We start from the raw sequence: 92325 nt of genomic DNA, 5'->3' as shown, positions 1-92325 counted from the left end.
CGTCATTTCCGACCCGCGATCCCCACCCACAACACCCGCCGCGGGGTGGAGCAGCCAGGTAGCTCGTCAGGCTCATAACCTGAAGGTCGTGGGTTCAAATCCCACCCCCGCAACCACCGATCCCAGCACCCGTGCCAGCACCCGCCCATCCCCCGATGCGGCGGGTGCTTTGCGTGGCGAGGCGCCGCCGCGCGACGGCTCTATGCCGGCCGGCACCGCGTCGGAGAGCCGGACCCGCGCGCCGCCGGCGCGTTGATTGCGAGGGGCGACGGTGATCCCCTCGACGGGATCGGTGTCCGGCTGTGCAGGCGCGCCGTCCAGACCCACCACGCTCGCGCCGTCCGCCAAATCCCGGGCTACCCGGCAATCCAGCCCCCGGTCGCGGCGGCGCGGACTGTCTGGCCGGCGGCGCCGGCCACGTTGGCCGTCGGGAAGGTGGTATTGATGCGCGCCGCTCATCTCGGGCCGGACGGCGCTGGCCTCCGCGTCGCCGTCACCGCGGCGCCGCGTTATCCGCGCGCGGAGGCCATGCTGGGGCTGGATCGACGCGGTTGCGGACAGCTTCGGGGCGCGTGCCGAAAGCTGTAACCGCCGGTCAGCCGACCCTTGCCCTAGCGTCCGGCCGTCACCGGGCGGACCAGACAGCCGCCGAGGGCCTGCGGGTCGCCGATCAGCCAGGCGCCCCGGTCGTACAGGCGTTCGGGGGCGCTGCCGCCCAGGTCGACGATCGCGATCCAGTCGGCGAGTCCGTTGCGCACCAGGCGCATGCGCGTGCCCGCGAGGCGGCTCTGCACCTCCGCGAAGCCGACGCCCGGCGGGAAGATCGCGGCGACCTGGTCGACCCCCGCCGGCGGGCGCAGGGAGAGCGCGCCGAGCCCCAGGAAACTGGCCAGCAGCAGGGCCCCGGCCGGCATATAGGCCAGCCGGCGCCGCGGCGGGGTGGAATCGCGGTGCGCACGCATGCGCGGTGGGATACCGCGCCGGGCGTTGCCGGGCGGTAAATGCGGCCTGTCGTCCCGCGCAGTCGGTCGGGTCGGTATGGCAAGGTCCAGAGCGCCATGCTTGAAGGCCGGACCGGCCGTCAGGCTGAAGTTCGCTCAAGCTTCCCAATATGAGCGCACGGTTCAGCTGACAGATGGCTTCACCTTTCAGCATCTTGCTTTAGCTGCGCGCGAACGCGGCGCCGGCCGCGAGCGACAGCGCGAACAGCGCCGTCGCCGCGACCACCATCGCCGGGCCGGACGGCAGGTCCCACTGATACGACGCCGCCAGGCCGACGACGACCGAGACCAGGCCGACGCCGGCGGCGGCGACCGCCATGCGCTCGGGCGAGACGGCGAACCGGCGCGCTGCCGCGGCCGGGATGATCAGCATCGAGGTGATCAGCAGGATCCCCACGACCTTCATCGCGATCGCCACCAAGACCGCCAGCATCAGCATGAAGGCGAGCCGCACGGCGAGCACCGGGATGCCTTCCGCCGCCGCCAGTTCGGGATGCACCGAGACCATCAGCAGCCAGCGCCAGAGCGCGACCAGCCCGGCCAGCACGACGCCGCCGGCGCCGTAGATCCAGCCAAGATCGCGCCAGCTGACCGCCAACACGTCGCCGAACAGGTAGGTCAGGAGGTCGACGCGCATGCCCTCCATGAACGAGAGCGCGACCAGGCCCAGCGCCATGCCGGCGTGCGCCAGGATACCCAGCAGCGTGTCGTCGGCCAGGCGGTGCTGGCGCTGCAAAGCCACCAGCAAGAGCGCGACCGCCGCCGCCGCCATGGCGATGCCGAACATCGGGTCGATCCCCAGCAGCACGCCCAACGCGATGCCGAGGAACGCGTTGTGGGCCAGGCTGGTGCCGAAATAAGCCATCCGCCGCCAGACCACGAAGCAGCCGAGCGGCCCGGCGACCGCGGCGATGCCGAGCCCGGCCAGCAGCGCGCGCTGCAGGAATTCCAGCTGCACAAGCGCGGGCAGGGTCATCGCGTGCCGCCTTTGCCGTGCGGGTGGGGATCGGTGTGGCTGGCGTGCCCGTCCAGCGGCACGACGTTGCCGTGGGCGTCGTGCGCGTGATCGTGGGCGTGGCTGTAGACCGCGAGCGCGCGCGCGGCCTCCGCCCCGAACAGACGCTGGTAGTCGGGATGGCGGCTGACCGATTCGGGCGCGCCGCGGCAGCAGACGTGGTGGTTCAGGCACAGCACGTGATCGGTCTGGCGCATCACCAGGTGCAGGTCGTGACTGACCATCAGAACCGCGAAGCCGTGCGCGCGGCGCAGCTGGGCGATCAGATCGAAGAGGGCCGCCTGACCGCTTACGTCCACGCCCTGCAGCGGCTCGTCCAGCACCAGCACGTCGGGCCGGCGGAGCAGGGCGCGCGCCAGCATGACCCGCTGGACCTCGCCGCCCGAAAGCGTCGCCAGCTCGCGGTCGACCGCCTCGGGAACGCCGACCTCGTCGAGCGCGGCCGCGACGTCGGCCCGGCTGCGCCGGCGGGGCAGGGACAGGAAGCGCCCGACCGTGAGCGGCAGGGTCGGGTCGACGGCGAAGCGTTGCGGCACGTAGCCGAAGGTCGTCCCGCGCTTGCGCCGGACCGTACCCGAGGTGGGTTTGGTCAGGCCGAGCGCCACGCGCAGAAGGCTGGTCTTGCCCGCCCCATTGGGCCCGATCAGGGTCACGATCTCGCCGGCACGCAGGGTGAGGTCGACGTGCCGCAGCACGTCGGTGCGATCCAGGCGCAGACCGACGTCGTCCACCTCGAGCAGCGGCGGCCCGGATGCATCCGACCTGCGGGCTGCGGCAGTATCAGTGGGCAACGGGGTCTCCCGTCGCTCCGTCCGGCGTGCAGACCGGGCACAGGCCGCGCATCTCCACCGTCTGGCGCTCTACCCGGAAGGCGACATCGGCGGCCGCCGCGGTCAGCGCGCGGTCCAGCCGCGTGTCGACCATCTCCGCGGTCGCCCCGCACGCCCGGCAGATCAAGAAGCAGCCGCTGTGCCGTTCGCGCGGATGGTGGCAGCCGACGAAGGCGTTCAGGCTCTCGATCCGGTGGATCAGGCCGCGGTCGAGCAGAAAGTCGATCGCCCGGTAGATTGTCGGCGGCGCCACCCGGCCGCGTTCGCGGCTGAGGTCGTCGAGCAGCTGGTAGGCGCCGACCGGTTTGCGGTGGGCCCAGATCAGTTCCAGCACGCGCCGGCGGGTCTTGGTCAGCTGGCCGCCATGGCGCGCGCAAACATCTTCGGCCGCCGCGAGCGCGGCGTCGATGCAGTCGCGATGATCGTGCGCGTGCTGGTCGAACGCGGCGTGGGCCTGCGTGGCTCCCATCGTCGTCTCCATCGGGTTGACTTCGGCATGTTATAGCGTATCAATCAGATCCGTGGAATTCAATGTCCGCTCGATGGAGGCGACCCATGCGAACCGTATGCCGCACCGCGCTGTTGGCGACCGGTCTGCTGGCCGGAACGGCGCTCGCCAGCCCGGCGCAGGCCGCGCCTCAGGTCGTGGCGAGCGTGAAGCCGGTGCACAGCCTGGTCAGCGCCGTGATGGACGGGGTCGGCGAGCCCAAGCTGCTGCTCGAAGCCGGGCAGTCGCCGCACACCTACGCCCTGACGCCCTCGGACGCCGGCGCGCTGGAGCGGGCGGACCTGGTGGTCTGGGTCGGACCGGCCCTGGAGGCGTTCCTGCAGCGTCCCGTGCGCAACATCGCCCAGGACGGCGCGGCCGTCCAGCTGCTCCGCCTGGACGGGTTGACCGTGCTGCGCACGCGCCAAGGCGGCGCCTGGGCCGGGCACGCCGATGCCCACGGCGACAACGATCACGGGCACGGCGAAAGCCGCGACGCGGCCGCCAAGGCCGCGACCGGCGGCGACCGGGGCGACGCCCATGCGCACACCATCCAGGGCATCCCGGAAGACGAGGTCGACCCGCACGTCTGGCTGGACCCCGACAACGCGCGCGTGATCGTGCAGGCGCTGGCCGAGCGGTTGATCGCCCTCGACCCCGAGCATGCTGAGGCCTACCGGCAGAACGCCGAGGCGGCCCGGCAGCGGATCGCGGCGGTCGACGCGGAGGTCGCCCAGACGATCGCGCCGGTCAAGGATACGCCGTACGTGGTTTTCCACGACGCCTACCACTACTTCGAGCACCACTACGCCACGAACGCCGTCGGCTCGATCACGCTCAGCCCGGACCGCAAGCCAGGCGCGCGGCGGCTGGTCGAGATCCGCGGCAAGATCGCCGAGCTCGACGCCCGCTGCGTCTTCCGCGAACCGCAGTTCGCGCCCGACCTGGTGGCGACGGTGGTGGAGAACACGGAGGCTGAGATCGCCACCCTGGACCCGCTGGGCGTCGACCATGCGGCCGGTCCGGACGCCTACCCGAAGACGCTGCGCGGCCTCGCGACCGACCTGCGCGCCTGTCTGTCGCCCAAGAGCTGAGCGGACCGGTTGTCGTCCCGGCTGGCGCTCGGCGCGACCCGGCCGACCCCGGCGCGCACGCGCGCCGGTGCAGGTCTCCGGCGACTCGCGGCCGTTCGCCGCGGCCAACTCGATGCGCCTCTCGGGCCGCTGTCCGCCCTGGCGTCCGGCCCGTGTGACGCGATCTATCCGTTTGATCGCTCGTGTCGGGCAAGAAAGTTCGGTAACGGTTTCTTATCTATATACCACCATGATCCCGAGCGCCTGACGAAGTCGAAGATGAAGGTCCAGCCTGCGGATGTCCGTTGAGTCGGCCCACCCAGACGCCGCGCCCCCGCGCGGTCTGCTTGAGATCGTTCAGGCGATCGCGGCCGGCGAGGACCTTCGCCAGACGCTCCGGGCGCTGTGCCATCTCCTCGAAGCCGAACTGGGCCGCGAACACGGGTTTCGCGCCTCGATCCTGCACCTGGATGCGGCTGGCCGGCTGTCCGCCGCGTGCGCGCCGTCGCTGCCCGACGCCTACCTGCACGCCTTCGACGGTGTTGCCATCGGGCCCGGGGTGGGCAGTTGCGGCGCCGCCTGTTTCCAGGGCGAAACCGTGGTTTCCGAAGATATCGCCCAGGATCCGAATTGGGACGGTTATCGCGACCTCGCGCTCGCCCACGGCCTGCGTGCCTGCTGGTCGCAGCCGGTGCGCGACGCGTCCGGCCGCGTGACCGCCTGCCTGGGCATCTACAGCCCGCGCCCGAGCGCGCCCGACGAGGCCCAGCGCCGCTTTCTCAAGGAGGCGTCGAGGATCGCCGGGCTGGCGGTCGACCGGCACGTGAAGGAGCGCGAGAACGCCGCCACGGCGGAGCGCCTCAACCTGATGCTGGAGGCGAACGAGGACGGCGTATGGGACTGGGACGTATCCAGCGGCGCGGTGTATCTGAGCCCGCGTCTGGTCGCCATGCTCGGCTACGGCCCGGACGACCTGTCGGGCCACGTCAGCACCTGGGAGTCCCTGGTGCACCCGGAGGACAGGCCCTGGGTGATGCACGTGCTCCACGACCACCTGGACGGCCGCACGCCGTATTACGAGACGGAGCACCGGTGTCGGACCGGTGCCGGTGCGTGGATGTGGATCCTCGACCGCGGCAAGGTGGTCGAGCGCGACGGCGACGGCCGGCCGGTGCGGATGGTCGGCACCCACACCGACATCACCCGGCGCAAGGACCAGGAGCGCCAACTGCGCCACAACAAGGCGCGCTACAAGGCGATCATCAATACCGCCGCGGACGCCATCATCACGATGGGCGAGGACCGTCGGATCACCGAGGTGAACCCGGCGACCGCCCGGATGTTCGGCTGGGCGCCCGGCGAGCTGATCGGCCGGCCGGTCGAGGTCCTGATGCCGACCGAGGAGCGCGGCGAGCACGTCGCATGGGTCGAGCGTTACGTCGCCGGCGGGCCGGCGCGCGTGGTCGGCCTCGCCAGCCGACAGCTGACGGCGCAGCACCGGGACGGACACACGTTTCCGGTCAGCCTTTCGATCACCGAGTGGTGGATCGACGGTCAGCGCAACTTCACCGGCATCATCCGCGACATCTCCGAGGCGGTCGCCGCCGACAGCCGCCTGCGCGCCAGCGAGGCGGAGGCGCGTAAGCTGGCCCTGGTCGCCGACCGGACCACCAACGCCGTCCTGATCACCGACGCGCACAGCCGGATCGAATGGGCGAACCGCGGGTTCGAGCAGCAGACCGGCTACACGCTGGCGGAAGTGCGGGGCGCGCGGCCGGGCGACGTGCTGGCCGGCCCGGGAACCGACCCGGACGAGTTCGACCGGGTGCGCGCCCGCACCGACCGCGGCGAGGGCTACACCACGGAAATCCTGAGCTACACCAAGCATGGCCAGCCCTATTGGGTGGCGATCGACTGCCAGCCGGTGCACGACGCATGGGGCCGGATCGAACGCTTCGTCACGATCCAGAACGACATCACCCGCCACCGCGATTTGGAGCGCCGGCTGCTGCGCGCTGAGCGGGTCGCCAAGCTGGGCAACTGGGTGCTCGATCCCGCGACCCGGCGGCTCAGTTGGTCGGACGAACTGTTCCGGATCCTGGAGATGCCGGCCGACGCCGGCGAGCCGACCCTGGAAGAGGTGTTGACGTTCTATCATCCCGACGACCGCCGCGAAGTCGAGACGATGCTGGCGCACACGCTGGAAACCGGCGAAGAGCTGTCGTACCGGCGGCGGTTGTTGATCGGCGACCGGATCAAATGGGTCGATGTCCGCTGCGCCGGCGAGCTGGACGCCAACGGGCGCGTGGTCGGCGTGTTCGGGATCTGCCAGGACGTCACCGGGTCGATGGAGCGCGAGCGCGAGCTGCTGGAGGCCCGCCGCCATGCCGAGGCGGCCAACCGGGCGAAGAGCGAGTTCCTGGCGACCATGAGCCACGAACTGCGCACGCCGCTGAACGCCATCATCGGGTATACCGAAATGATGGCCGAGGAAATGCTGGGCCCGCTCGGCAACGAGCGCTATCGCGGCTACAGCCGGAACGTCCTGGAAAGCGGCCGGTACCTGCACAGCATGATCGAGAACGTGCTCAACCTGTCGCGCATGGAGGCCGAGCGTGTCGAGCCGTCGATCCAGCCGGTCGTGCTGGACGAGGTGCTGGCGCGGGCGCTGAGCATGATCCAGCCGACCGCCGACAAGAAGGGCGTGCGCCTCGGCCGCGATACGGCCGGCGACGCCGCCCAGGCGTTCGCCGATCCGCATCTGCTGCAGCAGGTGCTGGTGGCGTGCCTGGAAAATGCCGTGAAGTTCACGCCCCACGGCGGCCGGGTATGGCTCGCCGTCGACGCCGCGGCGGCGGCTGTGCGCGTGCAGGTGCGCGACACCGGCATCGGAATCCCGCAAAAGCACCTGGCCAACGTCTTCAAGCCGTTCTACCGGGTGCACGACACCGCCGCGACGTCCGGCAACACCGGGACCGGGATCGGCCTGGCGCTGGCCGACCGGCTGGCCCGTGCCATGGGCGGCCAGCTCGAGATCGAGAGCACGCCGGGCCAGGGCACGGTCGTCACCATCGCCTTGCCGACCAGCGATTCCCAGGTTGTGACCCTGCGCCGCCCGGCTTGGAGCCCGTCTCAGACCTGATTCGTACCAGTCATGCGTACGGCTATGCTTGGTATGCTTAATAAAAAATGAACGAAAGTTAAAAGCGCCAAGAAATGATTTAGATCAATGCTCGATCCCTGGCGCTGGTGCTTTCTGACCGAACTTTCGACTGGGGCAAGATTCGAGCTGGAATCACCTTATCAGCTGAATCTTTTCCTAGCTTCAACCAGTTAGGGCTACCTTCAGCTCGAAGGCCGTTGCGGCCTTCAAGCATCTTGCTCTAGCAGTCCGGAGGCGCCCGATGTCACGACCGAAGATCACCCCATCGGGCCGCGAGAGCCCGTTCGGCGTGGACGAGATCATCGTCTCCAAGACCGATCCGAAAGGGCGGATCACCTACGCCAACGATGTCTTTCTGCGGGTCAGTCACTACCGCGAGGCCGAGGTCGTCGGCCAGCCGCACAACCTGATCCGGCACCCGGACATGCCGCACAGCATCTTCAAGCTGCTGTGGGAGACGATCCAGGGCGGTGACGAGATCTTCGCCTATGTCCTCAACATGGCGCGCAACGGCGACCATTACTGGGTGTTCGCGCACGTCACGCCAAGCCGCGATGCCCAGGGCCGGATCGCCGGGTATCACTCCAACCGCCGCAAGCCGGATCCCGGCCAGATCGCCCGGATCGAACCGCTGTACCGCGATCTCCGCCAGGCCGAACAAACCCAGGGGCGGATCAAGGACGGCATGACGGCCGCGCTGAACCGGCTGCAGGACCAACTGAAATCCCGGGAAATGAGCTATGATCGCTTTGTCTTCTCCGTCTAGCGGCCTGCGGCTGGGCGTGCTGGCGATCGGGCTGGTCGCGGTCGCGGCGGTCGCCGGCGTGCTCGGCGACGGCTGGCGTGTCGTCGGCTGGGTAGCAAGCGCCCTGGCCGTGCCCGCGGTCGGCGGGGCGGTGGTGGTGCTGCATCGCATCCGCGCCGACTTGCGGGCGCTGGCCGCCACGGCCGAGCGGGTGGCGCGTCACGGCGACTTCGCCGAGCGCTTCGCCCCCACCGCGATGGGCGGGGAGGTCGCGGGCCTGAGGGCCACCCTGAACCATCTGCTCGATGTGACCGACGCGTTCGTGCGCGAGGCCGGGGCGTCGATGCAGCACGTCGCGCAGGGCAAGTACTACCGCAAGATCCTGCTACGCGGCCTGCCGGGCGACTTCCGGGCCAGCGCGGAGCGGGTCAACGCGGCGACCGACCAGATGGACGCGCGCACCCGCCGGTTCGCCCGGCTGACCGACCGGTTCGAGGAGCAGGTCCAGGCCACGATCGGCGCGGTCCAGCGCGCCGCCGAGGCGGTGTCGGAGCAGTCCGGCAGCCTGAGCCGGGCCGCGGAAGACACCTCGCGGCGCACCGCCACGATGTCGGCCGCGGCCGAGCAAGCCTCGACCAACGTGGAGACGGTCGCCGGCGCGGCCGAGGAACTGTCCGCGGCGATCGCCGAGATCACCGAGCAGGTCGGCCGGCAGGCCGCGATCGCCCGCGACGCCCGCGCCGAGGCCGAGCGCGCGCGCGGCGAAATGGACGCGCTGGTCGCCACCACCCGGGAGATCGGCGAGGTCCTGGGTCTGATCCGCGACATCGCCGACAAGACCAACCTGCTGGCGCTGAACGCGACCATCGAGGCGGCGCGGGCGGGCGAGGCCGGCAAGGGCTTCGCGGTGGTGGCGCAGGAGGTCAAGTCGCTGGCCCAGCAGACCGGCAAGGCGACCGAGACGATCACCCGCCAGATCGCCGACGTGCGCCAGGCGACCGAGCGCACGGTCGAAGCGAACGAGCGTGTCGGCCGCACCGTGGAGACGATGAGCGAGATCGCGGATTCGATCGCTGGCGCGGCCGAGGAGCAGAGCGTGGCCACGCGGGAGATCGCCAATTCGATCACCCAGGCCTCCGCGGGCGCGCGGGAGATCGCGGAAAACGTCGTCAACGTCAGCGCCGTCGCGGCGCAGACCGGCCAGTCCGCCGGCACGATGCAGCGGTCCTCCGCCGAGATGGCGGATCGGATCACCGGTCTGGAGAGCGCCGCCGGCGGCTTCCTGCAGGCCGCCCGGGCGGGGTAGGGCGCCGCGCCCGGCGGCAACCGGGATGGCTGCGGCGGTGGCGACCGGCTTTGCCGTGCGCGTCTCGGCCGCCGGCCCGTCCCGGATTCACCGCAGGTCCGGCCCCGTGCGTCCCCCCGCGCCTACGGGCCGACGGCACCCATCGAACGTGTCTGGCGCGTCAGGCCGCTTGCTGATAGGCCACGTTGGAGAGTGGAATCGGTGCGGTCCCCGCCGGCCGGCGGACGCATGTTCGCTGGCGCCCGGGGGAACACGACGTGGGAGGCCGGATGGATACGCGCCGCGGGATCCCGCAGCCGATCGTGGGTTTCCACCGTGACGAGGAAGGCCACTGGGTCGCCGAGTTGGCGTGCGGCCATGGCCGGCACGTCCGCCATCGCCCGCCGTTTCAGGTTCGCGCCTGGACGCAGAGCGCGGCGGGACGGCAGGCCATGCTGGGCGTGCGGCTCGACTGCCGGAAATGCCTGCCGGAGCAGGCGGCTGACGTGCAGGGCTGACCGCGACCGGTGTCCCGGGCCGGGTCGCCAACGGCTGCCCGGCCCCTGCGAGGCGGCGTTAGTTCTCGTCGTCCTCGATGCGCTCGGAGAGGTCCTGGCGCAACTGGGCCAGGGTCTGGCGGAAGTTGGCCAGTTGTTCTTCCGGCAGCGCCTGCAGCGCGGCGACCAATTCCTTGATCGGATCCTGCTCCAGGGCCGCGCGTCCGGCCTCGGTCAATTGGATGCCCACGTTCCGGCTGGAGTAGCGGGTCTGGCGCGCCAGGTACCCCCGCTTGACCAGGGCCGAGACCACCACCGAGGCCGACCCGGTCGTGGAGTGCCGGTGACGGGCGAATTCCGTCAGGCTCTCCCCCGGATTGTCGGCAAAAAACCGCATTGCCTGCCACTGCGCCGGGCGCAGCCCGTCCCGGAAACCGGCCCGCATATAGAGCCGCGCAACGGCTTCCAAGTCTCGCGCACAGGTTGTCATGGGCTGGTCGGAAGCGCCATCGAACGAAGGCATCAAGGTGCCGTTTCTTTTCTAATCAAAGAGTTTTATGTTGCATAGGTGGGCAAACAAGCGTCGATCTCCCGGCCAGTAACCTTGTAGCCGATATCGCCTTCAATGACAAGAGTACTGCGCAGGGTATAGGCGCCCTCAGCCCTTTTAGTTTCCTGAATATACTTACTTTTTTGTGTACGAATGCGTGAGCTATGCGCTTGACGATGTTCAAGATTTGGGAGGGTGCCGAATATAGCAAAGCGGGGCGAAGTGTAGAGTTTTAAAAGATGTTAATTTGAGCAGCCCGGCACTGCGCGCCGCGCTGACCGGGGCAGGTGCACCAGCCGGGCGAGGATCGGACAAGATTGCAGTCGGCCGGCGCGGCTTTCAGCAGCACGGGCGGAGGGGGCGCCTTCCCAGCGCCGTTAAAATGGCGTTTGGTGCTTCGCCCGTGTGTGTCGCGGTCATTACCTGCGCAGATTTGGTGTGCCGGCATACCTTTATACCAGTCGGCCCGGTCGACGGGTCCGCGCGGCCGGCGTCAGGCGTCGCCCGCCGGGGTCCCGTGCAGCGTCACCGGCGCCCCCACGTTCAGGCCCAGGTCCCGATCCGCGCGGCCCTGGTTAACCGCGACCTCGGCCAGGCCGGAGCTGTTGGCGTACCAGAGCGCGCGACCCGGGGCGACATCGGCGAAGGTGCGGGCGCGCGCGATCCGCCGGTCGCCCGCCAGCAGCTCGGCGTCGGCCGGCAGGGTGTCGGCCCGCAATCCGGTCATGGCGTTGCCGTAGCTGTCGATGTACACCACCTCGGCCAGGTCCGGCGGGGCGGTCGCGCCGACGATCCGCCCCGGGTCGATCGGCGTGCTCGGCACCGGCTGGCCGGTCGCCAGCAGGGCGGTCGCGGGCATGAACAGGTCGCGGCCGTGGAACGAGGCGGACAGGCGTTCGGGCCGCCAGTCGAGCGTCCAGGTGCGCGCACCGGGATCGCGCCGCGCCACCATCGCCAGCAGGCCGTTGTCCGGACCGACGAACCACTGCCGGTTCGCCTGAACGATCAGCGCCCGCCGGTCGGAGCCCACGCCCGGATCGACCACGCAGCAGAACGTGCTGCCGGCCGGGAACGCCGGCGCCAAGGCGGCCAGCAGATAGGCCGACCGGATCGGCTGGAACGCCGGGAGATCGGCCACCAGATCAAGGACCGGGAGATCGGGCGCCCGCGTCAGCGCGGCGGCATGCATCTGCGCCAGGTACGGGCCGGCGACGCCGAAGTCCGTGACTGTCAGGATCATGCCACCTTTTCCCTCCATTCAAGCCTCCGGCCAACGGCTTGCCGAAACTGTCCACAAGAATTTGGGCAGCACGGCTTGCAGACGCAAACTCCCGACTGGACACGAAGGGGGTATACCGCATATGGTGTTTTGAATATTGCCCTGCTCTAAATCTAGATTGTCTTTAGCGCAGGTTAATCAAGGGCTTCGACGCGCAACACACGCGGTATCAGGGGTCGATGAACGCATGAGTTGGACCGACGAACGCATCCAAGAACTGACCCGTCTTTGGCAGGCGGGCCACAGTGCCTCGGAGATCGGCAAGCGTCTTGGGGTCTCCAAGAACTCGATCGTCGGTAAGGCGCATCGGCTGAAGCTTCCCTCCCGCCCGTCGCCGATCAAGCAGCAGCAGCGCGCCGAGGCGGCCGGCCAGGCGCCGGCCGGGTCGGCAGACCAGGGCGCTCCGGCGGCCAGCGCCACGCCAGCCGGCGCCGGCCGCCCCGCGAGCGCGAGCGCGAAAGCCTCGGTCGCCCAGACCGCCAGCGCGCAATCGTCGAGCCCGCAATCGCCGAGCCCGCAGTCGTCGAGCCCGCAGTCGTCGAGCACACGGCCTTCCAATGCGCACGCCATCGCCGATCAGCCGGGCCGCGCTCAGACCGTGGCCGGTCCGAACGGCGCGCGCCGGAGCGGGGGCGGGCCGGCCGACAGCACCCAGGCCAACGGGGCATCCACCGGCGTTACCGCGCCCGGCCGTTCGGCGGCGAAAGCGGCCGCGACCGGCCCGGCCAAGACGACCGCGCCAAGTGATACAGGGGCCCGTGCGGTCAACGCTCAGGCGGGACCGGCCAGTGCCCCGGCCAGTGGCCCGGCCGTGGGCCAAGCGGCGGCGCCGGATACCGGCGCCCGCGCCGCCAGCTCCGCGGTCGACCAGCACAGCGCTCAGGCCGCCGCGCGTGCCGGTGGCGCCGCCGCGCGCAACGGGACGGCCGCGCGAACGGGCGGTCAGCGGGCAGCGAGCTCGGCGGAGGCACGGCGCAGCGGCGGGCTCGGACAGGGCGCCGGTGGGGCTACCCGGCTCGGCAGCCAGCGCGCCCGGGTCGAGCAGCGCGGCAGTTCCAGCGGCTGCCTGTGGCCGATCGGCGACCCGGGCGATGCGGACTTCCACTTCTGCGGCGCGGATCCGGTGCCCGGCAAGCCGTACTGCGAGGAGCACGCCGCGCGAGCGGGTGATGTAGGCGCGCGCCGCAGCTTCGGATCCACCGTGCCGGCCGTCGGGCACCGCCGACGGCCGGTTATTTTGTCCGAGGACGCCGTCGCCATGCCCGATCGCCCGACCCGCCCGGCACGCGCCCAGGTGAACGTGCCCAGCCAGCATGGCGTCGGCGGCCTGCCCGCCGGGCGGCCCGAGCGGCGGGTGCTGACTGGCCACTGGTGCCGGCTGGAGCCGCTGGACGCGCAGGCGCACGCGGACGCACTCGCCCCGCATGCGCTGGATCCGGCGGCGCGCGACAGTTGGGCCTACATGCCCTACGGGCCGTTCGACACGGCGGCCGACTACCGCGCGCACCTGGACCGGCAGGCGGCGGGGGACGACCCGCTGTTCTTCGCCGTGCGGGACGGCGACGCGGGCCACGCGGCGCGCGGTGTCGCCGCCCTGATGTCGATCGCCCCCGAGCATGGCCGGATCGAGATCGGCCACATCTGGTTCGCCCCCGTCCTGCAGCGCACCCGCGCGGCGAGCGAGGCGGTGATGCTGCTGGCGATCCACGCCTTCGACCTCGGCTACCGCCGGCTGGAATGGAAGTGCAACGCCGCCAACGCGGGCTCGCGCCGCGCCGCGCTGCGCCTGGGGTTTACGTTCGAGGGGATCCACCGCCGGCACATGGCGGTGAAGGGCCGAAACCGCGACACCGCCTGGTATTCGATCGTCTCGGAAGAGTGGCCGGCGGTGCGCGCGGCCTACGAGGCCTGGCGCGATCCGGCGAACTTCGACGGCCGGGGCCGGCAGAAGACCCGGCTCGCCGCGCGGACGGAGAGCGATTGGGACGCTACTCCGCAACCTCCGCCCGCGGATCGGGCCGGCAGACCTGGCGCAGGTCGGGCGACTTGACCTGCCGGCACAGCGCCGGATCGGCGCCGTTGGTGACCAGCTTGGCCAGACACGCGTCGTCCATCGGCTCGGTCGCCAGCTGACGGCACAACTCCGGCCGCCGGTAGACAAGCGCGAGGGTGGAGAGGCAGAGGTCGACCGTCACAGTCGCATCGCCGCCGGCGATCGCGTCCGCCGCGGCCCCGTCGGCCGGCGGGCCGGGCAGCAGCCGGCAGGTCTCCGGCCCGCCCGCCACCACGGCGTATTTCGCCACGCACGGCCAGCGCGTGTCGGGATCGGGCGCCTCGAAACAGACGGTGGGATCGCCGGCCTGAACCGCCCGGTCGGACAGGCAGGCCACCCGCTGGCGGATGAAGCGCTGACCCCGGCAGACGCCCGCGATGGCCGGGGCCGGCGGCTTGACCGCGGGCTGGGGCACATCGAACGGCGCCGGCCGGTCGGCGGGCGCGGCCGCGACGGCGCTGTCGGCCCGGGGCGGCGCGGTGACGCTCCGGTCGGCTGCCGTAAGCGCGAGCGGCAGGACCCCCGGCAGCACAGCCGCCGAAAGCAGCGCCGCCCGGGGCAGCAGACGGCGGAGCGGCACGCGAGGCTGCACGGCTGTAAGTCCTGGTCCCATGGGGCAGGGCGGCCGTTCGGCGATCGTGCCGGACGGGCCCTCAGGTCATAGCAGCCTAGCCGCGAAAGGGTTAGCGGGCTGTTAAACGCCCGCGCGCATTCGCGACGAATGCAGTCGATTTCAGGCGGTTAGGGTAGGCCGCGCCGTGCCGAACGCGGCCATCGCGCAGCGCCCGATCTGGTCTCTGCCGCTTGGCGAGAGTCGCGCGGACTGGGCGCAGGCGCCCGGTCGCGGCCCTGGCCTAAAACCCAAGCGCCTGCTGCGGCGGGACGAAGTCGTAGCCCAGGTTGTCGGCGACCGCCTTGTAGGTGACCTGGCCCTTGTGGACGTTCAGGCCGTTCATCAGGTGCGGGTCCTCGCCCAGCGCGCGCTTCACGCCCTTGTCGGCGAGCGCCAGGACGAACCGCATGGTGGCGTTGGTGAGCGCGAAGGTGCTGGTGCGCGCGACCGCGCCCGGCATGTTGGTCACGCAGTAGTGCACCACGTCGTCGACCACGTAGGTCGGCGCGTCGTGGGTCGTCGGCCTGGAGGTCTCGAAGCAGCCGCCCTGGTCGATCGCCACGTCGACCATCACCGAGCCCGGCCTCATCTTGCGCACCATGTCGTGGGTCACCAGCTTGGGCGCCGCCGCGCCCGGCACCAGCACGCAGCCGATCACGACGTCGGCGGCCTCGACCGCCTTTTCGATGTGGTCGACGGTGGAGTACAGCGTGTCCAATTCGCGGCCGAAATAGAGGTCGACCTCGTTCAGCTTGTCGAGCGACTTGTCGATCGCGAACACCTTGGCCTGCATGCCCATCGCCATGCGCGCGGCGTTCATGCCGGAGACCCCGCAGCCGAGCACCACCACGTTGGCCGGCAGCACGCCCGGAACGCCGCCCATCAGCACGCCCTTGCCGCCCTGGTTCTTCTCCAGGCAGTGCGCGGCGACCTGCGCGCTCATCCGCCCGGCGACCTCGCTCATCGGCGCCAGCAGGGGCAGGCGGCCGTGCGCGTCGGTGACCGTCTCGTAGGCGATCGCCGTGCAGCCGCTGTCGACCAGGCCCCGGGTCTGCTCGGCGTCGGGGGCAAGGTGGAGGTAGGTGAACAGCAACTGGTCCTCGGACAGCTGCGTGTACTCGCGCGCCAGCGGCTCCTTCACCTTGACGATCATGTCGGCCTTGGCGAACACCTCCGCGGCGTCGTCGACGATCGTGGCCCCGGCGTCCTGGTAGTCGGCGTCGAACATGCCGATGCCCGCTCCGGCCCCGCTTTGGACGATCACCTGGTGGCCGTGGTGGACCAGTTCACGCACGCCCGCCGGCACCAGGCCGACCCGGTACTCGTGAACCTTCACCTCGCTTGGAACGCCGATCAGCATGGGCTTCGTCCTTCTTCGTCGTGTGCAGGGGTGCAAACGCCCGCGTGCCGGGCCGACACGCGGGCGTTCGGGTCTCAGGCCCCGGTCGCTGGGCCCGGGTCGCTCGGCCCGGGTCGTTGGGCGCCGTCAGGGCGTGGCGTCGAGCGCCTTGCGCGTCATCTCGACCATCTGGTCGATCTGCTGTTCGCTCACCATCAGCGGCGGCGACAGCGCCAGGATGTCGCCGGTCACCCGGGTCAGGAGGCCGTCTTCCCAGGCGTTGGTGAACACCTCGTAGCCGCGCATCCCGGGCGCGCCCTCGCGCGGGGCGAGTTCGATGCCGGCGACCAGACCCAGGTTGCGCACGTCGATCACGTGCGGATGGTCGGCCAGGCTGTGGACCGCCTCCTGCCACTTGGGCGCCAGGCTGGCGGCGTGCTCGAACAGCCCGTCCTCCTTGTAGACCTCCAGCGTCGCCAGCGCCGCCGCGCAGGCGAGCGGGTGGGCGGAGTAGGTGTAGCCGTGGAACAGCTCGATCGTCCCGCCGCCGTGCTCGGCTTCCTCCATGAACGCGTCGTAGATTCCCTTGCGGCAGAACACGGCGCCCATCGGCACGGTCCCGTTGGTGATCCCCTTGGCGACCGTGATCAGGTCCGGGGTGACGCCGAAGTAGTCGGCGGCGAAGCCGGTGCCCAGCCGGCCGAAGCCGGTGATCACCTCGTCGAAGATCAACAGGATGCCGTGCTTGTCGCAGATCTCGCGCAGGCGCTGCAGGTAGCCCTTGGGCGGCACCAGCACGCCGGTCGAGCCGGCCAGCGGCTCGACGATCACCGCGGCGATCGTCTCCGGGCCGTGTAGGGCGCAGATCCGCTCCAGCTCGTCGGCGAGATGCGCACCGTGTTCCGGCTGGCCCTTGGTGTTGCGGTTGTGCTCGGGCAGGTGGGTGTGCGGCAGGTGGTCGACGCCCGTCAGCAGCTGGCCGAACTTGCGCCGGTTGTTGACGATCCCGCCGACCGAGATGCCGCCGAAGCCGACCCCGTGGTAGCCGCGCTCCCGGCCGATCAGGCGGGTGCGCTGGCCCTCGCCGCGGGCACGGTGGTAGGCGAGCGCGATCTTGAGCGCGCTGTCGACCGCCTCGGAGCCGGAGTTGGCGAAGAACACGTGGTCGAACGCGCCGTCGCCCGGCGCCATCCCGATCAGCCGGTTGGCGAGCTGGAAGGCGAGCGGATGGCTCAGCTGGAAGGCCGGCGCGTAGTCCAGCCGGGCGACCTGCTGCTGCACCGCCTCGACGATCCGCTGGCGGCCGTGACCGGCGTTGACGCACCACAGCCCGGCGGTGCCGTCCAGCACCTGGCGGTTGTCGTCGGTGGTGTAGTGCATGTCCTTGGCGCCGGTGATCACCTTGGGCTTGCGCTTGAATTCGCGGTTCCAGGTGAACGGCATCCAGAAGGCCTCGAGGGTGTTCGCCGACCCCTCGAACTGGACGTCGAACTGGCCGGCGAAGTCGCCTTCGCCCGTGTGCCCGTGACGGGTGGCCTGGTCGCCGCCGCCGGCGTGCGATCCCTCCATGGCGTTGTCTCCCTTGCATGGCCCGGTGCCTGGCCCGAACCGGCTTGGCCCGAACCGGCGTCGCGCCGCGCTCAATGCGAAATGCCTAGAGGCCGCGTCCGCCTTCTGGCCGATTCTCGCGCGACCTTCTTTGAGAGCGGGCAAGACACAGCGGAAAGGTGGAACCACCTTTCCGCGTATCGCCCTGAGCCGGCCGCGGCCGGTCCCTCGGCGGCGACGATAGCACCTGCCGGCGGGCGTACAACCCGCGTCTCGCAGCGGGTCGCGGGGCGCGACTGCTAGCCGGCCTTGCGCCCGATCAGTTCGTACAGCCCGACCGCGGCGGCGTTGGAGACGTTGAGTTCCGCGATCGGGCCACGCGTGGGCAGGCGCACCAACGCGTCGCAGGTTTCCCGGGTCTTGTGGCGCAGGCCGTGGCCTTCCGCGCCCAGCACCAGGCCCAGGCGGTCCTGGCCGGCTTCGTCGGCGAGCGTGGCGGTCGCCTCCTGCGCCAGGCCCAGCAGCCGGAAGCCGTGGTCCTGCGCACGCGCCATCGCGCGCGCCAGGTTGGTGACGTGCGGGTAGGGGACGTGTTCCAGCGCGCCCGACGCCGCCTTGGCGAGCGCGCCGGTCTCGCCCGGGGCGTTGCGCTTGGTGGTGACCACCGCCGTCGCGCCGAAGGCGGAGGCGGAGCGCAGCACCGCGCCGACGTTGTGCGGGTCGCTGACCTGATCCAGCAGGACCAACGCCGCCGGCCGGTCGGCGGGCAGGTCGGCCAGCAGGCTCTCCAGATCGGGCTGATCGAGCGGGTCGGCCTGCACCGCGATGCCCTGGTGCACGGCGCTGGCGGGCAGGTGCTGGGCGAACGCGTGGCGGGCGATGATCTCCGGCTTGCGGACGTCGTCGCGCGCCTCCAGCAGCTCCGCGACCTCGGTTTCCCAGGTCTCCACCGTCTCGCCCGCGATCAGGACGCGCCGGCACTGCCGCGCCGGGTTGGCGAGCGCGGCGAGCACGGCGTGGCCGCCCCACAGCCAGCCGGCCGCGTCGCGGTCGGGCGGCCGCGGGCCGGACGGCTTGCCTCCGGGGTTGCCCTTGCCGGCCGGGCGCTGGCGCGCGCCGGCGGGCGGGCCCGGCTTGCGGGCGCCTTGGCCGCGCGCGCCCTTGGGGCGGTCGCCTTGGGCGGCGGTGGCTGGGCGGCTCGGGTCGTTCTTGCGTTCGCGTTGGGCCATGCCTACCCTTCTGACGGGCCGTGATAGACGACGCAACCACGCAGGCCACGCACCCGGCCGGCCGGTCGCTTCCGGCCGCCGGCTCCGGCGGGCGGCGCCGGGGGGCGTGCGCGGTCTTTTAGCGTTGACAGGCAACCGTGATTCGCCATAAGTCACGGGCCCGAAGCCGACGGGTCAACCGCCGGCCGTAGACCTATGCGGCCGGCCCAGACGACCCGACGGCAGCGGTGCCCGGCCGACGACGCAGGTGCAGCCGCGCTTGCGCGGGTGTAGCTCAATGGTCAGAGCACCAGCCTTCCAAGCTGGGGATGTGGGTTCGATTCCCATCACCCGCTCCAAACCGACCCCCTGCCGACCCGCGGCGGGAACGCGTCGGCGGCTTGCGAAGGCGCCGCGCCGGTGCCGGACGATCCGGTCACGGACCGGCCCGGCACGACGGCGCGCGGATCGGAGCGCGGACACAGCTGAGCCCGCGTCGGGCGCAGCGCACGGAGCATAACCGCCGGCCCTCCGGCAGACCGCCCTAGGTCGATCGCGGGCGTTGCCGCCCGCCAGCAAAAGCGCAAACAGGAACGCGAGATGGCGAAGCAAAAGTTCGAGCGCGACAAGCCGCACTGCAACATCGGGACGATCGGTCACGTCGACCACGGCAAGACGACGCTGACGGCGGCGATCACGAAGGTGCTGGCGGAGCAGGGCGGTTCGCAGTACATGGCGTACGACGCGATCGATAAGGCGCCGGAGGAGAAGCAGCGCGGGATCACGATTTCGACGGCGCACGTGGAGTATCAGACGCCGCACCGTCACTACGCGCACGTCGACTGCCCGGGTCACGCGGACTACGTGAAGAACATGATCACGGGCGCGGCGCAGATGGACGGCGCGGTGCTGGTGGTTTCGGCGGCGGACGGACCGATGCCGCAGACGCGCGAGCACATTCTGCTGGCGCGCCAGGTCGGGGTTCCGGCGATCGTGGTGTACCTGAACAAGTGCGATCAGGTGGACGACGAGGAGCTGTTGGAGCTGGTCGAGCTGGAGGTCCGGGAGCTGTTGAACAACTACGACTTCCCGGGCGACGACGTGCCGGTGGTCAAGGGCTCGGCGCTGGTGGCGATCGAGAACGGCGACCAGAAGATGGGGGCGGACAGCATCCTGGAGCTGGTCGACGCGATCGACAACTACATCCCGCAGCCGGAGCGCGCGGCGGACCGGCCGTTCCTGATGCCGATCGAGGACGTGTTCTCGATCTCGGGGCGCGGCACGGTGGTGACGGGCCGCGTCGAGCAGGGCGTGGTCAAGACCGGCGAGGAGGTCGAGATCGTCGGCATCCGGAAGACGCGCAAGACGGTGGTGACCGGTGTCGAGATGTTCCGCAAGCTCTTGGACCAGGGCCAGGCGGGCGACAACATCGGCGCGCTGTTGCGCGGGGTTGCGCGCGACGACGTGGAGCGCGGTCAGGTGCTGGCGAAGCCGGGGACGATCACGCCGCACACGAAGTTCACGGCGGAGGCGTACATCCTGAACAAGGACGAGGGCGGCCGGCACACGCCGTTCTTCACGAACTACCGGCCGCAGTTCTACTTCCGGACGACGGACGTGACCGGTGTCGTGACCCTGCCGGAGGGCACGGAGATGGTGATGCCGGGCGACAACGTGACGATGGACGTGGAGCTGATCCACCCGATCGCCATGGACGAGGGCCTGCGCTTCGCCATCCGCGAGGGCGGCCGCACCGTCGGCGCCGGCGTCGTGTCGAAGATCATCGAATAGGCGCCGCCGGGTGCGCGGCGGCGCCAACGGAGGGCTTGTAGGAGTGTAGCTCAATTGGCAGAGCACCGGTCTCCAAAACCGGCGGCTGGGGGTTCGAGTCCCTCCACTCCTGCCAACTCCTGACAAGAGGCGAGACGACCGTCACGGATCGACCGCTGCGGCGCCCGGAGGGCACGACCCTTCGGGCGCCCGCGTCGTCTAGGGCATCCGGGCGGCACGGCAAGACGAAAACAGCAGGGTCGGGCGCGCCGACACGCGGCGAGGGTCCGCCCCAGCGCGGCAGTCGGAACCGGCGCGGCCGGCGCCCGCGACCCTGACGGAAGCGAGATCGATGGCCACCAAGTTCAATCCCGGACAGTTCGTCCGCGAAGTCCGGCAGGAAACCGCGAAGGTCACCTGGCCGACGCGCAAGGAGACGACGATCACCACCGTGATGGTGTTCATCTTCGTGTTCCTGGCCGCGATCTTCTTCTTCGTCGTCGACCAGGCGCTGTCGGCGATCGTGCAGGTCATTCTCGGGTTCGGAGGGTAAGCGCAGCGATGGCGGAACAAGCTCTGGATTCCGGGCCGCGGCCGCGCTGGTACGTCGTGCACGCCTACTCCGGGTTCGAAAAGAAGGTCGCCGAGGCGATCCAGGAGCAGGCTCAGCAGAAGGGCATGGACCACCTGTTCGAGCAGGTGCTGGTGCCGACCGAGGAGGTCGTCGAGCTGAAGCGCGGGCAGAAGGTCAGCCAGGAGCGCAAGTTCTTCCCCGGCTACGTGCTGGTGAAGATGGTGATGACCGACCAGTCCTGGCACCTGGTCAAGAACACGCCGAAGGTGACCGGCTTCCTGGGCCAGCGCGGCAAGCCCTCGCCGATCTCCGAAAAGGAAGCGACCCAGATCCTGAACCAGGTTCAGGAAGGGGTGGAGCGGCCGAAGCCGTCCGTCACCTTCGAGGTCGGCGAGCAGGTGCGGGTGGTCGACGGCCCGTTCACCTCGTTCTCGGGCACGGTCGAGGATGTCGATACCGAGCGCAGCCGGGTGAAGGTCGCGGTGTCGATCTTCGGCCGCTCGACGCCGGTCGAACTGGAGTTCACGCAGGTGGAAAAGCAGCAGTAGCGCGGCCGCTGCCCGAACGTCTGGACGTAACGCCGAAACATGGACCGCGGGGCACGCCCCGGACCGGTCCGTGAGGCGCGGGAGGCGCTGCCATCGCCGGACCGCGCAACCCGAAACTCAAGACACAGGGTTGAGAGATGGCAAAGAAAGTAACCGGATCCATCAAGCTGGAGATCCCGGCCGGCAAGGCGAACCCGTCGCCGCCGGTTGGTCCGGCGCTGGGCCAGCGCGGCCTCAACATCATGGAGTTCTGCAAGGCGTTCAACGCCGCCACGCAGGACATCGAGCCGGGCACCCCGACGCCGGTGATCATCACCGCCTACTCCGACCGCTCGTTCACCTTCGAGACCAAGACCGCCCCGGCGGGCTACTATCTCAAGCGGGCGGCCAAGATTAACAAGGGCGCCAAGACGCCGAAGATGCAGACCGTGGGCTCGGTCACGCTGGACCAGGTCCGCGAGATCGCCGAGGCGAAGTTCCAGGACCTGAACGCCTACGACATCGAGACGGCGATGGAGAGCATCAAGGGCTCGGCGCGGTCCATGGGCATCGAGGTCACGGAGTAGCACGATGGCACGACGCGGCAAGAAAATCACCGACGCCTACAAGGGCCTCGACCGCACCCGTGCGTTCGGCCTTGAGGAGGCGATCAAGACGATCCGCGACCGCCAGGTCTCGCGGTTCGACGAAACCTTCGAGATCGCCATGAACCTGGGTCTGAACCCGCGGCACGCGGACCAGACGTTGCGCGGCGCCGTGACGCTGCCGCACGGCACCGGCAAGGCGGTGCGCGTGGCGGTGTTCGCCCGCGGCGACAAGGCCCAGGCGGCGCAGGACGCGGGCGCCGACCTGGTCGGCGCCGAGGACCTGGCCGAGCAGATCCAGAACGGCGAGCTGAACTTCGAGCGGGCGATCGCCACGCCGGACCTGATGCCCGTGGTTGGCCGGCTGGGTAAGATCCTGGGCCCGCGCGGCCTGATGCCGAACCCGAAGCTGGGCACGGTCACCAACGACGTCGCCGAAGCTGTCAAGGCCGCCAAGGGCGGGCAGGTGACCTTCCGCGCCGAGCGCGCCGGCCTGGTCCACGCCGGCATCGGCAAGGCCAGCTTCGACGACCAGCAGCTGGCCGAGAACGCGCGCGCGTTCTACGACGCGATCGTGAAGAACAAGCCCTCGGGCGCGAAGGGACAGTACATCAAGAAGGTGTCCATGTCCTCGACCATGAGCCCGGGCCTGAAGCTGGACGTGGCGACGCTGCAGCCGCAGCAGTAGCCAGCCTGGCTTCGCGAACGCATCGAGGGGGACGGCGCGGGGACGCGTCGTCGCCCCCTTGATTGCGGTGCCGGCGCGGCGTTACCCGTCGCGTCCGGCACCTTGACGGGCGGCCGCCCGTCCGTTCCGGGCAACCGGCGCGGAACGGACCGGCCGCCAACCTGTCCGAGACTGCAGGTGCGGAGAACCGCCGGTTTTCCGCCTAAGTCCTGATCGATGGGGCCTGCATAGACAGGAAGCAAAAAGGTTCGCGCGTGAGCCGCGGCCTGGACCGGGCAACCGGCCGGGCTCCGGCTTAGACACGCACGGGCTTGAGCTTCCGGGACAGGCGAACCGGGCATCCGGGTCGCCAGCTTGCTTGGGTGATCCCGGATGGCCTCGTGCAAACGCCGGACCGGCGCGACCCACCGGCGCCCGTAGTTGGCCGCACTCCTAGGACGCGGCCGAACGGGGCGGCGGAAGCCGGCTCGGACAAGAGGGAACGGAGAAAAGATCCGTGGACCGTGCAGAGAAACAGCAACTGGTCTCCGATCTGCATCAGACGTTCCAGGACGTGTCCACCGTCGTGGTGACCCGGCCGAACGGCCTCACCGTGGCGGAGGTCAACGACCTGCGGCGCCAGATGTACGACGCGGGGGCGCGGTACAAGGTTGCGAAGAATACCCTGGCACGGCTCGCCCTTGACGGCACGCAGTTCGAGGGGCTGCTGCCGATGATGGAAGGTCAGACCGCGCTCGCGTGGTCCGACGACCCCGTCTCGGCCGCCAAGACCGTCGTTGAGTATGCCAACAAGAATAAGAAGTTGGAGATTCTCGGCGGCGCCTACGGCGAGAAGGTCCTGGACGCCAGCGGCGTCGAGGAGCTGGCGAAGACCCCGAGCCTGGACGAATCCCGCGCGACCATCGTGGGCCTCCTGCAGACGCCGGCGCAGCGCGTCGTCACCGTCACGCAGGCGCCCGCCAGTCAGATCGCCCGGGTGCTGCAGGCATACGCCGACAAGGACGAGGCCGCGTAAGGGCGGTCGATTACCCGAGACATCACGAAGCTCAAGCCTAACTGGAGATAGAAATGGCTGATCTGGACAAGCTCGTCGACGAGCTTTCGAACCTTACCGTCATGGAGGCCGCCGAGCTCTCCAAGAAGCTCGAGGAGCACTGGGGCGTCAGCGCGGCCGCGCCGGTCGCGGCCGGCGGCGGTGGCGGCGAGGCCGCCGCGCCCGCGGAAGAGAAGACCGAGTTCGACGTCATCCTGACCGCGCCGGGCGACAAGAAGATTAACGTGATTAAGGAGGTGCGCGGCATCACCGGCCTGGGCCTCAAGGAGGCGAAGGAGATGGTCGAGAACGTCCCGAAGGCGCTGAAGGAAGGCGTCGACAAGGACGAGGCCGAGCAGATCAAGAAGAAGATCGAGGATGCCGGCGGCACCGTGGAGCTGAAGTAAGCTGACGGTTTTGACCGCTCACGCGAAGCCGATCGCGGCGCGCGGCCCCACGGGGCGGCGCGCCGCTTCGGTGCGTTCGCCATCGGCAGGCGTCCGGCGGGCAGCCCGAAGCGGGCTGACGCGCGCGGGCGCCGTCGTCGCTTTACCGCACGGATGTTTGGCGGGGGGCCTCGATGGCAAGACGCGCGCGGCCCACGACGTGACAGCCGCTTCCTTCACCGGCGGAGCCAGCCGCGCCGGTGAAGCAAGCGGCGCGACGCCCGGGCCTGTCCCAAGCAACCGGCGGCTGCCCTTGGTCAAGGCACCAACGCTCCCCGCAACCAGGCAATCCAGAGCGCTGATGTAAGAGCTTTCCGACGCAAGCACACGGGACTGAGACGCGCCCGTCCCTCCACCTCCGCCGACGTGTGCGCGGGGGCCGTCGCGGGCGCGACAGCAGCACGATCCACCGCTCCGGCCGGCCGGGGTGTCCAGGGTCCCCGGCGAGGGTCCGGCGGCGGCGGTGGAGCCGAACACAGAGGACGAGATATGTCGCAGCAGCAGACGTTCACCGGTCGCAAGCGGATCCGCAAGACTTTCGGGAAGATCCCCGAGGTCACCACGATGCCCAACCTGATCGAGACCCAGAAGCAGTCGTACGATCAGCTGCTGCAGAAGGACATGGAGCACGAGGAGCGTCGCGAGGTCGGCCTGCAGGAGGTCTACAAGTCGATCTTCCCGATCCGCGACTTCTCGGACCGGGCGGAGCTGCAGTACGTCCGCTACGAGCTCGAGGAGCCCAAGTACGACGTCGAGGAGTGCCAGCAGCGCGGCATGACCTACGCCTCGCCGGCGCGGGTGACGCTGCGGCTCGTGGTCTGGGATGTCGACGAGGACACCGGCGCCAAGTCGGTGCGCGACATCAAGGAGCAGGACGTCTACATGGGCGACATGCCGCTGATGACCGAACACGGCACGTTCATCATCAACGGTACCGAGCGCGTGATCGTCTCCCAGATGCACCGCAGCCCGGGCGTGTTCTTCGACCACGACCGCGGCAAGACGCACTCCAGCGGCAAGTACCTGTTCGCCGCCCGGGTGATCCCCTACCGCGGCTCCTGGCTGGACTTCGAGTTCGACGCCAAGGACTTGGTGCACGTGCGCGTCGACCGCCGGCGCAAGCTGCCCGCGACGACCCTGCTGATGGCGCTCGACAGCGCCGAGACGGCGAAGCTGCGCGCCGAGCGCGCGGCGCAGGGCGGCACCCTGGAGCCGCACGAGGCCGAGGGCATGAGCCCCGAGGAGATCCTGGCGTATTTCTACGACCGGATCGACTACAAGAAGGACAAGCAGGGCTGGCGCACCAAGTTCGACCCGCAGGCGATGCGCGGCGTGAAGCTGTCGCACGACCTGGTCAACGCGGCCACCGGCGAGACCCTGGTCGAGGCGGGCGAGAAGATCACCCCGCGCAAGGCGCGCAAGCTGGTCGAGGAGAACGGCCTGGACGAGCACGTCGTCCCGGCGGACCAGCTGGTCGGCCGCTACGTCGCCGCCGACCTGATCAACGAGGAAACCGGCGAGATCCTGTGCGAGGCCGGTGAAGAGATCTCCGAGCACATGCTGGAGCAGTTCGATCAGGTCGGAATCACGCAGGTGCCGACCCTGGCGATCGACCACGTGTCGGTCGGGGCGTACCTGCGCAACTCGCTGATGATCGACAAGAACACCAGTCGCGAGGACGCGCTGATCGACATCTACCGGGTGATGCGACCGGGCGAGCCGCCGACCCTCGAGTCCGCGGAGCAGATGTTCAACAGCCTGTTCTTCGATTCCGACCGCTACGACCTGTCCTCGGTCGGTCGCGTCAAGATGAACGCGCGCATGGGCTTCGAGACCGACGATCAGCTGCGCACCCTGCGCAAGGACGACATCCTGGCGATCGTCAAGGAGCTGTGCGAGCTGAAGGACGGCCGCGGCGAGATCGACGACATCGACCACCTGGGCAACCGCCGCGTGCGCTCGGTCGGCGAATTGATGGAGAACCAGTACCGCGTCGGCCTGCTGCGCATGGAGCGCGCGATCCGCGAGCGGATGAGCTCGGTCGAGATCGACAGCGTGATGCCGCACGATCTGATCAACGCCAAGCCGGCGGCGGCCGCGGTGCGCGAGTTCTTCGGCAGCTCCCAGCTGTCGCAGTTCATGGACCAGACCAACCCGCTGTCGGAGATCACCCACAAGCGCCGCCTGTCGGCGCTCGGCCCGGGCGGTCTGACGCGCGAGCGCGCCGGCTTCGAGGTGCGCGACGTGCACCCGACGCACTACGGCCGGATCTGCCCGATCGAGACGCCGGAGGGGCCGAACATCGGCCTGATCAACTCGCTGGCGACCTACGCCCGGGTCAACAAGTACGGCTTCATCGAGAGCCCCTACCGTAAGGTCAAGGACGGTCAGGTCACCGACGAGGTGGTCTACCTCTCGGCGATGGACGAGGTGCGCTACACCGTCGCCCAGGCGAACGCCGAGGTCGACGAGAACGGCAAGCTGTCGAGCGACCTGATCTCCTGCCGCCGGGGCGGGGAGTACCTGCTCGCGCGGCCGGAGGAGATCGAATACAAGGACGTCTCGCCCAAGCAGATCGTCTCGGTCGCCGCGGCGCTGATCCCGTTCCTGGAGAACGACGACGCCAACCGCGCGCTGATGGGCTCCAACATGATGCGCCAGGCGGTGCCGCTGGTGCAGTCGGAGGCCCCGCTGGTCGGCACCGGCATCGAGGACAAGGTGGCGCAGGACTCCGGCGTCGCGATCTCCGCCAAGCGCGGCGGCGTGGTCGACCAGGTCGACGCCACCCGCGTGGTGATCCGGGTCACCGACCAGACCTCGTCCGGCGAGCAGGCGGTCGACATCTACAACCTGCGCAAGTTCCAGCGCTCCAACCAGAACACCTCGATCACCCAGCGGCCGCTGGTGCGCGTGGGCGAGGAGATCGCCAAGGGCGACATCATCGCCGACGGCCCGTCGACCAACCGCGGCGAACTCGCGATCGGGCGCAACGTGCTGTGCGCGTTCATGCCGTGGATGGGCTACAACTTCGAGGACTCGATCCTGCTTTCCGAGCGCGTCGTGCGCGACGACGTCTTCACCTCGATCCACATCGAGGAGTTCGACGTGATGGCCCGCGACACCAAGCTGGGCCAGGAAGAGATCACCCGCGACATCCCCAACGTCGGCGAGGACGCGCTGCGCAACCTGGACGAGGCGGGCATCGTCTACATCGGCGCCGAGGTCAACGCGGGCGACATCCTGATCGGCAAGGTCACTCCGAAGGGCGAGAGCCCGATGACGCCGGAGGAGAAGCTGCTCCGCGCGATCTTCGGCGAGAAGGCGTCCGACGTGCGCGATACCTCGCTGCGGGTGCCGCCGGGCGTCTGGGGCACGGTCGTCGAGGTCCGGGTGTTCTCCCGACGCGGCGTCGAGAAGGACGAGCGTGCGCTCGCGATCGAGCGCGCCGAGATCGAGCGCCTCGCCAAGGACCGCGACGACGAGAAGGCGATCCTGGAGCGTTCCTTCTACGGCCGTCTGAAGGACCTGCTGCTGGGCCAGACCGTCGGCTCGGGCCCGAAGGGCATGAAGGCCGACCAGGAGGTCAGCGAGCAGCTGCTGTCCGACTACACCCCGGGCCAGTGGCGCCAGATCACCGTCAAGGACGACAAGGTCCAGGGCGAGATCGAGGAGCTGAACCGGCAGTTCGACGAGGCGATCGAGGCGCTGACCAAGCGCTTCGAGAACAAGGTCGACAAGCTGCAGCGCGGCGACGAGCTGCCGCCCGGCGTGATGAAGATGGTCAAGGTCTTCGTCGCGACCAAGCGCAAGATGCAGCCGGGCGACAAGATGGCCGGCCGGCACGGCAACAAGGGCGTGATCTCCCGGATCGTGCCGATCGAGGACATGCCGCATACCCAGGACGGCGACCCGGTCGACATCGTCCTGAACCCGCTGGGCGTGCCCTCGCGCATGAACGTCGGGCAGATCCTGGAGACCCACCTCGGCTGGGCCGCCGCGGGTCTGGGCAAGCAGCTGAACGACATGGTCTCGACCGCGCGCAAGAACGGCGTCAGCGAGTTGCGCGGCAAGCTGCAGCGGATCTACGGCGAGGAGAGCTACAACAAGGAGATCGCGCCGCTCGACGACGAGAGCGTGGTCGACTTCGCCGAGAGCCTGAAGGACGGCGTGCCGATGGCCACCCCGGTGTTCGACGGCGCCAAGGAAGACGAGATCGTCGATCTCCTGGAGGCCGCGGGGCTGGACAGCTCCGGTCAGGTGACCCTGGTCGACGGCCGCACGGGCGAGCCGTTCCACCGGCCGGTCACGGTGGGCTACATCTACATGCTGAAGCTCCACCACCTGGTCGACGACAAGATCCACGCCCGGTCGATCGGTCCGTACAGCCTGGTCACCCAGCAGCCGCTGGGCGGCAAGGCGCAGTTCGGCGGCCAGCGGTTCGGCGAGATGGAGGTCTGGGCGCTGGAGGCCTACGGCGCGGCCTACACGCTGCAGGAGATGCTGACGGTGAAGTCGGACGACGTGTCCGGCCGCACCAAGGTCTACGAGGCGATCGTCAAGGGCGACGACAACTTCGAGGCCGGCATCCCAGAGTCCTTCAACGTGCTGATCAAGGAGCTGCGCTCGCTCGGCCTCAACGTCGAGATGAAGCAGAGCGAGCCGTAAGCCGCCGGACAGGCACAGGCTTTAGACGACCAAGACAGGCGGCGGACCGGGCCAATCAAGGCGCGCCCCCGGCCCGCCGCCGATCGAGACCGCTTCCGGCCCGCGCACCCGGACGGTCTGGCGCGAGACGCGCTGAACGGTGGGAGTAGCCCAGTTATGAACGAGTTGATGAACATCTTCGGCCAGGTCAGTGGCCCGCAGAGCTTCGACGAGCTGAAGATCTCGATCGCGAGCCCCGAGCGGATCCGCTCCTGGTCCTACGGCGAGATCAAGAAGCCGGAAACCATCAACTACCGCACCTTCAAGCCGGAGCGCGACGGCCTGTTCTGTGCCCGCATCTTCGGCCCGGTGAAGGACTACGAGTGCTTGTGCGGCAAGTACAAGCGCATGAAGTACCGGGGCATCATCTGCGAGAAGTGCGGCACCGAGGTCACGCTGGCCAAGGTCCGCCGCGAGCGCATGGGCCACATCGAGCTGGCCAGCCCGGTCGCGCACATCTGGTTCCTGAAGTCGCTGCCGAGCCGTGTCGGCCTGCTTCTGGACATGACGCTGAAGGACCTGGAGAAGGTCCTGTACTTCGAGAGCTACGTCGTCGTCGAGCCCGGCCTGACCACGCTCAAGTGGGGCCAGCTGCTGACCGAAGACGAGTACATGAACGCCCAGGACGACTACGGCGACGACGCCTTCACCGCGATGATCGGTGCCGAGGCGATCAAGGCCATGCTGCAGTCGCTCGACCTGGAGGAGATGCGCACCGAGCTGCGCACCGACCTGCGCGAGACGACCTCCGAGGCCAAGCGCAAGAAGCTGGTGAAGCGCCTGAAGATCGTCGAGGCGTTCGCCGATTCCGGCACCAAGCCGGAGTGGATGATCCTGGACGTGGTCCCGGTGATCCCGCCCGAGCTGCGCCCGCTGGTGCCGCTCGACGGCGGCCGGTTCGCGACCTCCGACCTGAACGACCTGTACCGCCGGGTGATCAACCGCAACAACCGCCTGAAGCGGCTGATCGAGCTGCGCGCGCCCGACATCATCGTGCGCAACGAAAAGCGGATGCTGCAGGAGGCGGTCGACGCGCTGTTCGACAACGGCCGCCGCGGCCGGGTGATCACCGGCGCCAACAAGCGACCGCTGAAGTCCCTGTCCGACATGCTCAAGGGCAAGCAGGGCCGGTTCCGCCAGAACCTGCTGGGCAAGCGCGTGGACTACTCCGGCCGGTCGGTGATCGTGGTCGGTCCCGAGCTCAAGCTGCACCAGTGCGGCCTGCCCAAGAAGATGGCGCTCGAGCTGTTCAAGCCGTTCATCTACCACAAGCTCGAACTCTACGGGTACGCCTCCACCATCAAGGCCGGCAAGCGCATGGTGGAGAAGGAGCGCCCGGAGGTCTGGGACATCCTGGAAGAGGTGATCCGCGAGCACCCGGTGATGCTGAACCGGGCGCCGACGCTGCACCGCCTGGGCATCCAGGCGTTCGAGCCGGTGCTGATCGAGGGCAAGGCGATCCAGCTGCACCCGCTGGTCTGCACCGCGTTCAACGCCGACTTCGACGGCGACCAGATGGCCGTGCATGTGCCGCTCGCGCTGGAGGCCCAGCTCGAGGCGCGGGTCTTGATGATGTCGACCAACAACATCCTCTCGCCGGCCAACGGCAAGCCGATCATCCAGCCCTCGCAGGACATCGTGCTGGGTCTCTACTACCTGACCCAGGAGAACGAGGGCGCCCCCGGCGAGGGTATGGCGTTCCGCGACATGGGCGAGATCGACTACGCCCTGCAGCAGGGCTCGGTCACGCTGCAATCGAAGGTGAAGGCGCGGTTCGATACGGTCGACGAGAACAACAACGAGGTCACCCAGACGATCGAGACCACCCCGGGCCGGATGCTGCTGGCCGAGGTGCTGCCGCGCCATCCCAACGTGCCGTTCAGCCTGATCAACCGGCTGCTCACCAAGAAGGAGATCACCGAGGTCATCGACATCGTCTACCGCCACTGCGGTCAGAAGGACACGGTGATCTTCGCCGACAAGGTGATGGCGCTCGGCTTCTCCTGGTCGACCAAGGCCGGGATCTCGTTCGGCAAGGACGACATGATCATCCCGGACGCCAAGCACCAGCTGGTCGCCAGCGCCGAGTCCGAGGTCAAGGAGTTCGAGCAGCAGTATCAGGACGGCCTGATCACCCGCGGCGAGAAGTACAACAAGGTGGTCGACGTCTGGTCGCGCTGCACCGACGATGTCGCCGACGCGATGATGGCGGAGATCTCGAAGAAGACCGGCGGCTCGATCAACTCGGTCTACATGATGGCGCACTCCGGTGCCCGCGGCTCGCCCGCGCAGATCCGTCAGCTGGCCGGCATGCGCGGCCTGATGGCGAAGCCGTCCGGCGAGATCATCGAGACGCCGATCATCTCGAACTTCAAGGAGGGCCTGACCGTGCTCGAGTACTTCAACTCGACGCACGGCGCGCGTAAGGGCCTGGCCGACACCGCGCTCAAGACGGCGAACTCGGGCTACCTGACCCGCCGTCTGGTCGACGTCAGCCAGGACGCCGTGATCTCCGAGGAGGACTGCGGCACCCGCAACGGCCTGACCGTCAAGCCGGTGGTCGAGGGCGGCGAGGTGATCGCGCCCTTGAGCGATCGCGTGCTCGGCCGCACCGCGCTGGAGGACGTCTACGATCCGGTCTCCGGCGAATTGATCATTCGGCAGGACCAGATCATCACCGAGGAGCTGATCGACGTCATCGAGACCGCCGGTCTGGATCACGTCAAGATCCGCTCGGTGCTGACCTGCGAGTCCCGCAAGGGCATCTGCGCGCAGTGCTACGGCCGCGATCTGGCCCGCGGCACCAACGTCAACATCGGCGAGGCCGTGGGCGTGATCGCCGCGCAGTCGATCGGCGAGCCGGGCACCCAGCTGACCATGCGGACCTTCCACATCGGCGGCGCCGCCCAGGGCGGTGGCGAGCAGTCGAGCGTGGAAGCCTCGGGCGAGGGCGTCATTCAGATCCGCAACAAGAACGTCGTCGAGAACTCCGAGGGTCAGCTGGTGGTCATGGGCCGTAACAGCGAGCTGGTGGTCTCCGACAAGGACGGCCGCGAGCGGGCCAGCTACAAGGTGCCCTACGGCGCCAAGGTGCTGGTCCAGGAGGGCTCAGAGGTCGAGAAGGGCACCCGTCTGGCCGAGTGGGACCCCTACACCCAGCCGATCATCACCGAGCGTGAAGGCACGGCCCAGTACGAGGACCTGGTCGAGGGCACCTCGATGCGCGAGGTGACCGACGAGACGACCGGCATCACCAACCGCGTCGTGGTCGACTGGAAGCAGCAGCCCAAGGGCTCCGAGCTGCGGCCGCGGATCGTGTTGCGGGATGCCAACGGCGACGTGGTCAGCCTCGCCAACGGCGCGGAGGCCCGCTACTACCTGAGCGTCGACGCCATCCTGTCGGTCGAGAACGGCGATCAGGTGAAGGCCGGCGACGTGCTGGCCCGCATCCCGCGCGAGTCGTCCAAGACCCGCGACATCACCGGCGGTCTGCCGCGCGTCGCCGAGCTGTTCGAGGCGCGCAAGCCGAAGGACTACGCGATCCTGTCCGAGATTCCCGGGCGCGTGGAGTTCGGCAAGGATTACAAGACCAAGCGCCGGGTGATCGTGGTGCCGGACGACGAAAGCCAGACCTCGCGCGAGTACATGGTGCCGAAGAACAAGCAGATCACCGTGCGCGAGGGCGACTGGGTCGACACCGGCGACATGATCGTCGACGGCAACCCGGTGCCGCACGACATTCTGGACATCCTGGGCGTCGAGGCGCTCGCCGAGTACCTCGTCGAGGAGATCCAGAGCGTCTACCGGCTGCAGGGCGTGAAGATCAACGACAAGCACATCGAGGTGGTGATCCGCCAGATGCTGCAGAAGGTCGAGATCCTGTCGCCCGGCGACACCACCTACCTGGTGGGCGAGCACGTCGACCGGCTGGAGTACGAGGAGGTCAACCGCAAGATGGCCGAGCAGTCGATGGCCCCGGCGCACGCCCGGCCGGTGCTGCAGGGCATCACCAAGGCCTCGCTGCAGACCCGCTCGTTCATCTCCGCGGCGTCGTTCCAGGAGACCACCCGGGTGCTCACCGAGGCGGCCGTGTACGGCAAGTCCGACTACCTGGAAGGCCTCAAGGAGAACGTCATCGTGGGCCGCCTGATCCCGGCGGGCACGGGGGCGACCATGAACGAGTACCGCAAGCTGGCCTCGCAGCGCGACCGGAAGCTCCTGCAGGAGCGCGAACAGCGCGAGGAGCTCGCCGGCGGGGGCGACGCCGAACAGTCGGCGGCGCAGTAACTCCGGGAAATCGACCCCGGAACGCAGACGCGATGTGACGACTCGGTTGCGGCCGGGGCGTCACATCGTTAGGTTCGCGCGGGACGCGGCCGGGCGGCGCCGTTTCAGGACGGCAGCGCCCGGTCCGGGTCCCGCGCAACGCGTATTCGACGGTGGGGTGAGCAGGTCTCCGCCAGGGCCGGTCCAAGCCGGGCCGGAAGCGGCGGAAAAGAGCGGTTTTTGACCGCTTGACGCACACTGGCGCCCTCACTAGGATGCGCCAGCCTTTACGGGGGCTGGTGGTAGGTCGCGTTCGGCGCTTCGCCGTTCTTCGGCCTAGACGCAGTCCCGCGCGACCAGACTGGAACATAGCCAACGCAACGCTAACCGGCGGATGTCCGCGTGTCCGCACGACGGGGCGGCCTTACCCAAGGCCTGGCTCCCGACGGCGTTTTGCTTGGTAACGACAAGGGTTGAATGACGAATGCCGACGATTAACCAGTTAGTCCGGCGGGGCCGTAAGGACCGCACGGTACCGAACAAGGTGCCGGCGCTCGAAGCCTGCCCGCAGCGCCGCGGGGTCTGCACGCGCGTCTATACCACCACGCCGAAAAAGCCGAACTCGGCGCTTCGTAAGGTCGCCCGCGTGCGCCTGACGAACAGCTACGAGGTCACCAGCTACATCCCGGGCGAGGGACACAACCTGCAGGAACACTCGGTCGTGCTGATCCATGGCGGCCGCGTGAAGGACCTGCCGGGCGTGCGCTACCACGTCATCCGCGGCGCGCTGGACGCCCAGGGCGTCAAGAACCGCAAGCAGCGCCGCTCGAAGTACGGCGTCAAGCGTCCGAAGTAAGGAGCCGACCGCATGTCTCGCCGGCACAGCGCGGAAAAGCGGGAAATCCTGCCGGATCCGCTGTTCAACGACGTGATCGTCACGAAGTTCGTGAACAACTTGATGTACGACGGCAAGAAGGCCACGGCCGAGAAGCTGATGTACCAGGCCTTCGAGCGCATCAAGTCGCGGACCGGCGGCGATCCGCTGCAGACCTTCCACGACGCCCTGGAGCACGCGACGCCGGACATCGAGGTCCGGTCCCGGCGCGTCGGCGGCGCGACCTATCAGGTTCCCGTGGAAGTCAAGCACAACCGGGGTCTGGCGCTCGCCATCCGCTGGCTGATCCGCGCCGCCCGCTCGCGCTCGGAGCACACCATGACCGAGCGTCTCGCCAACGAGTTCATGGACGCGTCGAACAACCGCGGCGCGGCCGTCAAGAAGCGCGAGGACACGCACAAGATGGCCGAGGCCAACCGTGCGTTCTCGCACTACCGCTGGTAACCGGCCACCCGCGCCGCCCGCACGCGAAAGAGAGCAGCCATGACGTCCCGTCAGACCCCGCTCGAGCGGTATCGTAACATCGGCATCATGGCCCACATCGATGCCGGTAAGACGACCACGACCGAGCGCGTCCTGTACTACACCGGCCGGTCCCACAAGATCGGCGAGGTGCACGAGGGCGCCGCGCAGATGGACTGGATGGAGCAGGAGCAGGAGCGCGGCATCACGATCACGTCCGCCGCGACGACCTGCTTCTGGAACGACCATCGCATCAACATCATCGACACGCCGGGTCACGTCGACTTCACCATCGAGGTCGAGCGTGCGCTGCGCGTGCTGGACGGCGCGGTGGCGGTGTTCGACTCGGTGGGCGGCGTCGAGCCGCAGTCCGAGACGGTCTGGCGCCAAGCCGACCGCTACAAGGTGCCGCGGATCTGCTTCGTCAATAAGATGGACCGGATGGGCGCCAACTTCGATCGCTGCGTCCAGATGATGCGCGATCGCCTGGGCGCCACGCCGGCGGTCATGCAGCTGCCCTACGGCACCGAGAACGAGCACAAGGGCGTGATCGACGTCATCGCGCAGCGCGCGGTGGTCTGGCAGGAAGAAACGCTGGGCGCGAAGTGGGACTACGAGGAGATCCCGGACGACCTGAAGGAGGCGGCCGAGAACGCCCTTCAGGAGCTGATCGAGCATGCGGTGGAGCAGGACGAGGAGGCCATGGAGGCCTACCTCGAGGGCAACGAGCCGGACAACGACACGCTGCGCAAGCTGATCCGCAAGGGCACCTGCAATCTGGCGTTCGTGCCGGTCTTCTGCGGCTCGGCTTTCAAGAACAAGGGCGTGCAGCCGCTGCTCGACGGCGTGGTCGACTATCTGCCCTCGCCGATGGATGTCGAGGCGATCCGCGGCGTCAAGCCGGGCACCGAGGAAGAGGACTTCCGCAAGGCCGGCGACGACGAGCCGATGAGCGCGCTCGCCTTCAAGATCATGACCGACCCATTCGTCGGCACCCTGACCTTCGTGCGCGTCTATTCGGGCAAGGTCACCAAGGGCGCGCAGATCATGAACTCGGTTAAGGACAAGCGCGAGCGGGTTGGCCGGATGCTGCTGATGCACGCCAACCACCGCGAGGAGATCGAGGAAGCGCTCGCCGGCGACATCGTCGCGATCGCCGGGCTGAAGGACGTCACCACCGGTGAGACGCTGTGCGATCCCAAGCAGCCGATCGTGCTGGAGCGCATGGAGTTCCCGGATCCGGTGATCGAGGTCGCGGTCGAGCCGAAGTCGAAGGCGGACCAGGAGAAGATGGGTCAGGCGCTGGGCCGGCTGGCGCAGGAAGACCCGTCGTTCCAGGTGCAGACCGACGTCGAGAGCGGCCAGACCGTGATCAAGGGCATGGGCGAACTGCACCTCGACATCCTGGTCGACCGGCTGCGCCGCGAGTTCAAGGTCGACGCCAACGTCGGCGCGCCGCAGGTGGCCTACCGCGAGACGATCTCGCAGCGCGCCGAGATCGACCACACCCACAAGAAGCAGACCGGTGGTGCCGGGCAGTTCGCCCGGGTCAAGATCGTGTTCGAGCCGCTGGAGGCCGGCGAGGGCTTCCAGTTCGAGAACGCGACCGTCGGCGGCTCTGTGCCGAAGGACTACGTCCCGGGCGTCGAGCGCGGCCTGCAGAACGCTCGCGAGGGCGGCGTGATCGCCGGCTTCCCGGTGATCGACTTCAAGGCCACGCTGGTCGACGGCGCCAGCCACGACGTCGACTCCAGCATCATGGCCTTCGAGGTCGCGACGCGGCAGGCGTTCCGCGACGGCATCAAGAAGGCGAAGCCGGTTCTGCTGGAGCCGGTCATGAAGGTCGAGGTGGTGACCCCGGACGAATACATGGGCGACATCATCGGCGACCTGAACTCCCGGCGGGGCAGCGTCGGCGCGATGGATCACCGCGGCAACGCCCGCGTGATCAACGCCGAGGTGCCGCTGGCCAACATGTTTGGCTACGTCAAGACGCTGCGCTCGATGAGCCAGGGCCGGGCCCAGTTCACGATGCACTTCAGTCACTACGACCGCGTCCCGCAGGCGGTCGCCGACGAGGTGGTGTCGAAGATGGCCTAACGCCGCTGGCGCGTCCTCGCGACGCGCGGCGCGGCAGCCTGACGCAGCAAACGCATCCGAACAGCAACGCCCGGCGCCAGACGCGGGGCGGCAGACAGATACCGGGTAACGGAGACAGACAGCGATGGCGAAGCAAAAGTTCGAGCGCGACAAGCCGCACTGCAACATCGGGACGATCGGTCACGTCGACCACGGCAAGACGACGCTGACGGCGGCGATCACGAAGGTGCTGGCGGAGCAGGGCGGTTCGCAGTACATGGCGTACGACGCGATCGACAAGGCGCCGGAGGAGAAGCAGCGCGGGATCACGATTTCGACGGCGCACGTGGAGTATCAGACGCCGCACCGTCACTACGCGCACGTCGACTGCCCGGGTCACGCGGACTACGTGAAGAACATGATCACGGGCGCGGCGCAGATGGACGGCGCGGTGCTGGTGGTTTCGGCGGCGGACGGACCGATGCCGCAGACGCGCGAGCACATTCTGCTGGCGCGCCAGGTCGGGGTTCCGGCGATCGTGGTGTACCTGAACAAGTGCGATCAGGTGGACGACGAGGAGCTGTTGGAGCTGGTCGAGCTGGAGGTCCGGGAGCTGTTGAACAACTACGACTTCCCGGGCGACGACGTGCCGGTGGTCAAGGGCTCGGCGCTGGTGGCGATCGAGAACGGCGACCAGAAGATGGGGGCGGACAGCATCCTGGAGCTGGTCGACGCGATCGACAACTACATCCCGCAGCCGGAGCGCGCGGCGGACCGGCCGTTCCTGATGCCGATCGAGGACGTGTTCTCGATCTCGGGGCGCGGCACGGTGGTGACGGGCCGCGTCGAGCAGGGCGTGGTCAAGACCGGCGAGGAGGTCGAGATCGTCGGCATCCGGAAGACGCGCAAGACGGTGGTGACCGGTGTCGAGATGTTCCGCAAGCTCTTGGACCAGGGCCAGGCGGGCGACAACATCGGCGCGCTGTTGCGCGGGGTTGCGCGCGACGACGTGGAGCGCGGTCAGGTGCTGGCGAAGCCGGGGACGATCACGCCGCACACGAAGTTCACGGCGGAGGCGTACATCCTGAACAAGGACGAGGGCGGCCGGCACACGCCGTTCTTCACGAACTACCGGCCGCAGTTCTACTTCCGGACGACGGACGTGACCGGTGTCGTGACCCTGCCGGAGGGCACGGAGATGGTGATGCCGGGCGACAACGTGACGATGGACGTGGAGCTGATCCACCCGATCGCCATGGACGAGGGCCTGCGCTTCGCCATCCGCGAGGGCGGCCGCACCGTCGGCGCCGGCGTCGTGTCGAAGATCATCGAATAACACGATAGACGCGGATCGGCCGCGCCCGCCCGTCCCGACGACACGGGATCCGGCGGGCGGGCGCAGCCGGCCCAGATAAGGTGGCGACGATGGAAAGCCAGAATATCCGTATCCGCTTGAAGGCCTTCGAGCACCGGGTCCTCGACCAGTCGACCTCGGAGATCGTCAACACGGCCAAGCGGACCGGCGCGCGGGTACGGGGCCCGATCCCGCTGCCGACGCACGTCGACAAGTACACGGTGCTGCGCGGCCCGCACATCGACAAGAAGAGCCGCGAGCAGTTCGAGGTGCGGACGCACAAGCGTCTCTTGGACATCGTCGACCCGACGCCGCAGACAGTGGACGCGCTGATGAAGCTGGACCTGGCCGCGGGCGTCGACGTCGAGATCAAGCTGAAGGGGTAAGCCGCGATGCGTACCGGCGTACTCGCCAAGAAAGTCGGCATGACCCGCGTGTTCACCGAAGCCGGCCGGCACGTGCCGGTCACGGTGCTGCAGGTGGACAGCTGCCAGGTCACCGCGGTCCGGACCCAGGACAAGGACGGCTACACGGCCGTTCAGCTGGGGGCGGGCAAGGCCAAGGCCAAGAACGTAAGCAAGGCGCAGCGCGGCCACTTCGGCAAGGCCAAGGTGCCGCCGAAACAGAAGCTCGGCGAGTTCCGGGTCAGCGAAGACGCGCTGCTCAAGCCCGGCCAGGAGCTGTCCGCGGCGCACTTCGTGCCCGGGCAATACGTCGACGCCTCCGGCATCACGATCGGCCGCGGTTTCGCCGGCGTCATGAAGCGCCACAACTTCTCCGGTCTGCGCGCCACCCACGGCGTGTCGGCGGTGCACCGCTCGCAGGGCTCGACGGGTCAGATGCAGGACCCGGGTAAGGTCTTCAAGGGCAAGAAGATGCACGGCCACATGGGCCAGAAGAAGGTCACATCCCAGAGCCTGCAGGTCGTCTCCGTGGACGGGGAGCGCAACCTGATCATGGTGCGCGGCAACGTCCCCGGCTCCGACGGGTCGTGGGTGCGCGTGGCCGACGCGGTCAAGCGGGCGCTGCCCGAGAACGCGCCCTTTCCGGCCGGGCTGCGCGGCACCGACGACGCGCAGGTGAGCGCCGAGCAGGATCCGCTGGCCGAGACCGCCGAGGAGCTCGAGGGCGATCAGGGCGCCACGGCCGCCGAGGACAGCGGCGCCGGCGAGCAGGGCGCTCAGTACGGCGGCCAAAGCTCCGGCGGCGAAGGCTCTGGGGCCGGCGGCGACGAGAAGAAGGACGAATAGTCATGAAGTGCCCGGTCACCACGCTGGATAACAAGACGGCCGGCGACATCGAGCTGAGCGACAGCGTGTTCGCCCAGCCGGTGCGCAAGGACATCCTGACGCGCGTGGTCAACTGGCAGCTGGCCAAGCGCCGCGCCGGCACCGCGTCGACCCAGAACCGCAGTGAGGTCACCACCTCGAAGACCAAGATCTACCGGCAGAAGGGCACCGGCCGCGCCCGCCACGGCTCGCGCAACGCCAACATCTTCCGCGGCGGCGGCGTCGCGCACGGCCCGCGTCCGCGCAGCTTCGCCCATGATCTGCCCAAGAAGGTGCGGCGCCTGGGCCTGAAGGTGGCGCTGTCGGCGAAGGCGGCCGAAGGCAAGCTGATCGTGCTCGATCAGGCCGCCGCGGAGAGCCCGCGCACCAAGGAGCTGCAGAAGCGGCTGGAAAGCATGGGCGTGTCGAACGCGCTCGTGATCGGCGGCGAACAGCTCGACCAGAACTTCTCGCTGGCCGCGCGCAACATCGTCGGGATCGACGTGCTGCCGCAGGTCGGTGCGAACGTCCACGACATCCTGCGGCACGATCAGCTCGTGCTGACCAAGGAAGCCGTCCAGGCGCTGGAGGCGCGACTGACATGAGCGGCGAAGCTCAAGCGATCAAAGGCAAGCACCGGCCGAAGCCGAGCCAGGAGCGGATGTACACCCTGGTCAAGCGCCCGGTGATCACCGAGAAGTCGACCCTGAACCAGGAGCACAACCAGGTCACCTTCGAGGTGCCGCTGGATGCCACCAAGCCGGAGATCAAGGCCGCGGTGGAGAACCTGTTTTCGGTCAAGGTCACCGACGTGAACACCCTGCGCCAGAAGGGCAAGGTCAAGCGCTTCCGCGGCATCCGCGGCCGCCGGTCGGATTTCAAGAAGGCCTACGTGTCCCTGGCCGAGGGGCACTCCATCGACGTGACGACGGGGATTTAAAAGATGGCGCTGAAGACGTACAATCCGCGCACCCCGACGCAGCGCCAGCTGGTCACGGTCGACCGCAAGGACCTGTATCGCGGCCAGCCCGTCAAGAAGCTGACGGAGGGCCTGTCCAAGTCCGGCGGCCGGAACAACCACGGCCGGATGACCGCGCGCCGTCGCGGCGGCGGGGCTAAGCGCACCTATCGGCTGGTCGACTTCAAGCGCCGCGACAAGTTTGGCGTGTCGGCGACGGTCGAGCGCATCGAGTACGATCCGAACCGCACGGCCTACATCGCGCTGCTCAGCTACGAGGACGGCGATCAGGCCTACATCCTGGCCCCGCAGCGCCTGAAGGCCGGGGACAAGGTGATCGCGGACGAGAAGACCGACGTGAAGCCCGGCAACGCGATGCCGCTGAAGTCGGTGCCGATCGGCTCGATCATCCACAACGTCGAGATGAAGGCGGGCAAGGGCGGCCAGATCGCCCGCGCCGCCGGGTCGTACGTCCAGCTGGTCGGCCGCGACCAGGGCTACGCGCTGCTGCGCATGGGGTCCGGCGAGGTCCGGATGGTGCGCGGCGAGTGCATGGCGACGATCGGCGCGGTCTCCAACCAGGACCACGCCAACATCAACAAGGGCAAGGCCGGGCGCAGCCGTTGGCTGGGCAAGCGGCCGAGCGTGCGTGGCGTCGCCATGAACCCGATCGACCACCCGCACGGCGGTGGCGAGGGCCGCACCAGCGGCGGCCGCCACCCGGTGAACCCGTGGGGCAAGCCCACGAAGGGTGCGAAGACCCGGAAGAACAAGAAGACCGACCGGCTGATCGTCCGCCGTCGGAATAAGCAGCGCAGCTAACGGAGGACCGATCTTGGCGCGCTCGGTTTGGAAAGGGCCTTTCGTCGACGGGTATCTGCTGGAGAAGGCAGAGAACGCCCGCGAAAAGGGCCGTAAAGAGATCATCAAGACGTGGTCGCGGCGTTCGACCATCATGCCGCAGTTCGTCGGCCTGACCTTCGGTGTCTACAACGGCAAGAAGTTCCTGCCGGTGCTGGTCACCGAACACATGGTCGGCCACAAGCTGGGCGAGTTCGCCCCGACCCGTACGTTCACCGGCCACGCCGCCGACAAGAAGGCGAAGAGGAGATAAGCGCGATGGGCAAGGCAAAAAGCGCCCGCCCCGTCGCCGAGAACGAGGCGTACGCGATGGCGCGCTCGATCCGGACCAGTCCGCGCAAGCTCAACGAGGTGTGCGGCCTGATCCGGGGGCGCGGTGCCGAGACCGCGCTGGCGGAGCTCAGCTTCTGCAAGCGCAAGGTCGCGGACGACGTTCGCAAGGTCCTCCAGTCGGCGATCGCCAACGCGGAGAACAACCATCAGCTGGATGTCGACCGCCTGTACGTCTCCGAGGCGTCGGTCGGCAAGGCGCTGGTGATGAAACGCTTCCGGCCGCGGGCCCGGGGCAGCGTCGGCCGGATCGACAAGCCGTTCAGCCGGCTGACCGTGGTGGTCCGCGAGCGCGAGGAGAGCGCCTGAGATGGGTAACAAAGTCAATCCGACCGGCCTGCGGCTCGGCATCAACCGCACCTGGGACTCGCGTTGGTTCGCCGCGCGCCACCAGTACGGCGACCTGCTGCACGAGGACCTGAAGCTGCGGCGCTACCTGAAGCGCCGGCTGCACCAGGCGGGCGTCTCGCGGATCGTCATCGAGCGGCCGGCCAAGAAGGCGCGGATCACCATCCACACGGCCCGTCCGGGTGTGGTGATCGGCAAGAAGGGCGCCGACATCGAGAAACTGCGTCAGGCGCTGCAGCAGATGACCGACAGCGAGGTCCACCTGAACATCCTCGAGGTCCGCAAGCCGGAGATCGAGGCGAAGCTGGTGGCCGAGAACATCGCCAGCCAGTTGGAACGCCGGGTGGCCTTCCGCCGCGCCATGAAGCGGTCGGTGCAGTCTGCGATGCGCCTGGGGGCCCAGGGCATCCGCATCACGTGCTCCGGGCGTCTGGGCGGCAGCGAGATCGCCCGGACGGAGTGGTACCACGAGGGCCGCGTGCCGCTGCACACGCTGCGGGCCGACATCGACTACGGCGACGCCACGGCGAAGACGGCCTACGGCACGTGCGGCGTGAAGGTTTGGGTGTTCAAGGGCGAGATCCTGGCCCACGACCCGCACGCACAGGACAAGCGCCAGGAGACCACCGGGCGCAACCAGTAACCAGTGGGCCCACGAGGCCGCTCCCGGCCGAGACGGCCGGCGCTAGGTCTCCGAACCGGCAGCCGGCGCGCACGCGCCGGCGGCTTTGGGGAAACCACGCTAGACGTTTGAGGATCGGCCAAGATGCTACAGCCGAATCGAACCAAGTACCGCAAGGTTCAGAAGGGCAAGACCAAGCTCCGCGGCGTCGCCAAGGGCGGCACGCAGCTGAACTTCGGCCGGTACGGCCTCAAGGCGACCTCGAGCGCGCGGATCTCCGCGCGCCAGATCGAGGCCGCCCGCCGCTCGATCACCCGCCACATGCGCCGCGTCGGTAAGCTGTGGATCCGGATCTTCCCGGACGTCCCGATCACCGACAAGCCGGCCGAGGTCCGCATGGGCAAGGGCAAGGGCACCGTCGAGTGGTGGGCCGCCCGCGTCCGTCCGGGCCGGGTGATCTTCGAGCTCGACGGGGTGCCGCAGGAGGTCGCCGAGGAGGCGTTCCGCCTCGCTTCGGCCAAGCTTCCGGTCGAGACCAAATTCGTGACGCGCTTGGAGGGCTAAGACGCGATGAAGGCCGAAGAAGGGCGCGCGAAGACCGTCGACCAGCTGAAGGAGCAGCTGCTGCAGCTGCGCAAGGAGCAGTTCAACCTGCGCTTCCAGAAGGCGAGCGGTCAGCTCGAGAACACGGGCCGGGTCAAGGAGGTGCGCCGCGATATCGCGCGCATCAAGACCCTGCTCACCGAGAAGAACAAGAACATCCCGGGCAAGGAGACGTAAGCTATGCCGCGGCGAGTCCTGCAGGGGTACGTGGTCTCGGACAAGGGCGACAAGACCGTCCAGGTCAGCGTCGAGCGCCGGGTCAAGCACCCGCTATACAAGAAGTTCATCAAGCGGTCCAAGCGTTACGCCGCCCACGACGAGGCGAACGCCGTCAAGGTCGGCGACTTCGTCCGGATCCGGGAGTGCGCCCCGCATTCCAAGTCGAAGCGCTGGGAAGTGGTCGGCGACGAGCAGGCCGCCGGCTAGCCGCCCGTCGGCACGTACGAACAGAAGGGTAGAAACCGATGATCCAGATGCAAACCCAGCTGGACGTCGCCGACAATTCCGGCGCGCGGCGGGTCCAGTGCATCAAGGTGCTGGGCGGCTCGAAGCGTAAGTTCGCCAGCGTTGGCGACGTGATCGTGGTCTCGGTGAAGGAAGCCATCCCCCGCGGCCGCGTGAAGAAGGGCGACGTGCACAAGGCCGTCGTCGTGCGCACGGCCAAGGAAATCCACCGCCAGGATGGCACCGGCATCCGCTTCGACCGGAACGCCGCGGTGCTGCTGAACCGGCAGAACGAGCCGATCGGCACGCGCATCTTCGGCCCGGTGACCCGCGAGCTGCGTGCGCGCAAGTTCATGAAGATCATCTCGCTCGCGCCTGAGGTGCTGTAATGGCGAACAAGATCAAGAAGGGCGACACGGTCGTCGTCCTGACCGGCAAGGACAAGGGCAAGAGCGGCGAGGTTCTGCGCCTGGACCCGCGCGAGAACCGCGCGGTCGTGCAGGGCGTGAACGTGGTCAAGCGCCACCAGCGCCCGAGCATGCAGTCCCAGGGCGGCATCGAGGAGAAGGAGGCGCCGATCCACGTCTCCAATCTGGCGGTGTCGGACCCGAAGGACGGCAAGCCGACGCGCGTCGGCTTCCAAATGCTCGACGACGGCCGCAAGGTGCGCGTGGCGCGGCGCTCCGGCGAAACCATCGACCGCTAAGAACGCCCGAGCACTGGAGACACGAGCCATGGCGGCCCGACTCAAAGAACACTACGACACCGAGGTGCGCAAACAGCTGCTCGAGCAGTTTGCGTACCAGAACCCGATGCAGGTCCCGAAGCTGCAGAAGATCGTGATCAACATGGGCGTCGGCGAGGCGACCCAAGACACGAAGCGGGTCCAGAACGCGGTCAACGACCTGTCCAAGCTGGCCGGCCAGAAGGCGGTGGTCACGCGCGCCAAGAAGTCGATCGCCGGCTTCCGGGTACGCGAGAACATGCCGCTCGGCTGCAAGGTCACGCTGCGGCGGGACCGGATGTACGAGTTCCTGGACCGGCTGGTCACGATCGCGCTGCCGCGCGTGCGGGACTTCCGCGGCGTGCCGCCGAAGTCCTTCGACGGCCGCGGGAACTTCTCGATGGGCCTGAAGGAGCAGATCGTGTTCCCGGAAATCAACTACGACGACGTCGACGTGATCCGGGGCATGGACATCGTGATTTGCACGACGGCGCCGACCGACGAGGAGGCCCGCGCGCTCCTCAAGGGCTTCGACATGCCGTTCCAGTCCTGAGCGGCGGCAAGGAGAGCAGACGAGATGGCGAAGAAGAGCGACTTCGAGACCAACAAGCGCCGGCGGCAGATGGCGGACAAGTACGCTGCCAAGCGCGCCGAGCTGAAGAAGCGCGGGCGCGACATGTCGCTGTCGCCGGAGGAGCGGTTCCAGGCCCAGCTGGACCTGGCAAAGCTGCCCCGCAATTCCTCGCGCACGCGCGTCAACAACCGCTGCGAGATCACGGGCCGGGCCCGCGGGTATTACCGCAAGTTCCGGGTGTCGCGTATCGCGTTGCGTGAACTGGCCCTGTCCGGACAGATCCCGGGCATGGTCAAGTCGAGCTGGTAAGCAAGGGAGCGCCGGCAATGGCACTGAGCGATCCCCTCGGGGACCTGCTGACACGGATCCGCAACGGCCAGATGGCCAATAAGCGGACGATCTCGGCGCCCGGCTCGCGGCTGCACCAGAACGTTCTGGAAGTGCTGCAACGCGAGGGCTTCATCCGCGGCTACGAGGTGCGCGACGTGCGCCCCGGTGTGCGCGAAGTCGAGATCGAGCTGAAGTACAACGAAGGCGAGCCGGTGATCCAGGAGATCAGCCGGATCAGCCGTCCCGGGCGGCGCGTCTACTCCAAGATCAAGGAGCTGCCGCGCGTCTACAACGGTCTCGGCATCACCATCCTGTCGACGCCGCAGGGCGTGCTCTCGGACGCCGAGGCGCGCCAGGCGAACGTCGGCGGTGAAGTGCTCTGCCGCGTGTTCTAGAACGAGAGGCGTCGAAATGTCCCGCGTAGGCAAGAACCCGGTCGCGATCCCGGACGGCGTCGAGATCGACGTCCGCCAGACCGAGATCCGCGTGAAGGGTCAGAAGGGCGAGCTGGTCGCGCCGGTCAACGACCTGGTGCGCACGGAGCACAAGGACGGCAAGTTCAGCGTGCGGCCGGTCGACGAGAATAATCCGAAGGCCCGCGCCATGTGGGGCACGACGCGCGCGATCGTGGCCAACATGGTGATCGGGGTGACGAGCGGCTTCAGCCGCGAGTTGGAGATCAACGGCGTCGGCTTCCGCGCGCAGGTGCAGGGCAGCAACCTGTTCCTGCAGCTCGGCTTCAGCCACGACATCTATTATCCGATCCCCTCGGATCTGAAGGTGGAGTGCCCGAAGCCGACGTCGGTCAAGGTGTCCGGCGCGGACAAGCAGCGCGTCGGTCAGTTCGCCGCGGAGATCCGGGCGATGCGCCCGCCCGAGCCTTACAAGGGCAAGGGCATCCGGTACATCGACGAGACGATCCTGCGTAAGGAAGGCAAGAAGAAGTAACCATGCTCGACGCACGCAAACTGCGCCAGCGGCGGAAGTACCGCCAGCGCTTGGCGATCCGGCGCAAGGGCGGCAGCCGTCCGCGCCTGTCGGTGTTCCGTTCGAACAAGCACATCTACGCGCAGGTGATCGACGACACCGCCGGCAAGACCGTGGCGTTCGCTTCGTCGATGGACCCGGAACTGCGCGACAAGCTGGCCAGCCGCAACGACCGCAGCGCGGCGATCGAGGTCGGCAAGCTGGTCGCCCAGCGCGCCAGCAAGGCCGGCATCGACAAGGTCGTGTTCGACCGCAGCGGCTACGCCTATCACGGCCGCGTGCAGGCGCTCGCCGACGCCGCGCGTGACGGCGGCCTTTCGTTCTAGGGATTGGGAATTCGATGGCACGCGACAACAGGCAGCAAGATCGCCGAGGCGAAGACAGCGAGCTGATCGAAAAGCTCGTCCACATCAACCGCGTCGCCAAGGTGGTGGCCGGTGGCCGCCGGTTCGGCTTCGCCGCGCTGGTCGTCGTCGGCGACGGCAAGGGCCGGGTCGGCTACGGCAACGGCAAGGCGCGCGAGGTTCCCGAGGCGATCCGCAAGGGCACCGATCAGGCCAAGCGCAACATGGTCCGCGTGCCGCTGCGCGAGGGCCGCACGCTGCACCACGACGTCAAGGGCCACTTCGGCGCCGGCCGGGTGACGCTGCGTGCCGCACCGCCCGGCACCGGGATCATCGCGGGCGGGCCGATGCGCGCGATCTTCGAAGCGCTCGGCGTGCAGGACGTGGTCGCCAAGTCGAACGGGACCCAGAACCCGCACAACATGATCAAGGCGACCGTCGACGGTCTGACCAGCAGCTACAGCCCGCGCCAGGTCGCCCAGCGCCGGGGCAAGAAGGTGTCCGACATCGTCGGCCGGCGCGACGAAGCGCATACCAGCGGGGAGTAACCGTCCATGGCGACGAAGAAGAAGACCGTTCGGGTGACCCAGGTGCGCGGCGGCAACCACCGCAAGCGCGCCCAGCGGGAGACGTTGCTGGGGCTGGGGCTGACCCATCGCGGCCGCACCCGCGAGCTGGAAGACACCCCCGCGGTGCGCGGCATGATCGCCAAGGTCCAGCACCTGGTGAAGGTCGAGGAGGCCGGCAGCTAAGCTAGAGCAAAATCGATCAAGGTCGTATCGACCTTGATCGTGGATTTTGCTCTAACCGCTTGAAGAGTGAGCAAGATGCTAAAAGGTGGCTGCACCTGTCAGCATCTTGCGCGAGCCGGCCGCCGGCGTCGCGCGCTTCGCGCGGCGGCGCCGCACGCTCCGAAGACGACCGCCGCAGCGCCGGGACGCGCGAAAACGCCCCGGCGCAGAGTCAAGGCAACGGCGTGCCGCCGCTGATATTCCGACGCCCGCGCCAACCGGGCCCGCGGCACGCGCAACGCAAGGATGGCGAGGCGATGAAACTCAACGAACTCCGCGACAACCCGGGCGCGCGCCACGACGAAAAGCGCCTCGGCCGGGGGATCGGCTCCGGGCTGGGCAAGACCTCGGGCAAGGGCCACAAGGGTCAGAAGGCCCGCTCGGGCGTGGCGCTGCACGCCTTCGAAGGCGGCCAGATGCCGCTGCACCGCCGCCTGCCCAAGCGCGGCTTCAACAACATCTTCGCCAAGACCTACGCCGAGGTGAACCTGGACCGGCTGCAGCAGGCGGTCGACGCCGGCAAGCTGGACGGCTCCAAGCCGGTCGACGCCGAAGCGATCCGCGCGGCGGGCGTGGTCAAGCAGACCCACGACGGCGTGAAGCTGCTTGGCCGCGGCGAACTGAAGGCCAAGCTCGACCTGCGGGTCGCCGGCGCGTCGAAGACGGCGCAGGCGGCGGTCGAGAAGGCCGGCGGCTCGATCACGCTGGTCGATGCCGAGAAGGCCGCCCAGCGCGAGGCCAATAAGACCAAGCGCGGCAAGGCGCAGGCGAAGTAGCCGCGCGGCGCGCCGGTTAGGGCGCGCCCGCGCGCGGCCCACGCGGCAGGCCGCCGCGGCTGTAACCGGTCGCGGCGGCCTTTGCCGTCCGGGGGTGGCGTCTGCTAAGACCCGACGCCCACCGTGCCGCGCGCGACCCGAGGATCTTGAGGACACCGGACCCATGGCATCCGCCGCCGAGCAACTGGCTCAAAACATCAATTTCCGCAGCTTCGCCCAGGCCACCGAGCTGAAGAAGCGGATCTGGTTCACCCTGGCCGCGCTCGTGGTCTACCGCCTGGGCACCTACATCCCGGTGCCGGGAATTGATCCGGTCGCCCTCGACCGGATCTTCCAGCAGCAGTCGCAGGGCATGCTGGGCATGTTCGACATGTTCTCCGGCGGCTCGTTGGGGCGGATGACGATCTTCGCGCTGTCGATCATGCCCTACATCTCGGCGGCGATTATCATGCAGCTGCTCACGGCCGTCTCGCCGAGCCTGGAGCAGATGAAGAAAGAGGGCGAGACCGGCCGTAAGAAGATCAACCAGTACACCCGCTACGGCACGGTCGGCCTGGCCGCGGTGCAGGCCTACGGCATCGCCGTTGGGCTGGAGGGCATGAACGCCCCGGGCGGCGGCTCCGCGGTGATCGATCCCGGCCTGTTCTTCCGGTTCGTGACGGTGATCACGCTGACCGGCGGCACGATCTTCCTGATGTGGCTGGGCGAGCAGATCACCCAGCGCGGTGTCGGCAACGGCATCTCGCTGATCATCTTCTCCGGCATCGTCGCCAACCTGCCCAGCGCTTTCGCCAGCACGATGGAGCTCGGCCGCACCGGCGCGCTGTCGACCGGCGTGATCATCGGCATCCTGGTGATGGCGGTCGTGGTGATCGCCTTTATCGTCTTCATGGAGCGCGCGCAGCGCCGGCTGATCGTGCAGTACCCCAAGCGCCAGGTCGGCAATAAGATGTTCGGCGGCGAGAGTTCGCATCTGCCGATCAAGCTGAACAGCTCTGGCGTGATCCCGCTGATTTTCGCCTCCTCGCTGCTGTTGATGCCGCTCACGGTAGCCGGCTTCTCCGGGCAGGGCGGTCCGGAGTGGCTGACCACCGTGACCGCGCTGCTGGGCCGCGGCCAGCCGCTCTACCTGGCGCTCTACGTCTCCCTGATCGTGTTCTTCGCGTTCTTCTACACCTCGATCGTCTTCAACCCGGACGATACGGCGGAGAACCTGAAGAAGAACGGCGGCTTCATCCCCGGCATCCGCCCTGGGCGGAACACCTCGAACTACATCCACTACGTCCTGATGCGCCTGACCACGGTCGGCGCGATTTACCTGGCCCTGGTGGCGGTCCTGCCGGAGATCCTGGTCGCGCAGTACAACGTGCCCTTCTACTTCGGCGGCACCAGCCTGCTGATCGTGGTCTCGGTGACGATGGACACGGTGCAACAGGTTCAGTCCTACCTGCTGGCCCACCAGTACGAGGGGCTGATCCGCAAATCGAAGCTTAAGGGGAGGCGTTCATGAACATCATCCTTCTGGGGCCGCCGGGTGCCGGCAAGGGCACTCAGGCCAAGCGTCTGGAGCGCGACTACGGCATTCCGCAGCTGGCCACCGGCGACATGCTGCGCGCCGCCGTCGCCTCCGGCAGCGAGCTCGGCCAGCAGGCCAAGAAGGTGATGGACGCCGGCGAACTGATGCCGGACGAACTGATGGTCCAGATGATCGAAGACCGGATCAGCCACGACGACTGCAAGAACGGCTTCATCCTGGACGGCTTTCCGCGCACCACCGCGCAGGCGGAAGCGCTGGACGCGATGCTGCAGAAGCGCGGCACCGCACTCGACCATGTGATCGAGCTGAAGGTCGACGAGGAGGCGCTGGTCGACCGGATCACCGGGCGCTACTCCTGCGCCAACTGCGGGGCCGGCTACCACGATCGCTACCAGCCGCCGAAGCGCGACGGGGTCTGCGACGACTGCGGCGGCACCGAGTTCAAGCGGCGCCCGGACGACAACGAGGAGACGGTGCGCTCGCGCATGCAGGCGTACCGGGACCAGACCGCGCCGATCCTTCCCCATTACGAGCAGCAGGAGAAGCTGAAGCGGGTCGACGGCATGGCCGACATCGACGCGGTCACCACCCAGATCAAGCGGATCCTGGACGGCAAGGCCTGAGCACGGGACTGGGACCGCGACTCGGGACAGGGGCGGGAAATCGCCCGGGCATGCGGTCTTGGTTGACAAGCGGGGAAGCGGTTTATATACGGACCGTCCCGGCGCCGACGCGTATGCGGACGACGATGTTCGTCCCGTGCCCGCGCACCCGGACGGCCCGCGACAGCGCTTCCAGGCGAGCGAACCGCGGGCGCAGCGGGGTGGGGCCAGACGCCAACGCCGCGCACCCCGCGTGGAAACGATAGAGTACGACACGCGCGTCCCGGCCCGTGCCTCACACGGGTCGGCCCGGCCCTTCGGTCGGCGGCAATCGGGCCGGACGCGGGCAACGAGACGGCGGACTTCAAGGAGACGGCCACGTGGCACGCATTGCTGGCGTCAACATTCCGACGCAGAAGAAGGTCCACATCGCGCTGACCTACATCCACGGGATCGGGCACACGCAGGCCCACAAGATCTGTGAGACGGTCGGCATCCCGGACGAGCGGCGGGTCAACGACCTGACCGAGGACGAGTTGGTGCGCGTGCGCGAGACCATCGACAACAACTACACGGTCGAAGGTGACCTGCGCCGCACGACCGCGGTGAACATCAAGCGGCTGATGGACCTGGGCTGCTACCGTGGCCTGCGGCACCGCAAGGGCCTGCCGGTGCGCGGTCAGCGCACCCACACCAACGCGCGCACCCGCAAGGGCCCGGCGAAGGCGATCGCCGGCAAGAAGGGCCGCAAGTAAATGCGGGCGGCGTTGGCGGTCCGGTCAGGATCTCCGGCGTGCCGCGCCCAAGCGCGATAGACCAGTCAAGGACGGCGAAACGGCATGGCAAAGGCTACCCAGGGGCGCCTGCGTAAGCGCGAGAAAAAGAATATTACCTCGGGCATCGCGCACGTGACGGCGACCTTCAACAACACCACGATCACCATCTCGGACGTCCAGGGCAACGCGATCTCCTGGGCCAGCGCCGGCCAGATGGGCTTCAAGGGCTCGCGCAAGTCGACCCCCTATGCCGCCCAGCTCGCCGCCGACACGGCCGGGCGCAAGGCGCAGGAGCACGGGATGAAGACGCTCGACGTGAACGTGAAGGGCCCGGGCTCCGGTCGCGAATCGGCGCTGCGTGCGCTGCAGGCCTGCGGCTTCACGATCACCGCGATCCGCGACGTGACGCCGATCCCGCATAACGGCTGCCGGCCGCCCAAGCGCCGGCGCGTCTAAACGCGTTCGCCGGCGCCGCGGGACGGCGTCGCGCGGGCGACGATGACGGAACTTACGGCACGGCCGGTCGGGTCAAATCCCGGCCGGCGTCCGTGCGTTTCAGGGCCCGGTGCCGCGATCCGCGCGGCCGGGCTTTGGCTCAACGACACTTACGAACGAGCATGGGGCACCAGCCGTGCTGCAGAAGAACTGGACTGAACTGATCAAGCCGAACAAGCTCGACATCCAGAGCGGGAGCGACCCGAAGCGCTTCGCGCAGGTTGTCGCGGAGCCGCTGGAGCGCGGCTTCGGGCTGACGCTGGGCAACGCCCTGCGCCGGATCCTGCTGTCCTCGCTCCAGGGCGCCGCCGTCACCTCGATCCAGATCGACGGCGTGCTGCACGAGTTCTCCTCGATCGCCGGCGTGCGGGAGGACGTCACCGACGTCGTCCTCAACGTCAAGGCGCTCGCGCTGAAGATGCACGGCGACGGTCCCAAGCGGATCCGCCTTCGCGGCGAGGGACCGGGCGAGGTCAAGGCCGCCCAGATCGAGACCGGCCACGACATCGACGTGATGAACCCGGAGCTGGTGATCTGCACGCTGGACGACGGCGCGCGGATCGACATGGAGATGACGGTCGAGTCCGGGAAGGGCTACGTCCCGTCGACCCAGAACCGGCCGGAAGACGCGCCGATCGGCCTGATCCCGGTGGACGCGGTCTACTCCCCGGTGGTCAAGGTCGCCTACCGCGTCGAGAACACCCGTGTCGGCCAGGTCACCGACTACGACAAGCTGACCATGGACGTCGAGACCAACGGCGCGGTCAGTCCGGAGGACGCGGTGGCGCTCGCCGCCCGCATCCTGCAGGACCAGCTGCAGCTGTTCATCAACTTCGAGGAGCCGAGCCAGCGCGGCGAGCAGGAGAGCTCCAGCGAGCTGCCGTTCAATCCGAACCTGCTGCGCAAGGTCGACGAGCTGGAACTCTCGGTCCGCTCGGCGAACTGCCTGAAGAACGACAACATCGTCTATATCGGCGATCTGGTTCAGAAGACCGAGGCGGAGATGCTCCGGACCCCGAACTTCGGCCGCAAGTCGCTGAACGAGATCAAGGAAGTGCTCCAGCAGATGGGCCTGTCGCTGGGCATGGACGTGCCGGGCTGGCCGCCGGAGAACATCGAGGAACTGGCCCGCAAGCTGGAAGAGCCGTACTAACGGCCTGACGGCGGGCGCGGCGCCAGAGCCGTGGCGTGACGCCCGCCGCCGGCAGCCCGGCGGCGGGTTTTCCCTGGGCGCCCGGGGGACGGACGAGCGAGGGCGCAGCCGGCGTACCTGGCGGATGAGCGGGGCTCATGCGCCGCGGCGTCGGAGCCACCCAATCGATCTCGTACCGCGAGATCCGGCGATGTCGAGGAGGATGCGGGAACACCCGACCGGGCGGATACGCCGCGCCCGGGTACGAGCTTGAGGAGATGACGCCATGCGTCACATGAAGAGCGGGCGGAAACTCAACCGCACGCAAAGCCACCGCAAGGCGCTGTTCGCCAACATGGCGACCTCGCTGATCAAGCACGAGCAGATCGTGACCACGCTGCCCAAGGCCAAGGAGCTTCGGCGGATCACCGATAAGCTGATCACGATGGGCAAGAAGGGCGATCTGCATGCCCGTCGCCGGGCGGCGTCCCAGCTGCGCGACGAGCGGATGGCGAAGAAGCTCTTCGACGAGCTCGGCCCGCGCTACAAGGACCGTCCCGGCGGCTACACCCGCGTGCTCAAGGCCGGCTTCCGGCAGGGCGATTGTGCGCCCATGGCGGTGATCGAGCTGGTCGACCGCGACCCCGCCTGGAAGGGCGCGGATTCCGGCCCGACGGCCGAGCAGGAATACGAGATGGAGGACGAAGAGTAAGCCTCCGCGATCCGCTATCTGGTCAGGCGCCGTGCGGTTTCGCACCGGCGCCCGAGGCGGCCGCCGCGCGTCCACCCGCGCTGGCGGCCGCTTTCGTATCCGGTCCCGATTTGCGCGGCTGTGGGACCCCCGGGGCGTAACCGGCGATCGGGCAGGCCGTTTGACCTGTCGGTGGCCGCCGCTACAGTGAGCGACGTTGCAGACCGAGGACGGCCCGATGCCCCTGTCGACCCCCGCCGCGCGCGATCACCTGCATACGCGCACCTACCAGTTCGACGGCTTCCGCCGGAGCGACGGCCTCTGGGACATCGAGGGGCGGATCGTCGACACCAAGGGCTACCCCTTCACCAACACCGAGCGCGGCGAGATCCAGCCGGGCGAGGCGCTGCACGACATGCAGGTGCGTCTGACGGTGGACGACCGGTTCGTCGTCCGGGCGGTCGAGGTCAGCACCAACGCCGGCCCGTTCGGCGTCTGCCCGGCGATCGCGGCGAACTACAAGAAACTGGAGGGCAAGCGCATCGCGACCGGCTGGCGCAAGACCCTGAAGGAGCTGTTCGCCGGCACCGAGGGCTGCACCCACATCACCGAACTGCTGGGCGCGATGGCCACCCCCGCCTTCCAGACGATCTATCCGGTGCTGCAGAAGGAGGGCAAGATCCGCGGCATCCAGGGCGGCCGCCCGCCGCTGGTCGACAGCTGCCACGCCTTCCGCAGCGACGGCCCGGTGGTGCAGCGCGAATGGCCGGAGCACTACACCGGCGAGTAGGCGGTATCTGGTTTCGCACCCGGCGCCGCTATCGCCGTGCGGGGTGGCCGTAGAGCAGGCCGTGGCCGGCGTTCATGTGGCCGCTCTCCGTCGCGGCGGCGCGGAAGTAGCCCAGCACGAACACCCGCACCCGTGCGGTCAGGCCCGCACCGCGGCCGAGCCGATCCCGGTCGATCCGGGAGACGACGTCGCTGACGCGCACGCTCTCCCGCTTGGCGATCTCGTCCAGGGCGTCCCACATCTCCGGCTCCAACCGGATGCTGGTGCGCCGGCCGTTCACCGTGACGTTGCGGTTGATCAGGCCGCCCTGGGCGTCCGCGTCGCTGCCCTGCATCTTTCCGTAACCCGCTCGGCCAGAATTGCACGCAATGAGAGTGTCATGCGAGCGTATGCGAGCCGCCGGAAAATGCAACTAGAGAGTTTACGGCGCGTGGAGGCGGACAGCGAAAACGTGTGGGGTCGCGTCCGACCCCCTACACGCCCAGCTTCGCGTCCTCCTCCGGCGTGCGGCAGGACAACTGCAGGGCGTGCACGCGCTCGCCCATCTCGGCCTTCAGCGCGTCGTAGACCAGGCGCTGGCGGGCGACCCGGCCGACCCCCTCGAAGTCGAGCGACACGACGACCAAGCGAAAGTGCGTCTCGCCCAGCGGGTGGGCGCCGGAATGGCCGGCGTGCTTGGCCGAATCGTCGACGACGTCCAGACGCTCGATCTCGAAGGTCTGGCGCAGCTGGCGGTCGATCCGCTGGGCGAACTCCATGATGCGGTCTGTCCTGTCTCGGGTGGGCGGGGCTGGCTGGATTGGTCCAGGGTGCGACAGCATCGCCCGCGGGTCCGGCCTGTCAAGCATCCGGCGCGCGTTGTCCTGCGTGCGGCGGGACGCTGCCGTCCGCCGGCGGGCGGTTGCACGCTGGCCGGCGGGTGGTAGCGTGCACGCCAACCGGCGGCCGTGGCCGTCCGCGTCGTCCCGACCAGCCCGAAGTTTCTCCGCCAGTCTCGCACAGAGGTTCGATGAGCGCGCGCGCCGACAGCGACACCGCCGCCCAGACCGGCCAGGCACCTGCGTCCGGCGGCCGCGGGACCAGCGGACACCATCCGGGGACCAAGGGCGCCTATCTGCTGCTGGCGGCGGTGATCCTGCTATGGGGCACCAACTGGCCGGTGATGAAGATCGGCCTGCAGTCGATCACGCCGTTCTGGTTCGCGGTCGCGCGCATGTCGATGGGCGCGGTCACGCTGTTCGGCGTGCTGGCGGTCACCGGCCGGCTCAGCCTGCCGCGCCGGGCGGACATGCCGATCGTGGTCTCGGTCGCGCTGTTGCAGATGGCGACCTTCCTGTCGCTGGTGAACCTGGCGCTGCTGACGGTCGACGCCGGCCGCTCGGCGATCCTGGCCTACACCACGCCGCTGTGGGTGACCCCGGTCGCGGTGTACCTGCTGGGCGAACGGCTGAACGCGCGCAAGGGCGCGGGCCTGATCCTGGGGCTGACCGGGGTGGCGGTGCTGTTCAACCCGCTGGGCTTCGACTGGTCCGATCCGGACGTGGTGCTGGGCAACGCGTTCCTGATGCTGGCGGCGCTCGGCTGGGCGGCGACCATCCTGCACACCCGCCGGCACACCTGGACGTCCAGCCCGCTGCAGCTGGCGCCCTGGCAGATGCTGGCCGCGCTGCCGGTGCTGCTGATTCTCGCCTTCGTGTTCGAAGGCGACGCCCGGATCGACTGGTCGGGCGAGCTGATCGCGATCCTGCTCTACAACGGCCCGCTCGCCACCGCGTTCTGCTTCTGGGCGGTGGTGACGGTGCAGCGCAGCCTGCCGGCGATCTCCACGTCGCTCGGCCTTCTGGGCGTGCCCACGGCGGGGGTGATCATGAGCACGCTGGTCCTGGGCGAGGCGCTCTCGCTGACCCGCGTGGGCGGGCTGGCGCTGATCGTGGGCGGCATGGCGCTCGTCAACCTGGCGGACCTGCGCGCCTCGCGGCGGTAGGGCGCGGCGGTCGGACGCGGCGGTTTTCCGGCCGCGATCGCCGGGCGGACAGCTTGCCTCGCCCGGAGGCGCCGCCCATACTTGATGGCATCATGGCGCGTACCGATTCCGAGGCCCTGCACAGACCGTTCGCGCGGATGCGGCGCTTTTTCCGTCAGGAGGCGGAGACGCGCACGTGCGATCGCCCGGGCTGTACCGGCCACGGACAGTACCGCGCGCCGCGCAGCCGCGACCGGCTGAACGAATACTACTACTTCTGCCTGGAGCACGTGCGGGAGTACAACCGCGCCTGGAACTACTACGCCGGCATGTCGGAAGCGCAGATCGAGCAGGAACGCCGGCGCGACAGCTGCTGGCACCGGCCCAGCTGGCCGTTCGGCTCGATCGGGCAGGGGCCGCGCTGGCGCGACGACTTCGGCTTCTTCCACGCCGAGCAGACCGACCAGCAGGACGCCCGCCGGCAGTGGGAGCAGAACCGCCAGCGGTCCTGGCAGGACGCGCACGACGGCACCGGCCGGGGCCGCGCCAACGGCGGCGGCGGCACCACCCATGCCGGGGAGACCGACCGCGCGCTGGCCGAGTTGGGCCTGGATCCGCCGGCGACCTTCGCGGCGATCAAGGTGCGCTACAAGGAACTGGTGAAGCGCTTCCACCCGGATGCCAACGGCGGCGACCGGACCAACGAGGACCGGCTGAAGACCGTAAACCAGGCCTACGCCACCCTGCGCAAGGCCTATCGCTAAAGCCGCGGGTTCGGGCGGCGGCGGCAAAACAATCCGGGCGCCAAGGCGTTGATCCTTCAGACGGAACGCCGGCGCGCCCGGGTGGGCTCCCGTGCCGGGGGTACCCAAAGCACGTCAAAGGTCTTAAATCTGAGGCCGGACGGTCCCACCAAAACCCGCGCAACACCGCGTCCCGACCCGACATCGCCACCCCGTCAGCGGCCAGCCGCCGGGGTGCGCGCGACGGTTCAAAGCGGACGGAAAGGATATCGATGGCTAGTCAGACCGCAAACGCCGAAACCTCGCTGCCCGCCACGGGCCCGGACATGAAGATCTCGGTCGCCCAGACCTTCGGGCTGGACGTCGACATGCAGGTGCCGGCCTTCTCCGAGAAAAGCGAGTACGTCCCAGAGCAGGACGACACCTACCGCTTCGACCGGGACACCACGCTCGCCATCCTGGCCGGCTTTGCCTACAACCGCCGGGTCATGGTGCAGGGCTATCACGGCACCGGCAAGTCGACCCACATCGAGCAGATCGCCGCGCGGCTGAACTGGCCCTGCATCCGGATCAACCTGGACAGCCACATCTCGCGCATCGACCTGATCGGCAAGGACGCGATCGTTCTGCGCGACGGCCAGCAGGTGACCGAGTTCCGCGAGGGCCTGCTGCCGTGGGCGCTGCAGAACCCGACCGCGCTGGTGTTCGACGAGTACGACGCCGGCCGGCCGGACGTGATGTTCGTGATCCAGCGCGTGCTGGAGGTCGAGGGCAAGCTGACCCTGCTCGACCAGAACAAGGTGATCCATCCGCACAACGCCTTCCGCCTGTTCGCCACCGCGAACACGGTCGGCCTGGGCGACACCACCGGCCTCTATCACGGCACGCAGCAGATCAACCAGGGCCAGATGGACCGCTGGAACATCGTGGCCACGCTGAACTACCTGCCGCACGACGAGGAGACCAACATCGTGCTGCAGAAGCTGCCGCAGTTCGACACCAAGGACGGCCGGGAGCAGGTCTCCGCCATGGTGCACTGCGCCGACCTGACCCGCAGCGGCTTCGTCAACGGCGACATCTCCACCGTGATGAGCCCGCGGACCGTGCTCACCTGGGCGGAGAACGCGGCGATCTTCAACGACATCGGCTTCGCTTTCCGGCTGAGCTTCCTGAACAAGTGCGACGAGCTCGAGCGCCCGGTGGTGGCGGAGTACTATCAGCGCTGCTTCGGGACCGAACTGCCCGAGACGGGCGTGCAGGCGACGCTGGTTTAAGCGCGCCCGGTGGCGACGATCCGCGCGCCCGGCAGAGCAATGGGTGGATAGAGGATGAAGGACGACAACGAGAGTCCCCTGGATCGCTTCCGGCGGACCACCGGGGCGACCATGCGCGCCATGGCCCGGCGGGACGACCTGCACGTGACCTTCTCCTCCAACGCGCAGGGTCTGTCGGGGAACGAGATGCGCCTGTCGCAGCCCGGGCGCGACCTGAACTACAACGAGGCCAGCCGGGTGCGCGGCGAGGCGGACGCCGAGGCCCTGCGCCTGCGCTACCACGACAGCCAGGTGCACTCCCAGAACCGGCCGCAGAACACGGTCGCGCGCGAGGTGTTCGACGCGGTCGAGCAGGCGCGCTGCGAGGCGCTGGGTGCCCAGGGCATGGCCGGGGTCGCGAGCAACCTCGATGCCGCGATGAACGAGCGTTACAAGGCGCGCGGCTACACCAACATCGAGCACCGCGAGGACGTTCCGCTGTCCGAGGTCATGCGCGTGATGGCGCGCGAGGCGATGACCGGCCAGGCGCCGCCGCCCGCCGCCAAGGCGATGGTCGACGCCTGGCGGCCGACCCTGGATGCCGACGTCCTGCGCGAACTGGATCAGCTGGGCCAGCACGTCACCGACCAGGACGACTATGCCCGCCAGGTGCGCAAGCTGCTGCAGCACCTCGACCTGGAGAGCGCGACCGACCAGGAGGAGGCGTCCAGCGACGAGGACGAGCAGGCCGAGGCCGAGGAGTCCGACGACGACAGCGGCGAGGGCGACGCCCAGAGCGGCGAGCAGGACAGCGCGGAGTCCGGCAGCTCGATGGACGGCGACAGCCAGGACGAGGGCGAGGGCTCCGGCGTCGAGGAGCAGGAGAGCGATAGCGAAGGTCAGATGACCTCCGGCGCGAGCTCCGAGGAGCCGGGCCGGCCGGGCACCCAGCCGCGCCATCAGGACCGGCGCAACTCGACCGACGACTTGCCGTACGCGCCCTATACCCAGGAATTCGACGAGATCACCGACGCCGCCGAGCTGTGCGATCCGGACGAGCTGGCGCGCCTGCGGCAAATGCTGGACCAGCAGCTGGCGCACATGCAGTCGGTCGTCTCGCGCCTGGCGAACCGCCTGCAGCGCCGCCTGCTGGCCAAGCAGACGCGCGCCTGGCAGTTCAACCTGGAGGAGGGCTACCTCGACACCTCCCGCTTGGCGCGGATCATCGCCAACCCGGAATACCCGCTGTCCTACAAGCAGGAGAGCGACAGCCGGTTCCGCGACACCGTGGTGACGCTGCTGATCGACAATTCCGGGTCGATGCGCGGCCGGCCGATCACGGTCGCCGCGATGAGCGCCGACATCCTGGCGCGCACGCTGGAGCGCTGCGGGGTCAAGGTCGAGATCCTGGGCTTCACCACCCGGATGTGGAAGGGCGGCCAGTCGCGCGAGCGCTGGATCGCCAACGGCAAGACGGCCAATCCGGGGCGGCTGAACGATCTGCGCCACATCATCTACAAGTCCGCCGACACCCCCTGGCGCCGGGCCCGGCGCAAGCTCGGCCTGATGCTGCGCGAGGGCATCCTGAAGGAGAACATCGACGGCGAGGCGCTGATGTGGGCGCACAACCGCCTGGTCGGCCGGCCCGAGCAGCGCCGCATCCTGATGGTGATCTCGGACGGCGCGCCGGTCGACGATTCCACCCTGTCGGTGAACCCGGGCAACTACCTGGAAAAGCACCTGCGCGAGGTGATCGACTTCATCGAGCGCAAGAGCCCGGTCGAGCTGACCGCGATCGGCATCGGCCACGACGTCACCCGCTACTACCGCCGCGCGGTCACGATCGTCGACGCCGAGCAGCTGGGCGGCACCATGCTGGAACGTCTCGCCGATTTGTTCGACGAGGAATCCCTGGTCCCCGCCAACAAACGCCGCGGCCAGCAACGCGCCGCAGGCGGCCGCCGGTAGCGCCGCTGCTTCCCCCTCTCCTTCCGTGGGAGGAGAGGGCCGGGGAGAGGAGGATGCTCGCGGCGTAGACCCGTGGCGCCTCCTCCCCTAACCCCTCCTCCGACGGGAGGAGGGGAATAAATGAGTTAAAACACCTGGCGCAGCTGCAGCTGGGTCATCATCTTGGGCAGGTCGCGGGCGGCGGCCGCGATGTCGGCGGCGAGCGCGGTCAGGCCGTCGTCCTGGTCTAACGCCTGCGCTTGGGCGTGTGCGGTCAGCTGGCGGGCCTCGGCGCGCGACAGGGCGAGCAGGGGCAGGCCGTCCTCGCCGGTCGCGCGGGTGCCGAGCGCGAAAGCTTCCTTGATGTCGTGCAGGTGGTAGTCGCCGCCGCGGTCCGCGTGGATCAGGCGCCACCTGTCGTCCGGGTCCAGCAGGTAGACGCCCGGGGCTTCCGTGTCCGCGTCGCCGCCTTGCATGGCGTTACTGCTCCCCGATCAGCTGCAGCCAGTCGTCCTCGCTCAGCACCGCGACGCCCAGCTCGCGCGCCTTGGTCGCCTTGGAGCCGGCGTCCGCGCCGGCGACGACGTAGTCCGTCTTCTTCGACACCGAGCCCGAGACCTTGGCGCCCAGCGCCTCCGCGCGCGACTTCGCCTCGCTACGGGTCATCTTTTCCATCGTCCCGGTGAACACGATCGTCTTGCCGGAGACCGGCGTGTCGGAGGCGCGGGTGTCGACGAAGTCCTCGACCGTGACCTCCGCCTCCAGCGCTTCGAGGACCTCGCGGTTGTGCGGCTCCTGGAAGAACTCGCAGATCGCGTCCGCCACCGTCATGCCGATGCTCTCGAGGCCGCACAGCTCCGCGTAGGCCTCGCCCACGCGCTCCGGCTTCTTGGCCTCGTCGGGGGTCGCCGCGCGCTCCTCGGCGGCCTTGGACATGGCCTCGTCCCAGGCCTTGAGCGTGCCGTAACTGCGCGCGAGCAGGCGGCCGGTGGTGCTGCCGACCTCCTGGATGCCGAGCGCGTAGATGAACCGGTCGAGGCCGATTCTCCGGCGGGCCTCGATCGCGTCGAGCAGGTTCTTGACCGACTGCTGGCCCCAGCCCTCCCACTTCAGCAGGGTGTCGCGGTGGCGGTGCAGCTGGAAGATGTCGGGCGGCGTCTTGACCAGATCGTTCTGCCAGAACGCCTCGATGTTCTTGGTGCCCAGCCCCTCGATGTCGAACGCCTCGCGGGAGACGAAGTGCTTCAGCCGTTCGACCTGCTGGTAGGGGCAGGCGAGCTCGCCGGAGCAGCGCGGTACGACCTCGCCGTCCGGGCGCACCACCGGCGTCTGCAGCTCGCACGGGCAGACTTCCGGAAACGCGAACGGCTCCGAGGCGGCCGGGCGCTTCTCGGTCACCACGCCCAGCACCTGCGGGATCACGTCGCCGGCGCGCTGGACGATCACGGTGTCGCCCTCGCGCACGTCCTTGCGTGCGATCTCGTCGGGATTGTGCAGGGTGGCGCGGGAGACGACGACGCCGCCCACCGTGATCGGCTCCAGGTTCGCGACCGGCGTCAGCGCGCCGGTGCGCCCGACCTGGATGGTGATCTTATTCAGGATCGTCTGCGCCTGCTCCGGCGGGAACTTGTGGGCGATCGCCCAGCGTGGCGCGCGCGAGACGTAGCCGAGCCGCTCCTGCAGGGCGAGGTCGTTGACCTTGTAGACGATACCGTCGATCTCGAAGGCCAGTTCGGCGCGCTCGCTCTCCAGCTTGCGGTAGTACTCCAGAACCTGCTCGACGCTGGAGCAGGTGGCGGCCGGCTGGTTCAGCTTGAAGCCCCACCCGTGGAAGCGGTCGCGCACCTCGGTCATCGTCCGGCCGAGCGGCTGGCTGACCTCGCCCCAGGCGTAGGCCAGGAAGGACAGCGGCCGGGACCGGGTGATCTTGGGGTCGAGCTGGCGGACCGCGCCGGCGGCGGCGTTGCGCGGATTGGCGAACAGCTGCTTGCCGGCCTGGCGCTGGCGCTCGTTCAGGTCCTTGAACGCCTGGCGGTCCATGAAGATCTCGCCGCGCACCTCGACGACCGCGGGCCCGTCGTCGCCCGGCAGGCGGTCGGGGATGTCGTCGATGGTGAGGACGTTGCGGGTGATGTCCTCGCCCTCGGTGCCGTCGCCGCGGGTGGCGGCCTGGACCAGCCGTCCGCGCTCGTAGCGCAGGGCGCAGGACAGGCCGTCGATCTTCGGCTCCGCCAGCACCTCGACCGGGTCGTCGGCGCCGAGCCCGAGGAAGCGGCGGATGCGGTCGAAGAAGTCGCGTACCTCCTGCTCCTCGAACGCGTTGGCGAGCGAGAGCATGGGCACGCTGTGGCGCACCTTGGCGAAACCGCTGGCCGGCGGCGCGCCCACCTTGCGCGACGGGCTGTCCGCGCGGATGTGCTGCGGGAAGCGCCGCTCGATCGCCTCGTTGCGCCGGCGCAGGGCGTCGTAGTCGGCGTCCGCGATCTCCGGGGCGTCGTCGCGGTGATAGCGCGCGTCGTGGTAGGCGATCAGCTGGGCCAGGCGATGCAGTTCGTCGCGCGCCTGGAAATCGCTCAGCTCGTCCACGGCCGCGTCCGGATGGCCGGCCGGGATCTCCGCCGGACCGGCCGGGATCTCCGCCGCGCTCAGCTGTTCCGGGCCGGGTTTGTCGGCGCTCTGCTCGTCGGCCATCGGCGTGCTACGCGGCTCCCATCAGCTTGGCCGCGGCGGCGCGCGCTTCGTCGGTGACGTGCGTGCCGGAGAGCATGCGGGCGATCTCCTCGCGGCGCTGGTCCTGGCTCAGCTGCGATACGTCGGTCACGGTCGCCTCGCCGTCGCTCGCCTTGGCGACCCGGAAATGGTGGTCGGCGCGCGCGGCGACCTGCGGGGAGTGCGTGACCACCAGGAGTTGGCGCCCCTGCGACAGCCGGGCAAGCCGGTCGCCCACGGCCGCGGCCGCCGCGCCGCCGATCCCGCTGTCGACCTCGTCGAATACCAGGCTGCGCTCCGGGCTGACCTGGGCCAGCACGACCTTGAGCGCCAGCAGGAAGCGCGACAGCTCGCCGCCGGAAGCGATCTTGTTGAGCGGGCCCGGGCTGGCGCCCGGGTTGGTGGCGACGTCGAAGGAGACCCGCTCGATCCCGTTGGGTCCCCAGTCCTCCTCGGATTCGAGCGGCTGCAGGCGGGTCTTGAAGGTCGCCTTTTCCAACTTGAGCGGCGGCAACTCGGCGTTGATCGCGGCGTCCAGCCGCTGGGCAGCCGCCGCGCGGGCTTGCGACAGCGCTTGCGCGTCCGCGTGGAACGTCTGGCGGGCCTGCTCGGCCGTGTCGGCCAGCTCCCGCAGATGCTCGCCGCCGCTGTCGATCGCGTTCAGGCGCTCCTGCAGGCGGGCATGGACGTCCGGCAGGGCGTCGACCTCGCAGCCGTGCTTGCGGGCGAGGTCCTTGAGCGCGAAATAGCGCTCCTCGATCTCCTGCTGCCGGCCGCTGTCGAGCTCGATCTCCGAGGACAGGGAGCGCAGGCGGGCGAGCGCGTCCTCGGTCTCCGACATGGCCCGGTCGAGGGCGTCCAGCGCGGCCCGGATGTCGTCGCCGCCCTGGTCGGCGATCCGTTCCAAGGCGCGGCGGGCGCCCGCCAGGCTGTCCTCCGCGCCGCGGCCCTGCTCGCTGCCGGTCAATTCGGCCTCGGCGGCGTTGAAGGCGTCGACCAGCTTTTCCGCGTTCATCAGGCGGTTGCGCTGGTCGGCCAGCTGCTGCTCCTCGCCGGGTGCGGGCTGCAGCTGGTCCAGTTCGTCGACCTCGTGACGCAGGTAGGCTTCGTCCTGCTGCGCTTGCTCCAGTTCCGCCTGCGCGCTGCGGTAGGTGTCCAGTGCCGTGCGCCACTCCTGGTAGCGCGCGGCGACCTGCCGGGCGCGGTCCTGCAGACCGCCGTAGGCATCGAGCAGCCCGCGGTGATTGGCCTGGTTGAGCAGCCCGCGCTGCTCGAACTGGCCCTGGATCTCGACCAGATGATCGGCCAGCCGGCGCAGCAGCGTGACCGAGACCGGCTGGTCGTTGACGTAGGCGCGGCCGCGGCCGTCCTTCGACAGCACCCGGCGCATCACCAGCTGGTCGTCGTCGATCTCCACGTCGTGGTCGTCGAGCACGGCGCGCACCGGGTGGCTGTCGGAGATGTCGAACGAGGCGGCGACCTTGGCCTGATCCGCTCCGGGGCGCAGCAGGCCGCTGTCCGCGCGGTTGCCGAGCGCCAGGCCCAGCGAGTCCAGCAGGATCGATTTGCCGGCACCGGTCTCGCCGGTCAGCGCACACAGGCCCGGGGTGAATTCCAACTGCAGCCGATGGATTAGAACGACGTCGCGAATCGCAAGACTTCGCAGCATGCGCGCCGCTAGCTCACCTGGTCCCAGGCACGCGAGATCCAGGAATCCTCGTCGCGCTCCGGGGTGACGTCGCGGCCGGTCAGAAGTTCGTAGCTGTCGGCGTACCATTCGGTGCCGGGATAGTTGTGGCCGAGCACGGCGGCGGTCGCCTTGGCCTCGTCGACCACGCCCAGCGCCATGTAAGCCTCGACCAAGCGGTGCAGCGCTTCAGGCACGTGCGTGGTGGTCTGGTATTCCTCGACCACCTTGCGGAAGCGCTTGATAGCGGCCAGGTAGTGCCCGTTGTTCAGGTAGTACCGCCCGACCACCATCTCCGCACCCGCCAGATGATCCTCGGTCAGGTCGAGCTTGAGACGGGCGTCGCGCGCGTACTTGCTGTTGGGGAAGCGGTTGACGACTTCCTGCAAGGCGTTCCGGGCTTGCCGGGTCATCTGCTGATCGCGGCGGACATCGGCGATCTGCTCGTAATAGCAGAGCGCCTTCAGATAATAGGCGTAGGCGATGTCGCGGTTGCCCGGGTGCAGTTCGATAAACCGGTCGAGCGCGTTCACCGCTTCGGTGTAGCTGTCGTTCAGGTAGTGGGCGTAGCCCGCCATCAACTGGGCCTTGGACGCCCAGGTGGAATAGGGGTGCTGGCGCTCGACCTCGTCGAACGTCTGGGCTGCCTGCTGGTACTGCTCGTCCAGCAGCTGGTTCATCGCCTGGTTGTAGAGCTCGCCCACCGGACGCTCGACGTACTGCGGCTCGTCGCTGGCACAGCCGGCAAGGCCGACGGGCAGGGCGAGCGCGCACGCCAGCAGGAAACCGCGCCACCGCCCCAGGCGGAGGCCGGTCGCGGTGCCGCCGGCGGTCGGGGCGGTGCGGCTGCGGGGGTCACTGACCCGGGAACGATCGATCACGGAATATCCGTCGTCTTGCTGTCGAGGGAACCGCCCAGCCTGCCGCGTGCGGGCAGGGACCAGACAGCGGCGCCGGGGCCGGCGCCGCCGGTCGACTATAAGAAGAAGCCCCGTGCGCCTCAAGCGGCGCACGGGGCTTCCCCACTCCCCCCGATCGCTGGCCGGGCGGGCCGGCCGGTCGACGCCAGACCCGGCGTCTCCGCGGCGCGGCTCCGCGCCGGCCGTCAGGCGCGCGCGGCGACGGCGCGGGCCGGCGGCACGCTGGCGCCCGGCGCCATGTCGGCGCGCGCCAGGTCGACCCAGCACCACGCGCTGTCGTCGGCGAACAGGGCGCGCAGCAGCCGCAGGTTCATTGCGTGGCCGGTCTTGTGCCCGGCGAAGCGGCCGAGGATCGGCGCGCCGGCCAGATACAGGTCGCCGATCGAGTCGAGTACCTTGTGGCGCACGAACTCGTCTTCGAAGCGCAGGCCGCCTTCGTTCATCACGCCGTTGCCGTCGATCACCACGGCGTTGTCGAGCGAGCCGCCGCGCGCCAGGCCGTGCTGGCGCAGCTGGTCGACCTCCTGCAGGAAGCCGAAGGTGCGGGCGCGGGCGAGGTCGGACTTGAACTGCTGGCGGTTGATGCCGCCGGACCAGCTCTGCCGCGCGACCACCTCGCTGTCGAAGTCGATCTCGAAGTCGATCCAGAAGCTACGCGACGGCGACAGGCTGGCGTGCCGCCCGCCGTCGTCGATCTCGACCGTCTTGAGGATCCGGATCGCCCGGCGCGGTGCGTTCTGCACGGTGATGCCGGCGCACTCGACCAGGAACACGAACGGCGCGGCGCTGCCGTCCATGATCGGCACCTCCGGCCGGTCGAGCTCGACCTCGGCGTTGTCGACGCCGCAGGCCGCGAGCGCGCTCATCAGGTGCTCGATCGTGGCGACCTTGACGTCGCCGTCGGCGATCGTCGTGCACAGCGGCGTCTCCTGGCCGCTCAGGTGCGAGGCGCGCACGCTCGGCTTACCGGCCAGGTCGCGCCGGCGGAACACGATGCCGGTGTCGGGCGCGCCCGGCTTCAGCGTCATCGCGATCTTGGCACCGGAGTGGAGGCCGACGCCGGAGCAGTGGATGGCGTTCTTGAGCGTCTGCTGATAGCCGCTGTCGCCGCCGACGACCGGATCGCCGACGCTGGAGGGGGGACGGCCGCCCTCAGCCTCGAATTGATGTAGTCCGCGAAGTGCCCCCATACGGGATCCCCCAAAGGTAACAGGTCTCGTCCGATTGCCGCTTCGCAGCCCCGTCTGGCGATCCTCCGATCGGCCGTGCCGCAGGGCTGCGCTCCCCCCGTCGAGTCTCGTCTTGAGGCCGTTTGCGATCCGGCCGGTAGGTTGCCCGCGCGGGGCGCCGGTGCCGGTCGTATTGGCCTTGTTGTTCTGTCGCCTTATCGTGGCTTGTCGTCTGGTCTCGTATGCGTGTGTGCCCGGGTGCCTTGGCGGCCCCGTCGCCGCTTACTCCTTGGAACGCCAACCGTTCGGTCCGAACGCCGCCGGTCTCGCCGGCAGGACCCCTCGATTATACGTCCCGGATTAGGGTAAATCTTGCGCACGAATGTAGGGGTCGCGCTGAGTCGCCTCAAATCACTCTTTGTTACAGCGTGTTTCAGAAAAAATCCCTGAAGAACAACGAGTTATTAGGCAAATGTGAGCGCGCCGCGCGGGGTGTCGCCGTCGGCGCATGAGATCGGTCAAACCGCTGGAATTAATCCTATCGTAGAACTCTTCGCGCCGTCGACCCTTTGCCGTTGCGGTGTTGCGCCGCGGAAACCGGGGCTGCGGCGCGGAATCGCCGCAGCCCCGGACCTACTCCTTGGTTAGAGCAAGATGCTGAAAGGTGAAGCCACCTTCAGCTGACTCTTGCTCTCTCCTCGAGCAGTCAGAGCCAAATTCACGATCAAGGTCGACTCGATCTTCATCGCTTTTGCTCTAGTTCGCCTGCCGACGCAGGAACGCCGGGATGTCCAGCTGGTCGTCGTCCTGCGCCGGGTCGTGACGATCCGCCGGGTCCAGGCCGGACAGCCGCGGCTGGCTGCTCTCGCGCTGCGGCTCCGGCCGCGCCTCGGCCCGGGCGGCCTGCGGCCGGGCCTGGGTGCGGGTCTCGCCGGCCGGCTCGCGCGCCGGCTCCGGCTGGTGCGGCTCCGGCTGTCGGGACTCGGGCTGTCGGGACTCCGGCTGGCGGGCCTGCGGCTGGGCCGCCCGCTGACCGGTGGCCAGGGTCGGCTCTTCGGCGCGGCGCGGGGCCGCCGGGGCCTCGCGCTCCGGGGCCGTGCTGGTCGACCGCGCCGCCCCGGTCACCCGGGCGAACAGGCTGCGGCCCTTGCGCTTGAGGCCGGTCTCGCCGCCGCGCTCGGTGTTCTGCGCGGCGCCGGTCCGGGCCGCCTGGGCGCGTTCCTCGGCCGGGTAGTCGGCCTGCCGGGCCTTCGGTTGGCGCGGCGCCTGCGCCGGGGCCGGGGCGATGAAGGCGTCCTCCCGGGCCGCCTCCGGCTCCGCCGGCTCGTCCGCCGGGCCGTAGGCCGGCTGGGCCGCGGCCGCGGTCGCCTGCTGGGTATAGTCCCGGCTCTCGGCGTAGCCGCCGTCGGTGCCGGTCGCCGCCATCGCCGGCATCTCGGCCGTCTCCTGAGCGCTGGCGCTGGCGGGCTGCTGGCGCAGCTCCTCGGCAACCGCCTGAGCGGTGTTCTGGGTCGCCTGACGGTTCTGCTGGGCCTGCTGCTTCTCGCCGCCGGACACCACGGACAGGGTCACCGGCTTCGGCCGCTCGGCCTCCTCGGCGTCGATCCCGGTCGCGACCACGCTGACCCGCATGGTGCCGTCCATCGACTGGTCGAAGGTCGAGCCGAAGATGATGTTGGCGTCCGGGTCGACCTCGTCGCGGATCCGGTTGGCGGCCTCGTCGACCTCGAACAGGGTCATGTCGGAGCCGCCGGTGATGTTGATCAAGACGCCGCGCGCGCCCTTCATCGACACGTCGTCGAGCAGCGGATTGGAGATCGCGGCTTCCGCGGCGGAGATTGCCCGGTTCTCGTCGGCGGCCTCGCCGGTGCCCATCATCGCCTTGCCCATCTCGGTCATCACCGAGCGGATGTCGGCGAAGTCCAGGTTGATCAGGCCGGGCATGACCATCAGGTCGGTGACCCCGCGCACGCCGGAGTAGAGCACGTCGTCGGCCATCTTGAAGGCGTCCGCGAAGGTCGTCTTCTCGTTCGCCACCCGGAACAGATTCTGGTTCGGGATGATGATCAGGGTATCGACGTACTCCTGCAGCTCCTGAATGCCCTGCTCGGCCAGGCGCATCCGGTGAACGCCCTCGAAGTGGAACGGCTTGGTCACCACGCCGACCGTCAGGATGCCCTTTTCACGCGCCGCGCGCGCGATCACCGGGGCGGCGCCGGTGCCGGTACCGCCGCCCATGCCGGCGGTGATGAACACCATGTTGGAGCCGTCGAGGTGGGCCATCAGGTCGTCGATCGCCTCCTCGGCGGCGGCGCGGCCGACATCCGGGCGGGAGCCGGCGCCCAGGCCCTGGGTGATGTTACGGCCGAGCTGCAGGCGCTGCGGGCATTGCGAGCCGGCGAGCGCCTGGGCGTCGGTGTTGCAGACCAGGAACTCCACCCCTTCCAGGTTGGAGTTGATCATGTTGTTGACGGCGTTGCCGCCGGCACCGCCGGTGCCGACGACGGTGATCCGCGGCTGGAGCTGCTCCTCGGTGGTCGGAGCGTGCAGGTTCAAGGTCATCTTCGCCTCCGTTGGCCCTTGCGTATTGGGTGCCGTTTCCTGGGTCGCCGGGCCGTCCTGGTCCGGCCGATCCGTCTCGTGCTGCTGCGTATCGTGCGCGGGCTGCATCGCTTGCGGCCCTGTCGCGTGTTGCTGGCTCGCCTGCTGTTGGCTCACCGGTTGATGGGTCGTGCGTTGTTCGTGTGTCTCGGGCTTGCTTTCGGGCGGCTGCTGCGGCCGGCGCGGGTGGCTGGCATTCCCGGACCCAGCGTCCGCCCGGTTGATGGTCTCGCGGTTGTGCGGGTCAGAAGTGCTCACGTAACCAATGACCGAGCCGTCCGAGGACGTTGCCCGGCTCCCTTGCTTCCGGCCGCGAAGCGCGCGGCGCGGCCGTTTCCGCCTCGACTGCGTAGGTCAGCAGGCCAGCGCAGGTGGCGTACGCCGGCCCGCCCGTCGCCTCGGCCAGGCCGTTCACGCGGATCGGCCGGCCGACACGGACCTGCTTGTCCAGCACCAGGGACGCGAGATCGCGAATCCCCGGCAGCTGGCTCGCCCCGCCGGTCAGCACCACGCGCCGACCGGCGATTCGCTCGGCGCCGCTCGCCTCCAGGCGCGAGCGCACCAGCTCGAAGGTCTCCTCCAGCCGGGGCTGGATGATCCCGGTCAGAAGCGAGCGCGGCACCTGCTGGGTGGCGCCGCTGTCCTCCTCGCCGACCTGCGGGACCTCGATGGTCTCGCGCTCGTCCGCCGCGGCGGCGACGGCGTGGCCGTACAGGGTCTTCATCCGCTCGGCGTGCACGCGGCTGGTCGACAGGCCGCGCGCGATGTCGTTGGTGACGTGCTGGCCGCCGATCGGGACGACGTCGGTGTGCAGCACCTCGCCCTCGCCGAACACGGCGATCGTGGTGGTGCCGCCGCCCATGTCGATCAGGGTGACGCCCAGGTCGGTCTCGTCCTCGACCAGCGCGGCGAGACCGGCGGCGTACGGGCTGACCACCACCGCTGCGACGTCGAGGTGGCAGCGCTCGATGCAGTGCATCAGGTTCTTCATCGGCCCGCTGGCGGCGGTGACGACATGCATGCTCACCCCCAGGTGCTCGCCGTACATGCCGCGCGGATCTTGGATGCCGCGGGTGCCGTCGACGGCGTAGCCGGTGGCGATCGAGTGGACGATCTCCCGGCCGTGGCCGGCGTGCCCGTTCAGCGCGTGGGTCAGGCGGTGCGGCTCGAGCGCGCGCTGCAGGTCCGCGTCGTGGATGGCGTGGCCGTTGATCGAGACCTCGATGCCGACCGTGTCGGACGCCGGATTGCCGCCCGACAGGTTGACCACGACCTGCTCCAGCGTCTCGCCGGCCATCCGCTCGGCGGCGTCGACCGCGCTGCGGATCGCCATCTCGGCGGCTTCCATGTCGACCACCGCGCCGGCGCGAACGCCGCGGCTGGCCTGCTGGCCGATGCCGACGATGCGCGGGCGCCCGTGCTCGTCGACCCGGGCGATAAAGCAGCAGATCTTGCTCGATCCGATGTCGAGCGCGGCGATCGTGCCGGTCTTGGCGCTGGCGAGAACCCGTCTCATCGTGGCTTGGCGGTCCGTTGTGTCTTGAGGTGTCGCGGTCGTGGCGTCGTCGGCGGCTTGGGGTTGGATCGGATGACGGCGGTCAGGTGCTCTCGCCGATGCCGCGCGGTTCGCTCATCGGTTTCGAGCCCGGCGCCATCCGCACCACCATCCGGTCGGGCAGGCGCAGGTCGATCATCCGGATGTCGCGCTGCAACACGCCGTACTTGCGCTCGATCTCGGCCAGGCGGGACCAGGCGCGGCTCGGTGTCTCGGCCGGCAACTGCACTTCCACGCCGTTGCGCAGCACGATGTTCCAGCGCCGGTCGCGGACCCGCACGGCGGCCTTCACGCGCGCATTCATCTCCGGCTCGCGGGCGAGCAGGGCGAGCAGCTTCTCGGCGTGCGCCGGGGCGCCGGGACCGACCAACAGGGGCAGATTCGCGTGCGCTTCGGGCGCAGCGCGATCGATCCGTTGGCCCGCGCGGTCGATCACCGACAGCGCGCCGTCCAATTGCCACAGCGCGAGCGGCGCGCGTTCGGTGAGGTCGATCCGCACGGTGCCGGGCAGGCGGCGTTCCACGGTCGCGGTCTTGACCCACGGCAGCCGCTCCAGCCGCCGCTTCGCGCTTGCCGGGTCGAGGCCGAGGATCGGGCCGCCCTGGCGGATGCCGAGCGCGGCCAGGATCGCGTCCGGTTCGGTGCGCTCGCGGCCGCTGACCACCACCTGGTCCAGCCTCAGCCCGGCTTCCGCCGCGGCATCGACGGCGGCATGCGTGAGCTGCTGGCCCTGCCGGGCGATCCAGCCGCTCTGCCAAGCCCAGACGCCGCTGCCGGCGACCAGGGCGAGCAGCACCGCCGGCACTCCGGCGCGGACGCTCAGGCGCAGCAGCGCCTGCCGGCGGGCGCGGCGCTTGCGCTGGGCGCGCGCATCGGCCGCCTGCGGGCTGCGGTTGGACTTGCCGGGAAGGGGCAGGGTCAGCCGTCGCATGCCGCCTCCTCCACGCACCATTCGACCAGCTCGCCGAACGAGATGCCGAGGTAGTGCGCCTGCTCGGGCACCAGCGACAGCTCGGTCATGCCGGGCTGGGTGTTGACCTCCAGCAGGATCAATTCGCCGGTCCCGCGGGGCGTGTCGTCGTAGCGGAAGTCCGCCCGGCTGACGCCGCGGCAGCCGAGCGCCAGGTGCGCCTCGACCGACAGATCCAGGCAGCGCTGATAGACGTCGTCCGGGATCGGCGCGGGCAGGATGTGCTCGCTCTGCCCGGCGGTGTACTTGTTGCGGTAGTCGTAGAAGCCCTGGCTGGTCCGGATCTCGGTCACCGCGAGCGCCCGGTCGCCCATCACGCTCACGGTCAGTTCGCGTCCGGGGATGAATCGCTCGACCAGCGCGTAGTCGCCGAACGTCCAGCCCTCGGCGTCGAACGGGGCCTCGTTGTCGCCTTCCTGGACGATGTGCACGCCGACGCTGGAGCCCTCGGCGACCGGCTTGACGACATAGGGGCGGGGCATCGGGTCGAGGGTGGCGAGCATCGCCTCGCGGCTTACCGTCATGCCCTCGCACACCGGGATGCCGGCGGCGGCGAATGCCTTGCGCGCCATCGCCTTGTCCATCGCGAGCGCGGAGGCGAGCACGCCGGAGTGGGTGTACTTGATGCCCAGAAGGTCGAGCACGCCCTGCACCCGGCCGTCCTCGCCGAACTGGCCGTGCAGCGCGTTGAACACGACGTCCGGCGGCGGGGTCAGCTCGCTCACCAGCTGGCCGACGTCGCGGCCGACGTCGATCAGGCGGACCTCGTAGCCGCGCTCGTACAGCGCCGCGGCAACGCCCTTGCCGGAATTCAGCGACACCTCGCGCTCGGCGGAGACGCCGCCGTAGAGCACCGCGACCCGGGTCATGCCGCACCCCCTGCGCCAGCGTCGCCGGCGGCGACGCCGATCCGGCGGATTTCCCAGTCGAGCTGCACGCCGCTGGTCTCGAACACCCGGCGGCGGACCTCCTCGCCCAGCGCCTCCAGGTCGGCCGCGGTCGCATCGCCGATGTTGATCAGGAAGTTGGTGTGCTGCTCCGAGACCTGCGCGCCGCCCAGCGTCAGTCCGCGGCAGCCGGCCCGGTCGATCAGCTGCCAGGCCTTGTGGCCTTGCGGGTTCTTGAAGGTGGAGCCGCCGGTCGCGGTCTTGATCGGCTGGCTGTCGCCGCGCTGGCCCTGGATCTCGGCCATCCGCGCGCCGATCGCCGGCGCGTCGCCGTCCCGGCCGCGCAGGCGGGCGGACAGGAAGATCCAGTCGGCGGGCAGGCTGGCGTGGCGGTAGCTGTAGCCGAGCTCCCCGACGCCGAATGTCCGCACCTCGCCGGTGCCGGCGTGGACGGCTTCGGCCCCGACCAGCACGTCCTTGATCTCGGTGCCGTAGGCGCCGGCGTTCATCCGCAGCGCGCCGCCGATCGTGCCGGGCACGCCGCACAGGAACTCCAGCCCCGCGATGCCGGCCTGCTGGGCGGTCTTGGCGACGTTAAGGTCGAGCGCGCCCGCGCCCGCCAGCAGATCGGTGCCGTCGGCCTGGATCTCGACGAAGCCGCGCAGCAGGCGGATCACCACACCCGGGACGCCGCCGTCGCGCACCAGCAGGTTGGAGGCCACGCCCAGGACCGTGACCGGGACATCCGCCGGGCGGTTCCGCAGGAAGGCGATCAGATCGTCGCGGTCGGCGGGGCGGAACAGCACCTCCGCCGGGCCGCCGACCCGGAACCAGGTCACGTCCTTGAGCGGCGCGTTCGCGCGCAGCCGGCCGCGCACCGCCGGCAGGCGGTCGATCAGGCCGGGCTCAAACCCGGCGGTCGGCTGGATGCGTTCGGCGGCCATCATGCCGTGCCTCCGCCCGACTGCAGGGTTTCCAGCTGCCGCGGCAGGGCCTGCGCCCAGTTGGTGATGCTGCCCGCGCCCAGGCAGACCACCAGGTCGCCGGACTGGGCGTGGTCGCGGACCATGCGCGCCAGCTGGTCCGGGCCCTCCAGCGCCAGCACCTGCCGGTGGCCGTGCGCGCGCAGCCCTTCGACCAGCGCGTCGCGGTCGACCCCTTCGATCGGGTCCTCGCCGGCGGGGTAGACGTCGGCGACAATCACCTGATCCGCGTCGTTGAAGCAGGTGCAGAAGTCCTCGAACAGCTTGGCCAGGCGCGAATAGCGGTGCGGCTGCACGACCGCGATCACCTTGCCGCGGCCGGCCCAGCGGGCGGCCTTCAGCACCGCCGCGATCTCCACCGGGTGGTGGCCGTAGTCGTCGACGATCGAGACGCCGGCGACCTCGCCGGTCTTGGTGAAGCGGCGCTTGACCCCGGCGAACGAGGACAGGGCCTTGCGGACCTGGGCCTCGGTCATGCCCATTTCCTGCGACACCGCGATCGCGGCTAGCGCGTTCAGGACGTTGTGCTGGCCGACCATGGGCAGGTGCAGGTCCGCCATCTTGGACGACGGACGCTCGCCGCGGCCGTCGACCTCGACCGTGAAGGTTGCGCCGTCGGGCGCCTGCGACAGCTCGGTCAGGCGCACGTCCGCCTGCGGGCTGACGCCGTAGGTGACGATCCGCCGGTCGCGGATCCGCCCGATCAGCGCCTGCACCGCCGGGTGGTCGATGCACAGCACGGCGAAGCCGTAGAACGGGATGTTCTCGACGAACGTCTCGAAGGCGGCGTGCAGCGTCTCGACGTCGCCGTAGAAGTCGAGGTGCTCGGGATCGATGTTGGTCACGACGGCGATCGTCGACGGCAGCTTGGTGAAGGTGCCGTCGCTCTCGTCCGCCTCGACCACCATCCAGTCGCCGGAGCCGAGCCGCGCGTTGGTGCCGTAGGCGTTGATGATGCCGCCGTTGATCACCGTCGGGTCCTGGTCGGCGGCTTCCAGGAACGACGCCATCATCGAGGTCGTGGTGGTCTTGCCGTGGGTCCCGCCGACCGCGATCGACCACTTCAGGCGCATCAGTTCGCCCAGCATCTCCGCCCGGCGGACGACCGGCACGAAGCGCTCGCGCGCCGCGCGGACCTCGGGGTTGTCGGCCTTCACGGCGGACGAGATCACCACGACCTTGACGCCCGCGACGTTGTCGGCCGCATGGCCGATCCGGACCGTAATCCCGAGCGCGCGCAGGCGCTTGACGTTGGCGCTCTCGGCGATGTCGGAGCCCTGCACCTGGTAGCCCAGGTTGTGCAGGATCTCCGCGATCCCGGACATGCCGATCCCGCCGATCCCGACGAAGTGGATGAGGCCGATATCGAGCGGCATGGCCCTCATGCGGCGGCCTCCTTGTTACCGGTCGAGGGGGCGCCGGTGGCGCCGTTGCCCTGCGCCTCGAGCGCCAGGTCCGCCAGCCGCTTGGCCGAGTCCGGCTGGGCGAACGACAGCGCGCCGGCCGCCGCGCGGGTCAGCAGCGACGGCGTCTCGAACAACGACTGCAGCCGCTCGGCGAGCGCGTCCGGCGTCAGGGTGTTCTGCGGCATCAGCCAGCCGCCGCCGGCCTGGGCCAGCGCCTCGGCGTTGGCGGTCTGGTGGTCGTCGGCGGCGAACGGGTAGGGCACCAGGATCGCCGGCCGGCCCGCGGCGGCGAGCTCGGTGGTGGTCGACGCGCCAGCGCGGCAGATCAGCAGGTGCGCGCGGGCGAGGCGCTCGGGCAGATCGTCGAAGAAGGTCTTCAGCTCCGCCTCCACGCCGGCGGCGTCGTAGGCCGCGCGCACGTCGGAGGTATCGCTGCCGCGGACCTGTTGGGTGACCTGCAGGCGCTCGCGCAGCCCCTCGGGCAGGCGGGCGACGGCGTCCGGGACCAGGTCGTTGAACACCCGCGCGCCCTGGCTGCCGCCGGTCACCAGCAGGCGCAGCGGGCCGGCGTCGTCGGCCACCGCGCTGGGCCGGCGCCCGATCGCCTGGATCGACTCGCGCACCGGGTTGCCGGTCAGCACGACGCGCGCCTGCGCCGGCGCGCTCAACCCGCGCACCTCGGGGAACGAGGTCGCGATCGCATCGGCGCGCGCGGCCAGCATCCGGTTCGCGCGGCCGAGCACGGCGTTCTGCTCGTGCAGCACCAGGCGTACGCCCTTGTGCGTGGCGGCGAGGCCGGTCGGCAGCGCGGCGTAGCCGCCGAACGCGAGCGCGACCGAGGGCCGGGTGCGCGCCACGATCCGCCGGGCCTGCAGGTAGCCCAGCACCAGCTGGCCCAGGCTCTTCGCCTTGGCGAACAGGTCGCCGCCGGCGAACCCGGCGGCGGCGATGTGATGGGTCTCGACCTGCTCCGCCAGCTCCGGCCCGAAGCCGCCGGCGCGCTTGTCGGTGACCAGCACCGGCTGCAGGCCGCGCGACAGCAGCTCGCGCGCCAGCGCGGCGGCGGGGAACATGTGCCCGCCGGTGCCGCCGGCGGCCAGCAGTACGCGGGTCGCGGTGCGCGCGCTCATACGCCGTCCCCCCGGTTCACGCGCCGGCGGGTCAACGCCAGCACCATGCCCATGCCCAGCGACATCGCCATTAGCGAGGAGCCGCCGTAGCTGATGAATGGCAGCGTCATGCCCTTGGTCGGCATCAGGTGGACGCTGGAGGCCATGTTAATCATCGCCTGCAGGCCGAACTGCGCGAGCAGGCCGGTTGCCGCCAGCAGGACGAACAGGCTGTCCTCCTGCAGCATCCGGGAGAAGCCGCGCAGCACGATGAAGGCGAACAGGGCGATGATGATCAGGCAGGCGATCGCGCCCAGTTCCTCGCCGGCGACAGCGAAGATGAAGTCCGAGTGCGCGTCCGGCAGCGTCTGCTTGACCGTGCCCTCGCCGGGGCCCTGGCCCAGCAGGCCGCCGCGCTCGAATGCCTCGAGCGCGCGCTCGACCTGGTAGGGGTTGCCGTTCTGCGGGCTGAGGAAGCCGTCGATCCGTTCGGCGACGTGCGGCATCGTGAAGTACGCGCCGACCACCAGCAGCACGCCGCCCAGGGCGAGCGCGATCACCCAGACCATCGGCAGGCCGGCGATGAAGAACTGCACGCCCCAGACCGCGGCGACGACGAAGGTCTGGCCCAGGTCGGGCTGCATCAGCAGCAGGCTGGCGACCACCACCAACAGGGCGATCGCGATCGCGTCGCCAGGGATGCCGCTGCGCTCGCGCTGGGCGGCGAACATCCAGGCGACCGTGACGGCGAAGCACGGCTTGACGAACTCGCTCGGCTGGATCGACAGGCCGGGCAGGGCGATCCAGCGCTGCGCGCCGTTGATCTCCGGGCCGACCAGCAGGGTCAGAACCAGCAGCACCAGGCTGCCCAGGAAGCCGACAGCGCCCAGCCGGCGGACCCACAGCGGGCTCAGCAGCGAGATCGCGAAGGTCACGCCGGTCGCCATGGTCAGATAGACCATCTGCCGGGTGGCGAAGTAGAATCCGCTCAAGCCGATCCGCTCCCCAGCCGCCGGGGAGGCGGCCAGGATCAGCACCGCGCCGAAACCCATGATCAGCCCGAGCGCGACCAGCGTCCAGCGGTCGACGGTCCACCACCAGGCGCCCAGCGTGCTCGTGTCGGTGCGCGCGACGGTGATCATGCCGCACCTCCAGCTTCCGCGCTCAGGTGCCGTCGGCCGATCTGCGCACGGGTGCCGGGCAGTTGGCCGACCAGCGCCTTGAAGTGATCGCCGCGCGCCTCGAAGCTGTCGAACTGGTCGAAGCTGGCGCACGCCGGCGACAGCAGCACGACCGCGCCCGGTTCGCCGTCCGCCCGGGCGTCGGCAAACGCGCGCTGCACCGCCGTGTCCAGGGTGCCGCAGAGCTGCGCGTTGGCCTCGCCGTGCAGGCTTTTCGCGAACGCGTTCGCCGCTTCGCCGACCAGGTAGGCGCGGCGGACTTGCGGCCAGTAGGCTTCCGTCCCCGCGAGACCGCCCTGCTTCGCCCGGCCGCCGGCGATCCAGTAGATCGCGCGGTAGCACGCGAGTGCGCGGGCCGCGGCGTCGGCGTTGGTCGCCTTGCTGTCGTTGACGAAGGCCACGCCGTCGATCGTCGCCGCCGGCTCCTGCCGGTGCGGCAGCCCGGGGAACGACTGGAAGCCGGCGGCGATCGCGTGCGGCGGTACGCCAAGGTGCCGGCAGGCGGCGTAGGCCGCGGCGGCGTTCTGCCAGTTGTGCTGGCCCGGCAGGCTCGGCATCTGCGCCAGGTCCAGGACCGGCGCCTGCGCGCCGTCGATGTCGTCGAGCAGCGTCCCATCCTGGACGCCGACCCCGCCCGACACCGCGCGGGTGCCCGAGATCGGGATCAGGTCCTGGCTGCCGGCGGCCTTCAGCCGGCCGTAGACCTCTTGGCTGTGCGCGTCGTCGACGCCCACCACGGCCGCGCACGCACGGGTCTGGCGGTCGAAGATGTGCTGCTTGGCCGCGACGTAGCCCGCCATGTCGCCGTGCCGGTCCAGGTGGTCGGCGGAGATGTTGAGCCACACCGCGACGTCGAATGTGATCGCGCCGGTCCGCTCCAGCTGGTAGCTGGACATTTCCAGGACGTAGACGCCGCCGGCCTGGACCGGGGCGAAGTCGAGCACCGACGGCCCCAGGTTGCCGCCGACCTGCGCATCCGCCCCGCTGGCGTTCAGCACGTGGCCGATCAGCGCGGTCGTGGTCGATTTGCCGTTGGTCCCGGTGATGCCGATGTAGCGCGCGTCCGGCATCGCCCGGCCCAGCAGTTCGATGTCGGAGACGATCTCGCAGCCCGCCGCCCGCGCCTCGGCGGCGAGCGGGTGGGGCTTGGGCAGGCGGTCCGGGATGCCCGGGGAGAGGACCAGGCAAGCCGGCTGGCGCCAGTCGATCTCGTACAGGTTGTTCAGCGTCACGCCCTCGGCCTCGGCGCGGGCGCGGGCGTGCTCCTGGTCGTCCCAGGCCCAGACCTCGGCGCCGGCCTGCTGCAGCGCCTTGGCGGCCTGCAGACCGGAGCGCCCGAGCCCGAGCACCGCGACGCGAGAGCCGGCGATGTAGGGAAGCGGGATCATGCCTGGTTCCTCCCTACCGCAGCTTCAGAGTGGACAGGCCGATCAGCGCCAGGATCGCGGCGATGATCCAGAACCGGACGACGATGGTCTCCTCGCGCCAGCCCTTCTTCTCGAAGTGGTGGTGCAGCGGCGCCATCCGGAACACGCGCTTGCCGAACATCTTGTAGCTGGCGACCTGGACGATCACCGACACGGTCTCCAGCACGAACAGCCCGCCGATGATCGCCAGCACCAGCTCGTGCTTGGTGATCACCGCGATGCCGCCCAGCGCGCCGCCAACCGACAGGGAGCCGGTGTCGCCCATGAACACCATCGCCGGCGGCGCGTTGAACCACAGGAAGCCCAGGCTGGCGCCGACCAGCGCGGCGCAGAACACCGCCAGCTCGCCGGTCCCCTCGACGAAGTGCAGCTGCAGGTAGTCGGCGAACACGATGTTGCCGACCAGATAGCTGATCAGGGCGAAGCAGCCGGCGGCGATCATCACCGGGACGATCGCCAGGCCGTCCAGCCCGTCCGTCAGGTTGACCGCGTTCGACGCGCCGACGACGACGAACACCATCAGCGCGACGAAGAACCAGCCGAGCTCGAACAGCACGTTCTTGAACAGCGGCACCGCCAGCGCGGTATCCAGTTCGGGCCCGGTCAGATGAATCACCCAGACCGCCGCGATCAGACTGATCACGATCTCGACCGACAGACGGATCCGGCTGGAGACGCCCTTGTGGCTGCGCCGGGTGAGCTTGAGGTAGTCGTCGGCGAACCCGACCATGCCGAAACCGGTGGTGACGAACAGGATCACCCAGACATAGCCGTTGGCGAGGTCGGCCCACAGCAGGGTCGAGATCGAAACAGCCAGCAGGATCAGGACGCCGCCCATGGTGGGCGTGCCCTGCTTGGTGACCAGGTGGCCCTCCGGCCCGTCGGTGCGGATCGGCTGGCCCTCGCGCTGCTTCTTCTTCAGCCAGCGGATCACCGCCGGACCCAGCACGAACGACACGATCAGCGCCGTCAGCACCGCCGCGCCCGACCGGAAGGTCAGGTAGCGGAACAGGTTGAAGAAGATGAACTCGTCGGCGAGCGGGGTCAGGAGGTTATGCAGCATGGCCGCCCTCCTGGCCCGAACGCGCGCCGTGGCTGCCGGCCCGATCCAGCGCATCCAGCGCGGCCACGACCTTGCCCATCCTGGCCCCGGCGGAGCCCTTCACCAGCACCACGTCGCCGGTCTGCACGCTGCCCGCCACCAGTTCGCCCAGGGTTGCCGAGTCCGCGGCGTGACCGCCGCGCAGCGGCTCCGGCAAGGCCGCGTTGAGCGCGGCCATCTCCGCCCCGCAGGTGAACACGCGGTCGATGCCCGCCTGCTGGATCGGCTGGACCAGACCCGCGTGCATGTCGGCGCTATGCAGGCCCAGCTCCAGCATGTCGCCCAGCGCGGCGATCCGCCGGCCCTGCGCGCCCAACGCCGCGCGGCCCAGGACGTCGAACGCCGCGGCCATCGAGGTCGGGTTGGCGTTGTAGCTGTCGTCGATCAGTTCGAACGTGCCGTCGGCCAGTTGGATCTCCCGGCGCACGCCCCGTCCGGCCGCCGGGGCCAGGCTGGCGAAACTCTCCGCGGCCCGGGTCACGTCGGCGTCGGCCGCGTGCGTCATGGCGAGCACGCCCAGCGCGTTGACCACCCAGTGGCGTCCGGGCAGGGCGATCCGGAAGCTGACTTCCAGGCCGTGCACGACGGCGTGCACGTCGCTTGCATGGGCGTGGCAATCGGCGTCCAGCAGGCGCACGCCCGCCTCCGGATGCTCGCCGAAGGTGGCGATGTGGCTGATCTCCTGCTCGCGGGCCGCGTGCGCCAGCCGGTCGAAGTGCTGGTTGTCGCGGTTCAGCACCACCGTGCCGCCGTCGACGATGCCCTCCAGGATCTCCGCCTTGGCGTCGGCGATCCCCTCCTCGGACTCGAAGTTGCCCAGATGGGCGGGCGCAATCGTGGTGATCAGGGCGGCGTGCGGGCGGACCTGGCGGACCAGGCCGGCGATCTCGCCCGGGTGGTTCATGCCCAGCTCGAACACCGCGAAGGCGGCGTTCTGGGGCAGGCGGGCCAGCGACAGCGGCACGCCCCAGTGGTTGTTGAAGCTGGCGACCGAGGCGTGGGTCTTGCCCTGCTGGCCGAGCGCGTGGCGCAGCGCTTCCTTGGTGCCGGTCTTGCCGACGCTGCCGGTGATCGCCAGCACCTTGGCGCGGGTACGTGCCCGGCCGGCCGCGCCGAGCGCTTCCAGGCCCTGCTGCGTGTCGCCGACCCGCAGGGTCGCGGCGTCCGCCGGCAGATCGTCCGGCAGTTGGTCGGTCATCACCGCGGCCGCGCCCTTGGCGAGCGCGTCGGCGGCGAAGCGGTGGCCGTCGAACGACGGCCCGCGCAGCGCGACGAACAGGTCGCCGGCTTCAAGCGTGCGGGTGTCGATCGACACGCCGGCCGCGGTCCAGTCGCCGGTCGCGGTGCCGCCGGTCGCCTTGGCGGCGTCTTGGGCGGTCCAGAGCGTCTCGGTCATGGGTGTCCTGCCTGCTGTTGCGCGATGGCCGCTCGCGCGACCTCCGCGTCGTCGAACGGCAGGGTTTGATCGCCAACGATTTGGCCGGTTTCATGACCTTTTCCGGCAATCAGGAGGAGATCGCCTTCGCCCATCTCGGCGATCGCCCCGGTGATCGCCCGCGCGCGGTCGTCGACCTCGCGCGCGTCCGGGGCGGCCGCCATGATCTCCCGCCGGATCGCAGCCGGATCTTCGCTGCGCGGGTTGTCGTCGGTCACGATCGCCTGTTCCGACAGCCGCGCGGCGATCTCGCCCATGATCGGGCGCTTGCCGCGGTCGCGGTCGCCGCCGCAGCCGAAGATACAGATCAGCCGCCGGCCGACGTGCGGGCGCAGCGCTTGCAGCACCGTCTCAAGCGCATCCGGGGTGTGGGCGTAGTCGACGAACACCTGGCCGCCGGACGGCGTCTCCGCGACCCGCTGCAGGCGGCCGGGGACGCCCTCCAGCCGCGCCATCGCTTCGAGCGCGGCCGCGCGGTCGAGCCCGCCTGCCAGCGCCAGGCCGAGGGCCGCCAGCGCGTTCATCGCCTGGAACTTGCCGACCAGCGGCAACTGCACCTGCGCGTGCTGCCCGAACAGTTCGAGCTCCAGGTGCTGGCCGGCTAGGGTCGGCTGCCGGGCGACCAGCCGCAGGTCGCTGTCCGCCGCCTCGCCGTAGGTCCAGGCGGCGAGCCGGCGCGCGCGACAGGTCTCAGCCACCGCGGCCGCGTAGTGCGAATCCGCGTTGATCACGGCGGTGCCGTCTTGCCGCAGCAGGTGGCTGAACAGCCGCAGCTTGGCCGACAGATAGGCGGCCATGGTGCCGTGGTAGTCCAGGTGGTCTTGGGTCAGGTTGGTGAACGCGGCGGCCGACACGTTCAGCCCGTCGAGGCGCGCCTGGTCCAGGCCGTGGCTGGACGCCTCGATCGCGAGCCGTTGCACGCCCTGGTCGGCCAGCTGCGCCAGGCAGCGGTGCAGGGCTTCCGGGTCCGGCGTGGTCAGCTTGCCCGGGCTGTCGGCGATCGCCGGGACCAGGCCCAGCGTGCCCACGCTGGCGGCCTGCGCGCCGGCGGTCGTCCAGAGCTGCCGGGCGAACGTGGCCACGCTGGTCTTGCCGTTGGTGCCGGTCACCGCGGCGACGAAGGCTGGCTGCCGGCCGTAGAACGCCGCGGCCATACGCGCGAAGGCGCTGCGCACGTCGTCCGCCTCGACCAACCGCGCGTCCAGGCCGTCGTCGAGCTGCGTCCCCTTGGGCGCCAGCACCGCGCGGGCGCCCTGTTTGACGGCGTCGGCGATGAATCGCCGGCCGTCGGTCCGCGTGCCGGGCAGGGCCGCGAACAGATAGCCGTCCCGGACCGCCCGGCTGTCGGCGGTCAGGCCGGTAATGTCGATCCGTTGCGCCGTGCCGGACGCCATCGTCGTACCTGCCGTGCGGTCCACCAAGTCAGTTAGACGCAACCCGCTCGTCCTCGCTCAGGGCGTTGACCAGAAGCGGGTGGTTCTCTTTCTCGGGCGTTTTCACCGGGCGCGGCTCGATGCCCAGCAGCGGGCCCATGCGCTCGATCACGTGCTTGACCACCGGGGCGGCCACCCAGCCGCCGGTGGCGTAGCCGTAGGTGTGTTCCTGGCCCTTCGGCTCGTCGATCATGGCGAAGACGACGTAGCGCGGGTCGTCCATCGGGAAGGCGCCGACGAACGAGGAGATCTGCGCCTCCCCATAGCCGCCATGATCGGGCTTGTCGGCGGTGCCGGTCTTGCCGCCCACGCGATAGCCGTAGGCGTCGGCGTTCTTGCCGGTGCCGTATTCCACCACCAGGCGCATGAGCTTGCGCATCTGCCGGCTGGTCTTCGCCGAGAAGACGCGCGTGCCTGGCCCGACGTCGCTGGGATCGCGCTTCAACAGGGTGGGCGCGTGGCGCCGGCCATGGTTCACGGTGGCGCCGACGGCGCTCGCCAGCTGCACGGCATTGACCGCGATGCCGTGGCCGTAGGAGACCGTGACCGTGCTGATTTCGCGCCAGGGGTTGGGCACCATCGGCGTGCCGACCTCCGGGATCTCCAGCGTGACCGGCCGGGTCAGGCCGAGGTCGCGCAGCGTGTTCCGCTGCACCTCGGTGCCGGTCTCCATCGCCATCTTCACCGTCCCGATGTTGGACGAGTGCATGAAGATCTGCGGCACGGTCAGCTTGCCGTCCTTCGACTTGTAGTCCCGGATGGTGAAGCCCGCCTTGCGGATCGGCTCGGAGACGTCGAACTTGTCGAACAGCGAGACCGCGTTGGTCTCCAGCGCCGCGGCGGTGGAGAAGATCTTGAAGGTCGAGCCCATCTCGTAGATGCCGAGCGTGGCGCGGTTGAACCTGGCATCGTCGCTCGCCCGGCCCGGCTCGTGCGGGTTGTAGGTGGGCAGCGAGGCCAGCGCCAGCAGCTCGCCCGTGCGCACGTCCATCACCAGGCCGGCCGCGCCGATACCCTCGAACTCCTGCATCTTGGCGCGCAGCTCTTCCATCAGGATGTGCTGCACGCGCACGTCCAGGGACAACTTCAGGGGCTGGTTGGAATCCTTGAGCAGCTGGTTGAACGACTGCTCGATCCCGGCAATGCCCTTGCCGTCGACGTTGGTGTAGCCGACCGCGTGCGCGGTCAGCTCGCCGTAGGGATAGAAGCGCTTCTCGCTCTGCTTGAAATGCAGGGCCGGGATCCCCAGGCGGTTGACCCGATACTGCTGGCGCGGAGTTAGATTACGGTCCAGCCAGACGAACGACTTCGCGCTGTCCAGCAGTGCCTGCAGCTCCGCCGCCGTGGACTCCGTCAGGATCGGCGCCAGCTGGTGTGCGACCTGGGCCGGATTGTCGACCTCCCGCGGTTCGGCGTAGAGCGCGGCAACCGGCAGCGTGGTCGCCAGCACATGGCCGTTGCGGTCGACGATGTCGGCGCGGGTCTGCACCGGCGGCGGGCCGTCCGCGCGGGTCGCCACGTCGCGCGTATCGCCGCCGTTCAGCACCGCGAGGTCGAGCACGCGCACGCCGATCGCCGAAAACGCGACGGCGAACACGATGCCGGCGACCAGCAGGCGCGTACGTCCGGTCTCCAGCACCTCCTTGCGGGTGCCGTCCAGACGCAGCGCGCGGCGGACCGGGCCCGCCGGCCGCTGGGTGCCGTCGTGGGGGGCGCAGGGCGCGTTGCGCCGGCGGCTCATTGGCGAATCCCTACCTGGATCAGCACGTCGCCGACCGCGATCGCCCGGCTCTTCGGCTGGGTCGAACGCGGCGGCGACGACTTGGCTGTGAGTCGCGTGGACTCGTCCGACTGCCCGACCTGACCGGCCGTGTTGTTCTTGGTTGCCCGGGTGTTTTCGTTGGCCCCGGTGTTCTCACGCTGGCTGGTCCGCGGGCCGCGCGCGGCGACCTGCGCGCGTGCCTGGCGCAGCGGGGCGCCCAGGCCCTGGCGCTGGCGGCCTTGCGGCTGCTCCTGCGCCTGCTCGGCGCGGGCGTACATCGGCTGCTCCAGCGACCACGGCTTCGCCTGCGGCAGCGGCATCCCCGCGTCGTTGCCCGAGCCCGCACGCGCCAGGCGGACCGCGGGCTCGGCGTCGGAGATCCGCGGCGGCAGCGCGGTCACGGCGGCGACCTGCCGGGCGCCCGTCGGGCCCATGTCGAGATGCTTGGACGCCAGGCGCTGCAGGCGCTCGGGGCGGTTGAGGTAAGCCCACTCCGCTTCCAGCACGTGCAGGGCGACGCGGTCCTGCCGGATGTCGCTACGCACCTGCTGCAGCTCCTCCTCCAGGCGCTGCACCTCGTACTTCACCTGATACAGGCCCAGCGCAACCGCGCCCGCCACGATCAGCCAGATCACCAGCGACAGGCGCACGACGCTCATGCCCGGCCCCCTTGGGTGTCGGTCCAGGCCGGCGCGGCCGTGCGCTCGGCGGCGCGCAGCCGGGCGGAACGTGCCCGGGGGTTGCTCTCGGCTTCGTCCCCGCCTGGCTTCTTCGCCTGACGGAACAGCACGCGGAAAGTCGGCTCCGGCAATTGGTCCGCCGGATCGGGATCCGGGCTGTGCCGGGAGGCGCGCGGGACGTCCCCGCTGCGGGCGCGCAGGAACTGCTTGACCGCGCGGTCCTCCAGCGAATGGAACGCCACCACCGCGAGCCGGCCGCCCGGTTTGAGCGCGCGCTCGGCCGCGGCCAGGCCGCGCTCCAGTTCGCCCAGCTCGTCGTTCACGTAGATCCGGATCGCCTGGAAGGTGCGGGTCGCCGGATCGATCTCGTGCGCTTTCGCGCGCGTCTTGGAGAAGCCGACCGCCCCGCGCACGATCTCGGCCAGCTCGCCGGTGCGCTGGATCGGTTTTTCGCCCCGGGCGCGGGCGATCGCGCGGGCGACCCGCCGGGCCTTCTTCTCCTCGCCGTAGTCGCGCACGATCCGCGCCAGCTCGCCTTCGGCGACCTCGTTGACCACGTCAGCCGCGGTCGGCCCATCCAGTCCCATGCGCATGTCGAGCGGCCCGTCGAACCGGAACGAGAAGCCGCGCTCGGCGACGTCCAGCTGCGGGGAGGAGACGCCCAGGTCGAAGGCGACGCCGTCGACCGGCGCGGTGCCGCGTGCGTCCAGCAATTGGTCCAGCTCGCCGAACCGGCCCTCGACCAGCCGCAGGCGGCCGGCCTCGGCCTCCGCCATCGTCTGGCCGCGGGCAATCGCGCTCGGATCGCGGTCCACACCCCAGACGGTGCAGTCCGCGCTGTCCAGGAGGCCCTTGGCGTAGCCGCCCAGGCCGAAGGTGGCGTCGACGTAGATGCCGCCGTCGACCGGGCGCAGCGCGTCCAGCACCTCGCGCAGCATCACCGGCACGTGCCCGCCCGGGCCGGTGCCGTTGGGCGCGAAGCTCTGGCTGGCGTCGGGACGGCGCGGGGTCATCTGTCGGCCCCCGCTTTCGGCGCCTGCTTCTTCGGCCCGATGCCTTTCTGCGCGGCGCGTTCGCGCGCGGCCTCGCGCTGCTCGGCGTAGGTCTCGGGCTCCATGATCTCGAAGGTTGGGCCGCGGCCGACGAACGCCGCCGCCTCGGCGATGCCGGCGTGCTCCATCTGATGCTTGGGCAGCATGATCCGGCCCTCGCCGTCGAACGACAGGGGCTCGGCGTCGGAGAAGACGACCTGCGCGAGCTCCTCGTACTCCTCCGAGAACTCGTCGAGCTGCTCGAGGTCGTTAATGTACTTCGCCATCCGCTCCTCGCCGAATGCGACCAGCGCCGGGCGCAGATGGTGCGCGTAGACGTAGATGCCGTGGAATTCCTGGCCCGCCACGGCCTTACGAAAAGCCGCCGGAACGGACACGCGGCCCTTCCGGTCGACTTTGTTTGCCTTGGCGGAACCGACGAAAACCTGCGGCACCGGGTGACCCCCTTTCGGCGCCTCCGCCGCGCTGCCGGTCTGGCGTGGGCGACGGGTGGGCTGCCATGGCCCTACATGGGATATCATGGGATATCATGGGCCGATATGGGTGTCAATGCACTGCCCAAGTAAAGGAGCCGTTAAGATCAAGGATTTTCCGGTCTTTGCTGTGCGGCCTTTCGGTCGACTCCGGGCAATAGGCCCTGGGCGACTTTCACAGCCCGGTCACAGCGGCGTTCATGTGTCACATGAACTTTGTTCTTTTTCTGTTCTCATCCGCGAATGCTTCGGCGGCGCCATGGCGCGGCCGGCATTCGACTTGTTAGCCCGGAACGGGTAGATGTTGCGGGTCGGGCGTCCCGGCGACACAAATAAATGCCAATAGACACCCGTAATATTGACGGCAGTAAAGCGGACCAGACGGCCTGTAAGCCGGGTTCTGTACCCGCCGGTATCAGCCGGCGGGTGACGGCCATTCCTCTGGGACGTCCGTTGCCGGACGCCTCGTGCGACCTACCCGGGCGGCGGTGCGGAAGCTCACCTGTCGGCGGCCCGAAAGCCCCGACCGGCCGCCCCTATCTGGTCTTGCTCCCGGTGGGGTTTACCGTGCCGCCCCTGTCGCCAGGGGCGCGGTGCGCTCTTACCGCACCCTTTCACCCTTACCGCATGGGATCCCGGCGCGATCGCGCCGTGCCATGGGCGGTTTGCTTTCTGTGGCACTTTCCCTGGGGTCGCCCCCGCCGGGCGTTACCCGGCACCGTGCCTTCCGTGGAGCCCGGACTTTCCTCCCGCCCGCGGGCAAGCCGCGGACGCGCGACCGTCCGGCCGTCTGGTCCAAGGGGGGAGGTAAGCGATGCGCGGCAGTCGCGCAAGCGCGGCGGGCTGCCGGCGTCCCATGCCATCCCATGGGATTTCATGGGACGGTCTGCGATCGGACGGCCGCCAACTAACCCCCTCTCCGCCAGCGGGAGGAGAGGGCCGGGGAGAGGAGGTTGCCGGCTGCATGAGCAGCGCGCTTGCCGCCTCCCCGAGCCCCTCCCCCAGTGGACGAGGGGGATTAGAGCAAAATCGATGAAGGTCGAGTCGGCCTTCATCGTGAATTTTGCTCTAACTGCTTGAAGAGAGAGCAAGATTCAGCTCAAAGGTGGCTGCACCTTGCAGCATCTTGGTCTAGCGTGCGCGCCCTCACCCCGCGCGGGAGAGGATCTTGAGCAGGCCGGTCAGGCGGGCGGCGGTTCCGGTGTCCGGCGCGCCGGTGACAGTTTCCGGGCGGAACCGGCGCTGGAAGGCGGTCAGCAGGGCGGCCGGGTCGGCGTTGGCGCAGTAGCCCGCGCGGGCCAGCCGGGGCAGGAACCAGTCGAGCCCGGGGGCGACCGAAGGCTCCGGCAGCGCGCGCGGCCACACGCCCAGGCCGTGGCGGGCGAGCCGCGGCCAATCGAACAGCTCGCCCGGGTCCTGCTTGCGCTCGGGCGCGACATCGCTGTGACCCAGGACGCGATGGGCGGGGATCGGATGGCGCGCGCAGATCGCCTGCGCCAGTTCGATCAAGGCGGCCATCTGCGGCTCCGGGAACGGGCGGTAGCCGAACTCGTGGCCCGGATTGACCAGTTCGATCCCGATCGAGCGGTCGTTGATGTCGGTCTTGCCGGCCCAGCAGGCGACGCCCGCGTGCCAGGCGCGCAGGCGCTCCGGCACCAGGCGGACGACCCGGCCGTCCTCCTCGATCAGGTAGTGGGCGGAGACCTTGGCGTCGGGCTGGCACAGCCGCTCCAGCGCCGCCGCCCCGGTCAGCATGCCGGTGTAGTGGATCAGCAGGATGTCGATAGCCGCGCCGTCCGGCCGCGGCTCACGGTTGGGAGAGGGATGGTCGACCGGATGGGCCATGCGCGCCTGCACCCCTTGGCTACGGCCGCGCCGGCCTCAGGTCCGCTCCAGCGTCGGACCGGTCACGCGCGGGCGGCGGATGGTGACGATGCCGACCCCGATCACCGTCATGACGCCGCCGGCGATCAGCCGCCAGGTCAGCGGTTCGCCGAGGGCGATCACCCCGCTGGCGACGCCGAAGAACGGCACCATCAGCGTGAACGGCATCGCGATATTGACGTCGTAGCGTCCGAGGAGCGCGTACCACAAGCCGTAGCCCAGGACGACCACGATCACCGCCTGATACGCCAGCACCCAGCCGACGGTTAGCCAGTCGGCGCTGGCCATCGCCGACCACTGCCCGCCCTCCAGCAGGAACGAGGCGAGGAACAGCTGCGGGAAGGCGAACGCGGCCATGTAGGCGTTCAGCTGGGTCCCGTCGATCTCGCCCAGGCGCTTGACCACGACGTTCGCCACCGCCCAGACCAGCGCGGCCGAAATCACCAGCGCGAGCGAGAGGTAGGCGCCGTCCAGCCGCGGCTCGCCGGCGATCACCGCCACCCCGGCGAACGCGATCGCCATGCCCAGCGCGCGCCGCCAGCCGACCTTTTCGCCGAACGCGATCGCGGCCAACAGGGCGGCGAACGGGACCTGCAGCTGGATCGAGATCGCGGCTGTCGAGGCGTCGATGCCGGTCAGCCCGGTGAACATCAGCGAGAAGTGCAGCAGCCCGAGTACGACCGAGACGGCGAAAATCCCGGCCAGCTTGCCCTTGGGCACCTTCACGAACGGCACCAATAGCGCGGCCACGATCGCGAAGCGCAGCGCCACCAGCAGGATCGGCGGCAGCTCCTGCAGGCCGGTCTTGGCGACGGCGAAGTTGCCGCCCCAGACCATCATGATGGCGATGAAACCGATCAGGTCGAGCGGGCGGACGCTAAGGCGCATCGGGAATCCAGACGACAAACGCGGAGGATGGCTAATACGGGCGATCGCCTGGGGCGAGTCGAACGCACGGATTATGGGCAGCCATACTGGCCCGCGGGCGCTTCGGGAACCCGTCGAATGGTTCTGGCTGGCCTGCGCCGACGCGGTAGCCGGACCGGAACCGTCTCGGCGATCGGCTACTCGGCTACAGGGTGCGGTGACTGTCGGGGGCAGCGCTGGGCGCGGCGCCGGCGGGCTCAGTTCATGTGCTTGAACATGTCGCCGATGTCCATGATCGCCGGGCCCAGCAGGACCACGAACAGGGCCGGCAGGATGAACAGGATCAGCGGCACCGTCATCAGGGCGGGCAGGCGGGCGGCCTTCTCCTCGGCCTTGAGCATGCGCGTCTCGCGCATCTCGCCGGCCAGCACGCGCAGGGCCTGGGCCAGCGGCGTGCCGAACTTCTCGGTCTGGAACAGCGTGTTGACCAGCGCGGTGACGCCCTGCAGCGGCACCCGCTTGGCGAGGTTTTCCAGCGAGACGCGGCGCTCCGGCATGAACCGCAGTTCCAGAAGGGTCAGCCCGAATTCGTCGGCCAAGGCCGGGCTCGCCGGCTTCATCTCGGTCGCCACCCGCTTGAACGAGGCGTCCAGGCGCAACCCCGATTCCGCGCAGATCACCATCAGGTCGAGCGCGTCCGGCAGGGCCTTCTGAATCTCCTTGCTGCGCTTCTGGGTCTGATTCTTGACCAGCAGTTCCGGCACGTTGCTGCCGATCAGCGCGGCCAGGATCACCCCGCCCAGCTTGAGCGTCGTGTCCAGCTCGCCCTGGTAGGCAAGAAACAGATACAGCGCGGCGAGGCCGGCGGTGGCCCCGGGCAGCACCAGCTTGCCGAACAGATAGAGCGTGACCGCGTCGTTGGAGCGCCAGCCGGCCTGCGCCAGCTTGACCGACAGCGCAGCCCCCCGGCGGTCGCGCATGATGTTGACCTTGGCGACCAGCCGCTTGATCAGCGCCATCATGTCGTCGCCCGCGACCGCGCCGCGCCGCTGCACCTGCCGATGGCCGCGCCGGGCGGCGGCGGTGCGCACGCGCGCCATCCGCTCGCGCCGGGTCGCCGCGGCGTTGGACACGACGTAGACCGCGATAAAGGCGCTGAGCGCGAACGCGAGCGGGATCAGGGCGAGCGGGTTCGCCAGTTGGACCAGAATTTCGGTCATATCTCGAACCTCACCATCCTCACCATCACCGCGACGCCGATCAGCTCGCTGGTCAGGCCGACGCCGATCAGCACGTGCCCGAACGGGTCGGTGAACAGCCGGGACATGTAATCCGGGTTCATCAGGTAGAGCACGCCCGCCATCACGAACGGCAGCCCGCCCAGCAGGTAAGCGCTGGCCCGCGCTTCCGAAGACAGCGCCTTGATCTTCAGGCGCATCTGCTGGCGCCGGCGCAGCAGCCGGGACAGGTTGTCCAGCGTCTCCGTCAGGTTGCCGCCGGTTTCCCGCTGCAGGCCCACCGAGATGGCCAGGAAGTTGAACTCCGAGACGTCCAGCCGGCCGGCGACGTCCCACAGCGCGTCTTCCAGGTTGGTGCCCATGCGCACCAGCCGGTCGATCTGCGTGAATTCCTGACCGACCGGCCCCTCGAAGTCCTTGGAGACGGTGCCGACCGTCTCGGTCACCGGTAGGCCGGATTTGAGACCGCGGACCATGACGTCGATCGCGTCCGGCAGGTCCTGCAGGAACCGCTTGACCCGCTTGCCCCCCAGGTAGCCGACCGCCATCCGGGGCAGCAGCCAGCCGGTGGCGACGCCGATGCCCAGCGCCGCCGGCCACAGCTTCGGGCCGACCAACGCGACGGCGGCGACGCCAGCGACGACCGCAAGCGCCAGGCACGCCAGCAGATAGCGGGCGAGCGTCATGGCCAGACCGGCGCGGGCGATCCGGGCGCGCAGCTTGTCGCGCCCGGGCAGGATGCGGCGCAGCAGCAGTTCGACCTGCCGGAACCGGCCCTGCACCTCGTCGCGCCGCAAGCTGGCGGCGGTCGGACCGCCGCCGGCCATCCCGGTGCGCCGGTGGCCGGCCGCGCGCTGCAGCCGCTTGCGGCGCTGACCGTTGTCGCCGAGCGCGATCGCGAGACCGCCGACCGTGCCGGCGAGCAGCAGGGTCCCCAGGAACACGGCGGCCATGATCAGGGTCGGGTCGGTCATTGGCCGGGGCCCTCCTGGCTGCAGCCCATCGCGTCCAGCAGCTTGTCGGCCAGGCCGAAATATTCCGCGCGGGCGGCGAAGTAGGGGCGCAGGCCGGTCGATTTGAAGCTGCCGGTCAGCTGGCCGTCCGGTCCCTCGCCGTGGAATTCGAAGGCGAACAGGTCCTGGGTGGTGATCACCTCGCCCTCCATCCCGACCACCTCGCTGACCTTGGCAACCCGGCGCTTGCCGTCGCGCATCCGGGAGATCTGCACGATCAGGTTGACCGCGTCGGCGATCTGGGTCCGCACAGCCTTCGCCGGCAGCTTGAAGCCCGACATCGCGACCATGTTTTCCAGCCGGGTCAGCGCCTCGCGCGGGGAGTTGGCGTGCAGCGTGCACATCGACCCGTCGTGGCCGGTGTTCATCGCCTGCAGCATGTCCATCGCCTCGGCGCCGCGAATCTCGCCCAGGATGATCCGGTCGGGGCGCATCCGCAGGGCGTTCTTGACCAGATCGCGCATGGTGATCTCGCCCAGCCCCTCCAGGCTCGGCGGGCGGGTCTCCAGGCGCACGACGTGGGGCTGCTGCAGCTGCAGCTCGGCGGCGTCCTCGATCGTCACGATCCGCTCGCCGTGATCGATCAGCCGGCTCATCGCGTTCAAAAGCGTGGTCTTACCCGAGCCGGTGCCGCCGGAGATCAGCACGTTGAGCTGGCAGCGCGCGGCGATCTTGAGCACGTTCGCCAGCGGCTCCGAGACGTTGTTCTGCCGGGCCATCACCTCGAGGGTGATCTTCTTCTTGGCGAACTTGCGGATCGAGATCGACGCGCCGTCGATCGCCAGCGGCGGGGCGATGATGTTG

The 92325-nt window shown here is 69.4% G+C and carries 88 protein-coding genes, 3 tRNA genes, 1 other RNA gene and 1 pseudogene (1 of these 93 running past the window's edge); 54 read left to right on the top strand and 39 right to left on the bottom strand.

Features of this window, described 5'->3' with window-relative positions; translation table 11 throughout:
- Positions 1–39: 39 nt before the first annotated feature.
- A tRNA-Met gene (locus CKO28_RS02480) sits at positions 40–116 on the top strand.
- A gap of 495 nt (positions 117–611) precedes the next feature.
- Here CKO28_RS02480 and CKO28_RS02475 read toward each other — a convergent pair.
- The 4 genes from CKO28_RS02475 to CKO28_RS02460 all read right to left on the bottom strand — a co-directional run bounded on the left by CKO28_RS02475 (position 612) and on the right by CKO28_RS02460 (position 3315).
- A complete protein-coding gene (locus CKO28_RS02475; protein ID WP_200338942.1) occupies positions 612–962 on the bottom strand; it encodes a hypothetical protein in 351 nt (116 codons plus the stop codon).
- A gap of 199 nt (positions 963–1161) precedes the next feature.
- Positions 1162–1977, bottom strand: a complete 816-nt coding sequence (locus tag CKO28_RS02470) for a metal ABC transporter permease (protein WP_200338941.1) — start codon at positions 1975–1977, stop codon at positions 1162–1164.
- The gene (gene znuC, locus CKO28_RS02465; RefSeq protein ID WP_242480300.1) at positions 1974–2807 is read right to left on the bottom strand and encodes a zinc ABC transporter ATP-binding protein ZnuC; all 834 of its coding nucleotides are present in this window, start codon (positions 2805–2807) and stop codon (positions 1974–1976) included. Before znuC ends, CKO28_RS02470 begins: the two co-directional genes overlap by 4 nt.
- Positions 2797–3315, bottom strand: a complete 519-nt coding sequence (locus CKO28_RS02460; RefSeq protein ID WP_200338940.1) for a Fur family transcriptional regulator — start codon at positions 3313–3315, stop codon at positions 2797–2799. The genes znuC and CKO28_RS02460 overlap by 11 nt, the downstream gene beginning before the upstream one ends.
- An 86-nt stretch (positions 3316–3401) precedes the next feature.
- On the opposite strand from CKO28_RS02460, the gene CKO28_RS02455 reads away from it, so the two are divergent.
- The 5 genes from CKO28_RS02455 (at position 3402) to CKO28_RS02435 (ending at position 10117) form a co-directional block, all read left to right on the top strand.
- Complete coding sequence (locus CKO28_RS02455; protein ID WP_200338939.1) at positions 3402–4427, top strand: zinc ABC transporter substrate-binding protein; 1026 nt, start codon at positions 3402–3404, stop codon at positions 4425–4427.
- A 277-nt stretch (positions 4428–4704) separates the two neighbouring features.
- Complete coding sequence (locus CKO28_RS02450) at positions 4705–7548, top strand: PAS domain S-box protein (RefSeq protein WP_200338938.1); 2844 nt, start codon at positions 4705–4707, stop codon at positions 7546–7548.
- A 262-nt stretch (positions 7549–7810) separates the two neighbouring features.
- Positions 7811–8335 carry a PAS domain-containing protein gene (locus CKO28_RS02445; RefSeq protein WP_200338937.1) on the top strand — a complete coding sequence of 175 codons (525 nt, stop codon included), beginning with the start codon at positions 7811–7813 and terminating at the stop codon, positions 8333–8335.
- The gene (locus CKO28_RS28815; RefSeq protein ID WP_200338936.1) at positions 8310–9620 is read left to right on the top strand and encodes a methyl-accepting chemotaxis protein; all 1311 of its coding nucleotides are present in this window, start codon (positions 8310–8312) and stop codon (positions 9618–9620) included. The genes CKO28_RS02445 and CKO28_RS28815 overlap by 26 nt, the downstream gene beginning before the upstream one ends.
- 269 nt (positions 9621–9889) lie before the next feature.
- Positions 9890–10117 (top strand): DUF3565 domain-containing protein, encoded by a 228-nt coding sequence (locus CKO28_RS02435; RefSeq protein WP_200338935.1) that lies wholly within the window; start codon positions 9890–9892, stop codon positions 10115–10117.
- A 58-nt stretch (positions 10118–10175) separates the two neighbouring features.
- Here CKO28_RS02435 and CKO28_RS02430 read toward each other — a convergent pair whose 3' ends face one another.
- Complete coding sequence (locus tag CKO28_RS02430; protein WP_200338934.1) at positions 10176–10619, bottom strand: MarR family winged helix-turn-helix transcriptional regulator; 444 nt, start codon at positions 10617–10619, stop codon at positions 10176–10178.
- Between the two features lie 520 nt (positions 10620–11139).
- Positions 11140–11886: an SAM hydrolase/SAM-dependent halogenase family protein gene (locus tag CKO28_RS02425; protein WP_200338933.1), complete on the bottom strand. Its 747-nt coding sequence runs from the start codon at positions 11884–11886 to the stop codon at positions 11140–11142.
- A 226-nt stretch (positions 11887–12112) separates the two neighbouring features.
- On the opposite strand from CKO28_RS02425, the gene CKO28_RS28205 reads away from it, so the two are divergent.
- Positions 12113–13975: a GNAT family N-acetyltransferase gene (locus CKO28_RS28205; RefSeq protein ID WP_242480299.1), complete on the top strand. Its 1863-nt coding sequence runs from the start codon at positions 12113–12115 to the stop codon at positions 13973–13975.
- Here the strand turns inward: CKO28_RS28205 and CKO28_RS02405 are convergent.
- The 4 genes from CKO28_RS02405 to rlmB all read right to left on the bottom strand — a co-directional run bounded on the left by CKO28_RS02405 (position 13914) and on the right by rlmB (position 18707).
- Positions 13914–14570 (bottom strand): hypothetical protein, encoded by a 657-nt coding sequence (locus CKO28_RS02405; RefSeq protein ID WP_200338932.1) that lies wholly within the window; start codon positions 14568–14570, stop codon positions 13914–13916. The two genes, CKO28_RS28205 and CKO28_RS02405, sit on opposite strands and share 62 nt — an antisense overlap.
- Before the next feature lie 262 nt (positions 14571–14832).
- Positions 14833–15951 (bottom strand): alanine dehydrogenase, encoded by a 1119-nt coding sequence (gene ald / locus CKO28_RS02400; protein WP_200338931.1) that lies wholly within the window; start codon positions 15949–15951, stop codon positions 14833–14835.
- 126 nt (positions 15952–16077) lie between these two features.
- Positions 16078–17499 (bottom strand): omega-aminotransferase AptA, encoded by a 1422-nt coding sequence (gene aptA, locus CKO28_RS02395; protein WP_200338930.1) that lies wholly within the window; start codon positions 17497–17499, stop codon positions 16078–16080.
- A 278-nt stretch (positions 17500–17777) separates the two neighbouring features.
- Positions 17778–18707: a 23S rRNA (guanosine(2251)-2'-O)-methyltransferase RlmB gene (gene rlmB / locus CKO28_RS02390; protein ID WP_200338929.1), complete on the bottom strand. Its 930-nt coding sequence runs from the start codon at positions 18705–18707 to the stop codon at positions 17778–17780.
- Positions 18708–18970: 263 nt separating this feature from the next.
- On the opposite strand from rlmB, the gene CKO28_RS02385 reads away from it, so the two are divergent.
- The 43 genes and pseudogenes from CKO28_RS02385 (at position 18971) to CKO28_RS02175 (ending at position 54072) form a co-directional block, all read left to right on the top strand.
- A tRNA-Gly gene (locus tag CKO28_RS02385) sits at positions 18971–19045 on the top strand.
- Between the two features lie 241 nt (positions 19046–19286).
- Positions 19287–20477, top strand: coding sequence for an elongation factor Tu (gene tuf, locus CKO28_RS02380; protein WP_200338917.1), 1191 nt, complete (start codon positions 19287–19289; stop codon positions 20475–20477).
- Between the two features lie 39 nt (positions 20478–20516).
- Positions 20517–20592 (top strand) — tRNA-Trp (locus tag CKO28_RS02375).
- Between the two features lie 216 nt (positions 20593–20808).
- Positions 20809–21009, top strand: coding sequence for a preprotein translocase subunit SecE (gene secE, locus CKO28_RS02370; protein ID WP_200338928.1), 201 nt, complete (start codon positions 20809–20811; stop codon positions 21007–21009).
- An 8-nt stretch (positions 21010–21017) separates the two neighbouring features.
- A complete protein-coding gene (nusG, locus tag CKO28_RS02365; protein ID WP_200338927.1) occupies positions 21018–21578 on the top strand; it encodes a transcription termination/antitermination protein NusG in 561 nt (186 codons plus the stop codon).
- A 137-nt stretch (positions 21579–21715) separates the two neighbouring features.
- A complete protein-coding gene (gene rplK / locus CKO28_RS02360; RefSeq protein ID WP_200338926.1) occupies positions 21716–22144 on the top strand; it encodes a 50S ribosomal protein L11 in 429 nt (142 codons plus the stop codon).
- 4 nt (positions 22145–22148) lie between these two features.
- Positions 22149–22850: a 50S ribosomal protein L1 gene (gene rplA, locus CKO28_RS02355; protein ID WP_200338925.1), complete on the top strand. Its 702-nt coding sequence runs from the start codon at positions 22149–22151 to the stop codon at positions 22848–22850.
- Between the two features lie 496 nt (positions 22851–23346).
- Positions 23347–23865 carry a 50S ribosomal protein L10 gene (rplJ, locus tag CKO28_RS02350; protein ID WP_200338924.1) on the top strand — a complete coding sequence of 173 codons (519 nt, stop codon included), beginning with the start codon at positions 23347–23349 and terminating at the stop codon, positions 23863–23865.
- Positions 23866–23918: 53 nt separating this feature from the next.
- Entirely contained in the window at positions 23919–24290 is a 372-nt protein-coding gene (gene rplL / locus CKO28_RS02345; protein ID WP_200338923.1) for a 50S ribosomal protein L7/L12, read from the top strand.
- A 528-nt stretch (positions 24291–24818) separates the two neighbouring features.
- Positions 24819–28994: a DNA-directed RNA polymerase subunit beta gene (gene rpoB / locus CKO28_RS02340; RefSeq protein ID WP_200338922.1), complete on the top strand. Its 4176-nt coding sequence runs from the start codon at positions 24819–24821 to the stop codon at positions 28992–28994.
- Between the two features lie 156 nt (positions 28995–29150).
- Positions 29151–33320 carry a DNA-directed RNA polymerase subunit beta' gene (rpoC, locus tag CKO28_RS02335; protein WP_200338921.1) on the top strand — a complete coding sequence of 1390 codons (4170 nt, stop codon included), beginning with the start codon at positions 29151–29153 and terminating at the stop codon, positions 33318–33320.
- A gap of 463 nt (positions 33321–33783) precedes the next feature.
- Positions 33784–34155, top strand: a complete 372-nt coding sequence (gene rpsL / locus CKO28_RS02330) for a 30S ribosomal protein S12 (RefSeq protein WP_200338920.1) — start codon at positions 33784–33786, stop codon at positions 34153–34155.
- Positions 34156–34167: 12 nt separating this feature from the next.
- Positions 34168–34638: a 30S ribosomal protein S7 gene (rpsG, locus tag CKO28_RS02325; RefSeq protein WP_200338919.1), complete on the top strand. Its 471-nt coding sequence runs from the start codon at positions 34168–34170 to the stop codon at positions 34636–34638.
- 39 nt (positions 34639–34677) lie between these two features.
- Positions 34678–36756 (top strand): elongation factor G, encoded by a 2079-nt coding sequence (fusA, locus tag CKO28_RS02320; protein WP_200338918.1) that lies wholly within the window; start codon positions 34678–34680, stop codon positions 36754–36756.
- 124 nt (positions 36757–36880) lie between these two features.
- Positions 36881–38071 carry an elongation factor Tu gene (gene tuf / locus CKO28_RS02315; RefSeq protein ID WP_200338917.1) on the top strand — a complete coding sequence of 397 codons (1191 nt, stop codon included), beginning with the start codon at positions 36881–36883 and terminating at the stop codon, positions 38069–38071.
- Between the two features lie 89 nt (positions 38072–38160).
- Complete coding sequence (gene rpsJ, locus CKO28_RS02310; RefSeq protein ID WP_200338916.1) at positions 38161–38475, top strand: 30S ribosomal protein S10; 315 nt, start codon at positions 38161–38163, stop codon at positions 38473–38475.
- Positions 38476–38481: 6 nt separating this feature from the next.
- Positions 38482–39168 (top strand): annotated as a pseudogene (gene rplC, locus CKO28_RS02305) (50S ribosomal protein L3); the annotation flags it as partial.
- A gap of 173 nt (positions 39169–39341) precedes the next feature.
- Complete coding sequence (rplD, locus tag CKO28_RS02300; RefSeq protein WP_200338914.1) at positions 39342–39962, top strand: 50S ribosomal protein L4; 621 nt, start codon at positions 39342–39344, stop codon at positions 39960–39962.
- A complete protein-coding gene (locus tag CKO28_RS02295) occupies positions 39959–40297 on the top strand; it encodes a 50S ribosomal protein L23 (protein WP_200338913.1) in 339 nt (112 codons plus the stop codon). The genes rplD and CKO28_RS02295 overlap by 4 nt, the downstream gene beginning before the upstream one ends.
- A gap of 3 nt (positions 40298–40300) precedes the next feature.
- The gene (rplB, locus tag CKO28_RS02290; protein ID WP_200338912.1) at positions 40301–41137 is read left to right on the top strand and encodes a 50S ribosomal protein L2; all 837 of its coding nucleotides are present in this window, start codon (positions 40301–40303) and stop codon (positions 41135–41137) included.
- A 13-nt stretch (positions 41138–41150) separates the two neighbouring features.
- Complete coding sequence (rpsS, locus tag CKO28_RS02285) at positions 41151–41429, top strand: 30S ribosomal protein S19 (RefSeq protein WP_200338911.1); 279 nt, start codon at positions 41151–41153, stop codon at positions 41427–41429.
- Between the two features lie 5 nt (positions 41430–41434).
- Positions 41435–41815 carry a 50S ribosomal protein L22 gene (rplV, locus tag CKO28_RS02280; protein ID WP_200338910.1) on the top strand — a complete coding sequence of 127 codons (381 nt, stop codon included), beginning with the start codon at positions 41435–41437 and terminating at the stop codon, positions 41813–41815.
- 1 nt (position 41816) lies between these two features.
- The gene (gene rpsC, locus CKO28_RS02275) at positions 41817–42497 is read left to right on the top strand and encodes a 30S ribosomal protein S3 (RefSeq protein ID WP_200338909.1); all 681 of its coding nucleotides are present in this window, start codon (positions 41817–41819) and stop codon (positions 42495–42497) included.
- Between the two features lie 123 nt (positions 42498–42620).
- A complete protein-coding gene (gene rplP / locus CKO28_RS02270; RefSeq protein ID WP_200338908.1) occupies positions 42621–43040 on the top strand; it encodes a 50S ribosomal protein L16 in 420 nt (139 codons plus the stop codon).
- A gap of 6 nt (positions 43041–43046) precedes the next feature.
- A complete protein-coding gene (rpmC, locus tag CKO28_RS02265) occupies positions 43047–43256 on the top strand; it encodes a 50S ribosomal protein L29 (protein ID WP_200338907.1) in 210 nt (69 codons plus the stop codon).
- A 3-nt stretch (positions 43257–43259) separates the two neighbouring features.
- On the top strand, positions 43260–43505 hold the full coding sequence (gene rpsQ, locus CKO28_RS02260) for a 30S ribosomal protein S17 (protein ID WP_200338906.1): 246 nt from the start codon (positions 43260–43262) through the stop codon (positions 43503–43505).
- 38 nt (positions 43506–43543) lie between these two features.
- On the top strand, positions 43544–43912 hold the full coding sequence (gene rplN, locus CKO28_RS02255; RefSeq protein WP_027289393.1) for a 50S ribosomal protein L14: 369 nt from the start codon (positions 43544–43546) through the stop codon (positions 43910–43912).
- On the top strand, positions 43912–44229 hold the full coding sequence (rplX, locus tag CKO28_RS02250) for a 50S ribosomal protein L24 (RefSeq protein WP_200338905.1): 318 nt from the start codon (positions 43912–43914) through the stop codon (positions 44227–44229). The genes rplN and rplX overlap by 1 nt, the downstream gene beginning before the upstream one ends.
- A gap of 28 nt (positions 44230–44257) precedes the next feature.
- A complete protein-coding gene (gene rplE / locus CKO28_RS02245) occupies positions 44258–44800 on the top strand; it encodes a 50S ribosomal protein L5 (RefSeq protein ID WP_200338904.1) in 543 nt (180 codons plus the stop codon).
- Between the two features lie 24 nt (positions 44801–44824).
- A complete protein-coding gene (gene rpsN, locus CKO28_RS02240; RefSeq protein ID WP_200338903.1) occupies positions 44825–45130 on the top strand; it encodes a 30S ribosomal protein S14 in 306 nt (101 codons plus the stop codon).
- Between the two features lie 17 nt (positions 45131–45147).
- Positions 45148–45546, top strand: coding sequence for a 30S ribosomal protein S8 (rpsH, locus tag CKO28_RS02235; protein ID WP_200338902.1), 399 nt, complete (start codon positions 45148–45150; stop codon positions 45544–45546).
- A gap of 16 nt (positions 45547–45562) precedes the next feature.
- Positions 45563–46099: a 50S ribosomal protein L6 gene (gene rplF, locus CKO28_RS02230; RefSeq protein ID WP_200338901.1), complete on the top strand. Its 537-nt coding sequence runs from the start codon at positions 45563–45565 to the stop codon at positions 46097–46099.
- 2 nt (positions 46100–46101) lie between these two features.
- Complete coding sequence (rplR, locus tag CKO28_RS02225; RefSeq protein WP_200338900.1) at positions 46102–46464, top strand: 50S ribosomal protein L18; 363 nt, start codon at positions 46102–46104, stop codon at positions 46462–46464.
- Between the two features lie 14 nt (positions 46465–46478).
- The gene (rpsE, locus tag CKO28_RS02220; RefSeq protein ID WP_027289386.1) at positions 46479–47030 is read left to right on the top strand and encodes a 30S ribosomal protein S5; all 552 of its coding nucleotides are present in this window, start codon (positions 46479–46481) and stop codon (positions 47028–47030) included.
- Between the two features lie 6 nt (positions 47031–47036).
- Positions 47037–47234: a 50S ribosomal protein L30 gene (rpmD, locus tag CKO28_RS02215; RefSeq protein WP_200338899.1), complete on the top strand. Its 198-nt coding sequence runs from the start codon at positions 47037–47039 to the stop codon at positions 47232–47234.
- Between the two features lie 296 nt (positions 47235–47530).
- Positions 47531–48049 carry a 50S ribosomal protein L15 gene (gene rplO / locus CKO28_RS02210; RefSeq protein ID WP_200338898.1) on the top strand — a complete coding sequence of 173 codons (519 nt, stop codon included), beginning with the start codon at positions 47531–47533 and terminating at the stop codon, positions 48047–48049.
- Positions 48050–48212: 163 nt separating this feature from the next.
- Positions 48213–49559 carry a preprotein translocase subunit SecY gene (gene secY, locus CKO28_RS02205; protein ID WP_200338897.1) on the top strand — a complete coding sequence of 449 codons (1347 nt, stop codon included), beginning with the start codon at positions 48213–48215 and terminating at the stop codon, positions 49557–49559.
- Entirely contained in the window at positions 49556–50209 is a 654-nt protein-coding gene (locus tag CKO28_RS02200) for an adenylate kinase (protein ID WP_200338896.1), read from the top strand. Before secY ends, CKO28_RS02200 begins: the two co-directional genes overlap by 4 nt.
- Positions 50210–50568: 359 nt before the next feature.
- Positions 50569–50943 (top strand): 30S ribosomal protein S13, encoded by a 375-nt coding sequence (gene rpsM / locus CKO28_RS02195; RefSeq protein ID WP_200338895.1) that lies wholly within the window; start codon positions 50569–50571, stop codon positions 50941–50943.
- Between the two features lie 84 nt (positions 50944–51027).
- Positions 51028–51420 carry a 30S ribosomal protein S11 gene (gene rpsK, locus CKO28_RS02190; protein WP_027289379.1) on the top strand — a complete coding sequence of 131 codons (393 nt, stop codon included), beginning with the start codon at positions 51028–51030 and terminating at the stop codon, positions 51418–51420.
- Between the two features lie 175 nt (positions 51421–51595).
- A complete protein-coding gene (locus CKO28_RS02185) occupies positions 51596–52612 on the top strand; it encodes a DNA-directed RNA polymerase subunit alpha (RefSeq protein WP_200338894.1) in 1017 nt (338 codons plus the stop codon).
- Positions 52613–52877: 265 nt separating this feature from the next.
- Positions 52878–53303 (top strand): 50S ribosomal protein L17, encoded by a 426-nt coding sequence (gene rplQ, locus CKO28_RS02180; protein WP_200338893.1) that lies wholly within the window; start codon positions 52878–52880, stop codon positions 53301–53303.
- Positions 53304–53520: 217 nt separating this feature from the next.
- Complete coding sequence (locus CKO28_RS02175; protein WP_200338892.1) at positions 53521–54072, top strand: DUF2889 domain-containing protein; 552 nt, start codon at positions 53521–53523, stop codon at positions 54070–54072.
- Between the two features lie 28 nt (positions 54073–54100).
- Here the strand turns inward: CKO28_RS02175 and CKO28_RS02170 are convergent, their stop codons facing one another.
- Together CKO28_RS02170 and CKO28_RS02165 are read right to left on the bottom strand one after the other, a co-directional pair.
- Positions 54101–54406 carry a ribbon-helix-helix domain-containing protein gene (locus CKO28_RS02170; protein WP_200338891.1) on the bottom strand — a complete coding sequence of 102 codons (306 nt, stop codon included), beginning with the start codon at positions 54404–54406 and terminating at the stop codon, positions 54101–54103.
- Positions 54407–54545: 139 nt separating this feature from the next.
- Positions 54546–54830 (bottom strand): BolA family protein, encoded by a 285-nt coding sequence (locus CKO28_RS02165; protein WP_200338890.1) that lies wholly within the window; start codon positions 54828–54830, stop codon positions 54546–54548.
- 251 nt (positions 54831–55081) lie between these two features.
- Between CKO28_RS02165 and CKO28_RS02160 the strand changes: the two genes are divergently transcribed.
- The 4 genes from CKO28_RS02160 to cobT all read left to right on the top strand — a co-directional run bounded on the left by CKO28_RS02160 (position 55082) and on the right by cobT (position 59999).
- On the top strand, positions 55082–56056 hold the full coding sequence (locus CKO28_RS02160; RefSeq protein WP_200338889.1) for a DMT family transporter: 975 nt from the start codon (positions 55082–55084) through the stop codon (positions 56054–56056).
- A 92-nt stretch (positions 56057–56148) separates the two neighbouring features.
- Positions 56149–56799 (top strand): DnaJ domain-containing protein, encoded by a 651-nt coding sequence (locus CKO28_RS02155; RefSeq protein WP_242480298.1) that lies wholly within the window; start codon positions 56149–56151, stop codon positions 56797–56799.
- Between the two features lie 251 nt (positions 56800–57050).
- On the top strand, positions 57051–58052 hold the full coding sequence (gene cobS / locus CKO28_RS02150; RefSeq protein ID WP_200338888.1) for a cobaltochelatase subunit CobS: 1002 nt from the start codon (positions 57051–57053) through the stop codon (positions 58050–58052).
- Positions 58053–58106: 54 nt separating this feature from the next.
- Positions 58107–59999: a cobaltochelatase subunit CobT gene (gene cobT, locus CKO28_RS02145; RefSeq protein WP_200338887.1), complete on the top strand. Its 1893-nt coding sequence runs from the start codon at positions 58107–58109 to the stop codon at positions 59997–59999.
- Positions 60000–60124: 125 nt separating this feature from the next.
- Here the strand turns inward: cobT and CKO28_RS02140 are convergent, their stop codons facing one another.
- The 27 genes from CKO28_RS02140 to CKO28_RS02010 form a co-directional block, all read right to left on the bottom strand.
- Positions 60125–60454: a hypothetical protein gene (locus CKO28_RS02140; protein WP_200338886.1), complete on the bottom strand. Its 330-nt coding sequence runs from the start codon at positions 60452–60454 to the stop codon at positions 60125–60127.
- A 4-nt stretch (positions 60455–60458) separates the two neighbouring features.
- Positions 60459–62669: an NAD-dependent DNA ligase LigA gene (gene ligA, locus CKO28_RS02135; RefSeq protein ID WP_200338885.1), complete on the bottom strand. Its 2211-nt coding sequence runs from the start codon at positions 62667–62669 to the stop codon at positions 60459–60461.
- Positions 62670–62676: 7 nt separating this feature from the next.
- Positions 62677–64356, bottom strand: a complete 1680-nt coding sequence (gene recN / locus CKO28_RS02130) for a DNA repair protein RecN (protein WP_200338884.1) — start codon at positions 64354–64356, stop codon at positions 62677–62679.
- Positions 64357–64364: 8 nt separating this feature from the next.
- A complete protein-coding gene (locus CKO28_RS02125; RefSeq protein WP_200338949.1) occupies positions 64365–65177 on the bottom strand; it encodes an outer membrane protein assembly factor BamD in 813 nt (270 codons plus the stop codon).
- Positions 65178–65479: 302 nt separating this feature from the next.
- Positions 65480–66484: a UDP-3-O-acyl-N-acetylglucosamine deacetylase gene (lpxC, locus tag CKO28_RS02120; protein WP_200338883.1), complete on the bottom strand. Its 1005-nt coding sequence runs from the start codon at positions 66482–66484 to the stop codon at positions 65480–65482.
- A gap of 735 nt (positions 66485–67219) precedes the next feature.
- On the bottom strand, positions 67220–69181 hold the full coding sequence (gene ftsZ, locus CKO28_RS02115; RefSeq protein WP_437127603.1) for a cell division protein FtsZ: 1962 nt from the start codon (positions 69179–69181) through the stop codon (positions 67220–67222).
- A 127-nt stretch (positions 69182–69308) separates the two neighbouring features.
- Positions 69309–70580 carry a cell division protein FtsA gene (gene ftsA / locus CKO28_RS02110; protein WP_200338882.1) on the bottom strand — a complete coding sequence of 424 codons (1272 nt, stop codon included), beginning with the start codon at positions 70578–70580 and terminating at the stop codon, positions 69309–69311.
- A gap of 82 nt (positions 70581–70662) precedes the next feature.
- The gene (locus CKO28_RS02105) at positions 70663–71550 is read right to left on the bottom strand and encodes a cell division protein FtsQ/DivIB (RefSeq protein ID WP_200338881.1); all 888 of its coding nucleotides are present in this window, start codon (positions 71548–71550) and stop codon (positions 70663–70665) included.
- Positions 71538–72458, bottom strand: a complete 921-nt coding sequence (locus CKO28_RS02100) for a D-alanine--D-alanine ligase (protein ID WP_200338880.1) — start codon at positions 72456–72458, stop codon at positions 71538–71540. Before CKO28_RS02100 ends, CKO28_RS02105 begins: the two co-directional genes overlap by 13 nt.
- Positions 72455–73423: a UDP-N-acetylmuramate dehydrogenase gene (gene murB, locus CKO28_RS02095; RefSeq protein WP_200338879.1), complete on the bottom strand. Its 969-nt coding sequence runs from the start codon at positions 73421–73423 to the stop codon at positions 72455–72457. The genes CKO28_RS02100 and murB overlap by 4 nt, the downstream gene beginning before the upstream one ends.
- Positions 73420–74844, bottom strand: coding sequence for a UDP-N-acetylmuramate--L-alanine ligase (gene murC / locus CKO28_RS02090; RefSeq protein WP_200338878.1), 1425 nt, complete (start codon positions 74842–74844; stop codon positions 73420–73422). The genes murB and murC overlap by 4 nt, the downstream gene beginning before the upstream one ends.
- Complete coding sequence (murG, locus tag CKO28_RS02085) at positions 74841–75995, bottom strand: undecaprenyldiphospho-muramoylpentapeptide beta-N-acetylglucosaminyltransferase (RefSeq protein WP_200338877.1); 1155 nt, start codon at positions 75993–75995, stop codon at positions 74841–74843. Before murG ends, murC begins: the two co-directional genes overlap by 4 nt.
- Positions 75992–77116 (bottom strand): putative lipid II flippase FtsW, encoded by a 1125-nt coding sequence (ftsW, locus tag CKO28_RS02080; protein WP_200338876.1) that lies wholly within the window; start codon positions 77114–77116, stop codon positions 75992–75994. Before ftsW ends, murG begins: the two co-directional genes overlap by 4 nt.
- Positions 77113–78543 carry a UDP-N-acetylmuramoyl-L-alanine--D-glutamate ligase gene (gene murD / locus CKO28_RS02075; RefSeq protein ID WP_200338875.1) on the bottom strand — a complete coding sequence of 477 codons (1431 nt, stop codon included), beginning with the start codon at positions 78541–78543 and terminating at the stop codon, positions 77113–77115. The genes ftsW and murD overlap by 4 nt, the downstream gene beginning before the upstream one ends.
- A 13-nt stretch (positions 78544–78556) precedes the next feature.
- Positions 78557–79645, bottom strand: a complete 1089-nt coding sequence (gene mraY / locus CKO28_RS02070; protein WP_200338874.1) for a phospho-N-acetylmuramoyl-pentapeptide-transferase — start codon at positions 79643–79645, stop codon at positions 78557–78559.
- The gene (locus CKO28_RS02065) at positions 79635–81080 is read right to left on the bottom strand and encodes a UDP-N-acetylmuramoylalanyl-D-glutamyl-2,6-diaminopimelate--D-alanyl-D-alanine ligase (RefSeq protein ID WP_200338873.1); all 1446 of its coding nucleotides are present in this window, start codon (positions 81078–81080) and stop codon (positions 79635–79637) included. The genes mraY and CKO28_RS02065 overlap by 11 nt, the downstream gene beginning before the upstream one ends.
- The gene (locus CKO28_RS02060; RefSeq protein ID WP_242480297.1) at positions 81077–82513 is read right to left on the bottom strand and encodes a UDP-N-acetylmuramoyl-L-alanyl-D-glutamate--2,6-diaminopimelate ligase; all 1437 of its coding nucleotides are present in this window, start codon (positions 82511–82513) and stop codon (positions 81077–81079) included. The genes CKO28_RS02065 and CKO28_RS02060 overlap by 4 nt, the downstream gene beginning before the upstream one ends.
- Positions 82514–82541: 28 nt before the next feature.
- On the bottom strand, positions 82542–84293 hold the full coding sequence (locus tag CKO28_RS02055; protein WP_200338871.1) for a peptidoglycan D,D-transpeptidase FtsI family protein: 1752 nt from the start codon (positions 84291–84293) through the stop codon (positions 82542–82544).
- Positions 84290–84973 (bottom strand): cell division protein FtsL, encoded by a 684-nt coding sequence (gene ftsL / locus CKO28_RS02050; RefSeq protein ID WP_200338870.1) that lies wholly within the window; start codon positions 84971–84973, stop codon positions 84290–84292. Before ftsL ends, CKO28_RS02055 begins: the two co-directional genes overlap by 4 nt.
- Entirely contained in the window at positions 84970–85932 is a 963-nt protein-coding gene (gene rsmH, locus CKO28_RS02045; RefSeq protein ID WP_437127605.1) for a 16S rRNA (cytosine(1402)-N(4))-methyltransferase RsmH, read from the bottom strand. The genes ftsL and rsmH overlap by 4 nt, the downstream gene beginning before the upstream one ends.
- A 71-nt stretch (positions 85933–86003) precedes the next feature.
- The gene (locus CKO28_RS28810) at positions 86004–86423 is read right to left on the bottom strand and encodes a division/cell wall cluster transcriptional repressor MraZ (protein ID WP_200338868.1); all 420 of its coding nucleotides are present in this window, start codon (positions 86421–86423) and stop codon (positions 86004–86006) included.
- Positions 86424–86892: 469 nt separating this feature from the next.
- An RNA gene (gene rnpB, locus CKO28_RS02035) (RNase P RNA component class A) lies at positions 86893–87313 on the bottom strand.
- A 352-nt stretch (positions 87314–87665) separates the two neighbouring features.
- Positions 87666–88364 carry an N-acetylmuramoyl-L-alanine amidase gene (locus CKO28_RS02030; RefSeq protein ID WP_200338867.1) on the bottom strand — a complete coding sequence of 233 codons (699 nt, stop codon included), beginning with the start codon at positions 88362–88364 and terminating at the stop codon, positions 87666–87668.
- Between the two features lie 36 nt (positions 88365–88400).
- Positions 88401–89291 carry a DMT family transporter gene (locus CKO28_RS02025; protein ID WP_200338866.1) on the bottom strand — a complete coding sequence of 297 codons (891 nt, stop codon included), beginning with the start codon at positions 89289–89291 and terminating at the stop codon, positions 88401–88403.
- Between the two features lie 236 nt (positions 89292–89527).
- Positions 89528–90490 (bottom strand): type II secretion system F family protein, encoded by a 963-nt coding sequence (locus CKO28_RS02020; protein WP_200338865.1) that lies wholly within the window; start codon positions 90488–90490, stop codon positions 89528–89530.
- A complete protein-coding gene (locus CKO28_RS02015; protein ID WP_200338864.1) occupies positions 90487–91482 on the bottom strand; it encodes a type II secretion system F family protein in 996 nt (331 codons plus the stop codon). Before CKO28_RS02015 ends, CKO28_RS02020 begins: the two co-directional genes overlap by 4 nt.
- Positions 91479–92325, bottom strand: partial view of a TadA family conjugal transfer-associated ATPase gene (locus CKO28_RS02010; RefSeq protein ID WP_242480296.1) — the final stretch only. 872 nt of this gene lie beyond the right edge of the window; 847 of the gene's 1719 nt are visible here — the last part of the coding sequence; its start codon lies beyond the right edge, outside the window — the gene reads right to left on this strand; its stop codon occupies positions 91479–91481. The genes CKO28_RS02015 and CKO28_RS02010 overlap by 4 nt, the downstream gene beginning before the upstream one ends.

This window comes from Rhodovibrio sodomensis (assembly GCF_016583645.1).
Classification (GTDB): domain Bacteria; phylum Pseudomonadota; class Alphaproteobacteria; order Kiloniellales; family Rhodovibrionaceae; genus Rhodovibrio; species Rhodovibrio sodomensis.
The sequence above is the reverse complement of the archived record's forward strand: the minus strand, read 5'-3'. Positions and strand labels throughout refer to the sequence as shown.

Excerpts from the sequence above, each read along its gene's own strand:
- CKO28_RS02160 (WP_200338889.1), top strand. The coding sequence starts at position 55,082 with ATGAGCGCGCGCGCCGACAGCGACACCGCCGCCCAGACCGGCCAGGCA.
- rplR (WP_200338900.1), top strand. The coding sequence starts at position 46,102 with ATGCTCGACGCACGCAAACTGCGCCAGCGGCGGAAGTACCGCCAGCGC.
- ftsL (WP_200338870.1), bottom strand. The coding sequence starts at position 84,973 with ATGAGCGTCGTGCGCCTGTCGCTGGTGATCTGGCTGATCGTGGCGGGC.
- murB (WP_200338879.1), bottom strand. The coding sequence starts at position 73,423 with ATGATGGCCGCCGAACGCATCCAGCCGACCGCCGGGTTTGAGCCCGGC.
- tuf (WP_200338917.1), top strand. The coding sequence starts at position 36,881 with ATGGCGAAGCAAAAGTTCGAGCGCGACAAGCCGCACTGCAACATCGGG.
- murD (WP_200338875.1), bottom strand. The coding sequence starts at position 78,543 with ATGATCCCGCTTCCCTACATCGCCGGCTCTCGCGTCGCGGTGCTCGGG.
- CKO28_RS02470 (WP_200338941.1), bottom strand. The coding sequence starts at position 1,977 with ATGACCCTGCCCGCGCTTGTGCAGCTGGAATTCCTGCAGCGCGCGCTG.
- rpsG (WP_200338919.1), top strand. The coding sequence starts at position 34,168 with ATGTCTCGCCGGCACAGCGCGGAAAAGCGGGAAATCCTGCCGGATCCG.
- rlmB (WP_200338929.1), bottom strand. The coding sequence starts at position 18,707 with ATGGCCCAACGCGAACGCAAGAACGACCCGAGCCGCCCAGCCACCGCC.
- CKO28_RS02030 (WP_200338867.1), bottom strand. The coding sequence starts at position 88,364 with ATGGCCCATCCGGTCGACCATCCCTCTCCCAACCGTGAGCCGCGGCCG.
- CKO28_RS02055 (WP_200338871.1), bottom strand. The coding sequence starts at position 84,293 with ATGAGCCGCCGGCGCAACGCGCCCTGCGCCCCCCACGACGGCACCCAG.
- rplB (WP_200338912.1), top strand. The coding sequence starts at position 40,301 with ATGGCGCTGAAGACGTACAATCCGCGCACCCCGACGCAGCGCCAGCTG.
- rplD (WP_200338914.1), top strand. The coding sequence starts at position 39,342 with ATGAAGTGCCCGGTCACCACGCTGGATAACAAGACGGCCGGCGACATC.
- rpmD (WP_200338899.1), top strand. The coding sequence starts at position 47,037 with ATGGCGACGAAGAAGAAGACCGTTCGGGTGACCCAGGTGCGCGGCGGC.
- rplL (WP_200338923.1), top strand. The coding sequence starts at position 23,919 with ATGGCTGATCTGGACAAGCTCGTCGACGAGCTTTCGAACCTTACCGTC.
- CKO28_RS02155 (WP_242480298.1), top strand. The coding sequence starts at position 56,149 with ATGGCGCGTACCGATTCCGAGGCCCTGCACAGACCGTTCGCGCGGATG.
- rpmC (WP_200338907.1), top strand. The coding sequence starts at position 43,047 with ATGAAGGCCGAAGAAGGGCGCGCGAAGACCGTCGACCAGCTGAAGGAG.
- CKO28_RS02170 (WP_200338891.1), bottom strand. The coding sequence starts at position 54,406 with ATGCAGGGCAGCGACGCGGACGCCCAGGGCGGCCTGATCAACCGCAAC.
- rpsE (WP_027289386.1), top strand. The coding sequence starts at position 46,479 with ATGGCACGCGACAACAGGCAGCAAGATCGCCGAGGCGAAGACAGCGAG.
- rplN (WP_027289393.1), top strand. The coding sequence starts at position 43,544 with ATGATCCAGATGCAAACCCAGCTGGACGTCGCCGACAATTCCGGCGCG.
- rpsQ (WP_200338906.1), top strand. The coding sequence starts at position 43,260 with ATGCCGCGGCGAGTCCTGCAGGGGTACGTGGTCTCGGACAAGGGCGAC.
- murC (WP_200338878.1), bottom strand. The coding sequence starts at position 74,844 with ATGAGGGCCATGCCGCTCGATATCGGCCTCATCCACTTCGTCGGGATC.
- ftsW (WP_200338876.1), bottom strand. The coding sequence starts at position 77,116 with ATGATCACCGTCGCGCGCACCGACACGAGCACGCTGGGCGCCTGGTGG.
- CKO28_RS02105 (WP_200338881.1), bottom strand. The coding sequence starts at position 71,550 with ATGCGACGGCTGACCCTGCCCCTTCCCGGCAAGTCCAACCGCAGCCCG.
- rpsH (WP_200338902.1), top strand. The coding sequence starts at position 45,148 with ATGGCACTGAGCGATCCCCTCGGGGACCTGCTGACACGGATCCGCAAC.
- fusA (WP_200338918.1), top strand. The coding sequence starts at position 34,678 with ATGACGTCCCGTCAGACCCCGCTCGAGCGGTATCGTAACATCGGCATC.
- CKO28_RS02445 (WP_200338937.1), top strand. The coding sequence starts at position 7,811 with ATGTCACGACCGAAGATCACCCCATCGGGCCGCGAGAGCCCGTTCGGC.
- rplQ (WP_200338893.1), top strand. The coding sequence starts at position 52,878 with ATGCGTCACATGAAGAGCGGGCGGAAACTCAACCGCACGCAAAGCCAC.
- CKO28_RS02065 (WP_200338873.1), bottom strand. The coding sequence starts at position 81,080 with ATGACCGAGACGCTCTGGACCGCCCAAGACGCCGCCAAGGCGACCGGC.
- CKO28_RS02450 (WP_200338938.1), top strand. The coding sequence starts at position 4,705 with ATGTCCGTTGAGTCGGCCCACCCAGACGCCGCGCCCCCGCGCGGTCTG.
- rplF (WP_200338901.1), top strand. The coding sequence starts at position 45,563 with ATGTCCCGCGTAGGCAAGAACCCGGTCGCGATCCCGGACGGCGTCGAG.
- CKO28_RS02295 (WP_200338913.1), top strand. The coding sequence starts at position 39,959 with ATGAGCGGCGAAGCTCAAGCGATCAAAGGCAAGCACCGGCCGAAGCCG.
- rpsJ (WP_200338916.1), top strand. The coding sequence starts at position 38,161 with ATGGAAAGCCAGAATATCCGTATCCGCTTGAAGGCCTTCGAGCACCGG.
- rpsL (WP_200338920.1), top strand. The coding sequence starts at position 33,784 with ATGCCGACGATTAACCAGTTAGTCCGGCGGGGCCGTAAGGACCGCACG.
- CKO28_RS02165 (WP_200338890.1), bottom strand. The coding sequence starts at position 54,830 with ATGGAGTTCGCCCAGCGGATCGACCGCCAGCTGCGCCAGACCTTCGAG.
- ftsA (WP_200338882.1), bottom strand. The coding sequence starts at position 70,580 with ATGAGACGGGTTCTCGCCAGCGCCAAGACCGGCACGATCGCCGCGCTC.
- CKO28_RS02435 (WP_200338935.1), top strand. The coding sequence starts at position 9,890 with ATGGATACGCGCCGCGGGATCCCGCAGCCGATCGTGGGTTTCCACCGT.
- rpoB (WP_200338922.1), top strand. The coding sequence starts at position 24,819 with ATGTCGCAGCAGCAGACGTTCACCGGTCGCAAGCGGATCCGCAAGACT.
- CKO28_RS02060 (WP_242480297.1), bottom strand. The coding sequence starts at position 82,513 with ATGGCGTCCGGCACGGCGCAACGGATCGACATTACCGGCCTGACCGCC.
- CKO28_RS02425 (WP_200338933.1), bottom strand. The coding sequence starts at position 11,886 with ATGATCCTGACAGTCACGGACTTCGGCGTCGCCGGCCCGTACCTGGCG.
- CKO28_RS02175 (WP_200338892.1), top strand. The coding sequence starts at position 53,521 with ATGCCCCTGTCGACCCCCGCCGCGCGCGATCACCTGCATACGCGCACC.
- ligA (WP_200338885.1), bottom strand. The coding sequence starts at position 62,669 with ATGGCCGACGAGCAGAGCGCCGACAAACCCGGCCCGGAACAGCTGAGC.
- aptA (WP_200338930.1), bottom strand. The coding sequence starts at position 17,499 with ATGGAGGGATCGCACGCCGGCGGCGGCGACCAGGCCACCCGTCACGGG.
- lpxC (WP_200338883.1), bottom strand. The coding sequence starts at position 66,484 with ATGGGGGCACTTCGCGGACTACATCAATTCGAGGCTGAGGGCGGCCGT.
- cobT (WP_200338887.1), top strand. The coding sequence starts at position 58,107 with ATGAAGGACGACAACGAGAGTCCCCTGGATCGCTTCCGGCGGACCACC.
- rpsC (WP_200338909.1), top strand. The coding sequence starts at position 41,817 with ATGGGTAACAAAGTCAATCCGACCGGCCTGCGGCTCGGCATCAACCGC.
- CKO28_RS02015 (WP_200338864.1), bottom strand. The coding sequence starts at position 91,482 with ATGACCGACCCGACCCTGATCATGGCCGCCGTGTTCCTGGGGACCCTG.
- CKO28_RS02455 (WP_200338939.1), top strand. The coding sequence starts at position 3,402 with ATGCGAACCGTATGCCGCACCGCGCTGTTGGCGACCGGTCTGCTGGCC.
- rplP (WP_200338908.1), top strand. The coding sequence starts at position 42,621 with ATGCTACAGCCGAATCGAACCAAGTACCGCAAGGTTCAGAAGGGCAAG.
- CKO28_RS02020 (WP_200338865.1), bottom strand. The coding sequence starts at position 90,490 with ATGACCGAAATTCTGGTCCAACTGGCGAACCCGCTCGCCCTGATCCCG.
- rplK (WP_200338926.1), top strand. The coding sequence starts at position 21,716 with ATGGCAAAGAAAGTAACCGGATCCATCAAGCTGGAGATCCCGGCCGGC.
- CKO28_RS28815 (WP_200338936.1), top strand. The coding sequence starts at position 8,310 with ATGATCGCTTTGTCTTCTCCGTCTAGCGGCCTGCGGCTGGGCGTGCTG.
- secY (WP_200338897.1), top strand. The coding sequence starts at position 48,213 with ATGGCATCCGCCGCCGAGCAACTGGCTCAAAACATCAATTTCCGCAGC.
- CKO28_RS02200 (WP_200338896.1), top strand. The coding sequence starts at position 49,556 with ATGAACATCATCCTTCTGGGGCCGCCGGGTGCCGGCAAGGGCACTCAG.
- rplV (WP_200338910.1), top strand. The coding sequence starts at position 41,435 with ATGGGCAAGGCAAAAAGCGCCCGCCCCGTCGCCGAGAACGAGGCGTAC.
- CKO28_RS02140 (WP_200338886.1), bottom strand. The coding sequence starts at position 60,454 with ATGCAAGGCGGCGACGCGGACACGGAAGCCCCGGGCGTCTACCTGCTG.
- rplO (WP_200338898.1), top strand. The coding sequence starts at position 47,531 with ATGAAACTCAACGAACTCCGCGACAACCCGGGCGCGCGCCACGACGAA.
- CKO28_RS02100 (WP_200338880.1), bottom strand. The coding sequence starts at position 72,458 with ATGACCCGGGTCGCGGTGCTCTACGGCGGCGTCTCCGCCGAGCGCGAG.
- tuf (WP_200338917.1), top strand. The coding sequence starts at position 19,287 with ATGGCGAAGCAAAAGTTCGAGCGCGACAAGCCGCACTGCAACATCGGG.
- recN (WP_200338884.1), bottom strand. The coding sequence starts at position 64,356 with ATGCTGCGAAGTCTTGCGATTCGCGACGTCGTTCTAATCCATCGGCTG.
- murG (WP_200338877.1), bottom strand. The coding sequence starts at position 75,995 with ATGAGCGCGCGCACCGCGACCCGCGTACTGCTGGCCGCCGGCGGCACC.
- CKO28_RS02025 (WP_200338866.1), bottom strand. The coding sequence starts at position 89,291 with ATGCGCCTTAGCGTCCGCCCGCTCGACCTGATCGGTTTCATCGCCATC.
- ald (WP_200338931.1), bottom strand. The coding sequence starts at position 15,951 with ATGCTGATCGGCGTTCCAAGCGAGGTGAAGGTTCACGAGTACCGGGTC.
- rplE (WP_200338904.1), top strand. The coding sequence starts at position 44,258 with ATGGCGGCCCGACTCAAAGAACACTACGACACCGAGGTGCGCAAACAG.
- CKO28_RS02430 (WP_200338934.1), bottom strand. The coding sequence starts at position 10,619 with ATGCCTTCGTTCGATGGCGCTTCCGACCAGCCCATGACAACCTGTGCG.
- rplX (WP_200338905.1), top strand. The coding sequence starts at position 43,912 with ATGGCGAACAAGATCAAGAAGGGCGACACGGTCGTCGTCCTGACCGGC.
- secE (WP_200338928.1), top strand. The coding sequence starts at position 20,809 with ATGGCCACCAAGTTCAATCCCGGACAGTTCGTCCGCGAAGTCCGGCAG.
- CKO28_RS02475 (WP_200338942.1), bottom strand. The coding sequence starts at position 962 with ATGCGTGCGCACCGCGATTCCACCCCGCCGCGGCGCCGGCTGGCCTAT.
- cobS (WP_200338888.1), top strand. The coding sequence starts at position 57,051 with ATGGCTAGTCAGACCGCAAACGCCGAAACCTCGCTGCCCGCCACGGGC.
- CKO28_RS02460 (WP_200338940.1), bottom strand. The coding sequence starts at position 3,315 with ATGGGAGCCACGCAGGCCCACGCCGCGTTCGACCAGCACGCGCACGAT.
- nusG (WP_200338927.1), top strand. The coding sequence starts at position 21,018 with ATGGCGGAACAAGCTCTGGATTCCGGGCCGCGGCCGCGCTGGTACGTC.
- rsmH (WP_437127605.1), bottom strand. The coding sequence starts at position 85,932 with ATGCTGCGCGAGGTGCTGGACGCGCTGCGCCCGGTCGACGGCGGCATC.
- rpsN (WP_200338903.1), top strand. The coding sequence starts at position 44,825 with ATGGCGAAGAAGAGCGACTTCGAGACCAACAAGCGCCGGCGGCAGATG.
- mraY (WP_200338874.1), bottom strand. The coding sequence starts at position 79,645 with ATGCTGCATAACCTCCTGACCCCGCTCGCCGACGAGTTCATCTTCTTC.
- rpoC (WP_200338921.1), top strand. The coding sequence starts at position 29,151 with ATGAACGAGTTGATGAACATCTTCGGCCAGGTCAGTGGCCCGCAGAGC.
- rplA (WP_200338925.1), top strand. The coding sequence starts at position 22,149 with ATGGCACGACGCGGCAAGAAAATCACCGACGCCTACAAGGGCCTCGAC.
- rpsK (WP_027289379.1), top strand. The coding sequence starts at position 51,028 with ATGGCAAAGGCTACCCAGGGGCGCCTGCGTAAGCGCGAGAAAAAGAAT.
- CKO28_RS28205 (WP_242480299.1), top strand. The coding sequence starts at position 12,113 with ATGAGTTGGACCGACGAACGCATCCAAGAACTGACCCGTCTTTGGCAG.